Below are 114,071 nucleotides of genomic sequence, written 5' to 3'. Positions count from 1 at the left end.
CTGTGCCGATGCAGGGCTGCGTAGACCTCATCGATGTAGGTCTTGGGGTTGTCGGCCCAGTCCGGGTTCTGGCTCATGTCGAGCATGAAGTCGGCGTCGAACTCGTTGTCACCGACGGGGTTGATGATCGTGCGGTGTGCCCAGGAGCCTTGCGGCGTCTTGCCGGTGATCAGCGCACCGATTTCGACGTCGGCTTTGAGTGCCTTGTAGATGGCTTCGACGCGCTGGTTGAGTAGGTCCAGTTTGAACTGGCTGAGATTGACCGTGTCTTTCAGCAAGACGTTGAAGTGGTCAGCGAGTTGCATTGGGGGCCTCCGTGTGTGAAATGCTGCCCGGATCGTCGCGGTGTCGGCGTCCGTTCACCGGTGTGTATGCGGGCGCCTGGTGGTCAGCGAATTTCGCGGTGTAGCTAGGGCTGAGTTCTCGGCTGACTGAGGCAGCGAGGCCGGCCACGTCCTTTGGGTCCGCCGAGTCCAGTGCGTAGAGGCCGCCGGGCACTAGAGCGTCGAAGCGCGTGTAGTTGGATTTGCCGATCAAGTGTTCGGCGAGGCCCTGTCCGCCACGGCTGCTGGCGTTAAGGATCAGCGGGGCAATCGGTCTTGCCCAGTGTAAGAGTCCGCCGCGGTCCAAGCGCTTGGGGTGATCGGTCAGCTGATCAATGGTGCCGACGTTGAGGACGGTAATCGCGTCGAGAGGAACACCGAGCATGCTGACGGCCTCGGCGATCGCGACGACAGCCGGGTTGTTGGCCCATACTCCGCCGTCAATGAGCCTGTGTCCGTCGACGTACGCCGCGGGGAAGTACAGCGGCGCCGCCGAGGTCGCCAGTGCAACGTCCACCATCGGTATGCGCCAGTCGCGGGTCAGCCGTGTGTGGTGCGGAGTCTTGAAGATGTGCACGGCCCCGCGTTGTACATCCCACGCGGGAATGACGAGTCGCTTCGTGCTGTCGCCAAGGAGTCGGGCTCCGAGGACGCCGGTCAACGCTTGCCGCAGCGCCTCTGCGTCATAGATGGGCGATCTCAGCTGCCGTGGTCGGCGCCATCCTCGCCGCCTCGACGCCGGAAAGACTTTCTCGACCAGTTCTTCGTAGTGGGAGACAATCTCCTTCGGCGTGAGGCCCGCACCGAGACCCAGTGCGACGATGCCGCCCGCCGACGTGCCAGCAATGAGGTCGAAGGAATCGGTGATCCTAACGCCCAGATCCTGCTCCAGACGTGCAAGCACATGCGCAGTGAACAACGCCTTGGCGCCCCCTCCATCGAGAGCGAGGACCTGGAAGCGCTCGGGGCGCGGGCCAGCCGCCTCGCGCTCGGCTGCTGGATAGACCTGCGCGGCGAATTCGCCAGGTCCCGGCGAGGACGTACCATTATCAAGGTTGGCAGGCGTCGCGGGAACTACATCCATGTAACTAGACTACGCCGCTCCGCCGACAACGACCTAGCCGTTATTGCCACCGGCGTGGGGACCCGCGCAGCCAGCAGCCATGTCAATGCTCCGGCTCAGCATTTGCCGGCTCCGTCGAGACCGAAACCGTTTCGCTCGGCGTAGCCGCACGGAAACGAACGACTGTCTGCTGGTGCGTCATCGCGACACGATGGCGACATGGCGCCGGAGCAGCGCCCGCACTCTGGCCGGCACCCTCGTCGGCGGACTGGAGATCATCTGCGCTGCCACACGCGCAGCGTCGCCGCGCTCGCCGGCCTTTGTGATCTTGGGGTCGCCCAGGCGCCACGGCGAAGCGTGGTAATCGGGTTGTGACGCGACGATCTCCAGTAGTGTCTCGATATCCTGGAGGTCACGTTCGGAGTCGCGAACGGTACGTGCCAGCATCTTCAACACGAATGCTGCCTCGACGTCGGGAACCGGAATTTCGAACTCAACCGTGTCGCCGTCGGTGAGTCGGGCTGTGACGGCGACTTCGATCGGCGGTAGGGCGAGCGCCAACCGCAGCCCTGGCGCTCCGTCGAAGGCTCGTTCGCCGATGATCCGCTTGCCTGGTTTGGCTGCGGTGGGAACTAAGAGGTCGACCGCTTGCTCACCCCGCTCGTAGCGGTTGCCGCACTCAGCGGTGTACCCCAGTGCGGTGAGTCGATCGTGGAGGTTCCCGGTGGACGCCACGTTGACGTCGATCCCGGTGTCTGCGTCGGAGGTCAGTCGCGGTATGCCCGACACGTTGTAGACGTGCCGCAGCAGTCGCACCATGTGACCGCCGATGACGCGGTACTCGATGTCGGCAGTGACTGCGGCCACGTCACGCAGTGCACGCATTCCGTTGTCGTCGGCCACCGCAGTGCAGGCGATTTGCACCGATGCTGTTCCGGTCACCGGTGCACGATCCAGTCGCTGAGATGCTGCGGTGCACCGTCGCCAAGATCGGCACCGCCGCTGAGGTCCTGAAGCGCAATCACTGGATCCACAGTGATGATGTCGGAACGCTGCGTATCACGAACCCGCCGCCACCAGGCCGCGGTCGTCCAGACGGTCGGGTCGGCGGGAACCCGCACAGTCAAGGTCGCTTCCTCGGCGGTGGCCTCCACCAAACCGAACTCGGAGAGGTCGACCAGTTCTTTGGCATAGACCAGACCTCTGGTTGGTACCTGCCACGGTCGCAGGACGTCGGCGGCGACCTCGCCGCCAGCAAGGATCGGCACGGTGAGCTCGGCGCCGAGTCGGGTCGCACTGCGCACCTGCTCCACTACCGGATCCATTCCATACCAGTACGTTTCGACAAGTCCGCTGTCCGCAGGTACCAATGCCAGTTTCACCAGGAGCTCCCGGCGCGCAGCCTCGGTCATCGGCGTGTCCGGCAGCGGATCCTTCTCGGTCATTTTGGACACCGCCTGCTGGCTAACTCCGATGGCCGCGGCAATGTCGCGTTGGCGGAGGTGACCGCGCGTAAGCACACAGACCCGTTCAGCCGCCCGCCGCCGCCAGCTGCGCTCGCTGGCGGCGCGGGGCGGCCGTCCTGGTGTTGGCGTTCGGTAGGTTCGCCCGGAGAGCACCAGTTCGCCGGTGCTGCCGACGCTGAGATCCACGTCAGCCTGAGCCAGGAGCGCTGAACGTGCCTCATCTGAGATGGTCTCGCACACCACGAATACGCGGCGGCCTGGATGGCGGCGCACACGACTAAGGACTGCGGCCGGAGATGGCACACGTTCTGCCAGAACCAGGTCCGCTACTACGGCGCGGCCATCGATTCGGTATGTGATGCTGTGTGCATCACCAGTCACCATCCGCACGCCTGCGTCGACCAAGCGGGCAGGAATCGAAGCAGAGAGCACGTCTGTTACTCTACTCAGTGACTACTTGTCAAACAACCTATTGTCGATAAATAGCGTTCTGGTTGTTTGACTTCGACCAACCAGTGGCGTACAAACCGTCCATTGATCCGTCATACGCTGGTGGAGTTTAACGGGCCTAGCGTCGAGGAACCTGAGCAGATAGAGCTACTCTGACGTTTTCGCGGCGACGCCGGTAGCCCAGGCATCGCTAACAGCCGCTGACTCTTAATCAGCGGGTCTGGGGTTCGAAACCCTGACGGCGCACCATGCAAACGCAATGCTCAGGCAGGGTTGTTGTCGTTTCGGAGTGTTTGCTGCCTGTGACAGATGTGACCGATGTGACCGAAAGGTCTCCATATTGTCCCCGCGCTGCGGAAGCAGACCCACCACAGCAAACGGCGCGTCGGCGTGACATGTGAGACCGCCGTCCTAAGGTCGTGCCGTGTCTAATATGCCTCCCGACCCCGATGCATCTGACTCACGCGAGGACGGTGCACCTACCAAAGAGGCCTGTGCCAAGCTCTATCAGGAAGTGGGTCTGCTGCACGATCAGGTGACAATTTCGGTCACGCGGCCTGACTGGCCGTCGTGGTCATGATGGCTTCGTATTCGACGGGGGTCAACCGGCCGAGGGCGCCTTGGCGGCGACGTCGGTGGTAGGTGCGTTCGATCCAAGTGACGATGGCGATCCGCAGCTCCTCTCGGGTGGCCCAGCGGCGGCGGTCGAGGACGTTCTTCTGCAGCAGGCTGAAGAAGCTCTCCATCGCCGCGTTGTCGCCGGCCGCGCCGACACGTCCCATTGAGCCGACCATGCCGTGATGGTGCAGGGCCTGGACGAACTTTCGACTTCGAAACTGCGACCCTCTGTCCGTGTGAACCACGCAGCCGGCGACCACCCCACGGCGGCCGACCGCGTTGCGCAGCGCGGCGGTCGCCAGGCGTGACTTCATTCGGGAGTCGATCGAATAACCCACGATGCGGTTGGAGAATGCATCCTTGATCGCGCAGAGGTAGAGCTTGCCCTCGCCGGTATAATGCTCAGTTATGTCGCTGAGCCACAACATGTTTGGCGTTTCAGCGGTGAAGTCGCGCTGGACCAGATCGTCGTGCACCGGCGGTCCTGGTTTGCCGTTCTTGCCGCGCTTCTTGCCGAACACGCTCCACAACTGCTGCTGTGAGCAGATGCGCCAGGCGGTGCGCTCGGCCATCGGCTCGCCGGCCTCACGGGCCTCCTCGACGAGGTAGCGGTAGCCGAACTCGGGGTCCTCGCCGTGCGCGTCGAACAGGGCGTTGGCGCGGTATGCCTCGACGAGTTCGGCATTGGTGATGGGATTTGCCCGCCAGCGGTAGTAGGGCTGGCGGGCGAGCTTGAGTACCCGGCGCGTCACCGCGACGGGAATCCCGTCGGCGGCGAGCTCACTTACGAGCGGGTAGACCCTTTTCCCGGCAGATTGGCCTGCGACAAGTACGCCGCTGCCCGCCGTAAGACTTCATTCTCTTGTTCCAACAACCGATTTCGGCGTCGTAGCTCGCGCAGATCAGCGGAGTCATTGGTGCTCTTACCTGGCTTGGCGCCCTCGTCGACGTCGGCTTGGCGCATCCACTTGGTCAACGTCATCGGGTGCACGCCGAAATCGGTGGCGATCTGCTCGATCGTCACCCCGTCGTCGCGGTTACGGGCAACGCGGACGACGTCGTCGCGAAATTCACGGGGGTAGGGCCTAGGCACACTGACATCCTTCCAGCCCGCCCGCTTTGGGCAAGCCAACTCAGATGTCACCTATTGGTGCAGCAGACCCGATGATCGTGGGCTGGCGGGTAGCGTCGCACATGCGTACCACCATGGTGCTGGATGCGTTGGAGATGGCTCGTTGGTCACGCGGAAACACATTGCCGGGCTTGACATGTCACTCCGATGCCGGATCGCAATTCACCTCTATCCGCTATGGCGAACGGCTCGCCGAGATCGGAGCGGTCCGCTCGATCGGCACGATCGGAGACAGCTACGATAATGCCCTGGAGACGGTGAACGGCTACTACAAGGCGGAGCTGATCTACGGGCCAGTCCGCACCAGGCCGTGGAAGACCGTCGAGGACGTCGAACTCGCGACCCTGAGCTGGGTGTACTGGCACAACACCAGCCGCTTACACAGCTACCTTAATGACATCCCACCCACCGAGTTCGAAGCCGCGTTCCACGATGCACATGGGACCGACCAACCCCTGGCCGGAATCCAATAACCCGAGCCTCCGGGAAAGTCAGGGCGATTCAATCAAGTAGCTAGAGTCCGATACGTTTGGCGATGACCTCGTTCATGATTTCGTTGGTGCCGCCGCCTATTCCGAGAATTCGGCAATCTCGATAGTGTCTCTCGATCTCAGACTCACGCATGTAGCCCATCCCACCGAAGATCTGAACCGCCTCATTGACCACGTAGTCGCACGCATACACAGCGGTGTTCTTGGCCATCGACACCTCGGCAACGACATCCTCCCCCGCTAGCCACCTCTGCATGACCGCACGGGTGTAGGTGCACGCCACGTCGACCTGTCGAGCCATCTCCGCAAGCTTATGGCGAATGATCTGGCGCCCCGTCAAGGGTCTACCGAACGTTTCACGTTCCCGCGCCCAACTCTTGGCAAGGTCGAGAGCCCGACCCGCCGTCGCGTACGCCTGGACGGCGATGCCGAGCCGTTCAGCCTGAAATTGCTGCATGATCTGCAAAAACCCACTGTTCTCTGCCCCCACCAGGTTGTCAGCCGGTACGCGAACGTCGACGAAAGACAACTCGGCGGTGTCGCTACATCGCCACCCCATCTTGTCTAACCGGCGGGACACTTCGAATCCAGGCGAATTCTTGTCGATCACAAGCAATGAAACTCCACCGTAACCCGGTCCGCCGGTGCGTACCGCCGTAGTAACGAAGTCCGCTCGAACTCCGCTGGTGATGAACGTCTTTGCTCCGTTGACCACGTAGGTGTCCCCCTCGCGCACCGCGCGTGTGCGCAGATTCGCGACATCTGAGCCTGCCCCAGGCTCGGTAACGCCCAGCGAGCCGATCATCTTTCCTGCGAGCGTAGGACGGACATATCGTTGAATCAGGGCGTCGGAGCCATTGGCGGCAATGTGGGGAAGGGCAATGCCATGGGTGAACAAGGCGGCGCAGACGCCAGTGGACCCGCCTGCGGCCAGGATGGCCTCAGTGACCAGTGCAGAGTCAATCGCATTGCCGCCGCTGCCGCCGACTTCTTCCGGGAACCCGATTCTGAGAAGCCCCACCTCGGCAGCATTGAGATGCAGGTCGCGCGGAATCTCACCCACGTGCTCCCATTCCGCTAGCTTCGGCGCGATTTCACGTTCCGAGAAAGACCGCGCCATTTGGCTCAGCGCTCGTCGCTCCGGCGTGGTCCACACCTCCGGGGCGATAGCGAAACGAGCAGCCCCATCCCTGCTTGCCGTGGTCGTGCCAGCGTCCGTCATCTCAGCCTCCCAGAGAATGTGATAGATGATCGATGAGGTGTCTGATGCTTGCCGTCCTCACGACGGGAAAGAAGGACCCGACGCCAACCACCCAAGGGGCCCGGCCGCATGATCTGCAGCAACGCAAGGACATGGAGACCAGCAGTGGGCATGATGCTCTTCAGAACCGGACCAGCCCTCGGATATTTTTTCCTGAACGCATATCCTGGTAGCCCTCATTAATTTGGTCGAGGGAGTATTCGCGGGTGACCAACTCATCGAGCTTCAACAACCCAGCGGAGTACAGCTCGACCAGTCGCGGAATATCGTGCGGCGCATTGGATGAGCCATACAAAGCGCCACGAATCTGCTTCTCGTAAAGCGTCATTTCAAGCAGTGATCCTGAGATCGATGAGTCGTCGGGGTGCCCGATGGCCGTGACCACGACGCGCCCGCGCTTTCCGACCAAGGCCAGCGCTTCCGCGGTGTAGGAGGCCTCAGCCACATCGGTGGTGAGGATGCAGACATCAGCCAGCTTGCCCAGCGTCATATCGCTGACCAGCGACCAAGCTTCATCCATCGAGGCCGCGGTGTGCGTCGCACCGAACCCGCTCGCTTGCTCTCGCTTGAACTTCACCGGATCGACCGCCACAATCGCCAGCGCTCCCGCGATTCGCGCGCCCTGAATCGCATTCATTCCGATTCCGCCCGCTCCCACTACCACGACGGTGTCCCCGGCGCGCACCTCCCCAGTCCGCACCGCAGATCCGTAACCGGTCGTGACGCCGCAACCGATCAAGGCTGCCCGATCCAGGGGGATTCCGCCGTCAATCTTGACCACGGACGCCTGCGGCACCACTGTGTACTCGGAAAACGTCCCGAGCAAACACATCTGCCCGACGTCCTCGCCTCGTGCGTGAAAGCGATAGGTGCCGTCGATCTGCGGTCCCATCATGAGCGCCGCTCCCAACTCACAGAGATTGCCCATGCCGCGCGCGCAGTACGAGCAGCGCCCACACGAGGGAAGGAAGGTCAAGATGACAGAATCACCTTCGGACAGTTCCTCAACCCCTTCGCCGCACTCCACGACTGTGCCAGCACCCTCATGACCCCCCACTACCGGCAATGGGATCGGGAGGTCGCCGGTCACCAGATGTTCGTCGGAATGGCACAAGCCGGTGGCCGCCAGCCGCACGAGGACCTCCCCGGGACCTGGCGGATCCAAATCGACTTCTTCGACCTCCCACTTCTGCTCCAAGCCCCACAAAACAGCCGCACGTGTCTTCATGTTGAAGTCCCTTCTATCGAATTACGCTTCTCGAGTAGTTATCCCGACCGCGCACGGTGGTCGCGCGAACTGTCCTGGATGATCTCCGGGCACATCGCCCAGAGGCCCGCGCCGCTCACCCGGGCCCGGGCGCGGTACCGCACCGACATCACACATTGAGCAGGTCGTGACGCTTGTCGGCCTCAAGGATTGCCCGGTATTCCGGAAAGAGGTTCTTTGCCTGCGGTATGAGCTTGATCAGTTTGGTGACAGGACCTTTCGCTCGTACAGTTCCTTTCGCCATCGCCATGGTCAAGTTCACCTTCCCCAACCAGAACCTGTTGCCGGTATCCGCGGACATGAACAATTCGACATTCGGTGTAACGCCACTGTCCGCGCCGGTCTCTACGACCTTCTCCGGCATATCCACGGTTACTACCGCATCCGGATCGGTGTAGTGGATCCGTAACACCACCCCGGACCCGGCAAGTCTGTTCGCAAGGTCTTCGTTCTCCAAACCTCGTCGAAAGATGCCGGCGAGGTAGCGGTAAACCTCTTCCGCATCAGCGAAGACAGCCATCGTGATTCTCCCTTCCTATGACACAATTCAAAGCGCTCAAATAAATCTGCTGGGTCGCAACCAGTTCGGCTTGCTCCGAAGCAATCAGAACTCATAGGAGTAGATCTCCTGCCTCCCTCAGCGCCTCCGCGAGTCGACGTTCGGCTGTCGGCAATTGCGCAGCCACGGACGCGGCGCCGCTCGCTCTTCGGTGCGGATCTGCACCGCGGTCATAAGCGGCGTGCGCAACCGCGGTCCACAACTCAGATGCGGTCTTTGCAGCCTCCGCTGCTTTAAACGCAGGTTCGAAACTCAACTCTTCAGCGACGCGCCGACATCCACGTGCTTGCAGATCTCGGAACAGACCGCCTCCGGTTCCGGCTTTTTCGATGAAGGCGCTCAGCGCAAACAAGGCTCCGTCGAGGGTGTCGTCGTCAAAGATCTTCGGCCACCGCTTGAGATCCTCCACAAAAGTCGATACCCCTGGTAGCCCACGCACCTGAATTTCACAATCGGAGTCCTCGGTGATCGGCGCGCTCACACACGAACCCTGCATCGCGTCCGCGGACCTACGGAAGGCCGACCGGGCAGCATTGCCGAGATCTGGTGCCGCGCCGGGCCACTCGACTACGTAGGTGGTGTGCCGCGTGGGGACGGGAAATCCCGTCGATGCCCGCGCCTTCCGTAGATTCTCGTAAGGCACGGCTTGAGGTGTATCGCGATCGTTATCGACCACGAAGGCGAGTTCCTCGTCGTCGTCGTACCCTACGATCACGACATCGTGCCGGCTCATACTCAGACGCGTTCTCAGATAGGGCAATTCGGCGATGTCAGTCCACACCATGACCGGCGTACCGGCATCGATCTGTTCGGTCACCCATTTCCACCCGAGATCGGGGTCGTCTGTCGAACGACACTCGAAGCGCGCGCCCAACCGGGTCAAGTATTCGTCTTCGAGGTCCGCGCTGCGTCCAACGAGGTAGATCGGTGGACGTAGGTGGGCCGAGCGAACATACGAGAAGTCGAGGGCCCCGCCGAGAGCAAACACGATGCCTTCGTCCGGGGTGTCATCACCCCAACGGATCCCGGCCCATTCGGTCAAATCCCGAAGAGCCCCCGATCCGCAGTGGCCGCCCATGTCGTGGCGATACGGCACCACCATCGATGCCATCAGTCCTCCTCCTCTAGATGACTAACGTGCGGGCGGCAACTCCTCTGAGTCATAGGGAACGCGAGATGATTTCCTTCATCACCTCGTTCGTGCCGGCATAGATTTTTTGCACGCGCTGATCCACCCACAACCTCGAGATGGGGTACTCGGTCATGTAGCCATATCCGCCGTGAAGCTGCATACAGTCATCGAGTACCTTCATCGCTCGCTCAGTGGTCCACCACTTCGCCATGGCGACGGTCTGCACGTCGAGTTGACCCGCAAGGTGCAGGTCGATGCAGTAGTCGAGGAACACTCGTGCGATGCGCGTTTCTGTCGCGGCTTCAGCCAGCGTGAACTTGGTGTTCTGAAAGCCAAAGACAGGCCGACCGAACGCCTCCCGCTCACGCGTGTACTTGAGCGTCTGCTCCAGGGCAAGTTCCATCGCTGCGACAGCCCCCACCGCGACGATGAGTCGCTCTTGTGGCAGCTGCGTCATCAGCTGAATGAAGCCCTGTCCCTCAGACTGGCCCAGTAGATGCGAGCGCGGAACTCTCACTTCATCGAAGAACAACTCGGAGGTGTCCTGGCCGCGCTGGCCGATTTTGTCGAGAACCTTGCCGCGCCGGAATCCCGCCCGGTCAGCCTCGACAACGATCAAAGAGATGCCCGCAGCGCCCTGGCTCGGATCTGTCTTGGCAACAACGATGATGAGGTCGGCCTGTTGGCCGTTGGTGATGAAAGTCTTGGAGCCGGTGATCACGTACTCGTCACCGTCCAGGAGGGCTTTTGTCTTGACGCTCTGCAGATCGGACCCGGTCCCCGGTTCTGTCATGGCGATCGCCCCGATCATTTCACCGGACGCCATCTTGGGAAGCCACTGCGCGCGCAGCTCTTCAGTCGCGTACTGCAGGATGTAGTGGGCGACGATTCCGCTGTGCAGTCCCGCGCCCCATGAGCTGTCACCTATGCGGGCCTGCTCTTCAAGCACGACCGCTTCGTGCGCGAAAGTGCCACCGCCTCCGCCGTATTCCTCAGGTATAGACATGCAGAGCAGGCCCAGCTCGCCTGCTCGGTTCCACAGTTCTCGGTCGACGTGGTGCTGGTCTGCAAAGCGGTTCGCATGCGGCGCCAATTCGGCCGAGAAGAACTTCGCAGCGAGGTCACGAAGCTCGAGTAATTCGGCATTCATCCAGGGAGAGATTGGTGAGGACATGATTACCTTCCGACTGTTGGAATTCCAGGGATTTGACGTTATGACGTTTCGATTTCGATGAGGTATTCGCCGGCAGAGTGGCGCGCACGGATGACCTTTTTGTCGTACTTTCCGACGCTCGTCCTCGGAATATCGGACACGAAGCTCCATCGCTCGGGAATCCACCATTTGGCGACTTTGTCCGCAAGGAACGATCGGAGTTGGTCAATGTCAACGTCGGTTCCGGGGTGGACGACGACAAGCGCCAACGGCCTTTCCTGCCATTTATCGTCCGCGACGCCGACTACCGCCGCTTCGTACACGGCAGGGTGGCCGATCAGCGTGTTTTCCAGCTCCACCGAGGAGATCCATTCGCCACCTGACTTGATGACGTCTTTCGAGCGGTCGGTCAGTGTCAGATAGCCCTCGGCGTCGATCTTGCCCACATCACCGGTACGCAGCCATCCTTCGTCGAACTTCTCCGTATCGTTGTTTCCGAAATAGGACCCGGTGATCCAGGGACCGCGCGCCTGGATCTCCCCAACTGATTGCCCGTCCCACGGCACGTCTTTCCCGTCGTCGTCCCGCAACCGGATTTCGACACCGCAGATCGGTCGGCCCTGGGATGCGCGCAGCTCCCAGCGCCGCGTCGCGTCGGCTCTGTGAGCCGGACGTGCAACGGTCGCCAACGGAGAGGTTTCGGTCATACCCCAGGCCTGCACAATGGGCACGTCGTACTTCTCTTCGAATGCCCGCATCAACGAAAGCGGAACAGCAGACCCCCCGCACGCGACCAGCCGTAACGAAGAAATGTCCCGCTCAGGGTGCGAATCCAGATATCGGTCGACATCGTTCCAGATCGTCGGCACTGCACCGGCCAAGGTCGGTCTGGTGTCTTCGATGATCGACACCAACGGTTCGGCTTGGAGATACCGGTCAGGCAGTACCAGATCCGCACCGGACATCAACGCTGCGTAAATAAGCCCCCACGCATTGGCGTGAAACATTGGGACGATGGCCAGCACACGGTCGGCCTCGCTGACTGACAAAGCGTTAGCTGTGCAGGCGGTCAGGGAGTGAAGGTACGTCGAACGGTGGCTGTAGACGACGCCTTTGGGATCTCCGGTGGTACCGCTCGTATAACACATGGCCGCGGCGGACAGCTCGTCGAGCTCAGGCCAGTCAAATGATTCTTCTTGGCCGGCAAGCACTTCCTCGTAACGCAGAACGGTCTTCCCGCATCCCTGGAGCGGGGCAAGGTCGCCCTCTCCGGTGACGATGACGGTGTGCACCGACGCCATCGCTGGGAGCGCGCGCGCCAACAACGGGGCAACCGAAGCGTCGACTAGGACGATCTGATCGCTCGCGTGATTGGCGATGTACGCCAGTTGCTCTGGGGCCAAACGAATGTTGAGCGTGTGCAGGACCGCGCCCATGGAGGGAATCGCACAGTAGGCCTCCAGATGTTCCTGGTTGCTCCACTGGAAGGTGGCCACGCGTTGGTCTGCCGTGACGCCAAGACTGCGCAGCGCATTGGCAAGGCGAGCCACTCGCGCCAGCACAATGCGGTAAGGCGTTCTCCGATATCCATTTCCGGTCGGAGTGACGACCTCGCTGTCACCGTGTATGGCTGCCGCATGCTGGACGATCGCCGACACCGTGAGCGGAACATTTTGCATTGTGCTTTGCATCGTGTAGTGCCCTTTCAGGCGAAGAGGTCGGGACGGCTGTTCGGCTGATCGATGAATGTGCCGTAATGCGTTCTCAGTGCTTGCAGGATGTCTGCTAGGGGTAGATCGTCGTAGGCTCCCCGGTCGCGCAGATACTCCATGTGCTGGGTGCCGTCAGCGGTGAAACCATGGAGTAGCGCGTCGCTACGGCCGTCGAATTCGATCGGCGAGACACCGAAGCGTGCGCACAGCTCGCGATTGAACGCCGGGGTGGCCTTTACCCACGCACCGTTGAGGAACATGAGACTGTAGCCGTGGTAGACGAAAACGTCGCTACCACCCATCCGCTCGCGCAATGCCTTGGTCTGGAGGTGGTTTCGGACGTCGGCGAACCCCAGCCGCGCCGGGATTCCCGCCGCTCGGCACGCTGCAGTCAAGAGCACGGCCTTCGGGACGCAGTAGGCCCGTTCTGCGGTCGCGACGGTGCTGGCGCGATACGCGTGCGGGTTGTCGGTCACCGTGTAGGGGTCGTACCAAATGGAGTCACGGACCGCGGTGAAGATGGCGATGGCCTTCTCGGTGTCGCCGCAGGCACCACGGATCGCCGATGACACGAAGTCACGTACCGAATCTTGTTGCCAGTCAAGAAACTCCGTGGGTTCGAGGTAGGGGCTGTGGTCGACGGTCATCGGCGCTTCATCTCCAACGGAAGTCCGTCCACCGGAATGGGCAGCGAGGTGTTGTCCCATCGGACGTGATAGTTCTCCGGAACCTTCCAAGTGAACGAACGCAGCATCCTGTGCAGGATTGCTTTGACTTCGAGCGTCCCGAATTGCATGCCGATGCACTTGTGCGCTCCACCTCCGAACGGAACCCAGGCGAATCGGTGGTGTTGGTCTTCGCGCCGAGGCTCGTCGAAACGTGAGGGATCGAACCGCTCCGGATCACTCCAGATCGTTCGATCGAAGTGATTCACGGCAGGCGTTATAGCGCATAACGTGTTCGAGGGGATGTGATATCCATCGATGGCGACATCTCGAACCGTCTTGCGCATCACCAGCGGAACAGGTGCAAGCAGTCTGAGCGCTTCCTTGATCACGAGGTCGATGACCGTCATCTTCTCCAGGGCCTCGATGTCCGGCAACCCGTCACCGATGGCCGCGGCTTCCGCAGCCGCAGCCTCCTGCCACTGCGGATACTTGGCAAGGAAATAGGTGACCGCTGTGGTGGTGATCGTCGAGGTGTCGTGGGCCGCCATCATCAAGAAGATCATGTGATTCACCACATCCTCGTCGGAAAACCGCTCCCCGTCTTCGGTCGTGGCTTGACAGAGAGCAGCGAACAGATCCTCCGTTTCACCGGCTCGCGCGGCCGGCAGATGCCGGAAGAAGTAGTCCTCCAAAACGCGCCGCCCTTGCACACCAGCGCGGAATCTGGTTCCCGGAAGCGGAGCACGCACAAGGGAACTCGCCGCCCGGACCGTAGCGACGAACGCCTTGTTGACAGCATCGCTCTCGTCCTTGCCGCGGCCGCCCATGAAGACGTCGGTAGCGATGTCGAGGGTGAGTTCCTTCAACAGTGGGTAGATTCGAACCGACGGGCCCACCGGCCACGCAGGCACTGCCGAGCGAACGCATGGCGTTACCTGTTCGACGTATCCGGTCAGGCGCGGACGCGTAAACGCCTCCTGCATGATGCGCCGGTGCATCAAGTGCTCGTCGAAGCTCATGAGCATCAAACCGCGATGGAAGAAGGCGTCGATCAGGAAGGACCAGCCATCCTGAGAGAATGCTTTCGCTTCGCTCGTGAACGCCTCTCGAGTGGCGTCAGGGCCGGCGATGACCACCATCTTGGTGCCGAACGCGCCCATCCACGACACCGAACCCAGACGGTCGTAGCGCTCTCGACTGAAATCCGAGCCGAATCGGATGTAGTCGAGCGTGTGACCTACGAAGGGCAGTCCGGCATCCCCCCGGACGGCTTTCAATCCACTGCCCGCGGGTGCCGGTGCCAGTTCACGAACCGGCCAGTCCCGGCTCCATCGACGCCATCTGTCGTCGACGGCGTGAGGCGCGGGGACCATGATCACAGAGGACAACCGCTCCTTCACGTGGTGCGCAGGTGCGAGAAGGTGATTCGTCATGGTTCCTCCTGGACGCTGGGCCGCTTTGACGGCGTCCACCAGTCTTTACAAAGATGCCATTGATGTCAATATCTAGACATTATTGGCCTAGCGGTTAAGTGCGCGTCTCGTGCCCTTAGTCGGCCAGGCTCGGTTCTGCAGGGTCTCAGACCTTTAGACGCCCGACGTTTCTCAAGACGTAATCGCCGCTGTGCGGCTTCCGGGTAAGGAGTCGATAAACCAAGGTAGGCCCCGGCCAGTTCGTCGGGATTTCCCCGCTCGAGGTTCGATACCAGCTCGCACACAGCGCCCACACCGACCTCCGTAGTCGCCTTCTCAAGCGCGTGTTGTAGCGTTGCGCGCTCTCCGTCCTGACATCGATCGCATGACCCGGATGAGCAGCCACGGCTTTGATGAGCGTTGCGATGTGACGGACTTGTGACTCGATCATGTAGAGGATCGACCCCGAGCCCACATTCGTGTTGGGACCATAAAGCAGGAACAGGTTCGGGAACATGGGGACAGTGATGCCCAGATATGCGTACGCCTGGGTCTTCCACACCTCGGCCAAGGAGACTCCGCGAGAGCCGCGCACGGACATCGGGGCGAGAAAATCGGTGGCGCGAAACCCGGTTCCGTAGATCACGACATCTGCAGGACGAAACTCTCCATCCACGGTCTTGACACCGTTGTCGCAGAGCTCTGCGATAGCCTTCGGCACCAACGACACGCGATCACTCGCGATTGCTGGATAGTAATCATTCGAGAACAGCACTCGCTTGCACCCTGGCGCGTCCGAAGGCATCAATTGCTCGCGCAAAGATGGGCTAGCAACCTGCCGATGTAGGTGGCGGCGCGCGATCGCACCGAGGACGCGTGAGAGGGGCTTCGCGTCGACTAGCGTCACAGCGAGCAACTCGAAAATTAGCCATACCGCGAAACGCTCGAGGCGCAGCGCCATCGGCAATAACTCGCTCACCCTGTCGTGAAGGACTCCATACCTGCTGTCCCACTTCGGCAAGATCCACGGAGCCGTGCGCTGATATAGCGTGACATGCTCCGCCTCCTGGGCGATGTGTGGCACGAATTGGATGGCACTAGCTCCTGTGCCGATGACGGCTACTTGCTTGCCGCGAAGCGAAACCGATCGGTCCCAACGCGCCGAATGAAAGCGCGGCCCCTGGAAGGTGTCTGCGTCGGCAATAACGGGTACGTGGGGCAAGGAGAGCTGACCCACGGCCGAGACGACGACATCGCAGGTTATTGTCTCGTTCGAGTTCGTAACCAGGGTCCAACGCCCTAGCTGGTCATCGAAGGTCATTGCGACAACTTCGGTCTGGGTACGCAGATGCGCGGCCAGTCCGCCACTCTCCACGAGTTGTTGGAGGTACTTGAGTATCTCGGGTTGCTCGGCATATCGCCGTGACCAACGAGGATTGGGCTTGTACGAGAGTGAGTACAACGCTGACGGCACGTCGCAGGCCGCTCCCGGATAGGTGTTGTCACGCCAAACACCCCCGATGTCTGCAGCCTTTTCCAGGATCGTGAAGTTCGTGAACCCGTCCTTCTTCAGCCGGTGGGCCATCGCAACCCCGGCGAAGCCGGCCCCGATGATCACGATCGACGGATCGTATGCGCGACAGGCCGTCGCGAAGTTGCTGCTCATGAGGCAGAGACGACTGACTTCACGCTGCGGCGGTCGAGGTGGTGTAGGTGTAGGAGCATTGCCTGTTCGGACACTTTCACCTGACTTCCGAGGCTTCAAGGAAGCGTCCCGCTCGATGAATCGCGTCTCGGGCTTCGGGAAGAATCCGGAACATAGCCTGGAATACATGGATCTGTCCCCGGTATACCTGGATCTCGACGTGGGATCCAGCTGATTGAAGTCGCTCGGCGAGACGGCGCGAGTCATCGATCAACATTTCTCTCCCGCCCACCTGAATGAGGATCGGCGGCATCGAGGTGAGGTCCGCGTCAAGCACGCTGAGGCGCGGATCTCCGCGATCTGCGCCACCTACGTAGAGGTCAAGAGCGCGCGCCGCTGATTGAGCGGAGGCAAAAGGATCCCGGCGGCGAATTTCACGCGCTCTGGCAAGTTCGCACCTGAGATCCAGGACGGGAGACATCAGCAGCATCGCATCAGGGAGCGGCAATCCAACTGCACGTGCGCCCAAGGCCGTGGCCATCGTGAGCTGACCGCCCGCTGAATCGCCGGCAACCGCGACGGTGCGCTGACAAGAACCCGGGGACCCTCCGCTGGTAAGCCAGCGATACGCATTCAGCGCATCGTCCGCGGCTGCGGGATAGGGATACCGCGGGGCAAGACGATACTTCACTGCGAAGATGGGGCGCCCGCTCGCCGAGGCGAGTTCACCAAGAAGACCGCGGTGCGTCTCCGGCGAGCACATAGAATAGGCGCCGCCGTGGATGTACAGCAAAGGGTTGGCATGCGGATTAATGGCAGGCGTGGTGATCCAGTCCCCACGAACCGGGCCTCCGGCGAATACAGTGTCAACCTTGCGCACTGTGACGCCGCGCCGAGGCCGTGAGGCTACGAGCGCTGTTCGAAGCACGCGATCCATCACCGCAAGTCCGTAGGCGTTTGATGGCATCAGCTGCGCCAGTGGCCGCAGCGTGGTTCGCGAGGACATCGCGACGAGATGACTGGCAAGACTGGGCTGCCAGTCAGGGGCATCCATTCTGGTCACCGGGGACACACCTCTTCGGGCCGATTCTCGAATCGGTAGTCCGAGAGGCGAAAGGTGCGGCTCCGCCAATAGGTCTCCAGAGTCGTTGATGGACGGAGTGGAACGTCACCGTGCCTGTCGAAGTAGTAGCTGTTGGCATTGGAACAGCTCGGCTGCCAGAAAACCTGTCTGTGACGCCGCCTTAGCACTTCGGCGAAATAACGGTCGTTCGCCTCCTTCTTGACCTCCACGCAGTTAGCACCCAGCGCCCGCGCGCGACGAAGACACCGGACGATGTGCCGACTCTGCGCCTCGATGAGCGTGAAGTACGAGGAACCGTTGTAGCCGTACGGGCCGAAGATGTTGAAATGATTCGGAAATCCCGGGACGCTCACCCCTTCGAAGGCCTGCAGTCGATGCTCGTCCCACCATGTAGCCTGCTCCAGCCCGCCGCGTCCCTTCAATACGTAAGTTGGCATGTTGCCCGACTCCATCACTTTGAAGCCGGTGGCCAGGATCAAGACGTCAATGGGATGAGCTTTGCCGTCTCGAGTATGGACGGATGCATGGTCGATATGGGTTATGCCGCTCGTCTCGAGCGAAACGTTGGACCGGTTGTACGTTGCGAGATAGGAATTGTGGAAGCTGGGTCGTTTACAGCCCAACGAGTAGCGCGGAATGAGTTGTTCTCTCGTCGTCGGGTCATGGACCTCACGCCGCATGTACCGCTTTGCGGCGCTCTCCATGACATCGGCGAACGGTATCACCGTATGAAAGTGAGCGGCGATTGGGAAAGTGATTTCCACGAACGCCTGGCTGGCGGTCCGGGTCGCCAATTGTGCCCCCGGCAGGAAATGTAGAAGCCTTCCACCCCACGTCGGTATGGGGAAGTCTGGCTTCGGCAGACAATAAATTGGAGTTCGCTGAAATACCGTCAGACTCTCTGCTTTCTTTGCGACTTCGGGTATCAGTTGCACCGCCGATGCACCGGTACCGATTACTGCAACCCTCTTCCCGCTGAGATCTTTGGCATTGTCCCATCTAGCCGTGTGGAGCGTAACGCCGGCGAAATCTCGCACCCCCTTGATTTCAGGCCACTTTGGCCGACTGAGAACGCCGGAGCAATTTATCACGAAGCGTGCCGTGAACTCCTCACCATTGGCACTGGTCAAATGCCACCGTGTTGCGTTCTCGTCGAAACAAGCCTCGGTAATGGTTGTGTTGAAACGAATATGGTCCCAGAGCCGATACTTTTCAACACATCGCTCGGCATAGGCTTTGAGCTCATTGCCGTGGGCGTACGTGCGCGACCAAGAGGGCCGCATTTCGTATGAGAATTGATAACTGAACGACGGTATATCGACAGCGATACCCGGGTAGGTGTTCCAGTGCCACGTACCACCTACGCCATCGGCGTCATCAACCATCAAGAAGTCGGTAAATCCCGCCTTCATCAAGCTAATGCCAGACCCGATGCCGGAAAATCCAGCTCCTATGATAATTATCTCGTAATTACGGTCGGACTTGCGATCCATTCCTGTATTTCACCGTTCTGACGGTCAGCCCTGCAAACTTGTATTCAGAGTGATTGCGTCAGCTCGACGTGTGTATCGTCGCGCCGGGTTATCACGTAATCATGAGGATCCAAGCGGGATAGTTCTCTCATAAACTGGGTCGCGAAACCTGGGTACATCGTGCCGTTGTAGCCGTCCTCGGTCAAATACCAACTGCTGCACCCCGAATTCCAAGTCGTTCGTCGAAGGCGGCGCTGAATTTCGGAGTGATAGCGGTCCTGACGATCCTCCCTCACATCCAAAGTGCCGATGTCATTTTGCTGAAGGAGCTTGATCGCCTTGACTATATAGTCAATTGCAGCCTCCATATATACGAGCGCCGAGTTGTGGCCTGGCCCGGAATTCGGTCCGAAAGTGAAGAATAAGTTCGGATACCCGGCCACGCTCACGCTCTTGAAGGCAAATGTCCCCTGAGACCATTCATCGCCGAGCTTCCGACCGCCGAGGCCGCTAATCGGGAACGGGGTGCCACGTTTGGCCACATCGAAGCCAGTGGCAAATACGATACAGTCCACTTCGTGCTCGACACCGTCGGCGGTCCGAACACCGTTGGGTGACAATGTGGCGATCGGCCAGCTGATCAGCTTGCAGTTATCCGCCTGTAGCGCAGGGTAATAATCACTGGTCATGAGCATGCGCTTGCATCCAGGCCTGAAATGGGGCGTCAACTGACGTCTCAACCAGGAGTCTTTCACCTGCCGACGGAGATGAGCCTTGGCCGCCAGCTGTATCGCGGACGTCGCGGCGGTGTTCCAGACCATACCCACTGCCATCACTTCGTGGGCCCAAAACCACGCGTCGCGGAGCGCTTGTTCGCTCACCGGCAGGTGTGTGAAGGTCGAACGCGCCCAGGCCGGATGCCTGAAGTTCACCCTGGGCAACACCCAGCCGGGCGTTCTCTGGAAGACTTTGACCGAGGCAGCCGACTTTACGAGCTCGGGAATGATCTGAACCGCGCTCGCGCCTGTCCCGATGACTGCAACCCTCTTACCGCCGAGATCGTAGCCATGGTCCCATCGAGCGCTGTGGATCTTTTTTCCACCGTACGAGTCAATACCCCGAATATCGGGAAAGCTGGCGTTGGCAAGTGGTCCACTGGCCATCACAACTGACCGGGTGTGATACCGCTTTCCATCTGCCGTGTCGGCCATCCAGATGCCGGCACTCTCATCGAATTCCAAGGCAGTCACGTCGGTATCAAACTGGATGAACCGGGCAAGATCGTACTTGTCGACCATATCGTCGATATATTCGAGGATCTCAGCGCTCCCCGAGTAGGTACGAGTCCAGCCCGGATTCGGCTCGAACGAGTAGGAGTAGAGAAGCGAGGGAATATCGCAGGCCGCACCGGGATAAGTATTGTCTCGCCAGGTGCCTCCGACGCGATCTGACCGTTCCAGGATGACGAAGTCATCCGTGCCCTCTTGAAGCAGTCTGATCGCCGCACCGATACCTGCGAACCCGGCGCCGACGATCAACGTCGTCGTGGTGCCTGTCATTTGGCAACCGGTTCGTAGGTCAGTTCGTCCGTCCAGGATGGCGGCCGACCGAAAATCTGAACAGGGAAAACATCGATCGCATTGCCAAGGCGCTGAGACACGAAGTGCAGAGGCTGGGACCGCTTGATGGACGACGACATGTGCGCCTTCAAGATGTGATAGCCGGGCACCCTCCGCGTATGCTCACTGCGATCGCCGACATTGGCATACCGCGTCACTGCGTTGTATAACTTCTCCTCGGACAGACCCATAGCGTTGAGATTCATCAACATGCGCGTCAGGAGCGGGATATACAGCAACGCGCCGGTGAGAATGCGCGGGTCGACAAGAGCACCCGCAGTTTGAATGGCGTGGATTCGCATCGGGCTGGCGCCCAGGTCATTCAAGACCTGGAAGCCAACCGCGAGATGCCTTGATTCGTCGCTGTTGACCTTGTTGAACACCTCCCCGCACACAGGGTCGTCAACCTCATCGAGGAGAAACTTCAGCAGCGCTCCATCGAGCGCAGTCTCCAGTGCCGGAATCGCGGCCCCGATGACGGTCAGGGGCAGGGCTTCCGCATAACGGTCCAGCCATTCGATGACCAGCCGAATATTCTTGTTCGGGACCGGTTTCTCGCCTTCCTCGAGCATGCCCCAGCGACGCATCAAGGCAAGTTCGGCATTGGCGTGACGCTGCTCCTCGGCGTGAAAGTAACGGTAAATGTCTCCGAGCGCTTCGAATGGCGCCTTTGGAGCCATCGCGGCGAAGGCACGTGCTCCAACATGCTCAATCCACACCACGTCGGACATGAATTGCTTGAGTTTGGGACGCTGTTCATCGGTGATCAGTTCCGCGCCAGGGGCGTTCCAATCGATATCGGCAAGAGCCCATTGCTTGTTTTTGATTGTCTCGAGCATGTCACTGTATGCGAAAGCCATTTTCCCTGCTCCTCTACTCGGCTGAATCGTTCCATGAGGCCATGCGCTCCACGAGGCCCAGCGTGCGAGTAAAGGGGCCGGGTAGGGCTCTCTTGAGTTGCCACAAGACTTTGGCATCGAGTTGGGGTACTACATAAATTTGTCCGCGATCGTGCGCGTTCAACGTCGTTCGAGCAACGTGCTGTGGCGAAATGCCGGTCCATTTCATCAGGTTGGCCGCGAGTCTTGCAGCCGCCTCGTCGATTTGAGGATTGTTGACGATGTTCGTCTTCACGAAGGTGGGGCAAAGCACTGTGACGTTGATGTCAGTACCGCTCAGTTCGGCCGCCAATGTCTCCGACAGAGCGAGCACCCCGGCCTTGCTCACGTTGTAAGCCGCCATCCGAGGGGCCGAGCCAAAGCTCGCTGCCGACGCCACATTGATGACTCCGCCATGCCCATTGCTGCGGAGCCGAGGCACAAAAGTCTCGCAGCCGTAGATAACGCCCCAGAGGTTGACAGAAATCGCCGCGTTCCAGTCCTCGATCGACGTCGCGCCGATGCGGTTGCCGCCCGCACCGATTCCGGCGTTGTTGATGACGAGGCTCGCAGCCTTCTCGAACCAGTCTTCGCTCACATCAGCGAGGTTGCGGACCTGCTCAAGATCGGTGACATCGCATTCGATGTCGAAGCCCTCGCCGCCAGCCTGCCTCACCAACTCTGCCGACTCTTTTGCAGTGACGGGATCTTTGTCGGCGCACACCACGCGTCCACCTCGGCGCGCAAGCTCCACGGCGAATGCGCGGCCGATACCGCTTCCTGCGCCCGTGACGACTGCATCGGCGCGGTGCGTTCTGCCTGGTGCGCCGCCGAAGGGCAGCAATCTCATCCGTCTGCCTTTCGGGTCGCGACATGGACGTCTGCTGTGGGGAAACTCTCATCTGGGGGCACCAGCCACCATTGGTGTCGCATGCCACCAGTTTGGTGGTGGAACGAGCACCTTGTCAAGATGGAGAGGTGCGGTCGAGAAACAAGCGCTGGGGTGGTCGGACCGGGGCCGAGCGTCGTGCCGAGCGACGGCAGCAATTGATCGAGGCCGCAACCGAGATTTGGAGTGAGAGCGGTTGGGCCGCGGTCACTATGCGCGGCGTATGCGCCCGCACAGGGCTGAACGATCGATACTTCTACGAGGGCTTCAAGACGCGCGATGAGCTGCTCGTTGCTGCGTGGGATGGCGTCCGCAATGACATGCTCGGCGAGGTCGCCGCGCTCTTCAACGAGCGTGCGAATCGGCCGCCGATCGAAACCATCACCGCGGCGATCACCATCGTGGTCGACCGGATCGCACGCGATCCCGGCCGGGCACGCATCCTCCTCGCTCAGCATGTCGGTAGCTCACCGCTACAAGACCGCCGCGCCGTGGCGCTACAGGAAGCAACGCAGTTGGTCGTTGAGGCAAGCCGGCCACACCTCCGACAAGATGCCGACGAGATAGCCCTTCGCATGGACACCCTGATCGCTGTCGGGGGATTCGTCGAAGTCATCACCGCCTGGCACTCCGGTTTGCTTGCGGTGACCGAGAAAGAAGTGGTCGCGCACACCAGCAGACTTGCTGAAACCCTGGCTCAACGCTATGTCATCAGCGACTGATCGAGGCTCACAACAGGCCAGCCAGCCCCGTGGCGATCGCTGCGAACCGCATTTGCGGGTCCGACCGCCACCTTCACCGGCCACCGAGCACCGAATCCGTGAGTCACCGACGCGTCGCACCCTGTTCGGAAGGAGCGACGCAGGAACGGTGCTCCTGCGTCGCCGCACTTCCGCATCTTTGCTATCCCGACGAAGCGATAACTCGCTGTGAACCGTCTTGGTCGAACAGTTCTTTGCTCCAATGCTCCAGGACCGCGGCGCTGTCCCAATCATCAGGATGGAAACCCGGGCGATTGTAGGAACGGAAACGCCGCAGCGCATCGGCGGTGAACATCGGGGTGCGACTAAAGCGGTACAGACTGCGCACCAGGGTGACCGGGTTATATGAGGCTCTATCAGCGGCCATAGACAAGGCAGTCTGCAGAATGAGCTCGCCGAACAGAATTACTGAAGCGATCCGCATGCCCCGTACACGGGTGCGCTCGGTTGCTCCCACCAGCCGATAGACATCAAAGGCAACCGCTTTGTGCTCCGACTCCTCGAAGGCATGCCACAGCAGAATCGGTCGAACCTCTGTCTGGCCGATGAGCTTCTGGGCGTCTTCGCTGGTAAGAATGATTTCTGCCAGCGTAGCGGTGTAGTGCTCCAACGCGGAGGTCATGGACAGCCGCATTTCCGGCGAAAAGCGCCGTTCCAATCGCTTGATCAAGCGTCCGACATGACGGTCGATTCGCGCGGTCGGATAACCCATGACCTGGAGTCGCTCGTTTAGGAGACGATGCTGGTGTCGATGTGTGGCCTCTTGTCCGATGAAACCCTTGACCGCTGTCTCTAGTTGGGGATCGTCGATGGAACTCTGGAAGTTCCTGACCGAGCGGATGAAGAAATCCTCGCCTTCCGGGAACGTCGCAGAAAGCACCGAGATGAAATGGCTCATCACCAGGTCGCCATCGACAAAATGTTGCCGCTTCGTGGAGGTCGGCATCGGAAACCGAACGCGCCTGGGTTTTGGCAGCACCCGGGTCGGGGTCGGGGCTTGATCGTCCGACATTTGAGGTCCTTCCTCGAAGTTTGGATCTGACTTTATGCCTTGTCAGATAAGACTGCCAGACTGTAGGACATGAGTCCAGCACGTGTCTATGGCGGGCTGTCCGCAACTCAACGCGATGCACAGCGTCGCGTGATGTTGATTGATGCCGCGGTCTCAATCATGGGCACCCACGGAGCTACCGCGTGCACCGTGACCGCCGTGTGTGCGAAATCAGGAGTGACGAGCCGGTACTTCTACCAACAGTTTCGCGATCGAGACGCGCTCTTGCGTGCGGTATTTGCCAAGATCTCCACTACCTTCCAAGCGGTGATAACCAGCGCCATTCCGGACGACACGGTTGCTCCTCAAGAACTGGCTTACGCTCCGATCAAGGCCCTGGTTCAGGTGATCGAGAACGATCCCCGCATGGCCCGCATACTGTTTGTCGAGTCGGGCGCAGAACCCCTCCTTCGGCAGCTGCGAAGCGATCTGATGACCGATTTTGCGGAGCTGGTGCTCAGAGAGGCCCGCTTGCACCTCGATATACCCAGCGATGTGCTCCAAGTCGCAGATCTCGCCGCTACCTACGGTGTCGGGGGCCTGTTCGAGATACTCCGTCGCTGGATAGATGGACAACTGAACCTCTCGACTGAAATGCTCATCGAGCACTGTGCGGGTTTTCTCGGCATTCTCGGCCTGTATACCCTCGGACAGGCGCCTGATCAGGCCGCTCCGCCGCTGGCCAAAGCCGAGGAGACCCGATAGATTCTGGCCGACCGGCGTTATGCACTACTCGGTTGGCTGAAGGGCATGGCGCGACACTGACAATCGCTGCGGGTGTTCACCCGAGATCGCGAACCGTAGACTCCACGCGCGCCGGACGAGGAACTCGATACGACCTCGCACGGGCCCTGTGTGCCGTCCCTCCCCAGTCAATTCCTTCGATCGCTCGATCTGCAGCGAACGCACCGCTTCGATCCTCGCCATTCGACGGAACCACGGCGCGGAACAAATCCGACGCCCGCCTGCGCCGTTGTCACCTGATGTTAATTGCGGCTAACATCAGCGCCTAGTAGATCGACGTCGATGCTCGCCCGGAAGGAAAACTTTGGTACAGGTCCTGCCCGATCGGGTCGACGACACCGCGCCCGGCTATCTCAAGAACCGCGAAGGACTGAGCGCGCAACTCGACACCATCGCGGAGCAACTGGCGCTGGTCAACGGCGGCGGCGGCGCGAAATACGTTGCGCGCCACCGTAAGCGGGGCAAGCTGCTTGTCCGCGAGCGCATCGAGCTGATGCTCGACCCCGACACGGCGTTCCTCGAACTATGCCCCTTCGCCGCCTGGGGCAGTAAGTTCCCCGTCGGCGGTAGCGTGGTGGTAGGCATCGGCGTGGTCGAGGGCATCGAGTCGATGATCATCGCCCACGACCCCACCGTCCGCGGCGGCGCATCGAACCCTTATACCTTCCGCAAGGTGTTCCGCGGCATGGCCATCGCGCGGGAGAACCGACTGCCCATCATCAACATCGTCGAATCTGGCGGCGCCGACCTGCCCACACAGGCAGAGATCTTCGTGCCCGGCGGACAGCTGTTCCACGACTTGACCCAGCACAGCGCAGCGGGGCTGCCGACACTGGCCCTGGTCTTCGGCAACTCGACCGCGGGAGGTGCGTACGTCCCGGGCATGTGCGACTACGTCGTGATGGTGCGCAACCGTTCCAAGGTGTTCCTCGGCGGTCCGCCGCTGGTCAAGATGGCCACGGGCGAGGTCTCCGATGACGAGTCGCTCGGCGGCGCCGACATGCACGCCCGCACCTCGGGGCTGGCCGATTACATGGCCGAGGACGAGCAGGATGCGATCCGCATCGGCCGTCGCATCATGGCGCGGCTCAACTGGCGGAAGAACGGCCCCGGACCCACCACGCCGCCGCACCCACCGGTGCACGACCCCGATCAGCTGCTCGGCATCGCGTCGGTCGATCCGAAGGTGCCCTTCGACCCCCGCGACGTCATCGCCCGAGTGGTCGACGGCTCGGCCTTCGACGAGTTCAAACCTCTCTACGGCACGTCACTCGTCACCGGCTGGGCCTCGATCCACGGCTTCCCGGTCGGCATCCTCGCAAACGCACGGGGCATCCTGTTCAGTGAGGAGGCCGAGAAAGGTTCGCAGTTCATCCAACTGGCAAATCAGATCGACACCCCCCTCATCTTCCTGCAGAACACCACCGGTTTCATGGTCGGTGCCGAGTACGAACAGGGCGGCATCATCAAGGACGGCGCCAAGATGATCAACGCCGTATCAAACAGCACGGTCCCCCACGTGACCATCACCATGGGTGCGTCCTACGGTGCCGGGAACTACGGCATGTGCGGGCGATCGTACTCACCGCGTTTCCTATTCGCTTGGCCTAACTCGAAGTCGGCCGTGATGGGTCCGGCGCAACTGGCCGGAGTGCTGTCCATCGTGGCGCGCGAGTCCGCCGCCGACCGCGGGCTGCCCTTCGACGAGCAGGCCGACGCCCAGATGCGCGCCGCCGTCGAGGAACAGATCGAGCGCGAATCCGTCGCACTGGCCAACAGCGGCCGACTTTACGACGACGGGATCATCGATCCCCGCGATACGCGGACCGTTCTCGGGTTCTGCCTGTCGGTGATCCACAACGGCGAGGTCCGTGGCCAGCGTGGCTACGGCGTGTTCCGGATGTGATGGCGATGCCCAAGATCCGCAAGGTCCTGGTCGCCAACCGTGGCGAGATCGCGCGGCGGGTGTTCCGCACTTGCCGCGATCTCGGGATCGCCACCGTCGCGGTCTATTCCGACGCCGACGCCGACGCGTGGCACGTCGCCGACGCCGACGAGGCCGTGCACCTTCCCGGCTCGTCTGCCGCCGAGACCTACCTCGACATCCACCGGATCATCGCCGCTGCCTCGCTCACCGGCGCGGACGCAGTACACCCCGGCTACGGCTTCCTTTCGGAAAACGCCGGGTTCGCGCGCGCCTGTGCCGCCGCCGACCTCGTCTTCATCGGTCCGCCGCCCGGGGCGATCGACGCGATGGGCTCGAAGCTGCAGGCCAAGAAGACGATGTCCGACGCGGGGGTGCCTGTGCTGCCCGGTGGCGACACGACGGGGCTATCGGCCGAGCAGCTGGCGAAGCTGGCCGCCGACGTCGGCTACCCCGTGCTGGTCAAGGCCAGCGCCGGCGGCGGTGGCCGAGGCATGCGCATTGTCGCGTCGCCGGACGAGCTCGACGAAGCGGTCACCTCCGCTTCGCGTGAGGCCGCCGCCGCGTTCGCCGACGGCACCGTCTTCCTCGAGCGTTACGTCCAGCGCCCACGCCACGTCGAGATCCAGATCATGGCCGACACGCACGGAAACGTCGTCTCTCTGTTCGAGCGCGAGTGCTCCGTGCAGCGTCGACACCAGAAGGTGATCGAGGAGGCGCCGTCACCGGTCGTCGACGACGCGTTGCGCGCTCGGATGAGCGAGGCCGCCATCGCCGCCGCGCGCGCCGTCGGCTACGTAGGCGCCGGGACGGTCGAGTTCGTCTACGACGCCGCTCAGGATGGCAAAGCCGACTCCTTCGCCTTCCTAGAGATGAACACCCGGCTGCAGGTCGAGCACCCGGTTACCGAGCTGATCACCGGCCTCGACCTGGTGCGTGCCCAGCTGCTCGTAGCCATGGGCCGCCCGCTGCCTGAGGAGATGCACAACCCGCGAATTCGCGGTCACGCGGTCGAGGCCCGGCTGTGCGCCGAGGATCCGGCCGATGACTACCGGCCCTGTACCGGCACCCTGCGCACCTTGGATGTCCCGGCGCTTGCCGGCGTGCGGGTTGACTCGGGTTTTCGTGCCGGTTCGGTCATCAGTCATTACTACGATTCGCTGCTGGCCAAGGTCATCGCGTGGGCACCAACGCGCGACGAGGCACTTGCCAGCCTCTCGGCGGCGCTGGCCGGCGCCCGTATTCACGGCGTGACCACCAATCGCAACCTGCTTGTTCGCGTCCTGCGCCATGACGAGTTCGCCGGGCGGGGCACCGACACTGGGTTCCTTGACCGACACGACGTCGCCCAACTCGGCGCTGCCCTCCCAGACACGCAGTCCGAGCGCCTGCACGCCGTCGCGGCGACCGTGGCCGGGGTGGCCGCGCGGCGTGCCGTCGCAACTCTGCAGGCCACGTTGCCCGCCGGCTGGCGCAACAACCCTTCGCAGCCGCAGACCACAACCTGGCAGACCCAGGGCGGGCGCGAAGTGCGCGTCGGGTACACGTTAGGTTCGACAGGGACCTGCCTGCAGGTCGACGACGAGCCGTTGGCCGACGTCGAGGTTGTCGAGGGCAGTAGCGAGCGGGTGGTGCTGCGCGTCGACGGGGTGCGCCGCACTTATGATGTCGTCCTCGACGGCGATGTTGCCCACCTCGACTCGGTCGCCGGCTACTCCGCCCTGCGGCTGGCGCCACGCTTCGTCGACCCGAGCACTCTGAACCCGCCCGGGTCGCTCACCGCGCCGATGCCGGGCTCGGTGATCCGACTACCGGTCGCCGAGGGCGAGACGGTGTCAGCCGGTCAAACGCTCGTCGTCCTGGAGGCGATGAAGATGGAGCACACCGTCGCGAGCCCGATCGACGGGGTGCTGAGCGCCCTGCCGGTCCAGGTCGGCCATCAGGTCTCGAGCGGTGACGTCCTCGCCGTGGTCGAGGCGGTGGACGGCGGTGAAGTGGCGTCGGACGCCACGGAGCTCTAATGAAGCCGGCGCGCTCCCGATCGGTGGCGCGTCGATACCGATGTGAGGAGTGTCATGGAATTGCACGAGACAGAGGAACGTCAGGACCTGCGCAAGGCGGTCGCCGAGATCGCCAAGGACTTCGGACACGAGTACTACCTGGAAAAGTCGCTGGCCGGCGGGAAGAGCACCGAGCTGTGGCAGGCCGTGGGCAAACAGGGCTTCCTCGGGGTGAACCTTTCCGAGCAGTACGGCGGCGGCGGCGGCGGCATCTACGACATGCAGATCGTCGGTGAGGAGCTCGCCGCGGCGGGCTGCCCGCTGCTGATGACCGTCGTCTCGCCGACCATCTGCGGCACGATCATCCAGGCATTCGGCAGTGAGGAACTCAAGCAGCAGTGGCTGCCGGGCATCGCCAGCGGCGAGACGATCATGGCATTCGCGATCACCGAGCCGGACGCGGGCTCGAACTCGCACAACATCTCCACGACCGCGAAACGCGACGGCGACGACTGGGTCATCAACGGCACCAAGTACTACATTTCTGGTGTCGACGAAGCCGAAGCGATCCTGGTCGTCACCCGAACGTCTACCAACGACAGTGGTCGCGGACTACTCAGCTTGCTCGTCGTGCCCACCGATGTCCCCGGGCTCACCAAGTCACTCATCCCGGTGCAGGCGGTCACTCCAGAGAAGCAGTTCACTCTATTCTTCGATGACGTCCGCGTGCCGGCCGCCAACCTTATCGGCGCGGAGAACGAGGGCCTGCGCCAGGTCTTCATGGGCCTGAACCCGGAGCGAATCATGGGGGCGGCGCTCGGCAACGGCATCGGTCGCTACGCGCTGGATAAAGCCGCCGATTACGCCCGCAACCGCCACGTGTGGGGAACGCCGATCGGCTCGCACCAAGGCGTATCGCACCCGCTCGCCCACGCCAAGATCCAGGTTGAGCTGGCCCGGTTGATGACTCAGCGTGCCGCCTCCCTGCACGACGCCGGCGATCCGGGGTCGGGTGAGGCGTCGAACATGGCGAAATATGCCGCAGCCGAGGCGGGCATCCTGGCGCTCGACCAGGCGATTCAAACCCACGGCGGCAACGGCATGGCCACCGAGTACGGCCTCGCCACGTTGTGGGGTCCGGCCCGGCTCATGCGCACCGCGCCGATCAGCCGCGAAATGATCCTCAACTTCGTGGCGCAGCACAGCCTGAAACTGCCCGCGTCCTACTGAGTCGCCGCGGAATGAAAGGGAATCGAATGCAACTCGGCATCGGTCAGTGGGTGAGCCGGCGCGCCTTCCTCAACGGCGGGCGCACCGCGTTGATCAGCAACGGCGCGCACATCACCTACGCCGACCTCGATCGGCGCACCAACCAGGTCGCCGCCGCACTCATCGCCCTCGGCGTGCGCAAGGGCGATCGGGTCGCGATGCTGCTGGTCAATTCGACCGAGTTCATCGAGGTGCTGCTGGGCTGCGCCAAAATCGGCGCACTTGCAGTTCCGCTCAACGTGCGCCTTGCCGGACCCGAGATCGGCTACATCCTGGCCGACTCAGGCGCCGATGTTCTGGTCTTCCACGAGCCGTTCGCCGCGCAGGCCAGGAGCGCCGTCACCGAGTCCGGAGTCCGCGTGCGCCATGTCGTGCGCGCCGGTGGGGTGCCGGCGCCGGGCGAGCTCGGCTACGAAGACGTCGTCTCGGGCGCCGCGCCCGAACCGCTCAACGGTGACGTCGACGGCCGCGACCCCGCGTTCATCATGTACACGTCGGGGACGACGGGCCGACCCAAGGGCGCGATCCTCACCCACGACAACCTGCTATGGAACGCGATCAACGTCCTCGGCACCGACATCGGCCTGCGGGGCGAGGACGTCACCGTCGCGGTGGCGCCGATGTTCCACATCGGCGGGCTGGGAGTACACACCCTGCCGCTGTTGTACGTCGGCGGCACCAGCGTGATCATGCCGTCCTTCGAGCCGCGAGCGACGTTACAGGCGATGGCCGACCACCACGTCACGGTCCAGTTCATGGTGCCGGCCATGTGGACCGCACTCACACAGGTGCCCGACTTCGACTCCTTCAACCTGTCTGCGCTGCGTTTCGCCATGGGCGGCGGGTCGCCCGTCCCCCTCACGGTCATCGACTTCATGCGCGAGCGAGGCGTGCCCTTCACCGAGGGCTTCGGCATGACCGAGACCGCTCCCTTGGTGACCGTCCTCGACGCCGAGAACGTCAGCACGCGGGCCGGGTCGATCGGCCGCGTCGCAATGCATGTCGACGCCCGCATCGTCGACGACGACGACCGCGACGTCGCGACCGACACCGTGGGCGAACTGATCGTGCGCGGCCCGAATGTGTTCACCGGCTACTGGATGAAGGCCGAGGCGAGCGCCGAGGCGTTACGCGGGGGCTGGTTCCACACGGGCGACCTCGGGCGCATGGACGCCGAGGGCTTCATCACCCTCGTCGACCGCAAGAAGGACATGATCATCTCCGGCGGCGAGAACGTCTACCCGATCGAGGTCGAGCAGGTTCTCTTCCGCCACCCGGCGGTGTTCGACGCCGCCGTGATCGGCGGTAAGGACGCGAAGTGGGGCGAACGCGTCGTCGCGGTCGTGGTCGCCGACCCGGCGACACAGGCGCCGAGCGCCGAGGAGATCGTAGCGTGGTGCCGGGAGCGGCTGGCACACTTCAAGTGTCCGCGTGACGTGCACTTCGTCGCCGAACTGCCGCGCAATGCCACCGGCAAGCTGCTCAAGACCGAGCTGCGCGCGCAGTTCACGGGCATCGAGGGCGGAGTCGTTTTGCGCTGAGTCGTGCCGCTGCACATCGCGGGTTCGAAGCAGGGCCCCTAAATCATGAACTGAGAAGAGGATGCGACAGCATCGGCGGGGGCTAGCGGTTTCGTTCACCTCCCTTGATTTGGTGCGGCGGGTGCCGACGCAGGCAACCCCAGCGCCGGTAGGATCCCAGCCCGGCCCAGCGGATCGGACGGCGAACAACGTAACCACAAATCGACAGGAGGCCTGAAAGTGGCCGGTTTGCGCCGCAAACTGCTCCTCGAGGCCGCCGCCGACCTGTTCGCGCGGCAAGGCTTTCACGCCGTGGGCATCGACGACATCGGTGCCGCAGCAGGGGTGAGCGGGCCGGCCGTCTACCGGCACTTTCAGAACAAGGACGCGATCCTGCGCGAGTTATGCGACGCCGCCATGACTGAGCTGCTGGCCGGCGCCCGGCGCGCCACCAACGCCGGCACACCGACGGAGGTCCTGCACGCCCTTGTCGACCTACACGCGGCCTTCGGCGCGCGACGACGCGGCCTGTTGGCCGTCTACGCCCGCGAGCACCGCTCGCTGTCGCCGCTGGCGACCCGTGCCCTGCGACGCCGACAGCACAGGTACGAGTCCTTCTGGGTCGACGCGCTCGTACGAGCACGGGGCGATCTGGACCGTGAGCGCGCACAGGGCCTGGTCGCCGCCGTGCTGTCATTGCTCAACGCGTCCGCGTACATGCCGGCGTCGCTGGACGACGCGACGATTGAGGCGATGCTGGCCGCCGCGGCCGTTGCGGCGCTGTTCAGCCGCGCGGTTACACAGCAGGTAGACGGCGCCCCGCACCGGATTTAGTGTGTGTCGAGCAGCGATTCGGGAACGTCCACCACTCGGGATCGCACGTACTCCCCGAGCCCCTTGGCCTGCGCGTCCGGCCGGGTCGAGGAGGCCACCCCGTCACCGAGCAAGCCGTGCACCACCACGTTGAGCGCGCGCAGGTTCGGCAGTTCGAAGCGCTCGATGCGCAGGTGCGCCGTCTCCGGCCCGAGCAGTGTGCGCAGCCGCTCGACGCTCAGGTACTCGCGCGCCCACGCGTAACCGGGGTCGTCGCGTGCCCACAGTCCGAGGTTGGCGTTGCCGCCCTTATCTCCGGACCGCGCACCGAGTACCGACCCGAGCGGCGCGAGCCGCGTCGGCCCGGATGGCGCCGGCAGCTTCGCGGGCGGGGCGATCCCAGCCGGCGGGACCGCACCGGTCGGCGGGTCAGGGATCACGTGCCGATTGCCGTCGGCGTCGACGAGCACGTGCGTGAGGGCCGAGCGCGGAACGTAGGCCGGCCGGTAGACGCCGAACGCGGTCTCCGAGGACGGTGGCGTGGTGGTGTGGAAGCCGGCGAAACCAGCCAGGGCGATCTCCATGACCCCGCCGGAGAAGGCTCGGCCCACCTTTCGCGGGTCGGCGTCCTTCACCGTCACACGCAGGTGCGCGCAGGCTTGCTCGTTCGTCGGCGCATCGGAGACGTCGAAACGCAACAGTCGCACGTCGACTTCGTCGAAGGCGTCGCGTCCGCCGAGAACGTCGAAGAGCTGCTGTTCGGCGAAGGCCGCCTTGGCCTCGATGTCCAGGCCGGTGAGCACCATGGTCATCGTGTTGCGGAAGCCGCCCACCTCGTTCAGCGCCACCTTCAACGTGTCCGGCGGCGGACTGCCTTTCGTACCGCTGATCGCGACACGGTGCTCACCCTGTTGAGCCAGGCGAATGGTGTCGAAGTGGGCGACGACGTCGGGGCCGAGGTAGGCAGGTTCAGCGATCTCGTAGAGCAGCTGGGCGGTGACCGTGCCGACTGAGACCAGTCCCCCGGTGCCGGGATGCTTCGTGATCACCGAAGAGCCGTCCTCGGCGACCTCGGCGATCGGAAACCCCGGGTAGCGGCGGTCGGTGATCTCGTCGAGGAACGCGTAGTTGCCGCCCGTCGCCTGAGGGCCGCACTCGATCACGTGCCCGGCGACGACCGCACCCGCGAGCCGATCCCAGTCGGCGCGTGCCCAGGCGTGCCACCAGGCCGCGGGACCGACCACGAGGGATGCGTCGGTGACCCGGCCGGTCACGACGACGTCGGCGCCCGAATGCAGCGCCTCGGTGATGCCCCAGGCGCCGAGGTAGGCGTTGGCCGACACCGGTTTGATGTCGCCGACGGGCGGCGTGATTGCGTGGAGGTCGCCACGTAGGTCGTCGCCCTCGACGTGCGCGACGCGCGCGGTGAGGCCGAGACGTGCGGACAGCTCGCGCAACGCGGCGGCCAAGCCGGCGGGATTCAGCCCGCCCGCGTTCGCGACGACCTTGATGCCACGATCGAGACAGGTGCCCAGCACCTGTTCCATTTGGGTGAGGAAAGTCCGCGCGTACCCGCCGGACGGGTCTTTGGCCTGGGCCTTGGCCAGGATGAGCATGGTCAGCTCGGCCAGATAGTCACCGCACAGGACGTCGATCGGTCCGCCCTCGACCATCTCGCGGGCTGCGGCGATGCGGTCGCCGTAAAAGCCGGAGCAGTTGCCGATGCGGACCGGGACGCTCACCGCTGACCCCCTGCGAACTGGCCCGCCACGCGCCCGCCGCCAGGGGGCCCCGCGAAGGCCTGGGCGATCGCGAGCCACTGGTCGGCCAGCGGTCCGTCGGCGACCAAAGCGGTGTCGTCGCGGTGGCGGCGTTGGGTCACCAACAGGCAAAAGTCCAGCGCCGGCCCGCTCACGCGGTTGGCGGCGTCGGCTGGCCCCCACGTCCAGACGCTGCCGTCCGGAGCGGTCAGCTCGACGCGTACCGGGTCCGCGGGGAGGTCCAGACCGTTGGCCAGGTAGCTGAAAGCGCGCGCACCCACCCCGATGTGGGCCACGTGCCGCAGCCGTGCCGTGGCCTCGCGGGTCGCGCCGAGCGCGTCGACGATGTCCTGGCCGTGCGCCCAGGTCTCCATGAGTCGCGCTGTCAGCGACGAGACCGCGCTCATCGTCGGCCCGAACCACGGCAGGCGGGTCGCCGGGGCAATGTCCGCGAACGCCGCAACGAGGGCTGCACGCGACGTGTCGAACCACGCGAGCAGGTCGGCAGCCGGCATTTGACGGTAGCGCTCAGCGATGACGTCGGGTGAGATGCTTCCGTCGGCCATCATCGGCAGGTAGTCGCTGCTGAAACCGTCGGGGTCGGTGGCCGAGCGCACCGCCACGTCGTCGAAGAACGCCAGATGGCTGATCTGGTCGCGGATCGCCCAGCCCACGGCCGGAGTCGGCGCGTCCCAGCCGCGCGGACCTTCGGGCAGCGGTGCGATGAGTTCGCGCAACGCGGCCGTTTCGGCTTCGATGTCGGCGATTACCGACTGCATGGTCACCGCCATGTCAGCGTCCCTTCCACTGTGGTGCGCGCTTCTCGCGGAACGCCGTCGGGCCTTCCTGCGCGTCGTCGCTCAGATAGACCGGCTCCCATATCTCGTCGGCCAGGTCGTAGGCGGCGGCGAGGTGGTGCTGTGCCGAGAGGTACACGGTGCGCTTGGACGCAAGCACCGATAGCGGTGCGTTCGCGGCGATGCTGAGCGCCAACTGCCGGGTACGCTCGCGCAACTGATCGGCCGGCACCACCTCATTGACTAAGCCGACCTGGTGGGCGCGCTCGGCGGTGATCGGGTCGCCGGTCAGCAGGATCTGCATGGCAACGCGTGGGGGCACCAGCCACGATAGCGGTGCCGCCCACGGCGACCCGCGGCCGACTTTGACCTCGCTGACGGCGAAGGTCGCGTGTTCGGCAGCCACGACCAGGTCGCACTGCTGCGCGAGCAGGAAGCCCCCGGCGAACGCGACACCGTTGACGGCCGCGATCGTCGGCTTCGCGACATCGATGTTGCGGCCGAACTGCGGAGCGAAGTCCTTCGGGGGCACCTTGAGCGCGTTCTGCGCCATCTCCTTCAAGTCCCCGCCGGCGCAGAACGCCTTATCGCCCACGCCGGTGAGGACGAGCACCTTCGCCGCGTCGTCGTCATTGAAGCGGCGTACCGCGTCGAAAAGCCCCGTGCGCACAGCGTTGTTCAGCGCGTTGCGCGCCTCGGGCCGGTTGATCGTCAGCCAGGCCACGCTGTCGACGACCTCGTAGCGAACCGGTTGCTCGGCCACCGAGCCTCCGTCCCTCACCGTCGCCTCGCATGTGAGTGGCAGCTCACCCCGGCACCTCGACAAACGGGTCGGCCAGCTCAACGGTGGCTTCACTCGGCACGCACGGACCATCTTCGCTCGAGACGAGCAACTCGAGGTCGACGAGGCGCCGTCCGCCATCGTCGCGTTTGGCCACGACCTTGCCGCTCAGGGTTGCGGTCTGGCCCGGATAGATCGACCGGATCATTGAGATTCTGCGGCGCCGGATGAGCGCGTCGGGTCCGGCCCATTCGTTGAGGCCGCGGTCGATGAAGCCATGGAAGAAGAGGGTTGACAGGTAGATCGTGCGCTGGCCCTGGCTGCGCGCGTAGTCGGGGTCGTGGTGACCGGGGAACCAGTCCCATGTCGAAGCCGCGTTCATGCAGATGCGCTTGTAGCTGATCTCGATCGAGACGGGCGTCAGGGTGTCGCCGACGGCGATGTCCTCGAACCGCACGGGGACGCGGACCATGCTGCGCTCGGTGGAGTCGTTCATGATGCGCCTTCACTATCGGCGGTGTCGTATCGGAAGAGCACGTTGGTGTTGCGGCCGATGACCTCACCGTGCTGGTCGGAGAAGGTGCTCACCGTGGTGATGAACACACCGGTGCCCACCCGCGTCGTCTTGGGCTCGGAGATCGAGGCGATCTCCTCCACGATCGACACGTGATCGCCTACCCGGGGCCGGCGTTCGAACTCCGTCGTCGTCGAGGCGTTGATGATGTGGTGGCCCGGCAACGGGACGCTGAGCGCGAACATCATGTCGGCACGCGCTAGGTACCCGGGCACCCACTGCGGCGCGAAGCCGAGGCTCATCAGCAGCCCGGGCGGGCAGTCCTCACCCTCCCAGTAACGGGGGTTCGCGTCCTCGACGAGCGAGCAGTAGTACAACACCATCGAGCGGTCGATCGGGAACCACGCATGCCGCGGTTCGGAGCGATGACCGACCCACGCCCGGCCTTCGTCGAAGGTCCCGAACGTCATCCCGAGGCCGGTGACGTCGCTCGTTGGCGCGCTCACCGGGTCACCTGCACGACGGCGCTCCCCTTTATCGCGGGTTCGCCGGTCTGGCGCGTGACCACGAGTTCGAGGTCTGCCACCTGCTGCCCTCCGGCCTCGCGCACGCCGGTGACCCTGCCGCCGAAGCTGAGCAGGTCACCGGGCCATACCTGACCGGTGAACCGGATGCGGAACGAGCGGATGTTGGCCAGCCCCACCCAGGCGGTCAGCCGCTGCGCGAGCACACCGCCGTGCAGCAGTCCCATGCCGAACACACCGGGCATGCCGGCCGCGCGGGCGAACTCTTCGTCGTGGTGGATCGGGTTGAAGTCGCCGCCGGAGCCGGCGTAGCGAACGATGTGCGAGCGCGTCAGCGGGCCGAACTGTGAGGTCGGCATCTCGTCGCCGATGGCCAACGCCACCGGCGCGGGGGATGTCGTCATTGGGTGGAGCCTCCGGTTTCGATCAAGACGTCGGTCTGGCGCACGACGAGTTCGTCGCGCTGGTTGGTGAAGTCGGTCTCGATCGTCACGATTGTCATGATGCCGCCGCGCTTCCCCTCGCGGCTGGTCACGTTCGACACCCGACGAGTCTCGGTGAGCTCGTCGCCGACGAACACCGGCGCGAAATACTCCCAGCCGCACTCACCGTGCAGTACGCGTCGCAGGTCGAGCCCGAGGGCGCCGAACATGTCGTCGTCGGCGCGCCAGTGAGCCGAGGAGACGACGAAGGTCGGAGGAGCGGGGATCGCGCCGAAGCCGGCGGCGCGGGCGGCCGCGACGTCCTGGTAGATCGGGTCGCGGTCGCCGAGCGAAAGTGCGAACTCGCGCACTTTGGACCGGTCGACGGGAAACGTGGTCCTCCCGAGTTGCGTCCCGATGAGCGATGCGTCAGCCACTCTGGTCACCTTTCCCGCCGGCGAAGGCCGGCGCACAATCGCGAATGAGGCTGCCGAGGTTCTCGGCGATGCGCTCGGGCGCGAGACCAATCGAGGGTGAGTAGAGAACGATGTGGTCCAGCACGCCCTCGTAGCGGCGCAGCCCTTCTCGGACCTCGGCGGCGGTGCCGGCCACCGCCATCGCGTCGATCATGTCGTCGGTGACCGCGGCGAACATGGCCGGCAGGTCACGCCGTGCGAACGCGTCGCGGATGGCCGCTGCCTGCCTGGCGAAACCGCTGACGTCGAGCACGTGCTCGTAGGTCTTCACCGAGGAGTAGAACGCGATCTGCTGCGCGGCCTCACGACGTGCGATCTGTGGGTCGTCGTGCACCGCGCAGATGACCATCGAGACGATCTCAATGTCGGCGGGATCGCGTCCGGCCCGCTCCGCACCGCGCACGACGGCTGGGCGGGCGACCTCCTCGACGTAAGTCGTGGTGAACAGCGGATGACCAGCCAACCCGTCGGCTACGCGCCCTGCCACCTCGCACATCCGCGGACGCACGCCCGCGGTGATGATCGGGATCGCTCGCTTCGGCGGCGCGACGTCGCCGGTTGGGACGAGATTCATCCGGTAGAAGCGCCCCTCATGGCGCACGGGGCCCTCGTGCAGGTTCCAGATCCGACGCACGAGCGGGACCAGCTCCTCCATGCGCAGAGCGGGAGCGGAGGTGTCCTCCACGCCGTGCCAGTCGCTCATCATGCGGCGTGTACCGTTGCCGAGCCCGAGTACGACGCGCCCGCCTGAAAGCTCGTCGAGGTCACGCGCCTCGGTGGCGAGCACGAGCGGGCTGCGCCCGACGCCATACAGGATCGACGACCCGATGCGGCAGCGCTTTGTGCGCGCGGCCATCGCGGCCATCGAGATCGAGCCGGAGCGCGAGTAGAACTCCGAGGCCCAGGCGGCGTCGAAGCCGGCGAGGTCGGTAGCCTCGGCGGTCTCGACAAGGGTGGCCAAGTCCGCGCCGAGCACCGAGACCCCGTACGTGGTCACGACGCCGCCAGCCTGAATCGGACCAGCCCAAGGTCCTCGTTCACCCGCTCGAACACTGCGCGCACTCTCGCCCCGATCGCAACTTCATCTGGGGCCACGCCCTCGAGACTGGCCAACAACTGCGGCCCCTCGTCCAGACGAACGAGCACGACGACGTACGGCTCGCTGCGCGGGAACGAGTCCCACGGGGGGCGGTACACCGGCGCGAAACTGACGATCTCACCAGTACCCGCCGCGGTCTCCCAGGCCAACTCACCGTCATGGCAGACGGGACACACCAGCCGCGGGTAGAGGAAAGGGTGGTCGTTCGCGCACCGCTGGAAGACGAGTACACCGCGGGCCGCTGCTGCGAAGTAGGGACGGTTGACATCGGTCAGCGGCGGCAGCGCCTCAGGATCGTGCAGACCGTCGAGAGAACTCGAAGCTGCGGTCATGACGCTCCCTCCATCACCATGCTGACGTGACTGCACAGCATCGAGCCGTAGCTGTGCACGAACGCGGTATCCGCCCCGGGCACCTGACGGCCCTCGGCGCGACCGGACAACTGCCAGTAACCCTCAAGGATCTGCGAAATGCCAGAGGAGGTCCCGGTGTGCCCGAACCGGATTAGGCCGCCGTCGGTGTTCACCGGAAGGTCGCCCCCCGGATCGGCGCAGCCGTCACGGTAGAAATCGCCTGCCCCACCGGGCTTCACGAAACCCGCCTCCTCAAGGATCATCGCCGGGTTGGAGGCGAAGGCGTCGTAGAGCAAAGCGATGTCGACGTCGGCCGGCGCCCGTCCGGAGCGCTCAAAGGCCATCGGACCCGAACGGGCGGCCCCGGTACGACCCGGCCGGGCCAGCGAGGTCAGAAAACCGTGGGTGTGACCCTCTCCAAAGCCCAGCAAATGCACCGGCCGGTGCTTGCCCGCGCGAGCCCGGCGGGCCGAGCCCAGCACCAGCGCGCCACCGCCCTCGCAGGGAATCGAGCAGTGGTAGAAGTGGAACGGCCCGGCGATCGGCCGGGACGCCAGCACGTCCTCCACAGTCAGGCGTTGAGCGCCGTGCGCGATAGCCGCGGGGTTCAGTGCGGCCCAACGGTCCTGCGACACGGTGACCTCGGCGATGTCCGCCTTGCCCTGTCCCGTCTCGTGCATCCAGGCCTGCGCGATCAAACCGTAGAGCGCCGGCACGGACGGTCCATAGGGCATCTCGAACGCGTGGTCACACACCAGCGCCATCAGTTCGCGCCCGCCATCGCGGATCGGTGGAAACTTGCCCGCCGACACGACCAGCACCGTCTCGGCCTCGCCCCGGGCGATGACGTTACTCGCCATGCGCGTCATGGCGAGATGGGTCCCGCCGCCAAGCTGACAGGTCATCTGAAGTTTCAGATTGTGCAGCCCGAGATAGTCCATGAGGTCCTCGGACAGGAAGATCGAACCCTCGTTCGTCATCGGCCCGGCGCACACCAGACCGTCGACCTCGTCTGGGACCACCCCTGCGTCGGCGAGAGCCGCGACCGCGGCGCGCACATGCAATTCAGTGGAGGTGTACGGAACGTTTCTCCCTGGAGCGAGTTCGGCGGCACCGATGATGGCCGGCTGGTCGTGTGGCATCCGGACTCCTCTCGACCACGCGTCCAACGCCGGTCCCGACGTGAACGACGGTTAGCATAGCGTGCCTAGAGGTCCGCGTCACCCCCGCCCGCACCCGCCGCTAGCGCGGTATGGATTCTCTGGAATGTCCTTGCGCCTCTTCCCAAGAGGGTGCTGCGATGACCGAAACCCGCGCCGATCGTGTCGTTTCTCGACGATGTCCAGGTGACAGATGAGGCCGATCGTGAAGCCCGCTGGTTCCGATGGTCGCCCGGCACACGCCGGGGCGGATCTATAGCCCTCAGTCGCGCGTTTTTCTGAAGTGGCGCGGTGAACGACCGGTCCACCGTTTGAAGGCATGTGTGAAGTTCGTGAGCTCCGCGTACCCGAGTTCTGCCGCGATCTCGCTTACAGACAACGATCTGTCGAGAAGTCGCAGAATTGCTCGCTCCCGCAAGAACGACTGACGCAATTCGCGAAAGGTGGTCCCCTCTTCGCGGAGGCGCCGCTTCAACGTGCTCGGGGATATCGAAAGCTCGCCCGCCGTCCGGCTGATGTTCGTTTTTCCGGGATCTTTTTCGAGCAGGTCCCTTACTTTTTCGGAGACCGACGTGTCACGTCGTTGATCGAGAGTTCGCTGCAAATCGGTGACGGCAATCCGGTACGCCACAGGATCGGAGAATCGACAGACCTCCTCGAGCGAAGCCGCGGGAACGTGGACGAACGAGCTGGGGGCGTCGAAGAAGATCCGACCCGCCAACACTTCGTCATGAAGAACCCACGACTCCGGCGCTGAATGACTTAAATGCAGTTCAATATTCGGTACGGCACCCGCGAGCATGTCGAGCAGACGCAACAGCGCCAGCCCACCGTAGGTGACGGCCAGGCAGTTCAGGCCCGCGTCACCGGTGCGACCGGTGAGCCCGATCGTGAGGCCGCGTTCCGTCGAATGGAACGTCGGGCTGAGGGCTGTGGTGATCACCGGCAGATAAGCAAGCAACTCGACAACCTCGGCTACCGAGCCCGCGCTGACCAAGGGAACACTGAGTGCCCCAAAGGACGTCAGTTTGGCGTGTTCAGCGAACGCGAAACCCAGACGGGTTCCCTGATCACAATCGAAATCGGAATATATCTCCCTGAACCACCGTAAGGGGACCTGCGCGTCGCGACCCACCAACATCGACTCGGTAACGTGCTCGCGAACCATGATGCTGCGGAGCGCAATGCTGGCGTCATGCCCCAGCGCCTCACTGTCCAGCATCTGCAGGAAAGCCAGCGCTGGCATACCCGAGTCGTCGAGTTTCACGTGCCTCCCTGCGCGTGAGCTAAAAACACAACTTTTTGACTCCTGCGAGCCTAGCGACGCTGGTCACGCGCGACAACGCTAAATAGAGGAGTTCCAAATTGAGGAGAGTTAATCATGGCAGTCGTCACCTTCGTCTCTCACGACGGCGAGAAGTACGAAGCCCCCTTGGCCGAAGGGCAGTCCTTGATGCAGGTTGCGGTCAACAACGCGGTGCCCGGCATCGACGGCGATTGTGGAGGGGAAGCCGCATGCGGAACGTGCCACGTGATCGTCGCTCCCGAGTGGTCGGACACGGTGGGACTCTGCGGCGCCAACGAAGAGGAGATGCTCGCGATGAACCCCGAGCGTCAGCGGACGTCGAGGCTGTCTTGCCAGATGTCCGCCTCCGAGGCATGGGATGGCTTGACGGTCGAGCTACCTGAGTTCCAGCTCTGAAACAACGTCATGGATTTGGAGGAAACAATAATGAGTATTCCCGCGGCAGTGGCCGCCAAAGCCCAGTCTGCCGTGCCTCTGGAGCTGCAAATCCGCGGCGCACACCTCTACGACAAGACACGCCGGTGGGTAACCGGAACCAATGGTAAGAAGATCTTCACCGAGACGCCCATTCCTCCGGTCGAGGACGTTGATATCGCCGACATCGATCTCAGCAACCCGTTCCTCTACCGCCAAGGCCGCTGGAAGTCCTACTTCGAACGCGTGCGCAACGAGGCGCCGGTGCACTACCAGGCTCACAGTGCGTTCGGCCCGTTCTGGTCGGTGACCCGCCACGCGGACATCATCGCCGTCGACAAGAACCACGAGGCTTTCTCCGCAGAGCCGTTCATCATCATCGGGAGACCGCCCCGCTTCATGGACATCGCCATGTTCATCGCGATGGATCCGCCACAACACGACTTGCAGCGCGCTTCCGTCCAAGGGGTTGTCGCGCCGAAGAACCTGCGCGAGATGGAGGGGCTGATCCGCTCGCGTGTCCAGGAAGTGCTGGACGATCTACCGGTGGATCAGCCGTTCAATTGGGTGCACCACGTCTCCATCGAACTGACAGCGCGCATGCTCGCGACCCTGCTGGACTTCCCGTACGAGCAGCGGCACAAGCTCGTGGAATGGTCGGACCTCGCCACCTCCATGGAGCAAGCCAATGGTGGTCCTTCCGACAACGACAGAGTGTTTCGTGGCATGGTCGACATGGCGAAGGGTCTCAGCGCTCTCTGGCATGACAAGTGGGCCCGTACCGCCAACGGGGAGCGACCGGGCTTCGATCTGATCACGATGCTGCAGGCCAACGAGGACACTAAGGATCTCATCGACCGCCCGATGGAATTCCTCGGCAATTTGGTACTGCTGATCGTCGGGGGAAACGACACGACTCGCAACTCGATGAGCGGAGGGGTTCTCGCCTTGAACCAGTTCCCCGATCAGTTCGAGAAGTTGAAGGCGAACCCTGACCTGATTCCCAACATGGTATCCGAGATCATTCGCTGGCAGACCCCGTTGGCGTACATGCGCCGAGTCGCGAAAAAAGACATCATGTTGAACGGGCAATTCATCCGCAAGGGCGACAAGGTCGTGATGTGGTACGCCTCTGGTAACCGCGATGAGCGTGTCTTCGAGCGGGCCGATGAGTTGATCATCGATAGGAGCAACGCCCGCAATCACATCTCGTTCGGGTTCGGCGTGCACAGGTGCATGGGAAACCGACTTGCTGAGTTGCAGCTTCGAATCCTGTGGGAGGAATTGCTCCCTCGCTTTGAGAACATCGAGGTGGTCGGCGAACCCGAGTATGTGCAATCGAATTTCGTCAGGGGTATCAGCAAGCTGATGGTTCGCCTCACTCCCAGGCCAAGTGCGTGACTCCCGAACGAGCGGTGATCGTCGGCGCGAGCCACGCCGGCGCGCAGTTGGCAGCTAATCTTCGAAGGGAGGGGTGGTCTGGGGAGGTCGTGCTCATCGGCGACGAGGGGGGACTGCCCTACCACCGGCCTCCGTTGTCGAAGGGATACCTGGCCGGCAAGAACGGCCTCGACGACCTCCTGATTCGCGGCGCTGATTTCTACGAAAAGCAGCACATTCGACTCTTGAATGCGACCGTGGAGGCGATCCACCGGAGTGCCAAGCGTGTGTCTCTGAGCACCGGCGACACGCTGACGTACACCAAGCTCGCGTTGTGCACCGGCGCAAGGGCCAGACGACTCCCCACACCAGGGGTGGATCTTCCCGGAATTCACTACCTGCGTACCGCTGCAGACGTCGAGTTGATCCGTGCCGCCGCTACACCGGGTCGGAGGGTTGTGATCGTGGGCGGCGGTTACATCGGGTTGGAAACGGCGGCCTCGCTGTGTTCGCTCGGCATGAACGTCACCGTCCTCGAGGCAACCGAGCGTGTACTCGAACGGGTCACCGCGCCGGAGGTTTCCGCGTTTTACACCCGAATCCACAACGGCGAGGGAGTGGAGATCCGAACACACGCTCTCGTCGAAGCCTTCTCCGGCAACGGCAGAGTGCAGGAGGTCGTGCTGGCAGGCGGCGAACCGATCCCCGCCGACTTGGTCATCGTCGGCGTCGGTGTGGTGCCGAACACCGAGCTCGCCTCGGCCGCAGGATTATCCGTCGACAACGGCATCGTGATCGACGACCAGGCCCGCACCAGCGACCCCGACATCGTGGCCGCCGGCGACTGCACCAGCCACACCATGGCTCGATACGGCTCGCGTATTCGTTTGGAATCCGTATCGAGCGCCGGCGAGCAGGCCAAGATCGCTGCGGCGACAATCTGCGGAAAACACAGCGCAATCGCTGCGCTTCCGTGGTTCTGGTCCGACCAGTACGATCTCAAACTCCAGATCGCCGGTCTCAACACCGGATACGACGAAGTGGTCTTCAGCGGCGACCCGTCGCGTGACCGTGACTTCAGCTGCTTCTACTTCCGCGATCGTGAACTCATCGCCGCCGACTGCGTCAACCGTCCTCGCGATTTCATGTTCAGTAAGCGGGCCATCAGCCAGCAGCTCCGAGTTGACCGCTCAGAGCTCCTCGCCGGCTCGATCTGACACGAGAGCTTGCTAGTTACAAACTGTGGACAACTCCCAGGTACCTGAGTGCTACGCGGGAGATCCGCTCACCGGTGGTGGCGATGTCCGCGGCTGGGAGTACAACATGACTCACTGTCAGTCGCACCAGAACATCTGCGACCTCCTCAACGTCTTCGGGATCGAGATCGTCGAAGTGGTCGTTAAACCACGTGATCAGAGCCGCGGAGCAGAGCTGAAGCAGGGAAGCCGACGTCGGCAGAAGAGGTAGGACTCCAGTAGACGACGAGCCACCGCGATCATTCCCCGAAGGGTTGGACGTCAGAACTGCCTTGAGGAGCGGGCTGTCTTCTGCTTCACAGAGGGTGAATTGCACCGCTGCGGTGATGCCGCCCCGCACGTCGCCCACGTGTTCGGCAAGGACGGCAAGAATGCCTTCCATAAAGCGCTGGCCCTCCGACACCACAAGCGCGTCGCCGAGCCCCTGTTTGTCGCCGAACTCTTTGTACAACGTCGGGCGGGAGACGCCGACCGATTCGGCAACCTCGCTCATCCGGACCTGATCCCAGCCCTTCTCGATGGCGAGTTCTCGTGTCGCCCTCAAAACCTTTTCGCGCACATGCCGGCGGAAAGACACCCGCGCTGGTTCAGTTGGCATAGGAGCAGGATAGGCGCCAGCCCTACATGGGCAGTCAACCGACAGCAGGGTTCATGTGGTCCTGTCGAGGAATTCGACGACCGCCGTCGAGAATGCGTCGTTGTTGTCGCCGGCAATCATGTGTCCCGCGCCCGATACGTCAACGGTTTGCGCGTGCGGAACGACGGTCAGGAAATGCTTTACTGTCTCTTCGGAGACCATGTCAGATAGTAGGCCCCGGACCAGCAGCGTTGGCGCGGACACCTGCCTCGCACCATCAAGAAGGAACGCGCTCATCATGTCGAAGTCTTTAGCGCCTTCGTCTGGATCACCCTGCAGGAACTGGAAATTCGACGTCACGAAAGCTGGATCCCATCGCCAGGCCCAGCGACCGTCTTCGCGACGGGCGAGGACTTTTCGGAGGCCGTCGAGGTTTTCGGGGCGAGGGCGGTGCGGGTTGTAGGCGGCGATCACGTCAGCGGCCGACTCTAGGCTGTCGAAACCTTCGGGGTGTGCCGACATGAACGCTACGACTCGTCGGGCGCCTTCCATCTCCATTCGCGGAGTGACGTCAACCAGGACGACGGCCTGCCATAGGTCCGGCGGGGCGAGCAAGTGTGTTCCGAGAATGGTCAAGCCGCCCAGAGAGGCGCCGATCGCGGCGACGGGGCGGCCGGAATCGGCGTATGAGCGCACGGCCAATAGGTCGGATCCAAGCCGGTCCCCGTCGTAGCGTCCGTCGGGGTCCCAGTCGCTGTCCCCGTGTCCCCTGGTGTCGTACGCGGCCACCGTGTAGCCCCGCTGGTGCAGGCGTTGGGCGGTGACGTCCCAGGCGTGTCGGCTTTGACCTCCGCCGTGAAGGAGCAACACGACCGCCCGCGGCGCATCACAGCGGTAGAGGTCGACCGCCAGCGTCAGCCCGTCCGCCGTGGGCACGCGCTCGACCACAGGAGCCGACGAATCGCCTGTTCTCTTTGCCGACATCAGGAGCTCGTCTTCGGTGCGACGACGGTGACGGTTCCCTGGGCCGCACACACCGCTCTGCCGTCGTTGCAGATGTCGATACGCGCCACACCGCTGGTTCTGCCCAGCGAGATGATCTCGGCTGTGGCTACACAGGTGCCGCTAGAGACCGGACGAAGCAGATTCAGTTTGAACTCCGTTGTCGCGACCCAAGATCCCAGTGGAATCACGGGATAAAACACCACTCCGAGGCAGTGGTCGACCATGGCCGATAAGCAGCCCCCATGCAGGTTCCCGAAAGGCGTCTTCAGGTCGTCGCGTGCGTCCATCTCCGCGACGAGCCGTCCCGCAGTGAATTCGGTGTGACGGAAGCCGAGGTAACCGGCCAACCCGCCCGTGGTTTCTGCTGCGCTCTTTAGTTGCTCAGCGACCTGTTCGTTGAACGTGGTGAATTGCACAGGCCCTCCTACCTCATCTGCCGTCGAGACATTACGCCATAGATGTCACATCGGTCGAGCGTGGTCACCCGCCAGGATCGCCGGAAGGAGAAACCTCGACAGAAACGCCCGGAGTCCGTCACGACTGCGCTCCCGCGGCCCTCGAACAGTCAGCAGGCTCAATATCGTGCGGACAACCCACTCGGCGGCGTCGTCGACGGAGACGCCCGGTTCCACGCAACTCCAGTGTCTGGTGAAGATGGGACGCAGAAATTCGGTGACGATTTCGAAGAGGGACGTCGAGGTCCCCGCCGCGAGACCCACGCCGGCGAGTTCCTCGTCGCTGCCGAACAACAATCCGATGATCTCTTCGCGGCGCGCGGCCTCAACCGTGTATTCCACGAAATCGACGAGCGCGGAGCCCAGGTCGGCGTGCGCCGCGATCCGCGGGCTGATGCGGTCGAGATAGCGCTCGGCGGCGCGAATGATGACACCCGACATCACCGCCTCCCGACTGGGGAAGTAGCGATACACCGTTGCCCTGGACACACCCGCTGTTCTGCCGATGTCCTCCATGGTCGTGCCCACCACACCGCAACTCTCGAGGCACCGCTCGGCAGCATCGAGCAACCGGTCGCGAGCGGACCCACGATCTGTCGGCGCGGCGGCGCCCCATCTCAACAACCTCGTCGACACACAGCCAGTATGCCGCGAGCGCACACCATTGTGACTTGCCCACGCACATGACACCATCGCAGTTATGTCTCAAGTCAGCCCCGTGGCCCTGAGCGGATGCCGATGCCGATGTTGGTAGAAGCGCGTACCCCGGTTGTCGTCGGCGTGGGCGAAGTTACCCATCGCGGGAACGACTTCGTGGACCCGATCGACTTGGCGGTAGAAGCCGCACGCCGCGCGGTCAAAGACGCAAGTCGCCCGGTCGAGCGGCGCATCGACACCGTCGCGACTCCGGGCATCCTGGTCATACCGCGCGACAATCCCGCCAGCAGGATCGCCGAAGCGATGCACATCAGTCCCGCCCGCCGCATCAGCTGTCCCGTCGGCGGAAACACCCCGCAGTATCTCGTCGAAGTGTTGGGTGGCGAAATAGGCGAAGGCCGTGCAGATGTCGTCCTGGTCGTCGGGGCGGAGAGCGGGCATTCCGCACGCAAGCTTCAGGGCGGGGCACTTCTCGACTCGCCGCCCCCACCCCGCTCCGACGACGAATCCCTGGGCGACGCCCGCCCCGGGCTGAGTCAAGCCGAATTGTCGGTGGGTCTGAGTTGGCCGCACGAGGTGTATCCCATCTTCGAGTCCGCGATCGCCGCGCGCCACGGCCGCGACTTCGATGCTCAACGGGAGTGGCTGGGCACGCTGATGGCCCCGTTCACAGCCGAGGCGGCACGCCATCCGGAACAGGCCTGGTTCCCACGCGCACGAAGTGCCACCGAACTCAGCGAAGTCACCGCGGAAAACCGCATGGTCTGCTTGCCCTATCCCAAGCTGCTCAACAGCATCATGTCCGTCGACATGGCTGCCGCCTTCATTCTCATGGCGGCCGAGGTGGCGGACGAATTAGGCGTCGCGCGCGATCGTTGGGTCTTTCCCTGGTCAGCAGCGACTTGCAACGACGTGTACTTCCCCGTGGAACGGCCGGACCTCAGCCGCTCATCGGGTATCGAGGTAGCGGCACGGAAGGCTCTCGATGCGGGCCGGTTGACCACCGACGACATCCGGTGGTTCGACCTCTACTCCTGCTTCCCGTCGGCAATTGAGATGGCTGCCGAGGCTCTCGACTTGGACCCCCTCGACGACAGAGGCCTCACAGTAACCGGAGGCCTGCCTTATCACGGCGGTCCCGGAAACAATTACGTCAGCCACTCGATCGTGGAGATGGTCCGACGGTGCCGACGCGACCCAACCGATGCCGGACTCGTCACCGGCCTCGGGTGGTATTCGACGAAGCATTCGGTCGGTGTGTGGTCGGCCACCCCGCCACCAGCCGGGTGGCGACTGCTCGACACGGCGGTCGAACAAGCTCAAATCGATTCATCGCGGCTGGCCGTCGCAGGCGCCGACGAGGCGACCGGTTGCGCGACAGTCGACGGATACACCGTCGTCTACGACCGAGACGGCCAACCTCGATGGACTCCGATCATCGCGCACCTGTCCGACGGGCAAAGAGTCGTCGCACGCAGCGACGATCCGCAGATCGCCGAGGCGATGGGCGCGGAAATGTACGTAGGTAAAACGGTGTGCCTCCGAAACACAGGGTCGTTCACCGGGTTCGAGCTTCCATGATCGCCGAGGCGATGGTGCTGACCGGACCGCGGAGTCTGCAGCGGCGCCAGATGACCATCCCCGACGTCGGCGACCGGGGTGCGATCCTGCGAGTTGAAGCATGCGGTCTGTGCGGAACAGATCACGAACAATTCACCGGACACCTGCCTGCCGGCTTCTCATTCGTTCCAGGGCACGAAATCGTCGGCATCGTCGAACATGTTGGCGCTGCGGCTGGCCAACGCTGGGGTGTACAAGCCGGCCAGCGCGTGGCCGTTGAGGTGTTCCGGTCCTGCCGAGACTGCCCCGAGTGCCGCCGCGGCGAATACCGGCGGTGCGCGGTGAACGGCATCGCCACCATGTTCGGGTTTGTCGACGTGGAGGTCGGCGCGGGCTTATGGGGCGGATACGCCACCCATGTGGAGCTTCCGTGGGACGCGATGCTGCTCCCGATTGCCGAAGACATGGACCCCGTTCTCGCCACGTTGTTCAACCCTCTCGGGGCCGGTATCCAGTGGGGGGCGACTCTTCCCGACACCAAGGCCGGGGACGTCGTAGCGATCCTGGGGCCCGGCATCCGCGGAATCTGTGCGGCGGTGGCGGCCAAAGAGGCGGGAGCCGCGTTCGTCGCGATGACCGGCGTAGGCCCACGCGACGAACAACGACTGGCCATAGCCAGATCATTCGGTGTCGACCTGCCCATCGATGTATCGCAGGACGATGCAGTGACCGCGCTCCAGCGTGAGACAGGCGGACGGCTTGCCGACGTGGTCGTCGACGTCACCGCTAAAGCACCCTCCGCGTTCGCCGATGCCGTCGGCCTTGCCAGGCCCGGCGGCACAATTGTGGTGGCCGGCACCCGTGGAGGAGGCGGCACGCCCCGGTTTGAACCAGACTTGTTGGTCTATAAAGAATTACACGTCGTAGGCGCACTCGGCGTGGAGTATCCCGCCCACCGGGCAGCCCTCGAGATTCTCGCCCTGGGCCGCTGGCCGTTCGACCGGATCACCAGAGAATCAACCGGATTCGCTGGGCTCGCGCAGCTGCTCACTTCGCTTGCAGATGAAAGTGCCCGATCAAGTGGGGCGCTGCACAACGTCTTTTTGCCCACGCCCTAACGGCGTGGGCAGAGGTTCAACAGAGAGGGCCACCCGTGACCATGGCGGAACGCGTACCGATGCTCGACCGTGAGCAGGCCCAGCTGCGAGCTGCCGAATGTGGGTTGCCCGAAGAGTTGGCAGACCTGTCGGTATTCCGCGTGGCACTTCATCAGCCGCGTGTGGCGGTTGCGCTGTATGGGCTGCTAGACGCGTTACTCTTCCGCGGTTCCCTTGACGCGCGGCTACGCGAGCTGGTCATCATGCGCATCGGCTGGATTACTGGCTCCGAATACGAATGGACTCAACATTGGCGAATCGCCACACTGCTCGGCGTGCCTGAGCATGATCTCCTGGCGGTGCGCGACTGGCAGAATTCCGAAAGCCTCGGGCCAGTCGAGCGTGCGGTCCTCGCAGCGACCGATGATGTGGTACGCGACGGGGTCATCTCCGAGGAAAACTGGGCTGGGTGCCAGAAGGCATTCAATAGCGATCACGCCGTTTTGGTCGAACTTGTCGGAGCAATCGCCAATTGGCGGCTCTTTTCGATCCTGCTTCGATCTCTGAATATTCCGCTTGAGTCCGGTACCGACGGCTGGCCGCCCGATGGGCGAGCTCCTCAGGGTTGCGATTGAGCGAAAAACGTGGACCGGTGCTTGACCGAAGCGGTCAGCGCCCCAATCGCCAGACCACGACCCGTGTCGTAGACGGACAAGTCCCCCCTCGGACACACGACTGAGGCGAGCGAAATGGACGCTCGCGTTCATTTCCGAGCCGATGGAGTGTGTTGAGCCGCGCAGCGGCGATCACACACGTTCATTCCCGAGCCGACGCCGAGTGACCGGCCCCTAGGAACGATCCACTTGGGTGCGCGCGACATGAATCGACTTGTCGTCGAACACGATGATGGAACAGCCGAATCGGTTGTCGGTCGCCAGCAGGCTGCCGATCGGGAAGGGACCGTCCACAGATACGCGTCCGGCGATCTGCCACTCCGTCAGTACGGACGACTTCGCCTTGCCCAGCCTCTGTGGCACGTCACCATCGTCGAAGGACAGATCCTCCGGCCCGGCGGCGAGGTCGGTGAACCGCGCCCCGGCGGCGATCCTCGTGCTTTCCGTGGCGCTGCGGCCGCCGGCGCGCAGCTGATCCCGCACGTTGTCACGTACGGCTTGGACGCAACGTCCCATCGCGGCGCTCTTCTGGAGACGGCGATCACTCCCGAGCAGGTCATGCAGCATGAGCCAGGTCATCGCGCCCGCGACGAGCAATACGACCAGCGCGGCCATCAGCCAGCCCCGCTGCCCTCGCCATGCACTGCGCTGCGGAACCGCCGCTGGGTCGGCCATCCGAATACTCTTTCACCGGCGACGTGTTCAACCGGCAACCTGGCCACGCGTTTCGTTTACCCCCCTCGCAACCCGGACGTAGGCTGGGTGCCAGAAATCCCATGAACCGACCGAGCTTTCTCCGGCGGACACCGGCGCCCACCTTCCGCGATCGCGGTGAGGCCGGCCGCGTGCTGGCCGAGGAGCTGGCGTCCTATCGGGGCAAGGACGGCCTGCTGGTCCTAGGACTGGCCCGGGGCGGCGTTCCGGTCGGCTGGGAGGTCGCCGCGGCGTTAGGGGCGCCGCTGGACGTCTTTCTGGTCCGCAAGCTGGGCGTGCCGGGCTGGACCGAACTGGCGATGGGTGCGTTGGCCAGCGGCGGCGGGGTGGTGATGAACGACAACGTGGTGTCCGGCATGAACATCACCGACGCGCAGCTCCGTGAGGTGATCGACCGCGAGACGACGGAATTGCAGCGGCGTGAGCGGGCCTATCGCGGCGGGCGCCCCGTCGTGGACCCGCGCGGCAGGATCGTGATCCTGGTGGACGACGGCATCGCCACCGGCGCCAGCATGCTGGCGGCGGTCCGGGCGCTGCGCGCCCTCGGGCCGAAGTCGATAGTCGTGGCGGTTCCGGTGGGTCCGCCGTCGGTCTGCCGGGAGCTCGCGCGGGAAGCCGACGACGTGGTGTGTGCGACGATGCCGCTCGCGTTCGACGCCGTCGGGCAGGTGTATCGCGACTTCCACCAGGTCACCGACGACGAGGTGCGCGAACTGCTGGCCACACCGACGGGCGGTTAGGCGGCGACTGGGCATCGAATCTGCGGTGAGGGCTTGCTCCCGCCGCCCGACGTTGACCGTGAGCGCAATTTCGGCGCCCTCACCGCGGGCTCGTGGAGGGACGGCGGGCTATTTGGCCCTGTCGGCCGCATCGTCGGCGGCGGCTTCCTCCGGAGGCTCGTCGCCGGTCAGTTCGTCCGTCTCGTCGGCGTCTTCCAGCTCGTCGTCGGCGAGTTCCTCCGGGTAGTCGACGTACCCGTCGGCGCCGTCGTCGGGCTCCGCTTCGGGCTCGTCGGCCTCCTCGTCAAGGTCGCCGCCATTCGCCCGGCGTTCCCGCAGGGCGTCGACAATCAGCAGGACCACGCCGATGACGCTGGCGACGATGCACACCCAGGCCACCAGCTCGTTGCTGGTCACGACGGCGAACACCAGCGCGGCAAGCCCAATCAGGGCCAGTACCAGCGCAATGATCAACATCAGCTACCTCCGGGCCGACGAGCGGGACTGTGCCGACCGTTGGCGTCCGGCACGGTCACCGACTAGTTATTACCCCGGAATTGATCGAACCCACCGCCGTCCGCGCTGGAATCGACCGGCGCGGCCGAGCCGCGCTGGCCGAGCTCTTCGAGCTGGGATTCCAGGTACGTCTTGAGCCGGGTGCGGTACTCGCGCTCGAACGTGCGCAGCTGCTCGAGCCGGCCCTCCAGCACCGTGCGCTGCTGGTTGATGGTTCCCATGATCTCGGAGTGCTTGCGTTCGGCGTCGGCCTGCAGAGCGTCGGCCTTCTCCTGGGCCTGCCGCAGCTGGCTCTCGGAGCGGGTCTGGGCGTCGGTCAGCATCGCCTCGGCGCGCTGCCGGGCCTCGGAGACTGTGGTCTCGGCGGTGTGTCGCGCCTCGCTGAGGATCTGGTCGGCGTTGGCGCGCGCATCGGCGAGCATCTTTTCGGACTCGGCCTTTGCGGTGCCGGTGAGACGGTCCGCGGTGTCCTGCGCCAGCGTCAGCACCCGGGCGGCCTTCATGGCCTGCTCCTCGTTGGTGCCCTGCGAAGCCGCGGGAGCGGCGACCGGCGCGGGAGTGGCGACCGGTGCCGGAGCCGGCTCGGGCTCAGGCTCGGGAATCGGCAGCACCTGGGTGGGCTGAGCGGCCGCCGAAGCAGCACCGCCGCCACCGCCGGCGGCCAGTTCCTGATCCAGCTCGGCGATGCGTTGACGCAGATCGGCGTTCTCCTCGATAAGCCGCGTCAGCTCGCCCTCCACCAAGTCGAGGAAGGCGTCGACCTCGTCCTCGTTGTAACCGCGCTTGCCGATAGGTGGCTTGCTAAACGCCACATTGTGGACGTCAGCTGGTGTAAGCGGCATTGTCGTTCCCCTCGAGTTCTGTTCAAACGCTCTGGAAAGTGTAGAACGGAGTGGCAGGCATCATGCAACTGCCGCCCATCCTGTCACACCAGACCCGTCGGTTGCCGATTCGATCAATAAATAAGGACGAATTTCAAACTCTAAATTCCGTGTTCTTAGATTTGAAATCGCGCGCCAAACTGTCGCCGAACCGTGGCCAAAACGTCGCCACTCCCCCAGGCGTCCGCCCCCGCACCGCGCTCACCGCGCGGAGAAGGCCAACTGCATGCCGATGAAGGCAACCAACAACAGCACCATGATGGTCAGGTCGAAGCGGACCGCGCCGATGGTCAGTTGCGGGATCACCCGGCGCAGCAGTTTTACCGGCGGATCCGTGATCGACATGATGATCTCGAGGATCACCACGGTGATACCGGTCGGTCGCCAGTCACGGCTGAACGAGCGGATGAACTCAACGACTACCCGGGCGATCAGCAGCAGCCAGAAGATGAACAGCGCCAACCCAAGGATGTGAAGAAACTGCACCAACGAGAGCCCCGACCTTACCGATGAGGATGCCGAAAATGTGGTCGCCGCCCGTTCGCACGGCGATTGTCAGCGTACCGACTGCCCGAGCCGGCACACATCTCAGCGGTCTGACGGACGGCGCGCGTACACCGAATGCCGGCCCCCCGAGGGGAGCCGGCATCTGCGGTGCTTGACGTTATTGGTAAGCGTAGAAGCCGGTTTCGGCGATCCGGCGGCGCTCCTCGGGGGATACGTCGACGTCCGCGGGTGAGAGCAAGAACACCTTGGTCGCCACCTTGTCGAATGAGCCACGCAAGGCGAAGGCCAGGCCCGCCGCGAAGTCGACCAGGCGTTTCGCGTCGGCGTTGTCCATGGAAACCAGGTCCATGATCACCGGCGTGCCGTCGCGGAACCGCTCGCCGATGGTGCGCGCCTCGCTGTAGTCCTTGGGCCGCAGCGTGGTGATCTTCGACAGCGGGTGCCCCTCCTCGAACATCATCGCCATCCGGCGCGGATCCATGGCCAGCGCGCCGCGGGTGGAGTTGCGCAGCCAAGAGCCCAGGCGCGGCCGGCTCATGTCGGCGCGGTCGAACTCGCCGCGGCCGCGGAACGGGGGTGATTCTTCGGCATAGCCGCCGCGGTAGCCGCCGGGCGGCGGGTAGTCGGCCGGCTCGCCGCGCAGGTCGGCGCGCGGGTCCCGGCGCGGGTCCCGGGCGTCTCGGGGATCCTCGTACTCGCGCCCCTCGTAGCGGCCGTACTCGTCCTCGAATCGCGGCCGGGAATAGCCGCGGGACGGAGCACGGTCGTCGTAATACTCGTCGTCGTAGTCCTCCATCGGAGCCATCCCGAAGTAGGCCTTGACCTTATGCAGTGTGCTCATTGCTTGACCCTTCTAACCCCTGGGATTTCTGGTGTCTGTGATGAAGGTGTGACTACTGTGATTAATTACGGTGACCGTAGCCGCCTCGGGCCCAATAGCGCGGTACCGACACGCACACATGTCGAACCATGTTTGACGGCGCTTTCCAGATCGTTGGACATCCCGGCGGACAGCCCCGCGGCCTGCGGATGCGACTCGAGCACCCGTCGATGCTCCGATCGCAGCACGTCAAAGGCCCGATCGGGATCCCAGTCCAGCGGCGGGATGCCCATCAACCCGATCAATTCCAAGCCGCGCGCCTCCTCGACGTGCGCGCAGACCTGGTCGACGGCGCCCGGCGCGGTGATGTCGACGCCGCCCCGGGACGAGTCGCCGTCCAGACTCACCTGGACGTAGATCCGCAGCCGATGTTCGCGGCGGCCCTCGGCCAGCGCGGCGGAGACCGCCCGGTCCAGCGCGGTCACCGTCTGCCGGCTGTCGATCGAGTGCGCCGTGTGCGCCCACTGGGCCAACGACCGAGCCTTATTCCGCTGAATCCGGCCCACCATGTGCCAGTGCATAACTCGCGCGTCGGTCCGCGCGGATGCCGCCGAATGCTTCGTGAGCCGCTTGAGTTCGTCCACCTTCGCCCTGGCTTCCTGTTCCCGTGATTCGCCGACGGCCCGACAACCCAATCGCGACAAAATCGCGACATCGGTTGCTGGGAAGAATTTGGTAATCGGGAGAAGTTGAATTTCGCCGACATTGCGGCCGGCCGCTTCGGCGGCCATCGCGAGCCTTGATCGCACCCCCGCCAACGCATGCGTCAATTCCGATTCGCGGTCTCCTTGCGCGCCGACATCCACCGCCATTGCGGTCATTCCATCCAGATGAGCGACGCCAGCCGCCCGGTCGGCGCCTCGCGGCGGTGGCTGAACAACGCCGGGTCGGCCACCGTGCAGCGCGGATCGACGTCGACCGACTTGACACCCAAATCGCGCAGCTGGCAAGCAATTCCGGCGCGAAGGTCAAGCCCCGGTGTGCCGGCCGCTGTGGTGGTGCGACTGCCCGGCAGGGCGGCTTCGACCTCGTCGGCCATCTGCTGCGGCACCTCGTAGTTGGGCCCGCTGACCGCCGGACCCAGCAGCACCGAAATGTCGTCGGCCTGCGCACCGAGGCCCAGCATCGCCTCCACCGTCCGCGCCACGACACCGCGCTGGGCGCCGACGCGACCGGCGTGCACCGCCGCGGCCACCCCGGCGCGGGCGTCGGCCATCAGCACCGGCACGCAGTCCGCCGTGACCACCGCCAGCGCCAGCCGCGCCGTCGTGGTCACCAATGCGTCCGTGTCGTCGACCGCGTCCCGGGGCCGGTCGACCACCTCGACCCGATCGCCGTGAACCTGGTTCATCCACACCACCCGATGGGCCGCCAGCCCGATCGCGGCCGCCAGCCGGGCCCGGTTAGCCGCCACCGCCCCGGGGTCGTCACCGACGTGATCACCGAGGTTGAAGCTGTCGAAGGGCGGCTTGGAGACACCGCCCGCCCGGGTGGTGGTCACCCGTCGGATGCGAACGCTCACGTGCCCAGTATCCGGATTCCGCGCCTATCAACACCTGAGCCGCGCCCCTCGAGACCTCAGCGACGCATAAACGGTGGCACGTCGACATCGTCGTCGTCGCCGCCGATACTCAGCGTCGCACCATTGGTGTGCACCGGAACGCTCACGGCGTCGACCGGCTCGAACAGCGTGGAGGTGAGCTTGCCCGCCCGGGCCGTCTCGATGCGGTGCGCCCCACCGGTGGATTTTTCGGGCGCGGCGCCCGCGCCGACGACGGGCTTGCGGCCCGGACCGGCGTCGAAGCCCGCCGCGATGACGGTGACCCGCACCTCGTCGCCGAGCGAGTCGTCGATGACGGTGCCGAAGATGATGTTGGCGTCCTGGTGGGCGGCGTCCTGGACCAGCGAGGCGGCCTCGTTGATTTCGAACAGCCCCAGGTCGCTGCCGCCGGCGATGGACATCAGCACGCCCTGCGCGCCCTCCATCGACGCCTCGAGCAGCGGCGAGTTGATGGCGATCTCGGCCGCCTTGAGCGAGCGGCCCTCACCCCGCGCCGAGCCGATGCCCATCAGCGCGGTGCCCGCGCCGGACATGATGCCCTTGACGTCGGCGAAGTCGACGTTGATCAGGCCGGGCGTGGTGATCAGGTCGGTGATGCCCTGGACGCCGTTGAGCAGCACCTCGTCGGCGCTGCGGAACGCGTCCATCAGCGACACCGCCGCGTCACCCATCTGCAGCAGCCGGTCGTTGGGGATCACGATCAGCGTGTCGCAGCTCTCCCGCAGCGCGGAGATGCCGTTTTCGGCCTGGTTGCTGCGCCGCTTGCCCTCGAACGAGAACGGCCGGGTGACGACGCCGACGGTCAGCGCGCCCAGCTTGCGGGCGATGCTGGCGACGACGGGCGCGCCGCCGGTGCCGGTGCCGCCGCCTTCGCCGGCGGTGACGAACACCATGTCCGCGCCGCGCAGCAGCTCTTCGATCTCGTCCTTGGCATCCTCGGCGGCCTTGCGTCCGACCTCCGGGTCGGCGCCCGCTCCCAGGCCTCGGGTCGAGTCGCGCCCGACGTCGAGCTTGACGTCGGCGTCGCTCATCAGCAGTGCCTGGGCATCGGTGTTGATCGCGATGAACTCGACGCCCTTGAGGCCCTGCTCGATCATCCGGTTGACGGCGTTGACGCCGCCTCCGCCGATGCCCACGACCTTGATGACGGCCAGGTAGTTATGCGGGGGGGTCATCATGTGTCTTCCTCCCTGGTGGGCTTATTTCTCCCTGCTTGCTGCGGTGTGTCTGCTTGGCAAACCCTCAACCTCAACCATAGAGTTAGAGTTATGTCAAGTAGTTCCGCGTAACCAGAACCGTATTGGCACGACCCGTACTAACCCCGCAGGCGCGCCGACGTTCGGCACGCAAATTTTTCTGTGCTGGCTGGCCTCCGGCCTCGCCGAGTGTCGCGTTGTGCCACGCCTGACCGCGTTTTCCGTGACACAACCCGACACTCGGCGGGCGTCTACAGGCGCGCGGCTACTTGACCGTCGGCAGATCGGGGCTGGACACGTCGTAGGTGCGGCCGGGCTGGGTCAGCAGCGCCGCCAGCTTCTCGGCCTTCTCCTCGGCCCGGTCGGTGCTCCCCCAGATCACCACCCGCCCGTCGGACAAGGTGAGGGTGATCGACGACAGCGACGGCGCCGCGATCTTGCCCACCTGGCCCGCGACCTCGGGCCGCAGCGTGGTCAGCACCTGCAGGGCGGCCTTGGTCGTCGGGTCGGTCGGCCCGGGATTCTCCACCTCTAAATAGGGCAGCGCCGGCGGCGGCGGCCCGGTCGCGAAGTCGACGCCGTCGCGGTCGAACAGGTGGGGCCCGTCGGGGAAGTCCTTGACCACCACCGGGACCCGCTCGACGATGGTGATCCGCAGCGCCGACGGGTACTGACGCTGCACCCGCGCGCTGGCCACCCGCCGGATCGCGGCCACCCGCTCGGCGACCTGGTTGGTGTTGATCTGCAGCAGCGGCGTCCCCACCCGCACCTGCGCGGCGTCGAGGACGTCCTCGTTGGTCACCGCTCCGGTCCCCGTGATGATGATGGAACGCGCCGACATCGCCGGCGTGAAATAGAGGATCAGGGCCAGACCGACCCCGACGACGACCAGCAGCACCGTCCAGAGCAGCATCTTCAGGCCCCGGACCACGCCGCGGCCGACGGGTTTGGGCTCGTTGACCAGGTGCACCTTGGTCTTGCGCTTAGCCTCCCGACGCGCTTCCTCGATTGCGGTGGCGCGGGCCTGCACGGCGCGGCGCTCGGCGCGCTCGCGACGGGCCCGCCGCCGCGGCCCCTCGAATTCGGCTTCCTCGCCCTCGGCTTCCTCGCCCTGAGCTTCCTCGCCCTGAGCTCCCGTGTCCCCGGCTTCCTCCGCCGCGGGTTCGTCGGCCTCCGGTTCGTCGGGTTCGGCGGCGGCCAAAACCGGCTCGGCGACGGCCGCGTCGTCCGGCGGGCCGCCGGGCTCGCTCATCGCAACACCCCGGGCCGGCCGGGTGCGCTGCGGTTGGCCCGCAGCCGCAGCTCGGTCACGATCTCCGGACCCAGCAGAGTCACGTCGCCGGCCCCCATCGTCACGACGACATCGCCGGGGCCGGCCGCCGCGGCGACCTCCGCGGCGACGGCCGAGAAGTCCGGCAGATAGCGCACCGGCACGCTGACGTGCTCGGCGACGCTGGCGCCGCTGACGCCGGTGAGCGGCTGCTCGCGCGCGCCGAATACGTCGAGCACGAACACCTGGTCGGCGGCGTTCAGCGAGCGACCGAACTCTGCCGCGAAAGCCTTAGTCCGCGAATACAAATGAGGCTGGAATACCACGATGGAGCGCCCGCCGGCGCTCTGCTCGAGCACGGTGCGCACCGCCGCCAGCGTCGCGCTGATCTCCGTCGGATGGTGCGCGTAGTCGTCGAAAACGCGCACCGACCCCGCGGTGCCGACCAGTTCGAAGCGGCGGCGCACGCCCTCGAAGGCGGCGAGCCCGTCGAGCACCTCGTCGGCGGACGCGCCGACCTCGAGGGCCGCCAGCAGCGCGCCCAGCGCATTGAGTGCCATGTGCCGGCCGGGCACCGACAGCCGCATCACCCGCACCGGCTCGCCCCTGAGCTGGATATGCGCGACGGCCTCGGTGCCGTGCTGTTCCCACGACAGCAGTGTGCCGGCGAGGTCGTCGCCGGAAGAGCCATAGCGCAGCACCCGCACACCGAGTTCGGCGGAGCGTTCGGCCAGCGCGGCCGAACCCGGATCGTCGGTGCACACCACCAGCGCCCCGCCGGGCGCCAGCCGCTCCACGAAGGAGTCGAACACGCCGACATACGCGTCGGTGCTGCCGTAGAAGTCGAGGTGGTCGGACTCGATGTTGGTGACGACGGCGACGTTGGGTGTGTATTCCAGCAGCGAGCCGTCGCTTTCGTCGGCCTCGGCGACAAAGCAGTCGCCGCTGCCGTGGTGGGCGTTGGTACCGGCCTCCCCCAGCTCACCGCCGACCGCGAAGGACGGGTCCCGGCCGCAGTGCTGCAGGGCCACGATCAGCATCGACGTCGTCGTGGTCTTGCCGTGGGTGCCGGTGACCATCAGCGTGGTCCGCCCGTCCATCAGCCGGGCCAGCACGGCCGGCCGCAGGATCACCGGGATACCGCGGCGCCGGGCTTCAACGAGCTCGGGGTTGGTCTTCGGGATGGCGGCGTGGGTGGTGATGACGGCGGTGGGACCGTCGTCGAGCATGTCCAGCGACGACGCGTCGTGCCCGATGCGGATTTTCGCGCCGCGCGCCCGCAGAGCGTGCACCCCGCGCGATTCCTTGGCGTCCGACCCGGACACCTGTCCCCCGCGGTCCAGCAGGATGCGGGCGATGCCCGACATGCCGGCACCGCCGATGCCGACCATGTGCACCCGCCGCAGTTCGGGCGGCAACGGCTCGGCGGTCACGGGCGTCTCCGGGCCGGCCGGGCGGCGCGCGCCCGTGCTGCGACGTCCAGCGCCGCCCGGGCCACCTGGTGCGCCGCGTCGCGGTGTCCCACCAGCGCGGCGGCCGCGGTCATCGCCGCCAGCCGCGTCGGGTCGGTGAGCAGCCCGGCCGCTTGCTGGGCGACGAGCCCCGGCGTCAGGTCGGCGTCGGCGACCACCAGGCCGCCGCCGGCATTGACCACCGGCAACGCGTTGAGCCGCTGTTCGCCGTTGCCGATCGGCAGCGGGACGTAGATGGCGGGCAGGCCGACGGCCGACACCTCGGCGACGGTCATCGCCCCGGACCGGCAGATCACCAGGTCGGCGGCTGCGTAGGCGAGATCCATCCGGTCCAGGTAGGGCACCGCCACATAAGGCGGATCTTCCGGGTCGGCAGCGCGCAGGTCCAGGGTGTTTTTCGGGCCGTGGGCGTGCAGCACGGCAACGCCCGCGGCGGCCAGGTCGGCCGCGGCGGCCGACACGGCCCGGTTGAGCGAGACGGCGCCCTGCGACCCGCCGAACACCAGCAGCACCCGCGCGTCCTGGGCAAAGCCGAAGTGCGCGCGCGCCTCGGCGCGCAATGCGGCGCGGTCCAGGTCGGTGATGGCCGCCCGGACGGGCACGCCGACGACCTCGGCGCGGGGCAGGCCGGAGTCGGGCACGGCGGACAGGATCCGGTCGGCGGTGCGGGCGCCGACGCGGTTGGCGATCCCGGCGCGGGCATTGGCCTCGTGGATGACCACCGGGACGCGGCGGCGTCGACGGGCGGCGGCGAGGTAGGCCGGCAGCGCCACGTATCCGCCGAAGCCGACGACGACGTCGGCGTCGACCGCGTCGAGCACCGACCGCGCCTCGCGCACCGCACGCCACACCCGCGACGGCAGTCGGGCCAGGTCGCCGGTGGGTTTGCGGGGTAGCGGCACGGGGGTGATCAGCTCCAGGTGGTAGCCGCGCTCGGGGACCAGCCGGGTCTCCAGCCCGCGCGCGGTGCCCAGCGCGGTGATGCGGACCTGCGGGTCAAGGGCGCTCAGGGCGTCGGCGACGGCCATCGCCGGCTCCACGTGGCCCGCGGTGCCGCCGCCGGCCAGCACGACCGAGAACGCGGCACCGGCGGGCAGGGAGCTCGCCCCTGGCCCGCCGGCCGACTCCCTGACCTTGTCGTTCACCCGTAACGTTGACCTTCCAGTGCGCGTACGCGCCGTGTATGACGCTGGCCGGCCGCCTGACTGCCGCGACGCTGACCAGATACATGATGCCCTGATCGACGGGCCGGCCGATCGGCGCTAGGTGGTAACGCCGGGCGCAGCGGCCTGCCGGACTCGCGCGGAGCCCGCCGCGCGGGCGGTCGGGGCTTGCCGGCAGCGGGCTGCGAGCGGTTGCCCTTGCGGTCGCGGAAGGCCTCGAGACGGCTCGGCGTGTAGGGCTCCGGCAGCGGCAGCCGCAGCAGGCGGTTCATCTTGTCGTCGCGCCCGGCGCGCAGCGCGGCCACCGCCTCCGGCTCGTGACGCGCCGCGTTGGCCATGATGCCGATCATGAAAAGCGTTGTGGCCGTCGATGTTCCGCCGGCGGAGATCAACGGCAGCTGCAGCCCGGTGACCGGCAGGATCCCGATCACGTAGCCGATGTTGATGAACGCCTGGCCCAGCACCCACAGCGTGGTGGTGGCGGTCAGCAGCCGCAGGAACGGGTCGGCGGAGCGGCGCGCGATGCGCATCCCGGTGTAGGCGAACAACCCGAACAGCCCCAGCAGCCCCAGCGCGCCGATCAGGCCAAGCTCCTCGCCGATGATGGCGAAGATGAAGTCGTTGTGGGCGTTGGGCAAGTAGTTCCACTTGGCCACGCCCTGGCCGAGGCCGTCGCCGAAGATGCCGCCGTGGGCCAGCGCGAACTTCGCCTGTCGGGCCTGGTAGCCGGTGTCCATCGGGTCATTCTCGGGGTCCAGCCAGGACTTGACCCGGTCCGAGCGGTAGCTCGCCGACATCGCCAGGACGGCGCCCGCCATCACGACCGCCACCAGCGAGCCGCCGAACACGCGCAGCGGCAGGCCGCCGTACCACAGCAGGCCCAGCAGGATGATGCCCATCGACACCGTCTGCCCCAGGTCGGGCTGCGCGACGATGAGCGTCAGCGCGACCACCGCGGCGGGGATCAGCGGGATCAGCATCTCGCGCGTGGACGCGCGTTCCACCCGCCGGGCGGCCAGCAGGTGCGCCCCCCAGATGGCCAGGGCGATCTTGGCCAGCTCGGAGGGTTGCATCGAAAGGCCCGCGACCACGAACCACTTGCGCGAGCCGTTGGCCAGGGTGCCGATCCCGGGGACCAGCACCAGCACCAGCAGGATGACGGTGACGACGAAACTTGAGAAGGCGATCCGCCGCAGGAAACGCACCGACATCCGCAGGCCGACGTAGAAGCCGATGAGCCCGATGACTGTCCACAGCACCTGCTTGCCGAAGATCACCCAGGCCGACCCGTCGACACCGTAGGAGCGCACGCCGGACGCCGACAGCACCATGATCAGGCCGAGCGTGGTCAGCAGCGACGCGACGGCGATGATCAGGTGAAACGACGTCATCGGCCGGCCCAGCCAGGCGCCGAACCGGCCACGCGGGCCGGCGCTTTCGGGTTTTTCCGCCTTCTTTTCCGCCGGGGTCGACGGCTCGTCCGCCTCGGCGTCCGCCGGCGTGTCGGTGTCCTTCTCCCCCCGGCGCAACAGCCGGGTCACCGCGATTCCCACGCCCGCCTACCGGGTCGCCGCGCGTACGGCGGCCGCGAATGCGTCGCCACGGTCGGCATAACCGGTGAACTGGTCGAATGAGGCTCCGGCCGGCGCCAACAGCACCGTGTCGCCGGGTATGGCGAGGTCGCGGGCCGCGTCGAGCGCCGCGGTCATCACACGAGAGCCGATGGTCCCCCCGGAATCTCCCACATTTGTCACATGAATCACAGAAGCACCAGAAGTAACAGCTGTCGCATGCATCCCAACATCCTCGCCTGTCACAACGTGGACGACGGGGACATCCGGCGCGTGTCGTGATAACGCCTCGGCAACCACCGCGCGATCCCGGCCGATCAGCACCGCACCGGCCAGCCGCGGCGCCATCCGGGCGACCTCGGCGTCCACGGACGCGCCCTTCAGCAGGCCGCCGGCCACCCAGACCACCCGCGGGTAGGCCAGCACCGACGCGAGCGCGGCGTGCGGGTTGGTGGCCTTGGAGTCGTCGACGTAGGTGACGCCGTCGGCGACGGTAACCAGCTCCGAGCGGTGCCGGCCCAGCTGGAACGACGAGACCGCCGCCGCGATCGCATCGGGCGCCACGCCGACGCTGCGGGCCAGCGCCGCCGCGGCCAGCGTGTCGAGCACCCCGACCGGGCCCGGCACCGGTATCGACGCCGTCGACAGCAGCTCCACGCCGTCGGCCGCGTCGGGCGCAAAAGCGCGGTCGACCAGCCGCCCGTCGCGCACACCCAGCTCGCCCGCGGCGGGCTCGCCCAGCCGGAACCCGGCCCGGACCGGCGCGGAAGCGGTGCCCAACAGCGCGGCGGCCCGGCTGTCGTCCAGGCCGACGACGGCGACCCGGCCGGTCAGCACCCTGGCCTTGGCCGCGGTGTAGTCGGCCATGCTCCCGTGCCAGTCCAGGTGGTCTTCGGCGATGTTGAGCACCACCCCGGCCTCCGGCCGCAGCGAGGGCGCCCAGTACAGCTGAAAGCTGGATAACTCGACGGCCAGCACATCGGCGGGCTGGTCGAGCACGTCGAGCACCGGGTCGCCGATGTTGCCGCACAGCACGCTGCGCAGTCCGCCCGCGGTCAGCATGGCGTGCAGCATCGACGTCGTCGTGGTCTTGCCGTTGGTGCCGGTCACCACCAGCCAGCGTCGCGGCGGCCCGAACTGGCCGGCGGCGTCCAGCCGCCACGCGAGCTCCACGTCACCCCAGATCGGCACCCCCGCGGCCGTGGCGGCGGCCAGCACCGGGCTCGTCGGCTGGAAGCCGGGACTGGTGATGACCAGCCGGAATTCGCCGACCCGGCCGGCCGCCGCGGCCGGATCCAGCGTTGCGACCCCGCCGTCGGCGTAGGGCCGCAGCATCGCCGGGTCGTCGTCGAACACGGTCGGCACCGCGCCGAATCGGGTGAGCGCGGCGACGATCGCGCGCCCAGTCACCCGCGCCCCGGCTACCAGCACCGATGCGCCGGGGACCAATGCGTCGAGCACGTCAGGCGCCGATCGCGGAGAGCCACTCGCCGTAGAACAGCGCCACACCCAGGCCGCAGGTGATCGCGGTGAGCAGCCAGAACCGGATGATCACCGTGGTTTCGGCCCAGCCGACCAACTCGAAATGGTGGTGAAACGGGGCCATCCGGAAGACCCGGCGACCGGTCGTGCGGAAGGCCAGGATCTGCAGGACGACCGAGGTGACTTCCGCGACGAACAGCGAACCCAGTACGACGGCGAGGATCTCGGTGCGGCTGGTCACCGACAACCCGGCGATGATGCCGCCCAGCGCCAGCGATCCGGTATCGCCCATGAAAATCTTGGCCGGCGCGGCGTTCCACCACAGAAAGCCGATGCAGGCGCCGGCGGTCGCGGCCGCGATCAATGCCAGGTCCAGCGGGTCACGCACGTTGTAGCAGCCCAGGCCCGGCGCGGTGACGCACGCGTTGCGGTACTGCCAGAACGTGATCAGCACGTAGGCGCCGGTGACCATCGCCATGCAGCCTGCGGCCAGGCCGTCCAGGCCGTCGGTGAAGTTGACCGCGTTCGACCAGGCGCTGACGACGACCACGCAGAACAGCACGAACAGCGCGGGGGCCAGCGTGACGGTGGCGACCTCGCGGACATACGACAGGTTGGCGCTGGCCGGGGTCAGGCCGGCGCCGTTGCGGAACTGCAGCACCAGCACGCCGAACAGCACCGCGGCGGTGATCTGCCCGACCGTCTTGGCCGTCTTGTTCAGCCCGAGGTTGCGCGACCGGCGGATCTTGATCAGGTCGTCGATGAACCCGACGCCGCCCAGCGCGGTAGCCAGACCCAACACCAGCAGGCCCGACGCGGAGACGCCTTCGCCGTCGAACGCCAGCCCGGCCAGGTGGGTGCCGAAGTAGCCGGCCCAGATGCCCGCCAGGATCGCCACCCCGCCCATCGAGGGCGTGCCGCGTTTGGTGTGGTGGCTCGGCGGCCCGTCCTCGCGGATCTGGTGGCCGAACCCCTGCCGGGTGAACAGCCGGATCAGCGCCGGAGTCAACAGGATCGACACGGTCAGCGCGACGGCGACGGCGATGAGGATCTGTCTCATCGGCTCTTGCCGTCCGCCGCGAGCGCGTCGGCCAGGGCGCCCAGCCCGACCGAGTTGGACGCCTTGACCAACACCACGTCACCGGGCTGCAGTTCGGCGCGCAAGAGCGCGAGGGCGGCATCCGCGTCGGCGACGCTGACGGCCCCCCTATCGCCGTGAGCCCCCCACGAGCCCTCCATCACCGCCCCGTGGTGCATGGCGCTCATCGACCTCCCGGTTCCCACGACAACGAGTCGAGACACATCTAATCGCACCGCGAGCCGACCGATGCGATCGTGCTCGGAAATCGCGTCGTCGCCGAGCTCGGCCATCTCGCCCAGCACGGCCCAGCTGCGGCGCTGTTCGCCCGCGTCGACCCCGCCGTGGGAGATCCAGGCCAGCGCCTGCAGCCCGGCCCGCATCGAGTCCGGGTTGGCGTTGTAGGCGTCGTCGATCACGGTCACCCCGTCGGCGCGGGTGGTCACCTGCATCCGGTGCCGCGACACCGGGCCCGCCGCGGACAGCGCGGCGGCCACCTGTTGAAGGCTGGCGCCGCATTCCAGCGCGACGGCGGCCGCGCACAGCGCGTTGCCGACCTGGTGGTCCCCGTACACGCCGAGCTGCACCGGTATCTCGGCGCCGCGCGCGTGCATGGTGAACCGCGGCCGGGCCAGCTCGTCCAGCGAGACGCCATCCGCCCAGACGTCGGCGGCGCCGTCGCGGCTGACCCTGATCACCCGGGCCCGGGTCACGTCGGCCATCGCGGCGACGGCGGAGTCGTCCGCGTTGAGGATCACCACGCCGGTCGGCGGAACGGATTGCGGCAGTTCGGCTTTGGTCTTTGCGATGGCCTCGCGGGAGCCGAACTCGCCCAGATGGGCGGTGCCGACGTTGAGCACCACACCGATCGCCGGCGGGGCGATGTCGGCCAGCGCGGCGATATTGCCGGGATGGCGGGCCGACATCTCCAGCACCAGGTAGTCGGTGTCGCGGGTCGCGCGCAGCACGGTCCACGGATGACCCAGCTCGTTGTTGAACGAGCCGGGCGGCGCCACCACCTGGCCGAGCGGGTCGAGCACCGTGGCCACCAGGTCCTTGGTCGACGTCTTGCCCGACGAGCCGGTGATCCCGACGATCGTCAGCCCGCCCGCCACCAGTTCGGCCGCCACCGCCTTGGCCAGGCCGGCCAGCGCGGCCAGGACCGCGGCACCCGAGCCGTCGGCGTCGTGCTCGAGCACGCCGGCCCGGCCGTCGGGCGCCTGTTGGGGCCTGACGACGATGGCGGGCACCCCCACCGGACGCGCGGCCAGCACGGCGACGGCGCCGGCGGCCACCGCCGAGGCGGCGTGGTCGTGCCCGTCGGCCCGCGCCCCGGGCAGGGCCAGGAAGAGCCCGCCGTCGCGCACGGCCCGCGAGTCGAACTCGACGGTTCCGGTGACGCGGGTTCGGGCGGCTTCCTCCGGCGAGATGTCGGCCAGTGTGCCGCCGACGATTTCGGCGATCCGGGCCACGGTCAGGTCGATCACCCGCGCGCCTCCAGTGCCTCGGCGAGTTCCACGCGGTCGTCGAACGGGCGGACTTCGTCGCCGCTGCGCTGCCCGGTTTCGTGCCCCTTGCCGGCGATGAGCACCACGTCGCCGGGTTTGGCCCAGGCGACCGCGTACCGGATCGCCTCGCGGCGGTCGCCAATCTCGACGACATCGGCGTGGGCGTCCCGCGCGCCGGCCAGTATCTCGCGCCGGATCGCCGCGGGGTCCTCGCTGCGCGGGTTGTCGTCGGTGACGACCACCAGATCGGCGAGTTCGGCGGCGACCGCGCCCATCGGCGCCCGCTTGCCCGGGTCCCGGTCCCCGCCGGCGCCGAACACCACCGCCAACCGGCGGTCCGGCCGCGCCAGGGTGGTCAGCACCGCGCGCAGCGCGCCGGGCTTGTGGGCGTAGTCGACCAGGGCGACGAAATCCTGGCCGCGGTCGATCTGTTCGAGGCGGCCGGGGACCCGGGTGTCCCGCAGGCCGCGCGAGGCCTGCTCCGGGGACACCCCGACGGCGTCGAGGATGGCCAGCGCGACAAGGCAATTGGCGATGTTGTAGTGGCCCGGCAGGTTGATGCCGACCCGGTGCCGCACGCCGGCGGGGTCGACGGCGGTGAATTCCTGTCCGGCGGCGCCGCTGGGTGTGACGTCGACGGCGCGCCAGTCCGCGGGCCGGTCACCGGCGCTGACGGTGACGGCGTCACCGAACCGGGCGGCCATCGCGCGCCCGGCGTCGTCGTCGACACACACCACCGCGGTACGCGCCCGCAACGACGAGGCCGCGTCGAACAGCAACGCCTTGGCCTCGAAGTAGTCGTCCATGGTCGGGTGGAAGTCGAGGTGGTCGCGCGACAGGTTGGTGAATGCGCCCACCGCGAACCGGGTGCCGTCCACCCGGCCCAGCGTGAGTGCGTGGCTGGAGACCTCCATCACCACGGTGTCCACCCCGCGTTCGGCCATCCCCGCGAGCATCGCCTGCAGCGCGGGCGCCTCGGGGGTGGTCAGCGCGCTGGGAATATCGGCGCCGTCGATGCGGATGCCGATGGTGCCGATCAGCCCGGCCGTGCGGCCCCCGGCCCGCAGGCCGGCCTCGACCAGGTAGGTCGTCGTGGTCTTACCGGACGTTCCCGTGATCCCGATGACCGTCACCCGGTCCGACGGCCGGCCGTACACGGTGGCGGCCAGGTCGCCCAGCACTCGGCGGGGCGCGGGGTGAACGAGCGTGGGCACGGCCACCGGGCCCAGTTCGGCAACCCCGGCGTCGTCGGTGAGCACCGCGACCGCGCCGCGCTCGATCGCCTGGCCAGCGTGCCGCGCGCCGTGCGTGGTGGCGCCGGTCAGCGCGGCGAACAGGTCGCCCGGCCCCGCGTCCTGGGCGCGCAGCGTCACGCCGGTGATCGGCAGGTCGGGAATCGCGGTGCCGTCGGCCGACGCCGCGCCGACCTGAGCCGCGAGCGTTGCCAGCGGCACGCCGGTGACGCCATCGGGCCGCAGCACTGTGGGCACAGCGTCATCACCTCCGTTCGCGCCGCTCGATCGATGGTCGGCCCTGACACCCTATCGAGGCGCACCGGTCACCAGGGATTCCCGCGCCTGCCGGCGGTGCCGCAACACCGAAATCGCCAAACTCCCAGGCCCACACGCCGGCGCCGCGGCAGACTGGTCCCGATCCAGACCGCGTCGACATCGACTTATACGGAGGGTGCACGATGCGAACGACAATGATGGGGGCCGTCGTGGGAGCCGTGGTAGTGGCCACCGGGACGGCGCTCACGTCCGTGCCCGGGGTGGCCGCGGCCCAACCGGACCGCTGTCACTCGGTGGACCAACCTCTCGATTACCACGGCCAGGCGGTGAGCTACGTGGTCACCTGCGACAGCGGCAGCGGCAACTTCAGGACGGTCGTCAAGTGTTACGCCCCCGGGGACGAACGCGCGTTCTCCTACCAATACGGCCCGACGGTGCCGGCACCGGGATCGTCCAAGGCTGACTGCCCGCCCTGGCCCTCACCCTTATATGCGGTGTATTCCGGACGCTGGGAAGCCCAGCCGTAGTACCGGCCGCTAGACGCGTCGCTCGCCCGCGACAAGCGCCCCTACGTCTGCTGCAGCGTCAGCGGCGGTCCCGGGTCGGGCGACAGCGGGACGTTTCCGCGCTGCATCAGCCAGCCCGCGATGTTGTGGAACAGGGGCGCCGCCGAGTGGCCGGGTGTGCCGTCGGCGTTGCGCTGCGGGTTGTCCATCATGATGCCGATGACGTAGCGGGGATTGTCGGCGGTGGCCATGCCGGCGAACGTGATCCAGTAGACGTCGTCGAAGTAGCAGCCGCAGCCCGGGTTGATCTGCTGGGCGGTCCCGGTCTTGCCGGCCATCTGATAGCCGGGCACGGCCGCCGCGGGCCCGGTGCCCTGCTGGTAGCCCATCGGATCGTGCTGCACGACGGCGCGCAGCATGCCGCGCACGGTCTGCGCGGTCTGCGCCGACACCACCCGAATGCCCTCGGGGCGCGGCTCTTCGGTGCGGGTGCCGTCCGCGGCGATGGTGGCCTTGAGGATGCGCGGCGGGATCCGCACCCCGTCGTTGGCGATGGCCTGATACATGCCGGTCATCTGCAGCAGGGTCATCGAAAGTCCCTGCCCGATAGGCAGGTTCGAGAACGTGCTGCCCGACCACTGGTCGATCGGCGGCACCAGCCCGGCGCTCTCCCCGGACAGCCCGACCCCGGTCCGCTGACCCAGCCCGAACTTGCGGACCATGTCGTAGAAGCGCTCCGGGCCGACGCGTTGGGCCAGCATCAGCGTGCCGACGTTGGACGACTTCCCGAAGACGCCGGTGGTGGTGTAGGGCATCACCCCGTGCTCCCAGGCGTCATGCACGGTGATGCCGCCCATCTGGATCGTGCCGGGCACCTGCAGCACCTCGTCGGGGTTGGACAGCCCGTACTCGATCAGCGAGGACGCGGTAATGATCTTGTTCACCGAGCCCGGCTCGAAGGGCGAGGTGACGGCCAGGTTGCCCAGTTGCCGCTCGCCCTGGCGCCCGATGTCCTGCGACGGGTCGAAGGTGTTGTCGTTGGCCATGGCCAGCACTTCGCCGGTCTTGGAGTCGAGCACGACGGCCGATACGGTGTGCGCGCCGGACGCGTTCTTGGCCTGCTGCACCTGCTGCTGCACGTAGAACTGGATGTCGTCGTCGAGGGTGACCTGGATTGTCGAGCCGTTGAGCGCCCGGTGCTGGTTGCGGTAACTGCCGGGGATGACCACGCCGTCGGAGCCGCGGTCGTAGGTGACCGAACCGTCGGTGCCGGCGAGCACGGCGTCCTTGGACTCTTCCAGGCCCAGGAGTCCGTGGCCGTCCCAGTCGATGCCGCCGATGATGTTGGCCGCCAGCGATCCGCCGGGGTATTGACGCAGGTCCTGCCGTTCGGAACCCACCTCGGGATACTTGTCGGAGATCGCGCTGGCCACGGCGGGGTCGACGGCGCGAGCCAGGTAGACGAAGTTCTCGTCGCTCAGCAGCTTCTTGAGCAGGGTCGGCGCATCCGGCTTGTTGCTGAGCCGGCCCGCGATCTCCTTGGCGATGTCCTGCATCCGCTGCTGCGGGTCGGGGGCCGCCGGGTTCTTGGACCGCGCCTCCTCCAGCTGGTGGCGGACCCGCTTGGGCTGGAAGGTCAGCGCCCGCGATTCGATGGTGAACGCGAGCTGGTCCTTATTGCGGTCGATGATGCTGCCGCGGACCGCCTTCCGGACGTCGGTGACCTTGAGCTGGCCGGCGGCCTGAGCGCGCAGACCCGGGGCGTTGGAAACCTGCAGCAGGAACAGCTGGGTCGCGGCGACCGCTATCAACGCCAGGATCGCGATGTTGCCGGCCCGATGCCGGAACACGAACGACGCGCCGCGCGTCCCGGCCTCCACCGCCTGCCGGGTGCGCCGCTCCCGCGCCGAGCGGCCGAGCGCCGAGCCCGCACCCGCGCCACGGGACTTCTTGGGCTCCTTGGGCTGCTTGGCCTCTCGGGCGGAATTGCGGGGTTGACGACGGCGCACCGGCGCCGACGGGCGCTCGCGCTTCGACTCGCCGCGCCTCATCGGGCCGTCCCCGGCGCCACGGGTGCGACGGGCGCGACGGGCGCCACGGGGGCGACCGGGGCGATCGGCTGCGGCACCGGCGGTGGGAGCTGGGCCGGCACCGGGACCGGCACCGCCGCACCCGGGACCGGCACCGCCACACCCGGGATCGGCTGGCCGGGCACCGGCAACTGTCCGGGCACGGCCGGCACCGGCACCTGACCCGGCACGGCCGGGACGGGTACACCCGGTAGGCCCGGCGGCTGGCCCGCGACCGTCCCGGGCAGGTGCGGCCCGGCGGGCGTGGACAGGTGCTGACCACCGATGGTCGTCGAGCCGTCCGGGCCACGCAGCAGCGCCTCGGGCCCCGACCTGGGCGGCACGGCCGCGCCGGGCGGCGGCAGCACCATGACCGGGACTTCCGCCGGATCCACCGGGGGCTTGGGCGGCGGCGGGGGGCCCTCGTCGGGAAGCTTGGCGTTCAACGGGGGCGGCGGGACGCCGTCGGCCGGATGCGGCGTGCCCACAACCACCCAGCTGCCGTCGGGAGCCTGGACCAGGTGGGCGGTGTCCCTCGTCGGGATCATCCCCTGCTTGCGGGCCGCCTCGGCCAGGGCGGGCGCCGACTCCGCTTCGCGCACATCGCGTTCCAGCGCCTCCTTCTGCTGCTGCAGCATCCGCGTCTTCTCGCGCGCGTGGCTGAGTTTGTACGAACGCTCGGCGGAGTCGGTGGACAACCACAGGGTGAGCGCCAGCCCCAGCCCCAACGACCCGATCACCAGCACCACAAACGGGACCCTGCTCACCAACGTGCTGGGCCGCAGGTCGATGGCGGCCAGCCGGGTGGCCAGCCGCTCGCTCAACTTGGGCCGGACGACCTTGGGCGCCTTGGCCTTACGCGCCTTGGCCCGGGCCTTGGCCTGGGTGGTGTTCTTGGCGCGGGCCGACCGCTCGACGGGCCTGGCGATCGGGCTGGTCTGCGGGCCGGACTTCGACGAGCGAGCCTCACGTGCGGGTGTGCGCGTCCGGGTGCGGCGTGCGGACGTCGAGTCCGCCGTCGGGCGCCTGCCGGTGCGGACGGCGCCATCGTGGGTGCGCCGACGCTCCGCACCGCCGCGTTTCCCGGCCCCGCGGGCCTCACGCTTGGCTTTCATGAACCGCCCTTCCCAATCCGTTGCAGGGCCCGCAGCCGCACCGGGGCGCTGCGGGGATTGCGTTCGATCTCAACGGCATCCGCGCGCTCGGCGCCGCGGGTCAACGACCGGAATCGCGGCCCGTGGCCGGGAAGCTCGACCGGCAGGCCCGCCGGCGTGCGCGAGGCGACCGCCTCGGCGAACACGCGCTTGACGATCCGGTCTTCCAGCGACTGGTAGGCCAGCACCACGATGCGGCCCGCGACGGCCAGCGCATCCAGCGCGGCCGGCACGGCCCTGCGCAGGGTGTCCAGCTCGTCGTTGACCGCGATGCGCAGCGCCTGGAACGTGCGCTTGGCCGGGTGTCCGCCGGTGCGCCGGGCGGGCGCCGGAATCGCCTGGTAGAGCAGGGCGACCAGCTCCGCGGTCGACGTGAACGGGGTGCGCGAGCGCTGGCGCACGATGTGCGTCGCGATGCGCCGGGCGAACTTCTCCTCGCCGTATCGGTGCAGGATGTCGGCCAAGGCGGCCTCGTCATAAGTGTTGAGGATGTCGGCGGCCGACAACGGCGACTCGGGATCCATCCGCATGTCCAGCGGCGCGTCCTGGGCGTAGGCGAAGCCGCGCTCGGCCCGGTCGAGCTGCATCGACGACACGCCGAGGTCGAAGAGCACCCCGTCGACTGATTCCGCTGCGTCGTAACCGGATTCGGCCAGCGCGGCAGGCAGGCCGTCGTACCGGGTATGCACGAGGGTGACCCGGTCGCCGAACCTGTTCAGTCGGGCGCCGGCGATCTCCAGCGCGCTCGGGTCGCGGTCCAAACCGATCAGCCGCAGGCCCGGCAGCTCGGACAGGAACCGTTCCGCGTGTCCGCCCGCCCCGATCGTCGCGTCGACGAGGACCGCGTCCGATCCGTCCGGGTGATGGCGGGTCAGCGCCGGGGTGAGTAGCTCGAGGCAACGATCGGCCAGGACGGGCACGTGACCGAAATCTGCGTCAGCCACCGCAACACCTCCCCGGTCCTGGCCGGCCTCCGAAATCTGAGCCCTTGCGTGGAGGTCTCTGTCCGAACGGGTGAACCTGGCGTTGGGGAAGTACGCCAGGGTCGGTTCGGGCAGAGGCCACCAGGCACGGGCACGCGCCTCAGATGATGTCGCCGAGTGCTTCATCGCTGGCCGCGGAGAAGTTCTCTTCGTGGGTTCGTTGGTAGTCGCTCCAGGCCTGTGCGTCCCAGATCTCGAGGTAGTCCACCGCCCCGATCACCACGCAGTCCTTGGAGAGGTTGGCGTAGCGCCGGTGGTCGGCCGACAGCGTGATCCGGCCCTGGGCGTCGGGATGCTGCTCGTCGGTGCCGGCGGCCAGGTTGCGCAGGAACGCCCTCGCCTCCGGGTTGCTCTTCGACGTCTTGCTGGCGCGGCGCGCCAGTTGTTCGAATTCCGCCCGCGGGTAGACGGCGAGGCTGTGATCTTGGCTCTTGGTGACCATCAACCCCCCTGCCAACGCGTCACGGAATTTGGCGGGCAGCGTGAGCCGCCCCTTGTCGTCGAGTTTGGGCGTGTAAGTGCCGAGAAACACCAGCTCACCTCCCGTTCGGGACCGGCTTTCGGACTCACCCACCCACTCTCGAATACTTCAGCCACCATACCCCACAGCCCCCCACTTTGCCCCATTTCCAGGGTGTCGTCGTGGCGTTTCTGCCGTTATTCACCACAGCAGGCCATGACTAGGCCGTCACGGGCCACTACGCGACCGTGTGTCGCATCGAAAAACCGCATTTCAGGAGCCGAAATGTGCTGGTGAGACGCGGGTGGGGCGACAGTGGGGCGAAGTGGGGCTCGAATCGGACACGACTGGGACACAACTTCGGATACCAGCGGGATTTGACGCCCTCCCTGCCCCCCGAGCCTGCGATGGTGGCAGCGAACCTGCGCCCCCTAGCGATTGAGCCGCGACGGCGGGCCCTCAGCGCAGGCTCGAGCCCTCAGCGCAGGCTCGAGGCGTCATGCCAGGGACGGAGTGAGAAACCAGAAGCCCAGGATCACGCCGGCGACCGCCACAGGCCAGGTCTCGAAAAAGACCCGCACGGGCAGCGGCGCCTGCCGCAGCTCCATGAAGTCCAGAACCACGTACCTCACCTTGACCGCCGCTATGGCGAAGGTGCCGACGACGGCGACGGCCGGACTGAACAGGTTCTTGGACAGCCCCCACGTCGTCAGGCACGTCAGCACCATCAGGGCCAGCCACACCCGTGTGCTGCGCTCGCGCAAAACCGACATCAGGCCGCCTTCATCAGATACAGCAGCGGAAACAGCACGATCCACAACAGATCGACGAGGTGCCAGAACGAGGCCACCGACTCCGGGACCGCCCGGCGGGCACTGCTGAAGGCGGCCCGCTTAGCCCTGACCCACAGGAACGTCAGCAGCACGGTGCCCAGCAGTACGTGTGCCAGATGAATCCCGGTAAGGGTGAAGTACCACATGAAGAAGGGGTCGGTGCCCGGCGTGATGCCATGCGCGAACTTCTGGAAGTACTCGAACGATTTGGACACCACGAACATCAGACCGGTCAGCACTCCCCCGAGTAGATAGCGGGGAACTCGCGCGAGGAGGTCGCGCTTGATCGCCTGGACAGCCAACGCCACACACCAGGAACTGGTCAGCAATATCAGGGTGTCGAGGCCGCCCAGGTTCATGTTGAGCGTGTGCCGGGAGGCCTCAAACACCGCCGGATTCTTCAGCCGATCCTGCATGAAGGTGAGAAACAGGATCGCGAAGATGACCGAATCGGCGCCGATGAAAACCCAGATGCCCTCCACTCCGGGAAGGCGTCTGGGTTCCACGCGTTCAGCGGTATCGACGCTCATGCTGTGACGGTCAGGCCAGTCCGGCCGCCTCGTCCTCTGCCTTCAGCCGGGGAATCGCCTTGATGATGAAGTAAGACAGGCTGGGGATCCAGAAGAACCACGTGAAGAAGGCGATCCAGAAGCTGATCACGCCGTTGAAGGCCAACGGTCCGGTGGTGACGAACGGGATCGCGCTCACCGCGAAGAACGACGCGAATGTCACCCAGCCCCACCAACTTACAGCGTTGGGAACCAGCTTCTTCTCCCGCTTGTCCCGCATGAACGTGATGCTGATCGCGGCGATCTGCAACGAGGTGACAAAGTACGCCAGATCGAACAGCAGCCAGCCCATCCAGTACAGCATGTGCATGACGCTCGCCGGCAGGTACGCCGCCTCGTGCGCGGCGGTCAGCCAAATCGCCAACGTCACCATGACCGGCGCGCAGGTGATGGTTCCGCCCATCATCTCGATCTTGGACAACAGGCCGCCGGGCCCGTCGATGCGTTCCATCACGCGGGCCACTGCCACGCTCCATGACATGTAGAAAGCCGTCATCGTGACGCAGATGCTCAAGGCAATCAACAGCGGAAGCCTCAGCTCTTGAAAGTGCGCCTTGACCTCCTCCGGGGTTGCGCTGGGCGGGAACGGCGGCATGTTGTGAGCCACAATCCCCCAGAGGACGAAGACGGCGAACAGAAACGCGGGGCCAGTCCACGCCAGGACCTTCCAGGCCGTGTAATCGGTTCGCGGCTCGGACACGCCGCGCGCCGCGGCGGTCGGGGCGGGCGGAGAATATGTTGCCATTGGACCTGCTCCTCAACGGGGTGCATCACGCTTACAAAGTCGCCACCATCGTCACCCGCGAGAGCCCTGCCGCGCTTCACCCGAATGAGCTAACTTTTCCTACCCATTTGGAGGCATTCGGCGACTGACCAGGCACAACCGACGAACCATGCCTTGGCTTTTGGTCAGTCCATTCGTATGATTGGACCTCTATCCCGTATCCCGCAGACTACGAACATTCGCGAGGTGACCATGGCGGCGCCAGAACGGCTCGGCTCACAGAAGTTCGCACTCTGGTGCAATTGGATCTTCGTTGCACTCACCGCGATCGGCTGGCTCGGTATCGCCCACTTCTACCTCCCCGCACGCGCCGACTTGGGACTCGAGGCCACCAAGGTGTGGTTCAGCCAGACGCATCACTGGGGGACCATCGTCGGTTGCAGCCTCTTCTACATCGCCGCGGGAATACTCACGCCGGGCTCCATCGCGTTCGGCATCATGCTGGCCAAGATCGAGGGACGTTGGCCGGTCTGGTCTTTCACCACGGCCGTCTGCGGGGTGTTCATCTCGTTGATCGTCTTCCTCAACGCCTGCGCGTGGATCGTGTCCGCCTACCGAAAGGAAAGCGGAGCGGACGTCATCCAGGCTTTTTACGACTGGGCCTGGTTCGCTTTCCTGCTCGGCTGGATCTACCTGGCCGTGGAGATGGCGGCGACCGGCGTCGTGGAACTGATGGATCATCGCGACCGGCCGATGATTCCCCGCTGGCTCACCTGGCTGACGTTCGCGGGAGCCGTGACGCTGTTCTTCGCGGCGGGTCCGGCGTTCATGAAGAGCGGACCGTTCGCCTACCACGGGTTGCTCGCCTTCTATCTGCCGGTTGCCATCTGGGGCGCCTACCTCAGCCTGACGACGTGGTACATGCTCAAGGAACTCAAGCGGGCACCCGAGCCGCAGCCCGGCCAGGTGGCCGCCGCGAGCCTCACCGCGTGACGGTGTGCTTGTCGATTCAGGAAGGACACCAATGCATTTAGAGCTTTCCAGCGAGCAGGAGCTATTCATTGCCTCGCTGCGCGAGTGGTTGGGCGACCGTGCCGACTCGGCGACGGTTCGCGGATGGCTGGACACCGGCGACGCGACGGCCTTCGAAAGGAACTTCGTCGACGAGGGCTGGGGCGGCGTCGGTTTCGACGAAGACCTCGGCGGCCAGGGTGGCGGCCTGCTGGAACTGGCGCTCACCGCGCGAGAACTCGGGCGCGCGGCGGCACCCTCGGCCGGCTGGCTGCAGTCGGCGATCGTCACGCCGGCGCTGGCCGACGAACCGGCGCTGCTGCGTGCGGCGACGGAGTCCGGCGAGGTGACCGCGCTCGCGGTGCGCGCGGACCGAATCCCGGCGCCGGTGACGTCGGTGGACGGCGGCACGGGCCGGTTGCGCGGGCAGGTTCCTTGCGTGCTGGGCGCCCACCGGTCGCGGCAGCTGCTGGTGCCCATCCCCGACGGCGAAGCCACCTCGCTGTGGCTGGTGGACAGCGCCGACCCGGGGGTCCAGATCCGCCCCCGCGCCCTCCTCGACCGTTCGCGCGACGTCGCCGACATCGTCTTCGGCGATGCCACCGGGCGCCGGCTTGACGTCGACGGTTCCGCCGCTATCGCCGAAATCGCCACCAGGGCAGCTGTTCTCGTCGCCGCCGATGCGCTGGGCGCTTCCGAGCGGATGCTGCAGCTGGCCGTTGACTACAGCAAACAGCGCCGGCAATTCGGCACGCCGATCGGGTCCTTCCAGGCCGTAAAGCACGCCGCGGCGCAGATGCTGGTCACGGTGGAATCGTCGATGTCCGTCGTCTGCTACGCGGCGCAGTCCGCCCAGGAAGGGCTGCCCGAACGCGCCACCCATGCCGCCGTGGCCAAGGCCCAGGTCACCCGCGGGGCCGCCGAAATCGCAGACAGCGCACTGACTTTGCACGGCGCCGTCGGCTACACGTGGGAACACGACCTGCAGCTGTTCTACAAGCGGGCCAAACTCGACCGGGTGCTGTTCGGCACCCCGGCAGCCTGGAACGAGAAAATCGCCGGCGTCCTGCCGCTTCTGCCCGCCCCCGCCTGATGGCGCGGGGCGGCCATGCCGGGCCTCCTGCGGCCTTCCCTTTTGGTCTGTCCATTAGTATGATTTGCACAAGCGTAAGTATCCGACAGTTCGTCGAGCGGAGATCGGTGTGGACTTCCAACTGAGCGAGGATCAGCAGACGATCCGCGCCGCCGTGGCCGAGCTGGCCGGCAAGTTCGACGACCAGTACTGGATGGCCAAAGACCAGCAACACGAATTCCCCACGGAGTTCTACGACGCGTTCGCCGACGGCGGCTGGCTGGGCATCACCACGCCGGAGGAATACGGCGGCCACGGGTTCGGCATCACCGAGGCCTCGATCCTGCTGGAGGAGGTCGCCGCCAGCGGCGCCGGCATGAACGGCGCGAGCTCCATGCACATGTCGATCTTCGGCATGCACCCGGTGATCGTGCACGGCTCCGACGACCTCAAGGCCCGCAACCTGCCCCGCATCGTCACCGGCGATCTGCACGTGTGCTTCGGGGTGACCGAACCGGGCGCGGGGCTGGACACCACCAAGATCACCACGTTCGCCCGCCGCGACGGCGATCGCTACGTGGTCAACGGCCGCAAGGTGTGGATCTCCAAAGCGCTGGAATCCGAGAAGATCCTGCTGCTCACCCGGACCACCAAGTTCGACGACGCCAAGCGCAAGACGGACGGCATGACGCTGTTCTTCACCGACCTGGACCGCGACAAGGTGGAGATCCGCCCCATCCCGAAGATGGGACGTAACGCGGTGTCCTCCAACGAGCTTTTCATCGACGGCCTCGAGATTCCGGTCGAGGACCGCGTCGGCGAGGAAGGCCAGGGCTTCCGCTACATCCTCGACGGCCTGAACCCCGAGCGCTGCCTGATCGCCGCCGAAGCACTCGGCATGGGCCGGGCCGCGCTGCGCGCCGCCGTGCGGTACGGCAACGACCGGGAGGTCTTCGGCCGACCGATCGGAATGAACCAGGGCATCCAGTTTCCGCTGGCGGATTCGCTGGCCCGCCTCGACGCCGCCGAGCTGATGCTGCGCAAGGCGACGTGGCTGTACGACAACGGCGAACCCTGTGGCCGCGAAGCCAATACGGCCAAGTATCTGTGCGCCGACGCCGGATTCACCGCGGCCGACCGGGCACTGCAGACCCACGGCGGCATGGGTTACTCCGAGGAATACCACGTGGCCCGCTACTTCCGCGAAGCCAGGCTGACCCGCATCGCCCCGATCAGCCAGGAGATGGTGCTCAACTACCTGGGCGAGCACGTGCTGGGCCTGCCGAGGAGCTACTGATGACCGCGAATCGTGACGTGTTCCGCCTCGACGGCCGGTCGGCGCTGGTCACCGGGGCGGGCGGCGGCGTCGGAGAGGCGATCGCCCGGGCGTTCTCCGCGGCCGGGGCCGCGGTCCTGGTCACCGACATCGACAAGGACGCCGCCGTCGCGACCGCGGAATCCATCGTGGCCGGTGGTGGCACCGCGGCGCCATTCGTCCTGGACGTCAGAGATTCGGCCGCCGCGGCCGAAGCCGCCGCAGCCGCAGCGGAACTCGGCGACGGCGCGCTGCACATCCTGGTCAACAACGCGGGCGCGATCGCGCCGGCCATGTTTGCCGACCTGTCGGAGGAGAACTTCCGCCGCATCGTCGACATCCATCTGCTGGGCAGCTTCGTGTGCAGCCAGGCCGCGCTGCCGCACCTGCCCACCGACGGCACCGGCCGCATCATCAACGTCACCTCCGCCGCGGGCCTCACCGGGACCATCGGACAGGCCAACTACGGCGCCGCCAAGGCCGGGATCATCGGGCTGACCAAGTCATTGGCGCGCGAACTGGCCCGCAAAGCCATCACCGTCAACGCCGTCGCGCCGCTGGCCGCCACCGCCATGACCGAGAACATCCGCAGCAACGAGAAGCTTGCCGCCAAGACACTCGCCCGGATCCCATTGGGTCGCTGGGCCTTTCCCGACGAGATTGCGCCGGTGTTCGTGTTCCTCGCCTCCGACGCCGCGTCCTATATCACCGGCCAGGTGCTGCCGGTCGACGGCGGGACGGTGATCTGATGGGCCGCACCGTAACCGGACCGTTCGCCGTGACCGGCCGTGTCGTGTACATCGTGGAGGCGGTGCGCACCCCCACCGGCCGTTCGCATCCCGAGCGCGGCTGGTACCGCGATACCCACCCCAACGCGATACTCGGCGCCTGCTACACCGAATTAGTCGGGCGCACCGGCATCGATCCCGCGATGGTCGAGGATCTGGTGATCGGTTGCACCGCACCGTTCGGCGAACAGTCCCGCAACATCGCACGCAACGCGTGGCTGCAGGCGGGCTACCCGGCGGAGGTGCCCGCCACCACGCTGGACCGGCGCTGCGGGTCCGCGCAGACCGCGCTTGCCATGGGCGCGGCCCTGGTGGCCTCCGGCACGCATGACGTCGTGATCGCCGGGGGCGTGGAACACATGGGACACGTGCCCATCGACTCACCGGGCAAGATCTCCGAACTGTACGGAGACCCGTGGCCGGCCGCGTTGCGCGAGCGGTACGGCTTTGTGCACCAAGGCGAAAGCGCCGAACTGATCGCCGACCGCTGGCACATAGACCGTGTCGACATGGACGCATTCGCCGCGCAGTCGCACCAGAGTGCCGCCAAGGCCATCGCCGACGGCCGGTTCCTCGCCGAGATGGTGCCACTGGTGCTCGACGGCGAGACCCGGCTTTCCGATCAGTGTGTGCGCCCCGAGACCACAGTGGAGACCCTGGCCAACCTCAAGCCGGTGTTCCGCAAGCAGAACGGTCGGATCACGGCGGGGTCCTCCTCGCCCATCAGCGACGGCGCTGCCGCGGTGCTGCTGTGCTCCGGGGCCGCCGTACGACGCCTCGGGCTGCGACCACGGGCCCGCATCGTCGACCAGACCACCGTCGGGGTCGATCCGGTGATCATGCTGACCGGGCCCATCCCCGCCACCCGGAAGCTATTGCAGCGCAACGCTATCACCGTGGACGACATCGACCTGTTCGAGGTCAACGAGGCGTTCTCGTCGGTGGTGCTGGCCTGGCAGCGCGAGCTGAACCCGGCCGCCGACCGTGTCAACGTCAACGGCGGCGCGATCGCGCTGGGCCACGCGGTGGGCGCCACCGGCGCCCGGCTGACCGCCACCCTGGTCGCCGAATTGGAGCGGCGCGAGGCCGACCTCGGCCTGATCACGATGTGCTGCGGGGGAGGTCTGGGGACGGCGACACTGATCCAGCGGGTGTCGACGTGATCGATTTCGGCAAGTTCCTGTCCCGGGGTGACGGCGTCTGGTGGGGCCAGGCCGCCGCGGAGCCGCGTCCCCTCGTCGACGCCCTGATCCGGCAGAATCCCAAGATCGGCCCGATTCGGGCCTTCACCGGGCTGAGCTGGAACGACCAACTGGCCATCACGATGCCGGGCCGGATGTCCATGGTGTCCTACGGCGGGCTCGGCGAGCTCCGCGAATTGAGCCGCTCCGGACGCCTGGACGTGGTGCCGTGCCACTACTCGGCGCTACCGCGGATGTTCGCCGAGCGCCGGCTGCCGTGCGACGTGGGCCTGCTCCAGGTGTCCCCGCCCGACCGGGACGGCACGTGCTCACTGGGCATCGGCGTCGACTACGTGGCCGACGCGATCGACCACACGCCGGTGCTGATCGCCGAGATCAACGCGCGGATGCCGGAAACCGTTGGTAGTCCGCGAATCCCGATCGACCGGTTCGCCGCGACCATCACCACCGACCGGCCGCTGGCCGAAGATCCCACCCGCGCGCCGGGAGCCACCGAGCGGCGCATCGCCGCGCATGTCGTCGACCTGATCGACGACGGCGACACCGTGCAGCTGGGGGTCGGTTCGCTGGGGACCGCGATACTGGATGCGCTGGCCGAGCACGAGGACCTCGGGTTCCATACGGGCATGGTCACCGACGGCATGCTGCGGCTGGTCGACAAAGGGGTGGCGACCGGACGCCGCAAGGAGATCGACCCGGGCCTGATCGTGGCCGGCACGGCGCTGGGGTCGGCCGAACTGTACAACCGGTTGTCCGAGCTGCCTGCCAGGTTCCTGCCGACCAGTTATACCCATAGCCCGCAGGTGCTTTCGCAGCTGCGATCGCTGGTTTCGGTGAACTTCGCCGTTGAGGTCGACCTGAGCGGCCAGGTCGGCGCGGAGGTCAGCCACGGCGTGTACGTCGGCGCCGTCGGCGGCCAGGTCGACTTCACCCGCGCCGCCGCGCTCACCGGCAAACGGTCCATCATCGCGCTGCGGGCCACGTCCGGCGGCAGGTCCACCATCAAGGCCGCCCTCGAGGGCGGGGTGGTCACCACCGCGCGCTCCGACGTCGACACCGTAGTCACCGAATATGGCGTCGCCCAGCTGCGCGGCTGCAGCCTGCGGGAACGAGCGCGACGATTGATCGAGATCGCCGACCCCAGGTTCCGTGATCAGATCGAGCAGGAAGGGAGCACACTGTGAGCGGACTGCCCGCGCATGTCGATATCCGCGAGGTCGGCCCCAGGGACGGGTTCCAGAACGAGCCGGAGACGATCGCCACGGCCGACAAGATCGACCTGATCAACCGGTTGGGCCGCACGGGGTTGCGGCGCATCGAGGTGGCCAGCTTCGTGCGACCCGACGTGATCCCCCAGCTGTCCGACGGCGTCGAGGTGCTGCGTGGCGTCGAGGTGCCCGAGCACGTGTCGCTGATGGTGCTGGTCCCCAACAGCAAGGGACTCGACAACGCGCTGAAGGTGCGGGAAACCTTCTCGGAGGTGGCGATCTTCGTCAGCGCGTCGGAGACCCACAACAAGAAGAACGTGAACCGCACCATCGCCGAATCCATGGCAGACAACGAGATCATCACCAAGCGCATCGTCGCCGAGGATCTGCGCTGCGCCGCCGTCATCGCCACCTCCTACGGCTGCCCGTTCGAGGGAAAGGTGCCGATGAAGCGGGTGCTCGACCTGGCCGAGCAGTTCGCAGCCGCGGGCGCCACCGAGGTCGGCTTCGGCGATACCACCGGGATGGCCAACCCCGCCTACGTCGGCGAATTCTTCGCCGCGGCCATCGAGCGGCTGCCCGGGGTCGAGGTAACCGCCCACTTCCACAACACCCGCGGCCAGGGCCTGGCCAACGCGTACGCCGCGCTGCAGGCCGGCTGCACCAGCTTCGAGTCCAGCTTCGGCGAACTCGGCGGTTGCCCGGTGCCGGCGGGGTCCACCGGAAACATCGCTTCCGAGGATTTGATCAGCATGTTCGAGGAGATGGGTGTCGCCACGGGAGTGGCGCTGCCGGCCCTGATCGATGCGGCCCGCGCCGCGCAGGATGTGCTGGGCCGCAAGCTGACCAGTCATTCCATCGTCGCGGGGCCGATCGACTGGACACCGAACCCGCACGCACCGTCCTGCCACTAGCTCCACCACCCACCACTGCAAGGAGACACACCTATGAGCCACCGCGTCGCATTCGTCACCGGCGGAGCCCAGGGGATCGGCGAAGGCATCTCGGAGACGCTGGGCGCCAGCGGTTTCCGGGTCGCTGTCGCCGACCTGAACCTCGAAGCGGCGGAAGCCACCGCTAAGCGCATCGCGGCAGCGGGCGGTGAGGCCATCGCCGTCCACGTCGACGTCACCAGCACCGAATCGGTTCGCGGCGCGGTGCAGACCGTCGCCGCCGAACTCGGCGACATCGAGATCGTGGTGAACAACGCCGGCTGGGACGACTTCATGCCGTTCCTCAAGACCTCGGAAGAGTTCTGGGACAAGATCATCGACATCAACTTCAAGGGAGCGCTGCGTGTCATCCACACCGTCGTGCCCGGCATGGTGGAACGCGGCTTCGGCCGGGTGATCAACATCGGTTCTGATGCCGGGCGCGTCGGCTCGTCACTGGAGGCGGTCTACTCCGGCGCCAAGGGCGGCATCATCGCGTTCACCAAGACCCTCGCCCGAGAGGTGGCGACCAAGGGCGTCACCGCAAACGTCGTGTGCCCCGGCCCCACCGACACACCCGCGCTGCGCAAGTTCGCCGACAGCTCGGGCCAGGAGGCCGACAAGGTGATCGGCGGGATGACCCGCTCGGTGCCCATGAAGCGGCTGGGCCGGCCCTCCGACATCGCCGCCGCCGTCGCCTTTTTCGCGTCGGACGCCGCGGAGTACATCACCGGCCAGACCCTGTCCGTCAGCGGCGGACTGACCATGGCCTGACCCAATCCCCAGAGAGCAAAGGAGATCTCGTGGCGAACCCACAAACTCGACAGGCCGTGGCGTGGAACCGGGACGGCGCAGTCGTCGAGATCGTGCTGGACAGCCGCCCGGCCAACGCACTTGGGCTGGAGATCATCACCGGTGTGCACCAGGCGCTCGACTACGTCGAGGCGGTCGGCGCCAAGGTCGTCGTCGTGGCGTCGGCGGTGGACGGCTTCTTCGCCGCCGGCGCCGACATCAAGCACATGTCCACGGTCGACGCGGCATCGTTTCGTGAGTACGGCGATACGCTGCGCGGTGCCGTCGAACGCCTCGCTGCCCTGCCACTGATCTCGGTGGCCGCCATCGACGGGCTGGCCCTGGGCGGCGGCCTCGAATTGGCGATGGCGTGCACACTGCGGGTCGCCTCCGCTCGGTCGCGGCTGGGCCTCCCTGAGGTCAAACTCGGCCTGATCCCCGGCGCCGGGGGCACCCAGCGCCTCCCCCGCCTGATCGGCCGGGGCCGGGCGCTGGACCTCATGCTCACCGGCCGTCAGGTCGCGGCGGACGAGGCGTTGTCGATCGGCCTCATCGATCGCCTCGCCGGAGGGGACACCCCGGTCCGCGTGGCGGCGCGCCAGTTGGCCAACGAGTTGGCAGCGCTGTCGACGCCCGCACAGATGGCCGTGGTGCGAACCGTCGACGCGGCCTACGACCGCCCCCTGGCCGACGGCTTGGGTTTCGAAGTCGAGCAGATACAGCACCTATTCGAGCAGGGCGAGGCGATCGAGGGACTCAGCGCGTTCATCGACAAGCGCGCCCCGCAATTCGCTTGATCCACAGCACGATTGGAAAAAACCATGATCGACCTCGAGCAGGCTACCCAGACGCTGCGTGTCGAGTCCACGGCTGACGGCGTGGTGCAAATCACCCTCGACCGGCCGGATCGGTTCAACGCGATGACCGTGCTCATGTTCGACGAGCTGGGATCGCTGGCCCGTGCGATCAGCGATGACCGCGACGTCCGCGTCGTGCTGATCACCGGCGCCGGCAAGGCGTTCTGCGCCGGCTACGACCTCGACGAGGCCGAGGAACTGGCGTCGCTGTCGGCGCTGGGGATGCTGGACCGCCAGGAGCGCGCCGCCCGGGCGTTGAGCGCGGTGCGGGCCATCCCGGTTCCGGTGATTGCGGCGGTCAACGGCCCCGCCGCCGGCGGGGGCATGTCGCTGTCGCTGATGGCAGATATCCGGCTGGGGTCGCCCGCGGCGAAGTTCAACGCCGCGTTCGTGCGGATCGGCCTGTCAGCGGGCGATCTGGGTGCCTCCTGGCTGCTGCCGCGCCTGATCGGGCCGTCCGCGGCGGCGGAGATCGGCTTCACCGGACGCATCGTCGAAGCCGACGAGGCCGAACGGCTCGGTCTGCTCAACCGCGTTACCGGCGCCGACGACCTGCTGGAGCAGACGCTGGACCTGGCGCGACAAATCTGCGCGAACTCCCCCGGTGGGATCCGAATGTCGAAGCGGGCGCTGCAGGCGAATCTGGAAGTCGCGTCGTTTGCGGCGGCGCTCGAACTGGAAAACCGCGGGCAGGCGCTCCTCACGCGCTGTGACGACATGAGCGAGGCGCTGGCGGCCTTCAAAAGCAAGCGCGCACCGAACTTCTCGGGGCGATGACCATGAGCACGACGACCACCCGCTGGAACCGGGTGTCGCGGCGCGCGCTGCCCGACGTTCTCGACGAGTTGCGGACCGCCCACACCCTGGCATTCCACCAGCACGGACCCGACATCGTGGTGATGTCGGTGAACCGACCGGACCGCGGCAACTCGCAGACCGTCGAGATGTTCGGCGAAATCGCCTGGGCCACTGCCGTCTTACGCAACGCGCCGCTGCGGGCGCTGATCATCACCGGGGCGGGGGGCAAGACATTCTGCACCGGCTTCGACCTCGCCGAGGTCGACGTGCTCACGCGGATGTCGGTGTCCGAGTTCACCGATCTGGTCGAGACGGCGGCCGCCGGGTCCACCGGGTTGCGCGCGCTGCCCTATCCGGTGATCGCCGCGGTGAGCGGGCCCGCCGCCGGCGGCGGCCTGTCCCTCGCGCTGGCGGCCGACATCCGGATCGCCGACCAGACCGCGAGTTTCAGCGCAGGATTCGTGCGGATCGGGCTGTCCATCGGAGAGCTGGGCACGTCGTGGAACCTGGTCCGGATCATCGGTCCCGGCCGCGCCGCCGAGCTGGCATTCACCGGGCGCACCGTGCGGGCCGCGGAGGCGGCGCGGATCGGCCTGGCCGACCGACTCAGCGACAAGCCCGCGCTCGACGCGGCGATCGAGTTGGCCGAAGCCATCGGGTGCAATCCGGACAGCGCCATCCGCTCCACCAAGAACGCCTTGGTCCGCGGGATGGAGAACAACTCCTTCCAGTCGGCCCTGGAGACGGAGAACCGGGGGCAGGCGCTCGCCGTGCAAGTGCCCGAGGCCCGCCGCGCCCTCGTCGGGTTGCGCACCGAGGCACGTTGACCCGCAACGGTTCCCGCCGTCACCGCGTCCCTCCGGTCAGGGAGGAAATTCCTCTGATTGGGGGACGCGAAACGGCGCGTGATCGCATACGGTGACCCCGTGCCGCCGATCGATCACGAATTGAACCTCACCACGCAAGCGATCCTGACCGACCTCAGCTGGGGGCTGACCGCAGCGCTGCTGGTGATCGCGATACGGATGGGTGTGCGCGAACGCACGCCCGTGTATGCGCTGATGGTGCTGGCGGCGTTGATCGGAGCGTTCGCCGAGCCGCTCTACGACGTGGCGATGATGCTGTACTTCTACTCCACGACCGGCATGTGGACGCATTTCACCGCTTTCGACATCCCGCAACCGATCTGGACCCATAGTGGATATGCGGTGCTGTACGCGGCCCCGGCTATCTACATCTCGCGTCAGATCGCACGCGGCAGGATCACACGGCGCGGGCTCTTCGCCTGGGCCGGCATCTCATTTCTCGAATCGGCCACGTTCGAGATCATCGGGATCAACGGCGGCCTGTACAGCTACTGGGGTCCTCATGTGTTTCGTACCTTCCAGTACCCGTTGGTGATCGGCGTTCTGGAAGCCGCGCAAGTGATCTGTTTCGCCGCGGCCGCATCGCAACTACGTGCCCGCTGCACTAATCCGTGGCAGCTGCTGGGCGTGCTGGTGCTGTTCCCGTGCACCTTCTTCGGCGTCAACTTCGGCGCGGGCTGGCCCACCATCGTCGCCGTTCATCTTGCGCACACCTCGAAACCGCTGATCGCGGCAGCAACGGCGACAAGTATCGGCCTCGCGGTGGCGCTCGTGCGCATCGCCGCGTCGGTCCTGCCGCCGGAGTCGCCCACCACGTCGGAACCCACGGGCGGAAGTCTGGTCAACACGCGCTAGTCCCCCGCTAGCCAGCGGCCGTGCCGTTGGGCCGAAGCGCTATCGCGGCGGCATGGCCGGCGGCGGGTACACGCCGCGCAGGATCCACGGGAACCAGTTGACGGCGTATTCGATCTCGTCGCTCGCGTCGTAGTCGGGGGCGGGGTCGAGCGGAACGTTCTCCTGCAGAACCACAACGGGAGGCGGGCCGTTTTGCGGCCCGACCGCGGCGCTGCGGGCCGGAGCCTCCGAGTGCCCGTAGACCGCCACCACGACCGTGCGGTCCACGCTGCTTTCCGACCACACTCCGATCTGGTTGTGTGCACAGTCGGACATGATCGCGAGATACGCGGGGTTGGAATGCCACTGGTTCATCAGCTCGACGCCACTGATCGCCAGCGCGGGATTGATCGCGACGGTCTCGGCCACACCGCCGCGGAAGCCGGCGGCGTTGGCCCGGCCCTGCGGGTCGGACCCGTCAGAACCGATGTCGCCGTCGAGGTTTCGGTTGTTGAGGACATCGAGGGTGTGCCATTGCGCGGCCAGTTGCAGCTGCGGGTTGATCCTGACGTCGTTGGCGCAGCCGGCCTGATGCTGAATCGTGAACACGTTGGCGACCACGCTGTCATTGAGCCGCTTGTTGTCAGCGTTCGCGGCGGGCATGCCCACCGCGGCGCCGGCCGCCACCACGAGCAACGCCGCCACGATGAACTCTCGATTTCCCATGTCAGTTTCCCTTTCCGTCGGGTCCGTCAGCCGCCGGCGCCCGGGGGCCGGTAGTTCGCGGCGGAGTTCCGCAGCTGCCAGATCAGCTCGGGACAGAGCTCGTTGATGGCCTGCGAGATCAGGTACGACGCCTGGAATTCGTCGGAGGTGTCGAAGTCGGCCTTCACCCCACGCATGACCTGTGCATAGGTTCGGCCCGCAGACACCTTGTCGCAGAGTGCATGCCCGTAGTCCAAGGCGGCCTCGGCGCTGGCGAAGTGGTAGCCCGGACGCATCGTCACGTTGACCAGGTAGGCCACCGTGTCCGCACTCGCGCACGGGACGGTCCCGAAGAGTGCCGCGCACGCGAAAGCTGCGCTCGCGAGCAACCTTTCCCACATCCGAGAGGGGTAGCGGTGCATTTTCACGGGCTCAGACCGGGTCGAACTGCGAGATCAGCCACCGCCCGCCGACCCTGTCGAGGCCGACCCGAACGCTCGACGAGCTACTCGTCGGGGCGTCCTGGCCGACGATGATGGTCTGGTTGACGAACAGCAGGACGACGGCATGGTTCGGGCTCACGGACGTCGACGCGGCGGCCGGAACCGTGGCCACGGCGGAGATCTGCTTCTTCTTCGCCCCGGGGATCACGACATCGCGGGTCAGCGAGGTGTAGGCCTGCAGGAATGTGCCCGTCAGCCGGCCCCGCGCGGCGTCGAGGTCGGACTGTACGGTGTCCGGACGGTACGACAACAGCGCAATCGTGCCGTCGGTGGCCGCACGGACCGATTCTGTGCGCGCGGTCGCGGCGCCTCGCGCAGACTCGGCCTGCCACTTGAGGAAGCCCACGACCGGCGTGATCAGCAGTGCCAGGACGGGCAGCGCCACAAAGACGATCACCCGCCCGTAGCCGATGCGACGCCGGCGGCGCGACGGCCGGGCGTCCATGTGTCCGTCCGGCGCGATCGCCTCCGCGACGTCGTTGATGTCGACGTCGTCGTCGACGTCCTTGCGCTTACCGGCACGGCGTGCCGTCACCCGGATCATGACACGAACCCGACGTTGGAAACCTTGACCTGGTCGCCCACCTTGCGCACGGCGATCCGCATCCGCCAGGCCCGGGTAACCGGATCGGGTTCACCGGCATTGGACGTCTGCACGGCCACGGACACCAGAATTTGGGCGCCGTCGGCCGTCTCCGATTCCAGTCCGGCCTCCGTTATCCTGCCGACGGTGCTCGCCTTGGCTTGCTGCAGCACCTCGATGAACGGCTGGGACCGCTTGGCGAAGTCGTTGTAGAACTCCCCCGTCGCGCCGTCCAGGATGCGGTGCACGTCGGCCTCGGCGTGCTGCCAGTCGATGGTGGTCAAGTTCAGTGCACCCTGCCTGGCGACCTGGATGAACTGGTTTCGCTGTGCCTGGACCTGCTGAGCCTGGTGCAGCCGATACCCCCACCAGCCGCCCAGTGCCGCCAGGGCAACAATGAGGGCCACGCCGAACACCGCGGCCCGCCGCTGCGCCGACCGGGGTCGTCTGGTCTTGGCCGCGGGCGTGTCATCCGCGTCGTCGGCGGTGTCATCGTCGGCGTCGTCGGCCGCGGAATCGGGCGAGCCGTCCTCGATTTCGCCAACGTCGTCGCCAATGTCGTCGTCGAGGTCGTCGTCGAGATCCGGTACCGGATCACTTACTACGGTCATGCCGTCCTCCGTCCTGTTCGTGCGTTGTGAGCCGTTGCGCCGGAACCGTCACGGTGCCGGCGGCGGTAGCAGCATCGATTGCCACGTCCTGTCCTTCTGCGCCGCGTGCGCGAGATCGGAGCGGGTGTACTGGTGCCCGTCGGGTCCGATGTAGGTGCCGGTGGCCGGGTCGTACTGAGCCGCGGCGACCGGTGGCGGGGCCGGGCCCGGTGCGGGCGGTCCCGCGCCTGGCGGCGCCGCCCCGGGCGCCAACTGCGGGATGCCCTGGCCGGACAGCGTCGCGTTGGGGTCGCCCTTCCAGTTCCAGCCGTCGTTGAGCGGCACGTATTGCTGGTTGCTCTCGCACAGCTTGACCGTGGGTGCACGCTTGCCGGGCACGGTTTCGCACGGGATGTTCCGGGCCCCCCGCACGTTGAGCATCGAGTCCTGCGGCACCCGGCAGTACAGGTCGCCGGCGGGTCGTTGCGGGTAGTCCTCGAAGGTCGGAATCCGTTGCTGCTGGGCGGGCAGGAATCCGGTGGTGCACGGCGGCGGCAGGTTGAGGTTGAGATTGAAGCTCAGGTATTGGCCGTGGTAGGGCTGCTTGGTGTTCAGGTTGCCCAAGATGCCGGCCTGTTCGGCGCTGATAGACATCGGGAAAATCACCAGCAGCTGCTCGATGTCGTTCTGGTAGGTCAACGCGACCTGGCCGATGCTGACGAGGTTGGCCAGCAGGATGGGCAGCGTCGGCTGCACCCGATCGATCAGTTGACTCATCTCCGCGAACGCCGGACCTGCCTGCTCGACGGTTCCCGCGACCGCGCCGTCGTGCGTCTGCAACTCCCTGGTCACAGTGGCCAGATGTGATGCCCACCCCGCGATCTCGTCCGAAGTGCGGGTCTGCGAATTCAGCACCGGCCGCGACCGGTCGATCAATGCGAGCAATGGGTCCAGATTCTGGCGGGCATCGATCGCCAGGTTGGACGTCCCGGCTACCAGCCGGGACAGTTCCGGGCCGAGCCCACCGACCGCGGTGTAGGACTCGTCGATGACGGTCTGCAGGTTGTCGTGGGGAATCGCCTGCAACGCGGAGTTGGCGGCGCTCAGCAGGGTGTTGATGTTGGGCGGGACCGAGGTGTCGGCCCGGCGAATGACGTCCCCGTCCTTCAGCGGCGGCGAGGTGCCGTTGCGCGGCAGGAACTCGATGTACGACTCGCCGACCGCGGACTGGCTGTGCACCTCGGCCTTGAGGTCCGAGGGAATGCCGATACCGGATTTCAGTGACAACACCGCTTCGACGCCGGAATCGGTCAGATGCACGGATTGCACCTGGCCCACTTCGGTTCCGCGGTAGGTGACGTTGCCCGTGCCGTACAGGCCGCCGGATTCCGGCAATTCCACCCGCACGGTGTAGCGGCCGACGCCGAACAGCATCGCCGGAAGCTTCACGAAGTGCAGCGACATCACCAACAGCGCGATCAGCGCGATCACGCTGAAGATGGCCAGCTGGATCTTGACTCGACGGTGCAGATGCATCTAGGGCCCCTGATCCCAGCGGTACGGAATCGACAGCGGATTGCCGGGAGTGCCCCGGTAGCCGGAGGTGCACGGGCTGGGGAACTGCCCGATCGTGCGGCCCCACTGCAGCTCGAGCTGGGTGAGGTGGCATTCCCACCGGGTGCCGGTGAACAAGCCCTGGTCGATTCGGCTGAGGGTGAGGTCGATGATGGCCGTCAGGTTGGCGTAGTCACCGCGCTGGAAATTCTCGAAGGTTTCGTTGGGGAACGGGAAAGTCAGCAGCAGGCTCAGCGCCCTGGTCATGGCCGGTCCGGCGTTGGCCAGCGACTCCAGCACGGGGCCGAGCTCCCTCAACTCCTTGACCAGGTTCGCTTTGGTCTTGTTGACCGAGTCCACGGTCAGGGCGCTGAACTTGCCCAGCCGGTCGGCGGCCTCGACGAGGTTGGCCCGCTCGTTGCTGAGCACGGCGAGCGCGTCGGGGATGGTCGCCAGCGCCCGATCCACGACGGGCTGCTGCTCGGCGAACTTTCCGACCAGCCGGTTGAGGCTCTCGGTGGCCGCGATGATGTCACCGGACTGGTCGTTGAGATAGGTGGTGAATTTGTCGAGCTGCCCGATCAGGCTGCGCAGATCGCCCTCACGGCCACGGAACGCCGTGCTGAACGCCTCGGTGATGTCCTGCACCTGCCCAATTCCGCCGCCGTTGAGCACCAGAGACAGCGCCGCCAGTGTCTGCTCGGTGTTCGGGTACGCGCCGCCGTGCGACAACGGGATCAGCGAGCCGTCACGCAGTTTGCCCTGAGGCGCTTCGCTTTTCGGCAACTCCAGCTCGATGTGGTAGGAACCCAGCAGGCTGGTGGTGCCGATCTTGGCGGTCGCGTTGGCCGGCAGGGCGACATCGCTGTTGAGCCGCATGCTCACCAGCGCGTGCCAGCCTTGACGCTCGATCTTGGTCACGTGACCGACCGTGACGTCCGCGACGCGCACCCGGGAGTTGGGCTGGATGTTGTTGACGTCGGGCATCTGCGCCTGGATGGTGAACGCGCCCGCGCCGTTGCCCTGCGTGCCCGGCAGCGACAGCGAGTTCAGCCCGTGCCAACCGCAGCCGGACAGGGCTGCCGCGGCAAGCACCAGGATGACGAGGAGCACCGACCCACGGCGCCGGCCGACGGTCATGGGCCGGCCCCTGGTGGGAGCATCATTCCGCGCAGACCCGCCGCGGGACCGGCGGGCGCCGGGGGCGACGGACCGGGCGCGGCAGGCGGCGGACCGGGCGCGGCAGGCGGCGGCGGCCCGGGCACGGCCGGCGGCACGAAATCTGGCCGCATCCATTCCTCGCTGAAGGTGACCTCGTTGGGCCTGGCCTGTGGGCCGACGAACAGGTCCTCGCCCAACGGCGGGTAGTTGTATTGGCGGTTCTTGAAAATCGGCGCCATGTACTGCGCGCAGAGTTTCGCCGCTTGCTCGCCGCCCAGCCGGGAGGCGGCCTGCACCGCTCCGCACAGGAACGCGATCGGGTTGGCCATGTTGTTGCCGGCCAGCGCACCGGTCAGCGCGCCGTTGGACGGCTCGAAGATGTTGTTGAAGTCCTGCAACACCGTCGGGCCGATGTGCAGGGTCTGCTTGATGTCGTCGAGGCTGGCGACCAGCGCGTTGGTGATCGACGCGAGTTTGTCCGACGCGGTACCGACCGCCTCGCGGTTGTCGGCGGTGAAACTTCGCACGTCGGCGACGACCGCGTTGAGGGCTTCGACGGACTGACCGACCTTGTTCGGGTCATCGGCCAGCAGCGACGAGACGGCCGCCATGTTGCGGTTGAGCTGCTCGAGCAGGTCCGCGCTGTCATGCAAGGCCGACACCAGCGTCGAGAGGTCCCTGAAGGTGGCGAAGATGTCTTTGCTGTGGTCGCCGAGCGCGGATACGGTCTGCGACAGTTTGACGATCGTGTTGCGGATGGTGGGCCCCTGCCCGCGCAGGTTGTCGGCGGCGGTATTGATCAGGGAGCCCAGCGTGCTGACACCGCCCGGCTGGGTCGGCTTGAGCAGCTCGGTCACCCGTTGAAGCTGGATCCGCAGGTCATCCCACTCGATCGGGACGGCGGTGCGCTCCTGGGGGACGACGGCGCCGTCGCCCATCGTCGGGCCGCCGGCGTAGGGCGGCGTGAGTTGGATAGCGCGGCCGGTGACCAGCTGCGGCGACAGAATCGCGGCCTTGGCGTCGGCGGGCACCTTGTGCCTGCGGTCGAACCAGAACGTGATCTTGGCGCGCGAAGGCTGCGGCTCGATCTTGACGATCTTGCCCACCGGCACGCCCCGAATGCGTACGTCGTCCCCGGCGAACACGCCATTGCTGTTGTCGAAGTAGGCGGTCACGACGTTTCGCGCGGCGTGATCGCCGGCCCGCACCAGCGCGAACACCCCGGCGACGAGCACCACCACCAGGGTGGCCGCCAGCATGACGCGGCGTTGTCGAATTCCCGCGCTCACCCTCGGCCTCCAGGCTGCTGCGGAGACGGCACCTCACCGGGCGCCGGTACGAAGACCGGTGAGGGGGTCGGCTCGGGGGTGGACCGCACGCTCGGCGGTGCCACCGCGGGCGGTCCGGGAGGCGGCCCGCCCGGTGGCGGCGCCGGCGGCTCCGGCCGGTAGGGATAGCGCGGGTCGCCGGGGTTGCCGGTGATCGCGTCGGGCAGGTTCAACCGCGGCGGGCCGCCCTGACCGGTCCGCGGGTACGGCAACGGCAACGCCGGAGTCCCGGGCTGGCCGAGTTGCGGGTCGGTGAGCTGGGAGGGCAGCAGCGTGGCCGGGTCCAGCCCGAGGTCGGAGAAGGCGGCCCCGATGAACGGCTGCACGAACTGGCCCGGCAGCAGATTCACCACGTATGCCTTGAAGAACGGGCCCGACGACACCGATTCACCGAGCGACAACACATACGTGTTGATCAGCGGGATGGCCTGCTGGATGCGTTCCTTGCGTTGTTCGACGATCGCCAGCACCCCGTTGAGCTTGTCCAGCGCCGGACGCAGCTGCTGGCGGTTCTCGGCGATGAAACCCTGCAGTTGCCGCGACACCGCCGTGATGTTCGCCCAGATCTGATTCAGGGCGGCGCTCTGCGTGCGCAGCTGAGCCAGCAGCGCGTTGGTGTCGCGCACCAGGCCCACGATCTGGTCGGTGCGCTTGGCCAGCACTCCGGTCGCCTTGGCCGCGTTGCTGAGCAGGTTGCGCAGTTGCGCGTCGCGATCATCGAGGGTTTGCGCCAGCCGCGCCACACCCTGTAGCGCATTCCGCAGGTCCGGCGGAGTCGCCGCGAAGGTTTGCGCCAAGGTGTCCAGCGATCCCGACAGCTGCTGGGTGTTCAGGCCGCTGATGGTGGTGGCCAGATCACCCAGGGCTTCGGGTAGCTGGTACGGCGAGATGGTCCGCTCGATGGGGATCGGCCCGTTGAGGTGGCCGTCACCGCGGGGTAGGACGTCAAGAATCTTGCTGCCCAGCAGGCCCTTGGTCTTGATCGACGCCTCGGTGCGATCCCCGAGTCGAATGTTCTTGGCAACCTTGAACGTAACCAGGACGCCGGGCCCGTCAAGTTCGATGCTGGACACCTTGCCCACCGGATAACCGGAGACTTCGACGCTATTACCCGTCCGCAGTCCGCCGGCGTCGGCGAAGTAGGCGGAGACTTCCTTGCCCTGGTTGAAGAAGGGCAGCTTTTGATACTGCAGGGCGGCCACCACGATCGCGCAGACGGCCAGGATGCCCACGGTGCCGACGGTGAGCCGGTTGCGCTCGGAGAAGGCTTTCATTTCGGCGCGCACCGCCCCGTGGGCTGACCGGCCAGCTTGATGTAGACCGGCTGGCCGCCCTTGCCGTTGACCTTGAGCACGACGTCGCAGAAGTAGAAGGCGAAGTAGTCGCCATAGATGCCCTGGCGGACCAGCGCGTGATACTTGTCGGGCAGCGTGTTGAGCAGGTTGTCGAGGTAGTCGTGATCGGCTACCCCGAGGGCCGCCACGCGGTCCGTCTCGTGCACCACCTTCGAAAACGGCGCACGCGCCTGCGACAGCAGGTCGGCGACCGAGCCGGCGGCGGCGTTGGTGTAGGCGACCGCGTTGGAGATGTCGGTCTTGCGTTCCGCCAGCCCGCGAATCAACTGCGAGAGCGAGACGACCGCCTTGTCCAGCCGGTCCGTCTGCCCGCCCAGCGAACCCAGCACCACATTGAGGTTGGTGATCACCTGTCCGATCAGCTGGTCCCGGTCGGCCAGGGTGTTGGTCACTGCGGCGGCCTGGCTGAGAAACGACGCGATAGTGGGACCCTGGCCCTGAAACGCCTGCAGCAACTGTCCACTCAGCGCGTTGACCTGCTCGGGGTTCAGGGCACGAAACAGCGGCTTGAAACCGCCGATCAGCGCATCCAAATCGAGCGCGGGTTGGGTGCGTGCCAACGGAATCGTCTGGCCCGCACCGAGGACCCGCAGTCCCCCGGTGCCCTCCTCGAGCGCCAGGTAGCGGTCGCCGAACAGGTTGTCGTAGCGGATCACCGCCCGGGTTCCTTCCGTGAGGGTGACGGTGTCGTCGGCGGTGAACTCGACCCGCACGGTCGCATCGGGGTTAATGGAGATGGTCTTGACTTTGCCGACCTCAACCCCGGCGATGCGGACCAGCTTGCCCTCCCGCAGGTTGGACACGTTGCTGAATACGGCGCTGTAGGTCTTGCCTTCACCGAAGCGGAGCTGCCCGAAAATGGCGACCAGTGCGAACGCGGCCAGCAGGCAAACCGCCAGGAAGACGCCGAGGCGCATCACGACGCCCCTCAGGTTTTCCCGCATCGCATCTTCTCCTGCTCGCTTGGATCGTCGTGGGTCACGGTGCCGGCGGCCCAGGTTCGGCGGGTGGCGGCGCGGCGGGCTCGCCGCCTGGCGGTGCGGCCGGGGGCACCCCTGGCCACAGCGGCACCCCGCCGGGCCCGTAGAGCGCGGCCCCGAACGGCGGTGCCCCGGGGTACGGGACCGGCCCGATCGCGGGCCCCGGGATGCACTGGCGGATCGAGGGCGGCTGGGGCAGGCCGCGGGTCACCGGGAAATAATCCGCCCAGCAGGGTTGCCCGATGCCGGGGTTGGGCCGGATGTCCAGCCCGGTCCCCCAACCCGTATTGGTGACGAGCTCGCGCACCGGGAAGTTCTTGCTGGCGTCCGGCAGCGATCCACAGCCCGGTTTCCCTCCGGGTCCGCCCTTGGCCGCCACGAGGGGCAGGTTGTCGGGAAAGACGTAAGGATCGTTGCCCAACAAGAGCGCAACGTCGAGCTGCAGAGTGCGGCCGTCGGCGCCGCCCCACGCCGCGTAGCCCCCGTTGTCCAGGTACCACTTGGTTCCCTGCAGAAAGCAGGTGTATTCCGGGCTGTACTTGTGCAGCAGGTTCGTCGTGGGCTCCAGCGTGTTGACCGCGCCGACGAGGTTGTCCCTGCTGGTGCCGAGCAGATTGGTCCCGGCGTTGGCGAAGCCGATGGCGTTGAGCAGCAACGAATCCAGCGTTTTCGAATGATTCACCACCGTGGTGCTGGTGGTGCTCGCGGCGTTGAGGATCGACAGGATGTCGCGGGCGGCCGCGTCATAGGTGTCGTTGAAGCTCTTGAAGGCGCGCCAGTCGGTGCGGATGGTTTCGCTGCGCGCGTTGAGCGCCTGCAGGACTTCATTGAGGCCGGTGGTCGCCTCACCCATGCGTTGACCTTGGCCGCGTACGCCGTCGGCCACCGCGGTCAGCACCGCGTTCAACTTGACCGGATCGATCATCTTCAGCAGGTCGACGACGTTTTGGAAGACGGTGTTGATCTCCGTGCTGACATTCCTCGAACGCAGTACCGTGCCCGCGGCCAGCCTTGCGCGACTCGGCTGCTCCGGATAGATGAGTTCGACGAACTTGGCGCCGAACGCGGTGGTGGCACTGATTTGCGCTTCCACATTGGCCGGGATGTAGCGGATCTGGTCGGGGTCGATCTCGAGCGTCAGACCGGCCCTGTTGCGGGCATCGCTGATCGAGCCCACCCGGCCGACCTGCACGCCACGCATCTCGACCTTGGCCCCGGACTCCATCACCAGGCCGGCACGATCCGCGGTAAGGGTCACCGGCACAAAGGATCTGAAGGTGCCGGCGAATGCTGTCGTCGTGACGAACAAGAACACGAGAACCGCCACCAACAGGATCACCGTCCACCAGGCGGTGGGGATTCGGTGTTGTCCGGAGCCGCGTTTCATATCGCTAGCCCGCCAGATGGAAGTTGCCGGACTGGCCGTAGACGGCGAGGGTGATCATCACGATCTCGACGGCCGCGACCACCATCGAGGTACGCACCGCCCGGCCGACCGCTTCACCCACCCCGGCCGGCCCGCCGTGCGCCGTGTAGCCGTAATAGGTGTGCACCAGCATCACCACGATCGTGATCGCCACCACCTGATAGAACGACCAGATGATGTCGCGCGGACTCAGGAATGTATTGAAGTAGTGGTCGTAGACGCCCGAGCCCTGACCGTAGATCGCGGTTGTGCCGGCGCGAGATGCCAAGAATGCCATCATGATTGCGACGCAGTAGAGCGGTATCACCACGACGATGCCGGCCACGACGCGGGTGGACGCCAGGTAACTGACGCTGCGAATGCCGATCACCTCGAGCGCGTCGATCTCCTCGTTGATGCGCATCGCCCCCATCTGGGCGGTCGCACCCGCGCCGATGGTGGCCGACAATGCGACGGACGCGGTTCCGGGGACGATGAGCCGAACGTTGAAATACGCCGAGGCAAACCCGGTTAGTGCCTCGATGCCGACCGAGGCCAACTGGTTGTAGCCCTGAACGGCCACCAGGGCGCCGGTCGTCATGGTCAGGAAGCCGACGATCACGACGGTGCCGCCGATCATCGCCAGTGCCGCTGCGCCCAAACCCATCTGGGCGATCAGTCGCAACAGCTCGCCGCGGTAGTTGACCACCGCGTCGGGAATCGAACCGAGTGTGCCGGCGTAGAACCGCATTTGGGAGCCCACGCGATTCCACTCGTGTCCGGCCGCGTCTGCCATGCGCCGCAGACGTGGGTGCAGGCTGGCGGGAAGGCTCGCGGTGTGCGTCATCGGTTCACCTCACGTCACCGTGAACTGGATGCCGACGGCCGTCACGATGACGTTGATCGCGAACAGCACCATGAAGGTGAACACCACGGTCTCGTTGACCGCGTTGCCAACGCCGGCGGGGCCGCCGCCGACCGAGATGCCCATGTAGCAGGCGATAAGGCCCGCGGCCATCCCGAACAGCGTTGCCTTGACCAGGGACACGATGACGTCGGCCAGGCCGGTCAGCGTCGTCAGGCCGGTCACGAACGCGCCCGCCGAGACGTGCTGAACATAGACGGTGAAGAAGAAGGCACCGCTCAGTCCCACCACCGTCACCGCCGATTCCAGCGCCAACGCCACCGTGGTGGCCGCCAGCACCCGCGGCACCACCAGCGCCTGGATGGGATTGATGCCCATGACGCGCAGCGCGTCGAGCTCCTCCCGAATCGTGCGCGCACCCAGGTCCGCACACATCGCGGTGGAACCCGCGCCGGAGACCACCAGCACCGTGACGATCGGGGCGATCTGGTTCACGGTGCCTATTGCCGCGCCGGTGCCGGAAAAATCCCCGGCGCCGATCTCAGTCAGCAGAATGTTGAAAATGAACGTGAGGATCACCGAATACGGCAGTGTCATCATCACCGCCGGCAGCATCGACACCCGCGCCACGAACCAGCTTTGAAGCAGGTACTCGCGCCATGCCAGCGGCGGCTTGAACATGAGCACGAAGGTGTCCAGCGACATCGCGAAGAGGCCCCCGACCGCTCGGACGGGTTTGGTGAGCGCATACGTGGTCACGATCGGCGCCCCCGGCACGCACAGGCCTCTGGCATGGTCGAACGCTATCGGGGCACGCACCGCGGTGACTGCTCCACCAAGAGGGATAATGAGTACCTCAAGAGGGTCATTTCGGCTGCGAACGACGCCTACCGCGTGTTTGCTGTGCACGTGGGAAATGTGCCGTGAGCACTGATTGCGATGCCCTTGTCCAAAGCGTTTGGCGCCGCTCAAGTTTCGCGTCTCATGCAGATCACGGTGCCGAATACGTTGCCAGGGAGCGTATTTGCGGTGACGGCAGCATAGGCGAAGACGTAAGCCCCAAGCAGTCGCAATTGCTGCCGGTGGCCGTCGCGCGGCCTACCGGCATGTCACGGGCGGCGCGGTAGGCTGCTCAACCAGCGGCGAATCGAAGGAGGCTGCGCGTGGCACGTCGCGAGCAGGCGCTCCGGTCGTCGCGGGCGGAGCGTGTGGCCGCCGATCTGGAACACGAGATCCTCAGCGCCCGCCTGCCGGTGGGTGCACATTTGGGACGCCGCTCGGAGATCATGGACCGGTTCGGCATCAGTCCGACGGTGATGAATGAAACGCTGCGAATCCTGCGCGACCGGGATCTGGTCACGGTCCGGCCCGGGCCGGGCGGTGGGATCACCGTGGCGAGCGCGCCGCCACAGGTCCGGGTCGGGGCCCTGGATCTGTGGTTTCAGCCGTCCACCCCGCACCCGCTGGACCTGTTTGAAGCCCGGCTCTACCTCGAGTTCGGCCTGACGAAGGCGGCGTTCGAACGCGCTACGGCTGACGACATCACCGCGATGCGGGCCGCCATGGTTACGCTGCGAGCCAGCACCGATGCGGCGCAGTTCTTCGACGCGGTGCTCGCGTTTCACGGTGTCGTCGCAGCCGCTGCCCACATCCCCGTGCTCGAGGGCATGCACCAGCTCGTCGTGACCAGTATCAAGGCCGTCCTGACCCGGGTGGTCTTCGTCCCCGAGCACCAGTCCCTGTTGGCGAGCAGCCTCGACGTCCACGACGACATCGTCGCCGCCATCGCGCTGCACGATCAGGCGTCCTTCGTCGACGCCATCAACCGTCACGATCGAGACCTGATCCGCATCGAAGACCCCGACCGCACGCCCAACACTCCGCAGCATCCCTGACCCGGCTCTGGCCGGTCCACGCGTTCTTGGAGCGGCGTTGACCGACGCCCGGGAGAATTATGCATACACATCTTGAATTATGCATCCACAATAACTTACCCTCGGTGCAACGCCGTCTCACCGTCACGCGGAGCCATCATCATCAACGCGCAGCCACCCGCCCGCCCCGCCCTGATCGACGGCCTCGTCGATGTCCACACGCACGCCGTCGACGTCGCGCTACCGGACCTGAGCCGCGCCTACCCGGACGACGAGTGGCCCAGCCTGGAGCGCATCGGTGACACGGCGGCACACCTGCTGTTCGGCGGGCAGCGCTACCGGCGTATCGATCACCGGTGCTGGTCCCCGGAGGCCCGGCTCGCGGACATGGACCGGACGGGCGTTGGGATGCAGGTGCTTTCGCCGATCCCGGTCACTTTCTGCTATCGCGCTTCGGCCGCCGGCGCGGCCGAACTGGCGACCGCGCAGAACGAGTTCTTCGCGCGGATCACCCGCGAGCACCCGACCCGCTTCGCCGCGTTGGGCGCCGTCGCCCTGCAGGACCCCGATCGCGCCGTCGAGGAGATGCGCCGGTGCATGCGCGACCCGGGATTCTGCGGCGTCGAGATCGGCTGCCGGGCAGGTGATCTCGAACTCACCGACCCGGCGCTGGACCGGTTCTTCGCCGTCGCACACGAACTCGACGCGCTGATCCTGGTTCATCCCAGCGACCAGGACATACCGCCGCGGGTAACGGGGCTCGGACTGGGCTTCGGCGCTGGGATGCCGATCGAGACTGCGCTCGCGGCCGCGGCGCTGCTGGCCGGCGGTGCGCTCGCGCGCCGCCCGCAAACGCGAATCTGCCTGGCGCACGGCGGAGGTGCCCTCCCCGCGCTGATCGGCCGGCTCGACAAGTCAGCCGTGCTGGGCGGCATGCGCACCGACTCACCCGAGCTGCCAAGCCGGCTGGCCCGACGGCTGTGGTGCGACTGTCTGACATACAGCCGACCGGCCCTGGCCGCGTCGGTGCAGGTCTTCGGCCGTGACCACGTCGTGTTCGGGTCCGACTACCCCTTCGCGGCGATGCCCGAACCGCTGGACGACATCGTCGCGGACCTACCCGAGGACCTGCGCCGCAGGATCTGCCGCACCAATTTCTCAGGAGCATCATGGCGCACCACAAAGCCCGTTTCCTAGGCCTCGGCCTCACCCACTACCCGCTGCTGGCCGGCACCGACGAGCACATGGCGGACCTGTTGCGCTGGACGCTGGCCGATCCGGACATTCCCGACGAGGCCAAGGACCCGGCCAACTGGTCGGCGTCGATGCGTGCCGAGTGGGGCCCCGACGGCGGCGTGGCAACCGCCGCGCATCACCGTAATCTACTGGTGGAAAACCTTTCTCGATGCCGCGAGGCCCTCGACGAGTTCCGCCCGGACGTCGTGGTGGTATGGGGCGACGACCAGTACGAGAACTTCCGTGAAGAGGTCGTCCCGCCGTTCTGCGTGCTCGCCTACGGCGACGTGCCCGTCCGCCCCTTCGAGCTGATGACCCGCCGTGGCAGCCCGAATGCCTGGGGACTGCCCGACGACACCACCATCACCCTGCACGGCGACGCAGCAGGCGCCCGCCGGTTGGCCAACGATCTGATCGGCCGCGGATTCGACATCGCCTACTCCTACCAGAAGCGCAGCGAGGCACCGTTTCCGCACGCCATCGTCAACACCCAGCTGTTCCTCGACTATCCCGACGCCGGCGCACGCTTCGACTACCGGCTGATCCCCATCACCGTCAACTGCTACGGGCAGCATGCGATCGCCCGGCGCGGCGGCCTGGCGCGCTTCGCCGACATCGCGCACGAACGCCTCGATCCGGTCGGGCCGACGCCCGCGCGCTGCTTCGCCCTCGGCGGCGCTGTCGCACAAGCGTTCCGCGACACCGACCTGCGTGTCGCGCTGGTGGCGTCGTCCAGCTGGTCGCATGCCTTTCTCACCGACAAGACCTGGCACATCACCCCCGACACCGACGCCGACCGGCGGCTGTATCGGCTCTTCTTGGACCGCGACTACGCGACGTGGCAGGCCACCCCCAGCCGCGACATCGTCGACTCCGGCCAGCACGAGATGCTGAACTGGTTCTGCCTCACCGGTGCGGTCGACGAACTCGGCCTGGATCTGGACTGGTCGGAGCTCGTCACCACGGATGTCTTCAACTCCAACAAGTGCTTCGCCGTATTCAAGGAAGGATCCCCGCGATGACGACATCGACCGCGCCCGAAATCGACTTGGCGACCAGAACACTCGATGCGAACGGCATCCGCACCAGCTACCTCGAGGCCGGCGCGGGCGACCCCGTCCTGATGCTGCACGGCTCCGGGCCCGGCGTGTCCGCGCTGGCCAACTGGCAGCGCAACATACCGGCGCTGGCGCAACGGTTCCACGTGCTCGCCCCGGACATCGTCGGCTTCGGCGGCACGGAACGCCGCGAGACGATCACCTACTCGCTGCGCACCTGGGCGGACCATGTGTGGGCCTTCCTGGACGCGCATGGCATCGAGAGAACCGCGATCGTCGGCAACTCGCTGGGCGGCCGCATCGCGCTGCAACTGGCCACCGACTCCCCCGAACGCATCAGCAGGATGGTGCTGATGGGCACTCCCGGGGTCGGCATGACACCCACCGAAGGCCTTGCCGCGCTGCGCGCCTACGAGCCATCACTCGAGGCGATGGGCCGCCTGCTGCGCGACTACTTCGCCGTCGACCCGGCCATGATCACCGACGAACTCGTCGAAATCCGCTATCGGGCAAGCATCGCCGAGGGCGCCTACGACGCGTACCGGGCCATGTTCTTCGACCCTCGGCACGCCGGATCCAGGCTGGATATCACCGAGGACGAGGTGCGCGCCATCGCCACGCCGACGCTGCTCGTGCACGGCCGCGAAGACAGAGTGGTGCCGCTACAGGCCTCGGTCACGATGCTCGGTCTGCTGCCGCGCGCCGACCTTCACGTGTTCAGCGCCTGCGGGCACTGGACCCAGATCGAGCGCGCGGACGAATTCTCCGCCCTGGTCGCCGACTACCTGGCCCGCTCATGAGCACCGACCTGGAACCGGGCCCGGTAGCGGCGACCCAAGGCGCGAGCGGGATGCCGATGGTCGTCGAAGAACCAGCGGCCCAGCGGTTTCGGGTGCACCGCTCGGCGATGACGTCCCCCGAGGTGCACCGGGCCGAGGTCGAGCGAATCTTTGCCAAGTCGTGGCTCTATGTCGGCCACGAATCGGAGATCCCGAACCCGGGCGACTTCGTCCGCCGGCCCGTCGGCGGACGGCCGATATTCATGGTCCGCGGCGCGAAGACCGGCAACGTCAACGTCTTCCATAACACCTGCACGCATCGCGGCGCCTTGGTGTGTCGTCAGGACTCGGGCAATTCCAAGGTTTTCCAGTGCTTCTACCACGCGTGGACGTTCGATTCCGAGGGCCGGCTCAAGGGGGTGCCGGACCGCGATGCCTATGCCGGCGGGCTCAACTTCGACGAGCTGGGCCTCAGACGGGTCGCGCGGGTGGAATCCTACCGGGGCTTCGTCTTTGCCAGCTTCGACCCCGCCATCGTCGACCTGCCGACCTATCTGGCCGGCGCCAAAGACTACATCGATCTTGTCGTGGACGGCTGCGGCGGCTCGGTCGAGATAGTCCGCGGCACAAACCAATACGGATTTGCCGCTAACTGGAAGCTGCTGGTGGAGAACAGCTTCGACGGCTATCACGCCGAGTCGACGCACGACACCTACTTCAAGTACCTGGTGTCGATCGGGACCGACCTGCGCGGAGGCGTCAGCGGCAAGGCCCTCGACCTGGGCAACGGACACGCCGTGATCGAATACAGCTCACCGTGGGGGCGTCCGGTCGCCAAGTGGGAGCCGCTGTTCGGCGAGCACGCCCGCACCGAAATCGACCGGATGCGTGCGGATCTGGTGTCCCGGCATGGCGAGCGTCGGGCACACGCGATGACCGAGGTGAACCGCAACATGCTGATCTACCCGAACCTGATCATCAACGACATCATGTCGGTGACGGTGCGCACCTTCTATCCGCCCGCACCCGACTCGGTCGATGTCACCGCGTGGGCCCTGGGTCCCGTCGGCGAGCTGGCCTCCCTGCGCCGGCGCCGTCTCGACAGCTTCCTGACCTTCCTGGGCCCCGGCGGCTTCGCCACCCCCGACGACCTCGAAGCGCTGGAGTCCTGCCAGCAGGGTTTCGCCAGCGGCGGTGTGGAATGGAACGACATCTCGCGCGGCATGGGTCGCCCACCGATGGCCAACGACGAAGAACAGATGCGGGTATTCTGGCGAAACTGGCAGCGGCAGATGGGTTCCGCCGCGGACCTGGCGAGTGTCCAGTGACCGCCGCTGACCGGTGCGCGTCGCCGCAGCAGGCCTCCCTGCGTCACGCGGTCGAAGAATTTCTCTACGCCGAGGCCGCACTGCTCGACACGTGGGCACTCGACGAATGGCTGGCACTTTTCGACGACGACGCCAAGTACGAGGTGCCGTGCAACGACGCACCCGACGGCGATCCCGCCCACGACCTGATGCTCATCGACGACGACCACGTGCGACTGACGGCGCGGGTGGCCCGGCTCGGCAGCCGCCGCGCCCACCGCGAGTACCCGCACTCGCGAACCAACCACCAGGTGTTCAACGTGCGGGTAAGCGGGATCGCCGACGAAATCTCGGTGGTGGCGTCGTTTACGGTGTGGCGGTTTCGGGCGGGGCGGTCCAGCACATACGTCGGCCGGTACCGTTACCGGCTGCGCCATCGCGACGGCGGCTTCCGCATCGCCGTCAAGCGCGTGGAACTGGACATGACCGACCTGCGTTCGGTCGGCGACGTAGCGATCATCCTGTGAACGGCGCACTGCGCGGGCGCACCGCGATCGTCACCGGCGCCGCCTCGGGCATCGGCCTGGGCATAACCAAGCGGCTCATCGCCGACGGCGCGGCGGTTTTCGTCGCGGTCCGCGACAAGGAAGACCTGCCGCTTGTGGCTGACCGTGCGGACATCGCCGGCGGCTTCGTCGGTGAACTCCATCAGCCCGGCGCGGCCGACGATCTGACCGCCGCGTCCGTCGAAACCCTCGGCCACGTCGACGTTCTGGTCAACAACGCCGGCGGCGGCGTGATCCGGCCCACCCTCGAGCACACGGAGGAGACGCTGCGGGCCACCGTCGACAACAATCTGTGGACCACGATCTACTGCGTGCGGGCAATCCTGCCGCACATGGTGTCCCGGGCCCACGGCCGGATCGTCAACATCGGCGCCGACTCGGTGCGCACCGGCCTCGTCGATCACGCGATGTACAACGCCGCGAAGGGCGGGGTGCACGCGATGGTCACCGGCATCGCCCGTGAATTCGCCGAATCCGGCATCACCGCCAACACCGTGGCGCCGTGCTACGTGCGCACACCGGAACTGACTGACTTGCTCGAATCCGGCCGAGCGCCAACGCGTCTGCGCCAGGTCGTCGAGCAGGCGACGACGATCGTCCCGATGGGACGCCCAGGCGATCCCGCCGAGGTCGCCGCGGCGGTCGCCTTCCTCGCCGGCGACGACAGCCGATTCATCACCGGGCAAACGATCTACGTGAACGGCGGCGCCAGCATGGCCTGATGGACCGGCGGCCTGAAGACCTCGCGCACCGGATAACCCCGCAAAACCTCCCGTTAGGGGGACGAACACCCTCGGCAGCGGTATTAGCGTAGGTGCCGCGCCGAAGCCCGCCCGTTGAAAGGACGCTTGCCATGACCGCCGCGACCACCGACCTCGCCGGTTACCCGGCACGCTATTTCGCCGCATGGAACCAGCGCGACCTGCCCACCGCGCTGGCCGCGATCTCACCGGTGGTGCGCTGGGAGGACCCGTCGCTGCCCGAGCCGATCACCGACCATCAACAGGCCGGCGGCTTCTTCACCGCCGCTTGGACGGGCTTCCCCGATCTGGCCTTTCACGCCGTCGGCCAGCCGCTCGTCGACGACGCCAATCGCCGCGTGTCGCAGGAGTGGCGGATGATCGGCACCCACACCGGCGAAGGATTCCCACCGGGGGTCGCACCTACCGGGCGACGGTTCGACGTTCCCGGGCTGGACGTGTGGCAGGTGGACGACGACGGTCGCGCGGTCTCCGTGCACGCCTACTGGAACGTCGGCACGCTGCTGGCCCAACTCGGCCTGGCCTGAACCAGGCAGCCTCATACTCCGACCTTCTGAATCCGCGACGTCGGTCGCCGCGTTTCCTGCGCCGGGTATTGCTCCACCCACAGCCCCGAGGTATGGTCTGACCATTATCATGGATAACGAAACGCATTCGGCGGTCACCTCCGGGATCCGTTCCTTACCCGACATGGCCCGGACCTGGTCGGCGAAGAGACCACGCAAGGCCGCACTGATCGACGCCTGTCGGGTCATCACCTACGCCCAACTCGACGACCGGTCGAACCGGATCGCCAACGCCCTGGTCGCCACAGGCATACTGCGCGGCTCGAATGTTGGCTTCCTGGGCAAGAACTCCGCGGCGTTCTTCGAGATCTGGGTCGGCCTCAATAAGGCGGGGTGTGCGCTTGCACCGCTGAACTGGCGCTGCGCGCCGGCAGAGATCGCCCAAGTTGTACAGGACGGCCGCATCGAACTCATCTTCGTCGGACGAGACTTCAGCGATCTGACACAGCAACTACGCGATGCGTCAGAGATCGACATGGCTGTCATCTTCGAAGACGAGATAGACCAGTGGTTTTCGCGTGCATCCGGCGTCGACCCCGCCATCGCCCTTCCCGACGGAGATACTTCCCTGCTGGCCTACACGTCGGGCACCACGGCCGCACCGAAGGGGGTGCCCGTCTCGCACGGCGCGTTGATGGAGTGGTTCTCCGCAGCGGCCGCGGAGCCGGCGGTGGACTGGACCTCGGATGACATCGGCCTGATGGTCATGCCGAACTTCCATCTCGCCGGGACCCTGGTGTCCTTACCCGCGCTGTATCACGGTGCGGCCTTGGTGATCCTGCCCGCTTTCGAGCCCGCGGCGTTCGTCGCCGCTGTAGCCGCGCTGCGGCCGACCGTGACCTGCTTGGTGCCCACGGCGATCCAGATGTTGCTGGACTACACGGTGGGACAACCCGGCGACTTTTCGTCGTTGCGCCGGATCCTCTATGCCGGTTCGCCAATCGGTCAGCACATCTTGAACCGAGCACTCGAGGTGTTTGATTGTGATTTCGTTCAGTTCTACGGAACCACCGAGACCTTCATCATCACCGTGCTCGCGCCCGGCCAACACCGGACGAGTGATCCCGAGCTACTGAAGTCTTGTGGAAAGCCAATGCCGACAGTCGACCTCCGGATCGTGAACACCGACGGACACACCCTGCCCTGCGGCGTGCCTGGCGAAGTTCTGGTGCGCTCACCATGGATGTTCAACGGTTACTGGAACAGGCCCGACGAGACCGCCGCCGCTATCGTCGAAGGCTGGTATCACACAGGCGATCTTGGTACTCGCGACGAACACGGCAACATCTTCCTGGTCGACCGCGCCAAAGACATGATCGTCAGTGGTGGCGAGAACGTCTACTCAGCCGAGGTCGAACGCGCGTTGGCGGCACACCCGTCGGTCGAATCGGTCGCCGTGATCGGTGTCCCCGACGAGAGATGGGGAGAACGCGTCGTGGCCTTCGTCGTGCCCCGCCCGAATGCATCGATCGACATCTCGGAGCTGGTAGCGCACTGTCGGCGCCTGATAGCCGGATACAAGGTTCCCAAGGAGATTCACCTAGCCGATGCGCTGCCACAGACCGCCAGCGGAAAGGTGCAAAAGGCGCTGCTGCGCCAGCGGATTCAGCCGACGCTGGGCCGGCACCGCGGGCAATCACACCTCCCGACAAGTTGAAGGAGTCATTCGTGGGCTATTCGTCAATCTTCATCAAGGATCTCTTCGCAGGTCAGACGATAGTGATCACCGGCGCGGGAAGCGGGATCGGCCGATGCACCGCGCACGAACTGGCGGCGCTGGGAGCCGAGGTGGCGATCATCGGCCGCAACCTCGAGAAGCTGAAGGCGGTGCGGGACGAGATCCGCTCCGACGGCGGACGGATCTCGATTCACGCGGCAGACATCCGCGATGAGGCCGCCGTCGGCAATGCCGTCGACGCCATCCTCGCCGAGCACGGCCGCATCGACGGCCTGTTCAACAATGCCGGCGGCCAATACCGGGCAGCTTTGGAAACCATCAGCACCAAGGGTTTCGAGGCGGTCGTGCGCAACAACCTGACGGGTGGCTTCATCGTCATGCGCGAGATCTACACAAGATTTATGAAGCAGCACGGGGGTGCCATCGTCAACATGATTGCCGACATTTGGAACGGCTGGCCGCATTTCGCGCATTCTGCTGCCGCGCGCGGCGGGATGCTGTCACTGAGTGAATCGGCCGCCACCGAATGGGCCGCCGCGGGTGTTCGGGTGAACACCATCGCGCCCGGTTCCATCGCGTCGAGCGGGCTCGACACCTACGACAGCAAGGACACCGACTTCATCCGCAACCAGGTTGCCCGTGAAATCCCCTTGCAGCGCTTCGGAACCGAGGCGGAAGTGTCTGCGGCGGTCGTCTTCCTGCTGTCCCCCGCCGCGGCTTTCATCACCGGCACCTGCATTCGCGTCGACGGTGGAGCGCCGAACGCCAAACCCGGATGGTGGGAGTTGCAGCCGGTCGAGCACAACGCCCCCTTCGACGCCTTCCACCGCTCCGCGCTGCCGGCGATCCTCGATACCAAACCGAACTAGTCAACCCCTCCGACGGAAAGGTCACTCATGGCAGACAAAGTGCTCTACGACAAGCGTGGCGAAGTCGCCTATGTCACCCTCAACCGCCCAGAGGTCAAGAACGCCATCGACTTCGAATCCCACGAACTGCTGTGCGACATCTGGCGTGACTTCCGCGACGACCCGTCGCTTCGAGTCGCGGTTATCACCGGAGCCGGTGATGCGTTCACCGCTGGCGCGGACCTGAAAACCCATGCACCCGAATGGCAGACCGTCGGTCCGATGGTCGGGCGCGAGCGCCTCGAGGATGGCTTGTGCGGGATCACCCGGGGACCGCTTTCACGTATCACCAAACCCATCGTCGCGGCGATCAATGGCTGGTGCGTCGGACACGGCGTCGAGCTCGCCATGGCCTGCGACATCCGCATTGCCTCCGACCGCGCGCAGTTCGGCACCTTTGAGGTGCGGCGCGGAATGCATCCGGCCGACGGCGGAATCGTGCGCCTGGTCAATACCTGCGGCGTCGGGGTGGCCCTGGAATTGCTGCTCACCGGTGAGCCGATCTCGGCCACCAGGGCGCTGACCGCCAACATGGTGTCCCGCGTGGTGCCACACGACGAACTGCTGGAGGAGACCGACGCTGTGGTGCAACGGATCCTGCGATGCGACCAATCGGCCATCGAATCGGCCAAGGAGACGGTGCTGGAAATCATCGGGCGTCCGCTTCATGACCAGCTGCGCGTCGAAGCGATGTGGGGTTACGCGCTGTGTGGCGGCAACTCAACCGTGCAGGCGCGATCACAGCAATTCTTCGACAAGACCGATCGGGGCCGAAACGGCGTCACCGCCACGCCACTGTGAGCACCGCGCACCAGCCGCCGAACGGCTCACCCGCACGCGACGGCCGCACCGTCCTCGGCCTCGCCCGCGCGCACATATCCCTTCCGGGATACCGATAGTTCACCTTTGGGATCTGCCCGTCCCGGGCGAACGCTGCGAACATTCTGCTGGTAGTCAGACGAGCAGCATGGGAGTGGTCGGGAAATGGGCTTTTTCAAAGACGACGATGAGCTTGACGCCTACATCGGGGGTGTCTTTCGGGATGCGGGCGAGCACCCGGATTCAGGACCGAAGCTGCGCGCGGCCAACATCGTCATGCGGGTGATCTACACCGACCCGGACTGCGAGATGACCATGGTCTTTCGCGACGACTACCAGGTGATCCGCGGGCCCAGTGATCAGAAGGCAGACGTCACCCTGCTGATGCGGGGCGACACCGCCGACCAGTTCTGGCGCGGCGAGTACAACTTGGCGATCGGGTTGGCCAAGGGCCAGGTCAAGGCCAAGGGGCCGGTAAACAAGATCCTCAAGTTGGTGCCGCTGACCAAGCCGCTGTTCCCGATGTACCGCCAGAAGGTCGCCACGAAGGACGCCCAGAGTCATGCCTGACGCGATGCGGGCCGGGATCGGCAGGCCTGGCATGACAACGACGGAATTGCAACATCATTCGATGCGGATCGGCGGAACCGACGTCGATTCGCCGCGCCGCATGACGATCGTCGACCCCAGCACCGGTGCTCCGGTCGCGACCGTAGCCCACGGTGACGCCACCCATATGGATGCCGCCGTGGCCGCCGCCAAAGCGAGTTTCGAGGCCGGCGTCTGGCGCACCAAGACGCCCCAGGAACGCGCCGCGATCATGCGGCGCATCGCCGCCGCCGCGAACGATGTCGCCGAGGACCTCGTCGAACTGGAGCTGTCGGCCAACGGCGCAACGGTCCGGCAGGCGACCGGGTTCCACATCGGTTATGCACTAGCGCATTTCGCCTACTTCGCCGACTTGGCCGAGACCTATGCCTGGCAGCGCCCGGCTCCCATCGTCAACTTCCCGGCGCTGAGCCAATCGGTGGTGCATCGCGAACCCATCGGAGTGGTCGGGGCGATCACCCCGTGGAACTTTCCCCTGCTGCTGACCCTCTGGAAGGTCGGCCCGGCGCTGGCCGCCGGCAACAGCGTAGTGGTCAAGCCGGACGAGCACACCCCGCTGTCCATCCTGGAGTTCGCCCGCATCGCAGAGCAGAACGGTCTGCCGCCCGGGGTGCTCAACGTGGTACCCGGCGACGGAGCCGAAGCCGGTGCCCGACTGGCCTGCCACCCCGACGTCGGCAAGATCGCCTTCACCGGATCGACCGCGATCGGGCGGGAGATCATGAAGCTGGCTTCCGGCACTGTCAAGCAAGTCACCTTGGAACTCGGGGGCAAGGGTCCCTCGATCGTGCTCGACGACGCCGACCTGGAGATGGCTGCCGACGGCATCCTCTATGGCTGCTTCGTCTACTCGGGTCAGGTTTGCGAATCCGGTACCCGGGCCCTCGTTCCCGCAGGAATCTACGACGAGTTCGTGGCCCGCCTGGTGCAGCGCGCGAAGACGATCGTCGTCGGCCCTACCCGTGACTGGGACACCGATATGGGTCCGGTCATCGACGCCGGGCAGCAGCGCCGCATCCTGGCTTACATCCGGGACGCGGCGGCGGAGGGCGCCACCGTCGTACTCGGTGGAGAAGCGTTGCAGCAGGACGGATTCTGGCTTCAACCGACAATCTTGAGCGGGGTACGCAATGACATGCGCATCGCTCAGGAGGAGGTGTTCGGACCGGTCCTCGTGGTGATCCCCTACAGCGGTGATGACGAAGCGATCGCCATCGCCAACGATTCCGAATATGGCCTGGCGGCCAGCATCTGGAGCACCGACAACGCCCGGGCGCTGGCGCTGGCCGAGGGAATCCAGTGCGGCAGCGTCTGGATCAACGACGCTCACCAAATCAATTGCCAGACACCCTTCGGGGGCTACAAGCAGAGCGGGCTCGGCCGCGAACTGGGCCCGGACGCACTGGATTCCTACACCGAAGTCAAGACCGTACACCTGGACCTGTCCGGCGGACGCAGCGCCAAGCCCTACGACATTCTGTTGAGCCACGCCGATTAGCCATGGAGACAACATGACGACAGACAACGAACTCTTCTGCGCAGACCTGGCGTTCGACGACGACGACACCGTTGACGTCCCGCCCGTCAACGACGCGGCCGCAAAGCGTGCCTACGATCCACTCAACGTTTCCTGCGACGCCTTCTGGGACCTGGACCTACCGGAACGCGATCCCGTATTCGCCCAGCTGCGTCGGGATCGGCCGGTGAGCTGGCAGCCGCCGATCGAGACCGCGGTCTCTCCGGACCCCGACGATCTGGGCTTCTGGGCCGTGGTTCGGCACAAGGACATCATTGAGGTCAGTCAGCACAACGACGTATTCGTATCCCGATACGGCGTGATGTTCGACATGCTGCCACCGGTGTTCCTCGAGATGGCGATGTCGTTCTTGGCGATGGACAACCCGCAGCACCACAAGGTGCGACGATTGGTCAGTTCCGCATTCACGCCGCGCCAGGTGCGCCGGATCGAGTCCGACATCGCCCGCCGCGCGCAATCGATCGTCGGTGCGGCCGCGCAAAAGGCCCGCGACGGCGCCGATGTCGATTTTGTCGAGGACATTTCCAAACATCTTCCCGTCGAAATGTTCGGCGACATGTTCGGTGTCCCGGAGGAGTTGCGGGCAGAAGTCGCGCACGCCGCGGATGAGACGCAAGCATGGGCCGATCCGGTGCTGCTGGCCGGGCGTGACCCCGCGGAGGTCCAGGTCGAGGCCGCGCTGCGCATTCACGATGTCACCGAGGAACTGGTGGATCTGCGGCGGCGACGGCCCGCCGACGACCTGCTGACCAGCCTGGTGCAGGCCGAAGTCGATGGCGAGAAACTATCGGACTTCGAGATCGGCGCCACCATGGTGCTGTGTTCCGTGGCGGCCACCGACACCACGCGCCATACGTCTAGCTTTGCAGCCAAGGCGCTCAACGATTTTCCTGACCAGCGCCAGTGGCTCTGGGAGGATTTCGAGGGCCGGATCGGAACGGCGGTCGAGGAGTTTCTGCGTTGGGGTTCGGTGGTGCAGAACTTTCGGCGCACCTGCGTGATTCCCTATGAACTCGGCGGTCAGCAGATCCTGCCCGGCGACAAGGTCGTGCTGATGTACTCGTCGGGCAACCGTGATGAGACCGTGTTCACGGATCCCGGCAGGTTCGATCTCGGTCGTGCACCGAATCCGCACATTGCTTTCGGCGGCGGGGGCATCCACTTCTGCCTGGGCAGCCAGCTGGCCAAGGCGATGCTGCGGTCGCTGTTTCGCGAACTGCATTCGCAAATGCCCGACTTCCGCACCGGCGAACCGAAGTTGGTGCGGACCAACTTCATTCGCGGGGTGACCAGCATGCCGTTCGATCCTTCACCGGGCCGATGAGCACCTGTCGCATCGTTTTCGCGGTGGATCGCTGCGCCGGGATCGGTCTCTGTGAATTATCCGCGCCTACCGTGTTTGCCCTGAACGACGACGGCAATATGCAGCTGCTGCGCAACGTGGTCGACGAGGCGCACAGGGCCGAGGTCGAAGACGCGGTGGCGAACTGTCCGACGCAGTCGCTGACCATCCTCGAGTGATTGCCGTCATCCGGACTCGGATTGGTACAGCTGGGAGACCGCCTCCACTCGATTCTCAGCGCCCAGCTTGCGCAAGATGTGTTTGACGTGCTGCTTCACGGTTCCCTCAGAGATGAACAGCTGGCTGGCAATGGCGGGATTGGTCCGCCCAAGTGCCATATGCTGCAGAATCTCGGCC

Annotated in this window: 112 protein-coding genes and 2 pseudogenes (2 of these 114 cut by a window edge); 43 read left to right on the top strand and 71 right to left on the bottom strand. The window is 66.0% G+C overall.

Going from position 1 to position 114,071, the window contains the following annotated elements:
• The 5 genes from AC5Y5V_RS06175 to AC5Y5V_RS06155 all read right to left on the bottom strand — a co-directional run.
• Positions 1–305, bottom strand: the beginning of a protein-coding gene (locus AC5Y5V_RS06175; RefSeq protein WP_005110610.1) for an SMODS domain-containing nucleotidyltransferase. It extends 709 nt beyond the left edge of the window; the window shows 305 of its 1,014 coding nt (coding positions 1–305); its start codon is at positions 303–305; its stop codon lies beyond the left edge, outside the window.
• Entirely contained in the window at positions 292–1,407 is a 1,116-nt protein-coding gene (locus tag AC5Y5V_RS06170) for a CBASS cGAMP-activated phospholipase (protein WP_011560565.1), read from the bottom strand. Before AC5Y5V_RS06170 ends, AC5Y5V_RS06175 begins: the two co-directional genes overlap by 14 nt.
• Positions 1,408–1,584: 177 nt before the next feature.
• Positions 1,585–2,328 (bottom strand): nucleotidyl transferase AbiEii/AbiGii toxin family protein, encoded by a 744-nt coding sequence (locus AC5Y5V_RS06165; protein WP_011560566.1) that lies wholly within the window; start codon positions 2,326–2,328, stop codon positions 1,585–1,587.
• Complete coding sequence (locus AC5Y5V_RS06160; RefSeq protein ID WP_017205323.1) at positions 2,325–3,236, bottom strand: hypothetical protein; 912 nt, start codon at positions 3,234–3,236, stop codon at positions 2,325–2,327. The genes AC5Y5V_RS06165 and AC5Y5V_RS06160 overlap by 4 nt, the downstream gene beginning before the upstream one ends.
• Positions 3,237–3,850: 614 nt before the next feature.
• Positions 3,851–5,013, bottom strand: a protein-coding gene (locus AC5Y5V_RS06155) for an IS3 family transposase (RefSeq protein WP_225323256.1) whose coding sequence is annotated in 2 segments (ribosomal slippage) — positions 3,851–4,726 and positions 4,729–5,013 — 1,161 coding nt in all. Because the reading frame shifts where the segments join, the coding sequence is not laid out codon by codon here.
• A 68-nt stretch (positions 5,014–5,081) separates the two neighbouring features.
• On the opposite strand from AC5Y5V_RS06155, the pseudogene AC5Y5V_RS06150 reads away from it, so the two are divergent.
• A pseudogene (locus tag AC5Y5V_RS06150) lies at positions 5,082–5,525 on the top strand (DDE-type integrase/transposase/recombinase); the annotation flags it as partial.
• Positions 5,526–5,565: 40 nt separating this feature from the next.
• Here the strand turns inward: AC5Y5V_RS06150 and AC5Y5V_RS06145 are convergent.
• The 14 genes from AC5Y5V_RS06145 to AC5Y5V_RS06080 form a co-directional block, all read right to left on the bottom strand.
• The gene (locus AC5Y5V_RS06145) at positions 5,566–6,765 is read right to left on the bottom strand and encodes an acyl-CoA dehydrogenase family protein (protein ID WP_011856018.1); all 1,200 of its coding nucleotides are present in this window, start codon (positions 6,763–6,765) and stop codon (positions 5,566–5,568) included.
• A gap of 160 nt (positions 6,766–6,925) precedes the next feature.
• Positions 6,926–8,032: an NDMA-dependent alcohol dehydrogenase gene (locus AC5Y5V_RS06140; RefSeq protein WP_011560572.1), complete on the bottom strand. Its 1,107-nt coding sequence runs from the start codon at positions 8,030–8,032 to the stop codon at positions 6,926–6,928.
• Between the two features lie 148 nt (positions 8,033–8,180).
• On the bottom strand, positions 8,181–8,591 hold the full coding sequence (locus AC5Y5V_RS06135) for an SCP2 sterol-binding domain-containing protein (protein WP_005110592.1): 411 nt from the start codon (positions 8,589–8,591) through the stop codon (positions 8,181–8,183).
• 91 nt (positions 8,592–8,682) lie between these two features.
• Positions 8,683–9,741, bottom strand: coding sequence for a BtrH N-terminal domain-containing protein (locus tag AC5Y5V_RS06130; RefSeq protein ID WP_005086581.1), 1,059 nt, complete (start codon positions 9,739–9,741; stop codon positions 8,683–8,685).
• Positions 9,742–9,790: 49 nt separating this feature from the next.
• Complete coding sequence (locus tag AC5Y5V_RS06125) at positions 9,791–10,936, bottom strand: acyl-CoA dehydrogenase family protein (protein ID WP_005086582.1); 1,146 nt, start codon at positions 10,934–10,936, stop codon at positions 9,791–9,793.
• 38 nt (positions 10,937–10,974) lie between these two features.
• On the bottom strand, positions 10,975–12,594 hold the full coding sequence (locus AC5Y5V_RS06120; protein ID WP_017205326.1) for a fatty acid--CoA ligase: 1,620 nt from the start codon (positions 12,592–12,594) through the stop codon (positions 10,975–10,977).
• A 26-nt stretch (positions 12,595–12,620) separates the two neighbouring features.
• A complete protein-coding gene (locus tag AC5Y5V_RS06115) occupies positions 12,621–13,274 on the bottom strand; it encodes a transglutaminase-like domain-containing protein (RefSeq protein ID WP_011560574.1) in 654 nt (217 codons plus the stop codon).
• Positions 13,271–14,728 carry a cytochrome P450 gene (locus AC5Y5V_RS06110; protein ID WP_011560575.1) on the bottom strand — a complete coding sequence of 486 codons (1,458 nt, stop codon included), beginning with the start codon at positions 14,726–14,728 and terminating at the stop codon, positions 13,271–13,273. The genes AC5Y5V_RS06115 and AC5Y5V_RS06110 overlap by 4 nt, the downstream gene beginning before the upstream one ends.
• 145 nt (positions 14,729–14,873) lie before the next feature.
• Positions 14,874–16,373, bottom strand: a complete 1,500-nt coding sequence (locus AC5Y5V_RS06105; RefSeq protein ID WP_017205328.1) for a flavin-containing monooxygenase — start codon at positions 16,371–16,373, stop codon at positions 14,874–14,876.
• Positions 16,374–16,449: 76 nt separating this feature from the next.
• Complete coding sequence (locus AC5Y5V_RS06100; protein ID WP_012296509.1) at positions 16,450–17,415, bottom strand: alpha/beta hydrolase; 966 nt, start codon at positions 17,413–17,415, stop codon at positions 16,450–16,452.
• Complete coding sequence (locus AC5Y5V_RS06095) at positions 17,412–18,929, bottom strand: flavin-containing monooxygenase (protein WP_011560579.1); 1,518 nt, start codon at positions 18,927–18,929, stop codon at positions 17,412–17,414. The genes AC5Y5V_RS06100 and AC5Y5V_RS06095 overlap by 4 nt, the downstream gene beginning before the upstream one ends.
• A 44-nt stretch (positions 18,930–18,973) precedes the next feature.
• Complete coding sequence (locus tag AC5Y5V_RS06090; protein ID WP_011560580.1) at positions 18,974–20,467, bottom strand: flavin-containing monooxygenase; 1,494 nt, start codon at positions 20,465–20,467, stop codon at positions 18,974–18,976.
• Positions 20,464–21,387: a hypothetical protein gene (locus AC5Y5V_RS06085; RefSeq protein WP_005086594.1), complete on the bottom strand. Its 924-nt coding sequence runs from the start codon at positions 21,385–21,387 to the stop codon at positions 20,464–20,466. The genes AC5Y5V_RS06090 and AC5Y5V_RS06085 overlap by 4 nt, the downstream gene beginning before the upstream one ends.
• A 13-nt stretch (positions 21,388–21,400) precedes the next feature.
• Entirely contained in the window at positions 21,401–22,255 is an 855-nt protein-coding gene (locus tag AC5Y5V_RS06080; RefSeq protein WP_011560581.1) for an SDR family NAD(P)-dependent oxidoreductase, read from the bottom strand.
• Positions 22,256–22,383: 128 nt separating this feature from the next.
• Here AC5Y5V_RS06080 and AC5Y5V_RS06075 point away from each other — a divergent pair, with 128 nt between their 5' ends.
• Positions 22,384–23,016, top strand: a complete 633-nt coding sequence (locus AC5Y5V_RS06075) for a TetR/AcrR family transcriptional regulator (protein ID WP_005086596.1) — start codon at positions 22,384–22,386, stop codon at positions 23,014–23,016.
• A 181-nt stretch (positions 23,017–23,197) separates the two neighbouring features.
• Here AC5Y5V_RS06075 and AC5Y5V_RS06070 read toward each other — a convergent pair whose 3' ends face one another.
• Entirely contained in the window at positions 23,198–24,067 is an 870-nt protein-coding gene (locus AC5Y5V_RS06070) for a metal-dependent hydrolase (protein ID WP_011560583.1), read from the bottom strand.
• A 69-nt stretch (positions 24,068–24,136) separates the two neighbouring features.
• On the opposite strand from AC5Y5V_RS06070, the gene AC5Y5V_RS06065 reads away from it, so the two are divergent.
• The 6 genes from AC5Y5V_RS06065 to AC5Y5V_RS06040 all read left to right on the top strand — a co-directional run bounded on the left by AC5Y5V_RS06065 (position 24,137) and on the right by AC5Y5V_RS06040 (position 32,397).
• Positions 24,137–24,811, top strand: a complete 675-nt coding sequence (locus AC5Y5V_RS06065; protein WP_011560584.1) for a TetR/AcrR family transcriptional regulator — start codon at positions 24,137–24,139, stop codon at positions 24,809–24,811.
• A gap of 343 nt (positions 24,812–25,154) precedes the next feature.
• Positions 25,155–26,756 (top strand): acyl-CoA carboxylase subunit beta, encoded by a 1,602-nt coding sequence (locus tag AC5Y5V_RS06060; protein WP_011560585.1) that lies wholly within the window; start codon positions 25,155–25,157, stop codon positions 26,754–26,756.
• Between the two features lie 5 nt (positions 26,757–26,761).
• Entirely contained in the window at positions 26,762–28,795 is a 2,034-nt protein-coding gene (locus tag AC5Y5V_RS06055; protein ID WP_005116476.1) for an ATP-binding protein, read from the top strand.
• Positions 28,796–28,849: 54 nt separating this feature from the next.
• Positions 28,850–30,004, top strand: a complete 1,155-nt coding sequence (locus AC5Y5V_RS06050) for an acyl-CoA dehydrogenase family protein (RefSeq protein ID WP_011560586.1) — start codon at positions 28,850–28,852, stop codon at positions 30,002–30,004.
• A gap of 26 nt (positions 30,005–30,030) precedes the next feature.
• The gene (locus AC5Y5V_RS06045; RefSeq protein WP_011560587.1) at positions 30,031–31,584 is read left to right on the top strand and encodes an acyl-CoA synthetase; all 1,554 of its coding nucleotides are present in this window, start codon (positions 30,031–30,033) and stop codon (positions 31,582–31,584) included.
• Positions 31,585–31,803: 219 nt separating this feature from the next.
• On the top strand, positions 31,804–32,397 hold the full coding sequence (locus tag AC5Y5V_RS06040; RefSeq protein WP_011560588.1) for a TetR/AcrR family transcriptional regulator: 594 nt from the start codon (positions 31,804–31,806) through the stop codon (positions 32,395–32,397).
• Here the strand turns inward: AC5Y5V_RS06040 and AC5Y5V_RS06035 are convergent.
• From AC5Y5V_RS06035 to AC5Y5V_RS05985, 11 genes are all read right to left on the bottom strand, one after another.
• On the bottom strand, positions 32,394–34,118 hold the full coding sequence (locus AC5Y5V_RS06035) for an acyclic terpene utilization AtuA family protein (RefSeq protein ID WP_011560589.1): 1,725 nt from the start codon (positions 34,116–34,118) through the stop codon (positions 32,394–32,396). The genes AC5Y5V_RS06040 and AC5Y5V_RS06035 overlap by 4 nt on opposite strands.
• Positions 34,115–34,927, bottom strand: a complete 813-nt coding sequence (locus tag AC5Y5V_RS06030) for a TIGR03084 family metal-binding protein (protein WP_011560590.1) — start codon at positions 34,925–34,927, stop codon at positions 34,115–34,117. Before AC5Y5V_RS06030 ends, AC5Y5V_RS06035 begins: the two co-directional genes overlap by 4 nt.
• A 1-nt stretch (position 34,928) precedes the next feature.
• Positions 34,929–35,696 (bottom strand): enoyl-CoA hydratase/isomerase family protein, encoded by a 768-nt coding sequence (locus AC5Y5V_RS06025; protein WP_011560591.1) that lies wholly within the window; start codon positions 35,694–35,696, stop codon positions 34,929–34,931.
• 43 nt (positions 35,697–35,739) lie between these two features.
• Entirely contained in the window at positions 35,740–36,210 is a 471-nt protein-coding gene (locus AC5Y5V_RS06020; RefSeq protein WP_011560592.1) for a hotdog family protein, read from the bottom strand.
• Positions 36,207–36,698 carry an FAS1-like dehydratase domain-containing protein gene (locus tag AC5Y5V_RS06015; RefSeq protein ID WP_017205330.1) on the bottom strand — a complete coding sequence of 164 codons (492 nt, stop codon included), beginning with the start codon at positions 36,696–36,698 and terminating at the stop codon, positions 36,207–36,209. Before AC5Y5V_RS06015 ends, AC5Y5V_RS06020 begins: the two co-directional genes overlap by 4 nt.
• A 32-nt stretch (positions 36,699–36,730) precedes the next feature.
• Positions 36,731–37,156 (bottom strand): dihydroxy-acid dehydratase, encoded by a 426-nt coding sequence (locus AC5Y5V_RS06010; protein ID WP_011560594.1) that lies wholly within the window; start codon positions 37,154–37,156, stop codon positions 36,731–36,733.
• Positions 37,153–37,611: an FAS1-like dehydratase domain-containing protein gene (locus AC5Y5V_RS06005; RefSeq protein WP_011560595.1), complete on the bottom strand. Its 459-nt coding sequence runs from the start codon at positions 37,609–37,611 to the stop codon at positions 37,153–37,155. The genes AC5Y5V_RS06010 and AC5Y5V_RS06005 overlap by 4 nt, the downstream gene beginning before the upstream one ends.
• The gene (locus tag AC5Y5V_RS06000; protein WP_014382413.1) at positions 37,604–38,647 is read right to left on the bottom strand and encodes an LLM class flavin-dependent oxidoreductase; all 1,044 of its coding nucleotides are present in this window, start codon (positions 38,645–38,647) and stop codon (positions 37,604–37,606) included. Before AC5Y5V_RS06000 ends, AC5Y5V_RS06005 begins: the two co-directional genes overlap by 8 nt.
• Positions 38,644–39,081, bottom strand: coding sequence for a Zn-ribbon domain-containing OB-fold protein (locus AC5Y5V_RS05995; protein WP_011560597.1), 438 nt, complete (start codon positions 39,079–39,081; stop codon positions 38,644–38,646). The genes AC5Y5V_RS06000 and AC5Y5V_RS05995 overlap by 4 nt, the downstream gene beginning before the upstream one ends.
• Entirely contained in the window at positions 39,078–40,244 is a 1,167-nt protein-coding gene (locus tag AC5Y5V_RS05990; protein WP_011560598.1) for a thiolase family protein, read from the bottom strand. The genes AC5Y5V_RS05995 and AC5Y5V_RS05990 overlap by 4 nt, the downstream gene beginning before the upstream one ends.
• 280 nt (positions 40,245–40,524) lie before the next feature.
• Positions 40,525–41,529: a helix-turn-helix domain-containing protein gene (locus AC5Y5V_RS05985; RefSeq protein ID WP_011560599.1), complete on the bottom strand. Its 1,005-nt coding sequence runs from the start codon at positions 41,527–41,529 to the stop codon at positions 40,525–40,527.
• A gap of 114 nt (positions 41,530–41,643) precedes the next feature.
• Here AC5Y5V_RS05985 and AC5Y5V_RS05980 point away from each other — a divergent pair, with 114 nt between their 5' ends.
• Genes AC5Y5V_RS05980 through AC5Y5V_RS05970 form a run of 3 tightly spaced genes read left to right on the top strand, consistent with a single transcriptional unit; the run spans position 41,644 to position 44,579 of the window.
• Positions 41,644–41,964 (top strand): 2Fe-2S iron-sulfur cluster-binding protein, encoded by a 321-nt coding sequence (locus tag AC5Y5V_RS05980; RefSeq protein WP_011560600.1) that lies wholly within the window; start codon positions 41,644–41,646, stop codon positions 41,962–41,964.
• 30 nt (positions 41,965–41,994) lie between these two features.
• On the top strand, positions 41,995–43,383 hold the full coding sequence (locus AC5Y5V_RS05975; protein ID WP_017205331.1) for a cytochrome P450: 1,389 nt from the start codon (positions 41,995–41,997) through the stop codon (positions 43,381–43,383).
• Positions 43,380–44,579 (top strand): NAD(P)/FAD-dependent oxidoreductase, encoded by a 1,200-nt coding sequence (locus AC5Y5V_RS05970; protein ID WP_011560602.1) that lies wholly within the window; start codon positions 43,380–43,382, stop codon positions 44,577–44,579. The genes AC5Y5V_RS05975 and AC5Y5V_RS05970 overlap by 4 nt, the downstream gene beginning before the upstream one ends.
• A 16-nt stretch (positions 44,580–44,595) precedes the next feature.
• On the opposite strand, the gene AC5Y5V_RS05965 is transcribed toward AC5Y5V_RS05970, so the two are convergent.
• The 4 genes from AC5Y5V_RS05965 to AC5Y5V_RS05950 form a co-directional block, all read right to left on the bottom strand.
• On the bottom strand, positions 44,596–45,177 hold the full coding sequence (locus AC5Y5V_RS05965) for a TetR/AcrR family transcriptional regulator (RefSeq protein ID WP_005110548.1): 582 nt from the start codon (positions 45,175–45,177) through the stop codon (positions 44,596–44,598).
• Between the two features lie 90 nt (positions 45,178–45,267).
• Positions 45,268–46,179, bottom strand: a complete 912-nt coding sequence (locus tag AC5Y5V_RS05960) for an alpha/beta fold hydrolase (RefSeq protein ID WP_011560604.1) — start codon at positions 46,177–46,179, stop codon at positions 45,268–45,270.
• Positions 46,179–46,616, bottom strand: a complete 438-nt coding sequence (locus tag AC5Y5V_RS05955) for a PaaI family thioesterase (RefSeq protein WP_011560605.1) — start codon at positions 46,614–46,616, stop codon at positions 46,179–46,181. The genes AC5Y5V_RS05960 and AC5Y5V_RS05955 overlap by 1 nt, the downstream gene beginning before the upstream one ends.
• A 45-nt stretch (positions 46,617–46,661) precedes the next feature.
• Positions 46,662–47,315, bottom strand: coding sequence for a TetR/AcrR family transcriptional regulator (locus AC5Y5V_RS05950; protein WP_370474583.1), 654 nt, complete (start codon positions 47,313–47,315; stop codon positions 46,662–46,664).
• A gap of 84 nt (positions 47,316–47,399) precedes the next feature.
• On the opposite strand from AC5Y5V_RS05950, the gene AC5Y5V_RS05945 reads away from it, so the two are divergent.
• From AC5Y5V_RS05945 to AC5Y5V_RS05935, 3 genes are read left to right on the top strand one after another with little or no spacing between them, the layout of a single operon-like run.
• The gene (locus AC5Y5V_RS05945; RefSeq protein WP_024445489.1) at positions 47,400–48,893 is read left to right on the top strand and encodes an acetyl-CoA acetyltransferase; all 1,494 of its coding nucleotides are present in this window, start codon (positions 47,400–47,402) and stop codon (positions 48,891–48,893) included.
• Positions 48,890–49,990 carry a zinc-dependent alcohol dehydrogenase gene (locus tag AC5Y5V_RS05940; RefSeq protein ID WP_017205332.1) on the top strand — a complete coding sequence of 367 codons (1,101 nt, stop codon included), beginning with the start codon at positions 48,890–48,892 and terminating at the stop codon, positions 49,988–49,990. Before AC5Y5V_RS05945 ends, AC5Y5V_RS05940 begins: the two co-directional genes overlap by 4 nt.
• Positions 49,991–50,025: 35 nt before the next feature.
• Positions 50,026–50,604 (top strand): carboxymuconolactone decarboxylase family protein, encoded by a 579-nt coding sequence (locus AC5Y5V_RS05935; protein ID WP_014382408.1) that lies wholly within the window; start codon positions 50,026–50,028, stop codon positions 50,602–50,604.
• A 213-nt stretch (positions 50,605–50,817) separates the two neighbouring features.
• Here the strand turns inward: AC5Y5V_RS05935 and AC5Y5V_RS05930 are convergent, their stop codons facing one another.
• Positions 50,818–51,318, bottom strand: a complete 501-nt coding sequence (locus AC5Y5V_RS05930; RefSeq protein ID WP_499931891.1) for a hypothetical protein — start codon at positions 51,316–51,318, stop codon at positions 50,818–50,820.
• A gap of 56 nt (positions 51,319–51,374) precedes the next feature.
• Between AC5Y5V_RS05930 and AC5Y5V_RS05925 the strand changes: the two are divergent.
• A pseudogene (locus tag AC5Y5V_RS05925) lies at positions 51,375–52,097 on the top strand (phosphoribosyltransferase); the annotation flags it as partial.
• A gap of 108 nt (positions 52,098–52,205) precedes the next feature.
• On the opposite strand, the gene AC5Y5V_RS05920 reads toward AC5Y5V_RS05925, so the two are convergent.
• From AC5Y5V_RS05920 to AC5Y5V_RS05850, 15 genes are all read right to left on the bottom strand, one after another.
• Positions 52,206–52,553 carry a hypothetical protein gene (locus AC5Y5V_RS05920; RefSeq protein WP_499931890.1) on the bottom strand — a complete coding sequence of 116 codons (348 nt, stop codon included), beginning with the start codon at positions 52,551–52,553 and terminating at the stop codon, positions 52,206–52,208.
• A gap of 62 nt (positions 52,554–52,615) precedes the next feature.
• Positions 52,616–53,434, bottom strand: a complete 819-nt coding sequence (wag31, locus tag AC5Y5V_RS05915) for a DivIVA-like cell division protein Wag31 (RefSeq protein WP_499931888.1) — start codon at positions 53,432–53,434, stop codon at positions 52,616–52,618.
• Between the two features lie 240 nt (positions 53,435–53,674).
• Positions 53,675–53,962 carry a YggT family protein gene (locus tag AC5Y5V_RS05910; protein ID WP_499931886.1) on the bottom strand — a complete coding sequence of 96 codons (288 nt, stop codon included), beginning with the start codon at positions 53,960–53,962 and terminating at the stop codon, positions 53,675–53,677.
• A gap of 175 nt (positions 53,963–54,137) precedes the next feature.
• Positions 54,138–54,821, bottom strand: a complete 684-nt coding sequence (locus AC5Y5V_RS05905; RefSeq protein WP_499931884.1) for a cell division protein SepF — start codon at positions 54,819–54,821, stop codon at positions 54,138–54,140.
• A 65-nt stretch (positions 54,822–54,886) separates the two neighbouring features.
• Positions 54,887–55,672 (bottom strand): YggS family pyridoxal phosphate-dependent enzyme, encoded by a 786-nt coding sequence (locus tag AC5Y5V_RS05900; RefSeq protein ID WP_499931979.1) that lies wholly within the window; start codon positions 55,670–55,672, stop codon positions 54,887–54,889.
• A 5-nt stretch (positions 55,673–55,677) separates the two neighbouring features.
• Entirely contained in the window at positions 55,678–56,382 is a 705-nt protein-coding gene (pgeF, locus tag AC5Y5V_RS05895) for a peptidoglycan editing factor PgeF (protein ID WP_499931882.1), read from the bottom strand.
• A 56-nt stretch (positions 56,383–56,438) separates the two neighbouring features.
• Complete coding sequence (gene ftsZ, locus AC5Y5V_RS05890; RefSeq protein ID WP_499931977.1) at positions 56,439–57,596, bottom strand: cell division protein FtsZ; 1,158 nt, start codon at positions 57,594–57,596, stop codon at positions 56,439–56,441.
• Between the two features lie 286 nt (positions 57,597–57,882).
• The gene (locus AC5Y5V_RS05885) at positions 57,883–58,869 is read right to left on the bottom strand and encodes a cell division protein FtsQ/DivIB (protein ID WP_499931880.1); all 987 of its coding nucleotides are present in this window, start codon (positions 58,867–58,869) and stop codon (positions 57,883–57,885) included.
• A complete protein-coding gene (gene murC / locus AC5Y5V_RS05880) occupies positions 58,866–60,320 on the bottom strand; it encodes a UDP-N-acetylmuramate--L-alanine ligase (protein ID WP_499931878.1) in 1,455 nt (484 codons plus the stop codon). The genes AC5Y5V_RS05885 and murC overlap by 4 nt, the downstream gene beginning before the upstream one ends.
• Entirely contained in the window at positions 60,317–61,456 is a 1,140-nt protein-coding gene (gene murG, locus AC5Y5V_RS05875) for an undecaprenyldiphospho-muramoylpentapeptide beta-N-acetylglucosaminyltransferase (protein ID WP_499931975.1), read from the bottom strand. The genes murC and murG overlap by 4 nt, the downstream gene beginning before the upstream one ends.
• Positions 61,457–61,500: 44 nt before the next feature.
• Positions 61,501–63,075, bottom strand: coding sequence for a putative lipid II flippase FtsW (ftsW, locus tag AC5Y5V_RS05870; RefSeq protein WP_499931876.1), 1,575 nt, complete (start codon positions 63,073–63,075; stop codon positions 61,501–61,503).
• 6 nt (positions 63,076–63,081) lie between these two features.
• On the bottom strand, positions 63,082–64,554 hold the full coding sequence (gene murD, locus AC5Y5V_RS05865) for a UDP-N-acetylmuramoyl-L-alanine--D-glutamate ligase (protein ID WP_499931874.1): 1,473 nt from the start codon (positions 64,552–64,554) through the stop codon (positions 63,082–63,084).
• A gap of 1 nt (position 64,555) precedes the next feature.
• Entirely contained in the window at positions 64,556–65,635 is a 1,080-nt protein-coding gene (mraY, locus tag AC5Y5V_RS05860; protein WP_499931872.1) for a phospho-N-acetylmuramoyl-pentapeptide-transferase, read from the bottom strand.
• A complete protein-coding gene (locus AC5Y5V_RS05855) occupies positions 65,632–67,140 on the bottom strand; it encodes a UDP-N-acetylmuramoyl-tripeptide--D-alanyl-D-alanine ligase (protein WP_499931870.1) in 1,509 nt (502 codons plus the stop codon). Before AC5Y5V_RS05855 ends, mraY begins: the two co-directional genes overlap by 4 nt.
• The gene (locus AC5Y5V_RS05850; protein ID WP_499931868.1) at positions 67,137–68,651 is read right to left on the bottom strand and encodes a UDP-N-acetylmuramoyl-L-alanyl-D-glutamate--2,6-diaminopimelate ligase; all 1,515 of its coding nucleotides are present in this window, start codon (positions 68,649–68,651) and stop codon (positions 67,137–67,139) included. The genes AC5Y5V_RS05855 and AC5Y5V_RS05850 overlap by 4 nt, the downstream gene beginning before the upstream one ends.
• Positions 68,652–68,854: 203 nt before the next feature.
• Between AC5Y5V_RS05850 and AC5Y5V_RS05845 the strand changes: the two genes are divergently transcribed.
• Positions 68,855–69,199 carry a hypothetical protein gene (locus tag AC5Y5V_RS05845; RefSeq protein ID WP_499931867.1) on the top strand — a complete coding sequence of 115 codons (345 nt, stop codon included), beginning with the start codon at positions 68,855–68,857 and terminating at the stop codon, positions 69,197–69,199.
• A 41-nt stretch (positions 69,200–69,240) separates the two neighbouring features.
• Here AC5Y5V_RS05845 and AC5Y5V_RS05840 read toward each other — a convergent pair whose 3' ends face one another.
• From AC5Y5V_RS05840 to AC5Y5V_RS05810, 7 genes are all read right to left on the bottom strand, one after another.
• The gene (locus AC5Y5V_RS05840) at positions 69,241–71,229 is read right to left on the bottom strand and encodes a peptidoglycan D,D-transpeptidase FtsI family protein (protein ID WP_499931865.1); all 1,989 of its coding nucleotides are present in this window, start codon (positions 71,227–71,229) and stop codon (positions 69,241–69,243) included.
• Positions 71,226–72,362 carry a cell division protein FtsL gene (ftsL, locus tag AC5Y5V_RS05835; RefSeq protein WP_499931863.1) on the bottom strand — a complete coding sequence of 379 codons (1,137 nt, stop codon included), beginning with the start codon at positions 72,360–72,362 and terminating at the stop codon, positions 71,226–71,228. Before ftsL ends, AC5Y5V_RS05840 begins: the two co-directional genes overlap by 4 nt.
• Positions 72,359–73,510, bottom strand: a complete 1,152-nt coding sequence (gene rsmH / locus AC5Y5V_RS05830; RefSeq protein WP_499931861.1) for a 16S rRNA (cytosine(1402)-N(4))-methyltransferase RsmH — start codon at positions 73,508–73,510, stop codon at positions 72,359–72,361. Before rsmH ends, ftsL begins: the two co-directional genes overlap by 4 nt.
• Positions 73,485–73,916: a division/cell wall cluster transcriptional repressor MraZ gene (mraZ, locus tag AC5Y5V_RS05825; protein ID WP_499931859.1), complete on the bottom strand. Its 432-nt coding sequence runs from the start codon at positions 73,914–73,916 to the stop codon at positions 73,485–73,487. The genes rsmH and mraZ overlap by 26 nt, the downstream gene beginning before the upstream one ends.
• Before the next feature lie 425 nt (positions 73,917–74,341).
• Positions 74,342–74,617: a cytochrome C oxidase subunit IV family protein gene (locus AC5Y5V_RS05820; protein WP_499931857.1), complete on the bottom strand. Its 276-nt coding sequence runs from the start codon at positions 74,615–74,617 to the stop codon at positions 74,342–74,344.
• Positions 74,617–75,207 carry a cytochrome c oxidase subunit 3 family protein gene (locus AC5Y5V_RS05815; protein WP_499931855.1) on the bottom strand — a complete coding sequence of 197 codons (591 nt, stop codon included), beginning with the start codon at positions 75,205–75,207 and terminating at the stop codon, positions 74,617–74,619. Before AC5Y5V_RS05815 ends, AC5Y5V_RS05820 begins: the two co-directional genes overlap by 1 nt.
• A 10-nt stretch (positions 75,208–75,217) precedes the next feature.
• Positions 75,218–75,991: a hypothetical protein gene (locus tag AC5Y5V_RS05810; RefSeq protein ID WP_499931853.1), complete on the bottom strand. Its 774-nt coding sequence runs from the start codon at positions 75,989–75,991 to the stop codon at positions 75,218–75,220.
• Positions 75,992–76,222: 231 nt separating this feature from the next.
• Between AC5Y5V_RS05810 and AC5Y5V_RS05805 the strand changes: the two genes are divergently transcribed.
• The 12 genes from AC5Y5V_RS05805 (at position 76,223) to AC5Y5V_RS05750 (ending at position 87,666) form a co-directional block, all read left to right on the top strand.
• The gene (locus AC5Y5V_RS05805; protein WP_499931851.1) at positions 76,223–76,963 is read left to right on the top strand and encodes a hypothetical protein; all 741 of its coding nucleotides are present in this window, start codon (positions 76,223–76,225) and stop codon (positions 76,961–76,963) included.
• A 31-nt stretch (positions 76,964–76,994) separates the two neighbouring features.
• The gene (locus tag AC5Y5V_RS05800) at positions 76,995–78,074 is read left to right on the top strand and encodes an acyl-CoA dehydrogenase family protein (RefSeq protein ID WP_499931849.1); all 1,080 of its coding nucleotides are present in this window, start codon (positions 76,995–76,997) and stop codon (positions 78,072–78,074) included.
• 109 nt (positions 78,075–78,183) lie between these two features.
• Complete coding sequence (locus AC5Y5V_RS05795) at positions 78,184–79,350, top strand: acyl-CoA dehydrogenase family protein (RefSeq protein WP_499931847.1); 1,167 nt, start codon at positions 78,184–78,186, stop codon at positions 79,348–79,350.
• Entirely contained in the window at positions 79,350–80,117 is a 768-nt protein-coding gene (locus AC5Y5V_RS05790) for an SDR family NAD(P)-dependent oxidoreductase (protein ID WP_499931845.1), read from the top strand. Before AC5Y5V_RS05795 ends, AC5Y5V_RS05790 begins: the two co-directional genes overlap by 1 nt.
• The gene (locus AC5Y5V_RS05785; protein ID WP_499931843.1) at positions 80,117–81,319 is read left to right on the top strand and encodes a thiolase family protein; all 1,203 of its coding nucleotides are present in this window, start codon (positions 80,117–80,119) and stop codon (positions 81,317–81,319) included. Before AC5Y5V_RS05790 ends, AC5Y5V_RS05785 begins: the two co-directional genes overlap by 1 nt.
• On the top strand, positions 81,316–82,542 hold the full coding sequence (locus AC5Y5V_RS05780; protein WP_499931841.1) for an acetyl-CoA hydrolase/transferase family protein: 1,227 nt from the start codon (positions 81,316–81,318) through the stop codon (positions 82,540–82,542). Before AC5Y5V_RS05785 ends, AC5Y5V_RS05780 begins: the two co-directional genes overlap by 4 nt.
• Positions 82,539–83,480: a hydroxymethylglutaryl-CoA lyase gene (locus AC5Y5V_RS05775; RefSeq protein WP_499931839.1), complete on the top strand. Its 942-nt coding sequence runs from the start codon at positions 82,539–82,541 to the stop codon at positions 83,478–83,480. Before AC5Y5V_RS05780 ends, AC5Y5V_RS05775 begins: the two co-directional genes overlap by 4 nt.
• Positions 83,481–83,513: 33 nt before the next feature.
• Complete coding sequence (locus AC5Y5V_RS05770; RefSeq protein WP_499931837.1) at positions 83,514–84,272, top strand: SDR family NAD(P)-dependent oxidoreductase; 759 nt, start codon at positions 83,514–83,516, stop codon at positions 84,270–84,272.
• Between the two features lie 29 nt (positions 84,273–84,301).
• Positions 84,302–85,087 carry an enoyl-CoA hydratase/isomerase family protein gene (locus tag AC5Y5V_RS05765; RefSeq protein WP_499931835.1) on the top strand — a complete coding sequence of 262 codons (786 nt, stop codon included), beginning with the start codon at positions 84,302–84,304 and terminating at the stop codon, positions 85,085–85,087.
• Positions 85,088–85,111: 24 nt separating this feature from the next.
• Positions 85,112–85,924, top strand: coding sequence for an enoyl-CoA hydratase/isomerase family protein (locus AC5Y5V_RS05760; protein ID WP_499931834.1), 813 nt, complete (start codon positions 85,112–85,114; stop codon positions 85,922–85,924).
• Between the two features lie 2 nt (positions 85,925–85,926).
• Positions 85,927–86,772 (top strand): enoyl-CoA hydratase/isomerase family protein, encoded by an 846-nt coding sequence (locus AC5Y5V_RS05755; RefSeq protein WP_499931832.1) that lies wholly within the window; start codon positions 85,927–85,929, stop codon positions 86,770–86,772.
• A gap of 99 nt (positions 86,773–86,871) precedes the next feature.
• Positions 86,872–87,666, top strand: coding sequence for a hypothetical protein (locus AC5Y5V_RS05750; protein WP_499931830.1), 795 nt, complete (start codon positions 86,872–86,874; stop codon positions 87,664–87,666).
• Between the two features lie 39 nt (positions 87,667–87,705).
• On the opposite strand, the gene AC5Y5V_RS05745 is transcribed toward AC5Y5V_RS05750, so the two are convergent.
• The 12 genes from AC5Y5V_RS05745 to AC5Y5V_RS05690 all read right to left on the bottom strand — a co-directional run bounded on the left by AC5Y5V_RS05745 (position 87,706) and on the right by AC5Y5V_RS05690 (position 99,379).
• Positions 87,706–88,371, bottom strand: a complete 666-nt coding sequence (locus tag AC5Y5V_RS05745; RefSeq protein WP_499931829.1) for a CAP domain-containing protein — start codon at positions 88,369–88,371, stop codon at positions 87,706–87,708.
• Positions 88,372–88,397: 26 nt separating this feature from the next.
• Positions 88,398–88,772 carry a DUF732 domain-containing protein gene (locus AC5Y5V_RS05740; RefSeq protein ID WP_499931827.1) on the bottom strand — a complete coding sequence of 125 codons (375 nt, stop codon included), beginning with the start codon at positions 88,770–88,772 and terminating at the stop codon, positions 88,398–88,400.
• A gap of 10 nt (positions 88,773–88,782) precedes the next feature.
• Positions 88,783–89,298: a hypothetical protein gene (locus tag AC5Y5V_RS05735; protein WP_499931973.1), complete on the bottom strand. Its 516-nt coding sequence runs from the start codon at positions 89,296–89,298 to the stop codon at positions 88,783–88,785.
• A 95-nt stretch (positions 89,299–89,393) separates the two neighbouring features.
• Positions 89,394–90,047, bottom strand: coding sequence for an Rv1363c family protein (locus tag AC5Y5V_RS05730; RefSeq protein ID WP_499931826.1), 654 nt, complete (start codon positions 90,045–90,047; stop codon positions 89,394–89,396).
• A gap of 48 nt (positions 90,048–90,095) precedes the next feature.
• Positions 90,096–91,562, bottom strand: a complete 1,467-nt coding sequence (locus AC5Y5V_RS05725; protein ID WP_499931824.1) for an MCE family protein — start codon at positions 91,560–91,562, stop codon at positions 90,096–90,098.
• Positions 91,563–92,720: a virulence factor Mce family protein gene (locus AC5Y5V_RS05720; RefSeq protein WP_499931823.1), complete on the bottom strand. Its 1,158-nt coding sequence runs from the start codon at positions 92,718–92,720 to the stop codon at positions 91,563–91,565.
• Complete coding sequence (locus AC5Y5V_RS05715; RefSeq protein ID WP_499931972.1) at positions 92,717–94,000, bottom strand: virulence factor Mce family protein; 1,284 nt, start codon at positions 93,998–94,000, stop codon at positions 92,717–92,719. Before AC5Y5V_RS05715 ends, AC5Y5V_RS05720 begins: the two co-directional genes overlap by 4 nt.
• 26 nt (positions 94,001–94,026) lie before the next feature.
• Entirely contained in the window at positions 94,027–95,343 is a 1,317-nt protein-coding gene (locus tag AC5Y5V_RS05710; RefSeq protein WP_499931821.1) for a virulence factor Mce family protein, read from the bottom strand.
• Positions 95,340–96,368, bottom strand: a complete 1,029-nt coding sequence (locus tag AC5Y5V_RS05705; protein ID WP_499931819.1) for a virulence factor Mce family protein — start codon at positions 96,366–96,368, stop codon at positions 95,340–95,342. Before AC5Y5V_RS05705 ends, AC5Y5V_RS05710 begins: the two co-directional genes overlap by 4 nt.
• A 34-nt stretch (positions 96,369–96,402) precedes the next feature.
• Positions 96,403–97,791: an MCE family protein gene (locus tag AC5Y5V_RS05700; protein WP_499931818.1), complete on the bottom strand. Its 1,389-nt coding sequence runs from the start codon at positions 97,789–97,791 to the stop codon at positions 96,403–96,405.
• A 4-nt stretch (positions 97,792–97,795) separates the two neighbouring features.
• Entirely contained in the window at positions 97,796–98,605 is an 810-nt protein-coding gene (locus AC5Y5V_RS05695) for an ABC transporter permease (RefSeq protein WP_499931970.1), read from the bottom strand.
• 60 nt (positions 98,606–98,665) lie between these two features.
• Positions 98,666–99,379: an MlaE family ABC transporter permease gene (locus AC5Y5V_RS05690; RefSeq protein WP_499931968.1), complete on the bottom strand. Its 714-nt coding sequence runs from the start codon at positions 99,377–99,379 to the stop codon at positions 98,666–98,668.
• A 458-nt stretch (positions 99,380–99,837) separates the two neighbouring features.
• Here AC5Y5V_RS05690 and AC5Y5V_RS05685 point away from each other — a divergent pair, with 458 nt between their 5' ends.
• The 15 genes from AC5Y5V_RS05685 (at position 99,838) to AC5Y5V_RS05615 (ending at position 113,893) form a co-directional block, all read left to right on the top strand.
• The gene (locus AC5Y5V_RS05685) at positions 99,838–100,569 is read left to right on the top strand and encodes a FadR/GntR family transcriptional regulator (RefSeq protein WP_499931816.1); all 732 of its coding nucleotides are present in this window, start codon (positions 99,838–99,840) and stop codon (positions 100,567–100,569) included.
• A 72-nt stretch (positions 100,570–100,641) separates the two neighbouring features.
• A complete protein-coding gene (locus tag AC5Y5V_RS05680; RefSeq protein ID WP_499931815.1) occupies positions 100,642–101,745 on the top strand; it encodes an amidohydrolase family protein in 1,104 nt (367 codons plus the stop codon).
• Positions 101,718–102,806 carry a DODA-type extradiol aromatic ring-opening family dioxygenase gene (locus AC5Y5V_RS05675; protein ID WP_499931814.1) on the top strand — a complete coding sequence of 363 codons (1,089 nt, stop codon included), beginning with the start codon at positions 101,718–101,720 and terminating at the stop codon, positions 102,804–102,806. Before AC5Y5V_RS05680 ends, AC5Y5V_RS05675 begins: the two co-directional genes overlap by 28 nt.
• Positions 102,803–103,642 (top strand): alpha/beta fold hydrolase, encoded by an 840-nt coding sequence (locus AC5Y5V_RS05670; protein WP_499931812.1) that lies wholly within the window; start codon positions 102,803–102,805, stop codon positions 103,640–103,642. The genes AC5Y5V_RS05675 and AC5Y5V_RS05670 overlap by 4 nt, the downstream gene beginning before the upstream one ends.
• On the top strand, positions 103,639–104,949 hold the full coding sequence (locus AC5Y5V_RS05665) for an aromatic ring-hydroxylating oxygenase subunit alpha (protein WP_499931811.1): 1,311 nt from the start codon (positions 103,639–103,641) through the stop codon (positions 104,947–104,949). The genes AC5Y5V_RS05670 and AC5Y5V_RS05665 overlap by 4 nt, the downstream gene beginning before the upstream one ends.
• Positions 104,946–105,455, top strand: a complete 510-nt coding sequence (locus AC5Y5V_RS05660) for an aromatic-ring-hydroxylating dioxygenase subunit beta (RefSeq protein ID WP_499931809.1) — start codon at positions 104,946–104,948, stop codon at positions 105,453–105,455. Before AC5Y5V_RS05665 ends, AC5Y5V_RS05660 begins: the two co-directional genes overlap by 4 nt.
• Entirely contained in the window at positions 105,452–106,216 is a 765-nt protein-coding gene (locus tag AC5Y5V_RS05655) for an SDR family NAD(P)-dependent oxidoreductase (RefSeq protein WP_499931808.1), read from the top strand. The genes AC5Y5V_RS05660 and AC5Y5V_RS05655 overlap by 4 nt, the downstream gene beginning before the upstream one ends.
• Positions 106,217–106,347: 131 nt before the next feature.
• Positions 106,348–106,782: an ester cyclase gene (locus tag AC5Y5V_RS05650; protein WP_499931807.1), complete on the top strand. Its 435-nt coding sequence runs from the start codon at positions 106,348–106,350 to the stop codon at positions 106,780–106,782.
• Between the two features lie 109 nt (positions 106,783–106,891).
• Entirely contained in the window at positions 106,892–108,478 is a 1,587-nt protein-coding gene (locus AC5Y5V_RS05645; RefSeq protein WP_499931805.1) for a long-chain-fatty-acid--CoA ligase, read from the top strand.
• Between the two features lie 11 nt (positions 108,479–108,489).
• Entirely contained in the window at positions 108,490–109,368 is an 879-nt protein-coding gene (locus AC5Y5V_RS05640) for an SDR family oxidoreductase (protein ID WP_499931803.1), read from the top strand.
• Positions 109,369–109,395: 27 nt separating this feature from the next.
• Positions 109,396–110,208 (top strand): enoyl-CoA hydratase/isomerase family protein, encoded by an 813-nt coding sequence (locus AC5Y5V_RS05635; protein WP_499931802.1) that lies wholly within the window; start codon positions 109,396–109,398, stop codon positions 110,206–110,208.
• Positions 110,209–110,391: 183 nt separating this feature from the next.
• Complete coding sequence (locus AC5Y5V_RS05630; protein WP_499931800.1) at positions 110,392–110,796, top strand: SCP2 sterol-binding domain-containing protein; 405 nt, start codon at positions 110,392–110,394, stop codon at positions 110,794–110,796.
• 31 nt (positions 110,797–110,827) lie between these two features.
• Positions 110,828–112,333, top strand: a complete 1,506-nt coding sequence (locus tag AC5Y5V_RS05625; protein WP_499931966.1) for an aldehyde dehydrogenase family protein — start codon at positions 110,828–110,830, stop codon at positions 112,331–112,333.
• 13 nt (positions 112,334–112,346) lie between these two features.
• Positions 112,347–113,696 (top strand): cytochrome P450, encoded by a 1,350-nt coding sequence (locus AC5Y5V_RS05620; RefSeq protein ID WP_499931798.1) that lies wholly within the window; start codon positions 112,347–112,349, stop codon positions 113,694–113,696.
• A complete protein-coding gene (locus AC5Y5V_RS05615; protein WP_499931796.1) occupies positions 113,693–113,893 on the top strand; it encodes a ferredoxin in 201 nt (66 codons plus the stop codon). The genes AC5Y5V_RS05620 and AC5Y5V_RS05615 overlap by 4 nt, the downstream gene beginning before the upstream one ends.
• A gap of 6 nt (positions 113,894–113,899) precedes the next feature.
• On the opposite strand, the gene AC5Y5V_RS05610 is transcribed toward AC5Y5V_RS05615, so the two are convergent.
• Positions 113,900–114,071, bottom strand: partial view of a LuxR C-terminal-related transcriptional regulator gene (locus AC5Y5V_RS05610; RefSeq protein ID WP_499931794.1) — the final stretch only. The gene runs 947 nt beyond the window's last position; only the last 172 of its 1,119 coding nucleotides appear in the window; its start codon lies beyond the right edge, outside the window; it ends in the stop codon at positions 113,900–113,902.

Source organism: Mycobacterium sp. NGS68 (assembly GCF_059812195.1).
This window is presented reverse-complemented; position numbering and strand designations above follow the sequence as displayed.

Excerpts from the sequence above, each read along its gene's own strand:
- AC5Y5V_RS05675 (WP_499931814.1), top strand. The coding sequence starts at position 101,718 with ATGGCGCACCACAAAGCCCGTTTCCTAGGCCTCGGCCTCACCCACTAC.
- AC5Y5V_RS06015 (WP_017205330.1), bottom strand. The coding sequence starts at position 36,698 with ATGACGTTCGGGACCTTCGACGAAGGCCGGGCGTGGGTCGGTCATCGC.
- AC5Y5V_RS05760 (WP_499931834.1), top strand. The coding sequence starts at position 85,112 with ATGATCGACCTCGAGCAGGCTACCCAGACGCTGCGTGTCGAGTCCACG.
- AC5Y5V_RS05785 (WP_499931843.1), top strand. The coding sequence starts at position 80,117 with ATGGGCCGCACCGTAACCGGACCGTTCGCCGTGACCGGCCGTGTCGTG.
- AC5Y5V_RS06125 (WP_005086582.1), bottom strand. The coding sequence starts at position 10,936 with ATGTCCTCACCAATCTCTCCCTGGATGAATGCCGAATTACTCGAGCTT.
- AC5Y5V_RS06085 (WP_005086594.1), bottom strand. The coding sequence starts at position 21,387 with ATGGCTTTCGCATACAGTGACATGCTCGAGACAATCAAAAACAAGCAA.
- AC5Y5V_RS06135 (WP_005110592.1), bottom strand. The coding sequence starts at position 8,591 with ATGGCTGTCTTCGCTGATGCGGAAGAGGTTTACCGCTACCTCGCCGGC.
- AC5Y5V_RS06095 (WP_011560579.1), bottom strand. The coding sequence starts at position 18,929 with ATGGATCGCAAGTCCGACCGTAATTACGAGATAATTATCATAGGAGCT.
- AC5Y5V_RS06120 (WP_017205326.1), bottom strand. The coding sequence starts at position 12,594 with ATGCAAAATGTTCCGCTCACGGTGTCGGCGATCGTCCAGCATGCGGCA.
- wag31 (WP_499931888.1), bottom strand. The coding sequence starts at position 53,434 with ATGCCGCTTACACCAGCTGACGTCCACAATGTGGCGTTTAGCAAGCCA.
- AC5Y5V_RS05770 (WP_499931837.1), top strand. The coding sequence starts at position 83,514 with ATGAGCCACCGCGTCGCATTCGTCACCGGCGGAGCCCAGGGGATCGGC.
- AC5Y5V_RS05720 (WP_499931823.1), bottom strand. The coding sequence starts at position 92,720 with ATGACCGTCGGCCGGCGCCGTGGGTCGGTGCTCCTCGTCATCCTGGTG.
- AC5Y5V_RS05960 (WP_011560604.1), bottom strand. The coding sequence starts at position 46,179 with ATGTCGGCAAAGAGAACAGGCGATTCGTCGGCTCCTGTGGTCGAGCGC.
- AC5Y5V_RS05800 (WP_499931849.1), top strand. The coding sequence starts at position 76,995 with ATGCATTTAGAGCTTTCCAGCGAGCAGGAGCTATTCATTGCCTCGCTG.
- AC5Y5V_RS06145 (WP_011856018.1), bottom strand. The coding sequence starts at position 6,765 with ATGACGGACGCTGGCACGACCACGGCAAGCAGGGATGGGGCTGCTCGT.
- AC5Y5V_RS06160 (WP_017205323.1), bottom strand. The coding sequence starts at position 3,236 with ATGGTGACTGGTGATGCACACAGCATCACATACCGAATCGATGGCCGC.
- rsmH (WP_499931861.1), bottom strand. The coding sequence starts at position 73,510 with ATGAAGCACTCGGCGACATCATCTGAGGCGCGTGCCCGTGCCTGGTGG.
- AC5Y5V_RS06140 (WP_011560572.1), bottom strand. The coding sequence starts at position 8,032 with ATGAAGACACGTGCGGCTGTTTTGTGGGGCTTGGAGCAGAAGTGGGAG.
- AC5Y5V_RS05975 (WP_017205331.1), top strand. The coding sequence starts at position 41,995 with ATGAGTATTCCCGCGGCAGTGGCCGCCAAAGCCCAGTCTGCCGTGCCT.
- ftsL (WP_499931863.1), bottom strand. The coding sequence starts at position 72,362 with ATGAAAGCCAAGCGTGAGGCCCGCGGGGCCGGGAAACGCGGCGGTGCG.
- AC5Y5V_RS05705 (WP_499931819.1), bottom strand. The coding sequence starts at position 96,368 with ATGCGGGAAAACCTGAGGGGCGTCGTGATGCGCCTCGGCGTCTTCCTG.
- AC5Y5V_RS05625 (WP_499931966.1), top strand. The coding sequence starts at position 110,828 with ATGACAACGACGGAATTGCAACATCATTCGATGCGGATCGGCGGAACC.
- AC5Y5V_RS05810 (WP_499931853.1), bottom strand. The coding sequence starts at position 75,991 with ATGGCAACATATTCTCCGCCCGCCCCGACCGCCGCGGCGCGCGGCGTG.
- AC5Y5V_RS05645 (WP_499931805.1), top strand. The coding sequence starts at position 106,892 with ATGGATAACGAAACGCATTCGGCGGTCACCTCCGGGATCCGTTCCTTA.
- AC5Y5V_RS06020 (WP_011560592.1), bottom strand. The coding sequence starts at position 36,210 with ATGAACGACTCCACCGAGCGCAGCATGGTCCGCGTCCCCGTGCGGTTC.
- AC5Y5V_RS05805 (WP_499931851.1), top strand. The coding sequence starts at position 76,223 with ATGGCGGCGCCAGAACGGCTCGGCTCACAGAAGTTCGCACTCTGGTGC.
- AC5Y5V_RS06170 (WP_011560565.1), bottom strand. The coding sequence starts at position 1,407 with ATGGATGTAGTTCCCGCGACGCCTGCCAACCTTGATAATGGTACGTCC.
- mraY (WP_499931872.1), bottom strand. The coding sequence starts at position 65,635 with ATGAGACAGATCCTCATCGCCGTCGCCGTCGCGCTGACCGTGTCGATC.
- AC5Y5V_RS06070 (WP_011560583.1), bottom strand. The coding sequence starts at position 24,067 with ATGTCGGACGATCAAGCCCCGACCCCGACCCGGGTGCTGCCAAAACCC.
- AC5Y5V_RS05615 (WP_499931796.1), top strand. The coding sequence starts at position 113,693 with ATGAGCACCTGTCGCATCGTTTTCGCGGTGGATCGCTGCGCCGGGATC.
- AC5Y5V_RS05725 (WP_499931824.1), bottom strand. The coding sequence starts at position 91,562 with ATGCATCTGCACCGTCGAGTCAAGATCCAGCTGGCCATCTTCAGCGTG.
- AC5Y5V_RS06045 (WP_011560587.1), top strand. The coding sequence starts at position 30,031 with ATGCAACTCGGCATCGGTCAGTGGGTGAGCCGGCGCGCCTTCCTCAAC.
- AC5Y5V_RS06115 (WP_011560574.1), bottom strand. The coding sequence starts at position 13,274 with ATGACCGTCGACCACAGCCCCTACCTCGAACCCACGGAGTTTCTTGAC.
- AC5Y5V_RS05650 (WP_499931807.1), top strand. The coding sequence starts at position 106,348 with ATGACCGCCGCGACCACCGACCTCGCCGGTTACCCGGCACGCTATTTC.
- AC5Y5V_RS05815 (WP_499931855.1), bottom strand. The coding sequence starts at position 75,207 with ATGAGCGTCGATACCGCTGAACGCGTGGAACCCAGACGCCTTCCCGGA.
- AC5Y5V_RS06055 (WP_005116476.1), top strand. The coding sequence starts at position 26,762 with ATGCCCAAGATCCGCAAGGTCCTGGTCGCCAACCGTGGCGAGATCGCG.
- AC5Y5V_RS06050 (WP_011560586.1), top strand. The coding sequence starts at position 28,850 with ATGGAATTGCACGAGACAGAGGAACGTCAGGACCTGCGCAAGGCGGTC.
- AC5Y5V_RS05710 (WP_499931821.1), bottom strand. The coding sequence starts at position 95,343 with ATGAAAGCCTTCTCCGAGCGCAACCGGCTCACCGTCGGCACCGTGGGC.
- AC5Y5V_RS05620 (WP_499931798.1), top strand. The coding sequence starts at position 112,347 with ATGACGACAGACAACGAACTCTTCTGCGCAGACCTGGCGTTCGACGAC.
- AC5Y5V_RS05840 (WP_499931865.1), bottom strand. The coding sequence starts at position 71,229 with ATGAGGCGCGGCGAGTCGAAGCGCGAGCGCCCGTCGGCGCCGGTGCGC.
- AC5Y5V_RS05820 (WP_499931857.1), bottom strand. The coding sequence starts at position 74,617 with ATGTCGGTTTTGCGCGAGCGCAGCACACGGGTGTGGCTGGCCCTGATG.
- AC5Y5V_RS06105 (WP_017205328.1), bottom strand. The coding sequence starts at position 16,373 with ATGAGCAGCAACTTCGCGACGGCCTGTCGCGCATACGATCCGTCGATC.
- AC5Y5V_RS05740 (WP_499931827.1), bottom strand. The coding sequence starts at position 88,772 with ATGCACCGCTACCCCTCTCGGATGTGGGAAAGGTTGCTCGCGAGCGCA.
- AC5Y5V_RS06065 (WP_011560584.1), top strand. The coding sequence starts at position 24,137 with ATGAGTCCAGCACGTGTCTATGGCGGGCTGTCCGCAACTCAACGCGAT.
- AC5Y5V_RS05930 (WP_499931891.1), bottom strand. The coding sequence starts at position 51,318 with ATGGCCGACCCAGCGGCGGTTCCGCAGCGCAGTGCATGGCGAGGGCAG.
- AC5Y5V_RS06080 (WP_011560581.1), bottom strand. The coding sequence starts at position 22,255 with ATGAGATTGCTGCCCTTCGGCGGCGCACCAGGCAGAACGCACCGCGCC.
- AC5Y5V_RS06090 (WP_011560580.1), bottom strand. The coding sequence starts at position 20,467 with ATGACAGGCACCACGACGACGTTGATCGTCGGCGCCGGGTTCGCAGGT.
- AC5Y5V_RS05920 (WP_499931890.1), bottom strand. The coding sequence starts at position 52,553 with ATGTTGATCATTGCGCTGGTACTGGCCCTGATTGGGCTTGCCGCGCTG.
- AC5Y5V_RS05900 (WP_499931979.1), bottom strand. The coding sequence starts at position 55,672 with ATGGCGGTGGATGTCGGCGCGCAAGGAGACCGCGAATCGGAATTGACG.
- AC5Y5V_RS05635 (WP_499931802.1), top strand. The coding sequence starts at position 109,396 with ATGGCAGACAAAGTGCTCTACGACAAGCGTGGCGAAGTCGCCTATGTC.
- AC5Y5V_RS06130 (WP_005086581.1), bottom strand. The coding sequence starts at position 9,741 with ATGGCATCGATGGTGGTGCCGTATCGCCACGACATGGGCGGCCACTGC.
- AC5Y5V_RS05665 (WP_499931811.1), top strand. The coding sequence starts at position 103,639 with ATGAGCACCGACCTGGAACCGGGCCCGGTAGCGGCGACCCAAGGCGCG.
- AC5Y5V_RS06030 (WP_011560590.1), bottom strand. The coding sequence starts at position 34,927 with ATGGCGGTGACCATGCAGTCGGTAATCGCCGACATCGAAGCCGAAACG.
- AC5Y5V_RS06110 (WP_011560575.1), bottom strand. The coding sequence starts at position 14,728 with ATGACGAATCACCTTCTCGCACCTGCGCACCACGTGAAGGAGCGGTTG.
- AC5Y5V_RS05845 (WP_499931867.1), top strand. The coding sequence starts at position 68,855 with ATGCGAACGACAATGATGGGGGCCGTCGTGGGAGCCGTGGTAGTGGCC.
- AC5Y5V_RS05905 (WP_499931884.1), bottom strand. The coding sequence starts at position 54,821 with ATGAGCACACTGCATAAGGTCAAGGCCTACTTCGGGATGGCTCCGATG.
- AC5Y5V_RS05690 (WP_499931968.1), bottom strand. The coding sequence starts at position 99,379 with ATGTCGCTGGACACCTTCGTGCTCATGTTCAAGCCGCCGCTGGCATGG.
- AC5Y5V_RS05885 (WP_499931880.1), bottom strand. The coding sequence starts at position 58,869 with ATGAGCGAGCCCGGCGGCCCGCCGGACGACGCGGCCGTCGCCGAGCCG.
- AC5Y5V_RS05735 (WP_499931973.1), bottom strand. The coding sequence starts at position 89,298 with ATGGACGCCCGGCCGTCGCGCCGCCGGCGTCGCATCGGCTACGGGCGG.
- AC5Y5V_RS05630 (WP_499931800.1), top strand. The coding sequence starts at position 110,392 with ATGGGCTTTTTCAAAGACGACGATGAGCTTGACGCCTACATCGGGGGT.
- AC5Y5V_RS05715 (WP_499931972.1), bottom strand. The coding sequence starts at position 94,000 with ATGCTGGCGGCCACCCTGGTGGTGGTGCTCGTCGCCGGGGTGTTCGCG.
- AC5Y5V_RS05945 (WP_024445489.1), top strand. The coding sequence starts at position 47,400 with ATGTTGGTAGAAGCGCGTACCCCGGTTGTCGTCGGCGTGGGCGAAGTT.
- AC5Y5V_RS06010 (WP_011560594.1), bottom strand. The coding sequence starts at position 37,156 with ATGACGACATCCCCCGCGCCGGTGGCGTTGGCCATCGGCGACGAGATG.
- AC5Y5V_RS05730 (WP_499931826.1), bottom strand. The coding sequence starts at position 90,047 with ATGACCGTAGTAAGTGATCCGGTACCGGATCTCGACGACGACCTCGAC.
- AC5Y5V_RS05790 (WP_499931845.1), top strand. The coding sequence starts at position 79,350 with ATGACCGCGAATCGTGACGTGTTCCGCCTCGACGGCCGGTCGGCGCTG.
- AC5Y5V_RS05745 (WP_499931829.1), bottom strand. The coding sequence starts at position 88,371 with ATGGGAAATCGAGAGTTCATCGTGGCGGCGTTGCTCGTGGTGGCGGCC.
- AC5Y5V_RS05995 (WP_011560597.1), bottom strand. The coding sequence starts at position 39,081 with ATGACCGCAGCTTCGAGTTCTCTCGACGGTCTGCACGATCCTGAGGCG.
- AC5Y5V_RS05980 (WP_011560600.1), top strand. The coding sequence starts at position 41,644 with ATGGCAGTCGTCACCTTCGTCTCTCACGACGGCGAGAAGTACGAAGCC.
- AC5Y5V_RS05755 (WP_499931832.1), top strand. The coding sequence starts at position 85,927 with ATGAGCACGACGACCACCCGCTGGAACCGGGTGTCGCGGCGCGCGCTG.
- AC5Y5V_RS05670 (WP_499931812.1), top strand. The coding sequence starts at position 102,803 with ATGACGACATCGACCGCGCCCGAAATCGACTTGGCGACCAGAACACTC.
- AC5Y5V_RS05990 (WP_011560598.1), bottom strand. The coding sequence starts at position 40,244 with ATGCCACACGACCAGCCGGCCATCATCGGTGCCGCCGAACTCGCTCCA.
- AC5Y5V_RS05695 (WP_499931970.1), bottom strand. The coding sequence starts at position 98,605 with ATGGCAGACGCGGCCGGACACGAGTGGAATCGCGTGGGCTCCCAAATG.
- ftsZ (WP_499931977.1), bottom strand. The coding sequence starts at position 57,596 with ATGACCCCCCCGCATAACTACCTGGCCGTCATCAAGGTCGTGGGCATC.
- AC5Y5V_RS05700 (WP_499931818.1), bottom strand. The coding sequence starts at position 97,791 with ATGAAACGCGGCTCCGGACAACACCGAATCCCCACCGCCTGGTGGACG.
- AC5Y5V_RS05940 (WP_017205332.1), top strand. The coding sequence starts at position 48,890 with ATGATCGCCGAGGCGATGGTGCTGACCGGACCGCGGAGTCTGCAGCGG.